Raw genomic sequence first — 115,343 nt, forward strand, 5'->3', positions numbered from 1 at the left:
AAGCTTCTTGCTTAAGGTGAGACGTTTTAGATTAAAAAAGCCTTTAGACATTCATCTAAAGGCTTTTTTTATACTTCAGTCTTCATTTTTTTGAAAACTTCTGAATATCCGCTAAAACTTGATCAGCATGGGTTTGAGTATTTACACTACTATAGTGATAAACAATTGTTCCTTGTGGATCAATCAAAAAAGTTTCTCGTTTTGCTATTTTGGCGATACCTAAGTTTCGGATAATTCCAAATTGGTCTGCGAGTTGATGATTACTATCGGCAAGAATTGGAAAATTTAGTCCCAGCTTTTCGGAGAATTTTTGATGAGATTTCACATCATCCAAACTTACACCGAGTACCACCGCATTGTTTTTTATAAATTGTGGGTAGAGTGATTTAAACTGATTGGCCTCTTGAGTACAGCCAGGTGAATCATCTTTTGGGTAAAAATATAAAACAACCCATTTACCTTTATATTGACTCAGATCATGCCATTTTGAATTTTGATCTTGTAGTTTAAAACTTGGTGCAGGCTTACCTACCCATTGCTTTTGGTTGGAATCCAGTTTGGAGAGGATAGAGCTTTCCGCATGGCTGGGCGTGTTCAATACGCATAAAGCTGAAACGGAAAGTAAGCTAATACTGAACAGTCGTGATAATTTCATGACAAACACTTTCCTAAATTAATCCTGATTTGATCTTAGCAAATTTTAAGGTTTTGCCGGTATGTAAAATGTTTTGCAATTGTTCACATGCTATTTACGATGAAAGTACATTTAAAATAAATAGGACGTAGAATTATGGACGTTGGTGCAGTATTGATTCAATTAAAAGTGGCCATGATGGACGATGTTATTACATGGCAAAATGAGTTGAATAGGCGTAAGCATGAAGCGATTGAAACACTTCAGGCTGAAGGTGTGCATATTGAATCATGGTTCCATGTGGAACTCGATGGACTAGATTATTTGATTGCTTATACTCGTGCAGATGATATTGCAAAAGCACATGAAATTTCGAAAAAAAGTCAGTTTGCAATCGATCAAGTACATCAGCAATTTAAACGCACTTGGCAAAAAGTCATTCCAGCTAACTTATTGGTCGATTTACAAGATCAGAAATAGTTGTAAGTCTGATTGTCCTTCAATTTTAAGCATGATCTAATAAAACATCTTTACAGTTTTATAGTGATTTAAATTGAATCAATGTATTTTGCTGATCACCGGTTGGGGCGGTGGAACCAACCTACTCCATGCTTTACAACAGGTTCTACAACAGCAAGGCCATGAAGTTGTATTAATCAATATCTTTAATGCATTGGATGAAAGTGTCTTACAACAGCATGTGGAAATAGCCAAAGATTTTGATGTGATTTGTGGGTGGTCTTTAGGGGGGCAATTGGCGACTTTGTTAGTCAAGCAAATTGAACAGCAATATCAACAGCAAAAAGTCTTGATTACACTGGCTTCTAATCCTTGTTTCGTCGCAAATGCTGAATGGCAAACCGCAATGAGCCAAGCAATGTTTCATAACTTTAAACAGTCCTTTGAACATGATGCGATAGCGACATTAAAGAAATTTGGTTTTATGGTTTGCCAGGGTACCGCAACCACACGAGAAGATTTTGTACATTTGCAAAGTTTGGTTCAGCCACAAAATTTAGAGTTACTGAAACAGGGTTTGGCCTGTCTTGAACAATTAAATAATGTGGCTATCTTAAATAACTATGCAGGCAAACAGTATCATATATTTGCTCAACAGGATTTCTTAGTTAGTCACAAAGTCTATGAGAAATTTAAAAATTTCACAGCAAAGTTTTTAGATGTTGAGCTGGTCAATGGTTCACATGGTGTTCCAGTTTTTGATTTTTTAAGTCTAAGTGACAAAATCTGCCAATATTTACAAAAAATAGAATAAATCTATGGATCAGTGGTGAATCTCGCAATTTATTTTTATTGCGCGCAGGTTTAACATCGCTAAACTGTTTTTTGCTGTAATTGTAATGCACATGGAGTGAACGGATGACCGATTTAAACAATGGGTTTGATGATGTCAATCTTGAACAATCAAAGTTAGATGATCTGGACTTTGATCGGCAACATATTTGGCATCCATATACTTCTATGACCAATCCGTTACCGACCTTCAAGGTTAAAAAAGCCTATGCTGCAACTATTGAACTTGAAGATGGCCGCCAATTGATAGATGGGATGTCTTCGTGGTGGTGTGCCATTCATGGTTATAACCATCCTGAGTTGAATCAAGCGGTGACAGATCAGTTAAAGGATATGTCACATATCATGTTTGGTGGATTTACCCATGATCCTGCGATTCAGCTTGGAAAATTACTGGTTCAACTGACCCCGCCTAATTTAGATAAAGTGTTCTTTGCCGATTCTGGTTCTGTCGCTGTAGAAGTGGCATTAAAGATGGCGGTACAGTTTTGGTCTTCACAGGGCTATACAGAGAAAACTAATTTTGTCACTCCGCGATCTGGCTATCATGGCGATACTTGGAATGCGATGTCTGTCTGTGACCCTGTAACAGGCATGCATCAAATTTTTGGTTCAAGTTTGCCCAATCGCTTATTTGTTCCAGCACCCCAAGTCGGATTCTATGAGCAATGGGATCAAAGTGATATTACTGAACTTGAGAAAAGCTTGGCTGAACAACATGCAACGATTGCAGGTTTAATTCTTGAACCGATTGTGCAAGGTGCGGGAGGGATGCGTTTTTACCATCCTGAATATTTGCGTCAAGCCAAACTACTTTGTGAAAAATACAATGTTCTGCTGATTTTTGACGAAATCGCTACGGGTTTTGGGCGTACAGGGAAACTATTTGCTTGGGAGCATGCACAAGTTGAACCTGACATTATGTGTATCGGTAAAAGTTTAACCGGTGGCTATATGACGCTTTCTGCGACATTAACCACCAAACATATTGCTGAAACGATAAGTCAGGGTGAAGTGGGGGTGTTTATGCATGGCCCAACCTTTATGGCAAATCCCTTGGCATGCGCGGTTGCTGTCAAAAGTACACAATTATTAATTTCTCAAGATTGGCAGAGCAATATTCAACGAATTGAAGCTCAGCTTAGACATGCTTTACAGCCCTTACAGTCCTTTAATCATGTTCATGACGTGCGAGTTCTTGGTGCGATAGGGGTGGTTGAATTGACTGTGAATGTCGATATGAAAACCTTACAGCAGGAGTTTGTACGTCGTGGTATCTGGATACGACCATTTGGTAAATTGGTCTATGTTATGCCTCCATATATCATCACAGCACAAGAATTACAAACTTTACTTGAGCAATTGGTTGAGGTGGTCAAGGCTATGGAGCAAAGCGCATGAGCTTGATCAATACACATCTTGAACATTTTTCACAGCAGCTTGATGGGCTTAAGCAGCAAGGCAATTTACGCCAATTTCGTTCGAATGTTCAGCAAGGTCGCTATATCTGCCTTGATCAGCATCAAATGCTCAATTTGGCTTCAAATGATTATCTAGGATTGGCATCTGATCTCACATTACGTGAACAGTTTTTTGATGAAACACCCCATGATCAACGACGAATGAGTTCTTCATCCTCACGTTTGTTGACGGGAAATTTTCCAGAATATGAACTACTTGAAAATAGTTTAAGTCAGGCTTTCCATGGTCGGGCGGCATTGTTATTTAACAGCGGTTATCATATGAATATTGGTATTTTACCTGCACTTGCAGACAGTAAAACGCTGATTCTGGCAGATAAATTGATTCATGCCAGTATGATTGATGGCATTCGTTTATCCTCAGCCAAATATGTACGTTATCGCCATAATGATTTAAATCATTTGACTCAGCTTTTACAAAAATATCATGCAGATGAGGCTTTTGAGCGCATTATTGTGGTGACTGAGTCGATTTTTAGTATGGATGGCGATGAAACTGACTTAGCAGCATTGGTGAGTATTAAGCAACGATTTTCAAAAGTCATGCTCTATGTCGACGAAGCACATGCAATTGGGGTGCGTGGTGAGCAGGGCTTAGGTTGTGCTGAACAATATACAGTGATTGATGATATTGATCTACTTGTGGGGACTTTTGGTAAGGCAATCGCTTCGGTTGGCGGTTATTTAATTTGTCATGCGGTAATTCGGAAATATTTGATTAATTCTATGCGCCCTTTGATTTTCAGTACTGCACAACCGCCAATGTGTATGGCATGGACAAACTTTATTTTTCAAAAAGTTTTAGGCTTAGATCAGCGCCGTCAACATTTACAATCTAAAAGTCAGTATCTACAACAGGCTGTTCAAAATAAAGGTTTTGAGTGCCCCTCAACATCACATATTGTTCCTATTATTCTGGGTGATTCGATTAAAACGGTTGAAAAAGCCAAAGCCTTACAAGATGAGGGTTTTTATATTATGCCTGTACGTCCTCCGACTGTGCCGCAACACAGCTCACGTCTACGAATTTGCTTAACTGCTCAAATCACCCAAGCTGATCTAGATCAGCTGATTCCGTTGTTGTGAGTTGAATGTGACCCCCCCAGAAATTGATAAATCACAGGTTGCCTTGCGTTTTGCACAGGCAGGGCAGAGCTATACCGAGCATGCAGTTGTGCAAAAGAGTATTGCACAACAACTGTTTAATTTAATAAGTGAATATTGCCCAGCACAATATGAAAATGTGTTTGAAATCGGTTGTGGTTCAGGAAATTTAACTGAGCTTTTACTGCAAAATTTTCAAATTAAACATTTGATTTTAAATGATCTATATCCGGAAGTTCAGCAGCATTTTCCTGCGGATAAACCGATTAAATATCGGATTGGCGATATAGAGCAGCTTGAATTTCCAAAACATTTAGACTTAATTAGCTCAAGTTCGGTTTTACAATGGATGAGTGATTTAAATGGTATTTTTCAACAAGCCTTTCATCATTTAAATCCTAATGCGTATTTTTGTTTTTCAACTTTTGGACAGCATAATTTACTGGAAATTAAAAGCTTAACGGGGCAAGGTCTGAATTACTTATCTCTTGACGATCTGCAACAACAATTAAAGCGAAATGGTTTTGAAATTCTACATATTTCCGAGCAAATAGAGCATCTCAATTTTCCACATCCCAAATATATTTTGCAGCATTTAAAAGCCACAGGAGTGACTGCGACAGCATCTGGCTTTAGATGGACAAAGCAGAGTCTCTCCGATTTTTATCATCACTATCAACAGTTTTCACAGGCTGATCAGTCAGGCAATATACGCTACTCACTGACTTATCATCCTATTTATTGTATTTTGCGGAGAATGTCATGACTGGATCGGTTTACTTTATCAGTGGAATAGATACCGGAATTGGCAAAACCTATACCACGGGGTATTTAGCCAAATTATGGAATGAGCAGGGTCAGAAAACCATTACTCAGAAATTAATCCAAACTGGTAATACCGATATTTCAGAAGATATCGAACAACATCGTGAGATTATGGGAATGGGGTGGTTTCCAGAGGATGAAACCAAGCTGACTATGCCTGAAATCTTTAGCTATCCCGCATCTCCTCATTTAGCCAGCAAAATTGACGGACGTGAGGTTGATTTTCAAAAAATTGCAGATGCAACTCAACAACTTACAGAAAAGTATGATGTTGTCTTGTTAGAGGGTGCGGGTGGATTGATGGTACCCCTAACAACTACTTTGCTTTCAATTGATTATGTGGCAGAGAAAAAGTTTCCTGTGATTTTAGTCAGTTCAGGGCGATTGGGTAGCATTAACCATACTATTTTGAGTTTAGAAGCTTTAAAAAATCGTGGGTTAGAACTTTATGCACTTGCTTATAATTTAAATGATGAATCTCAGGATGCTGTCATTTCAAAAGATACTGCAGAATTTTTAAAGCATCATTTAATGAAACATTTTCCGAACAGTGCATGGATTGATATTCCAGTAATCTCTTAATTTGATTTCTTAATTGAGTGCTGAGACACAAGATTCACTATTTTGATTCTCTGTGTTTTTATTGCTTAAAAATTTGAATGCTTTAAAAAAGCGATGTGTATAAAAGGTAATCCTGATGAGTTTTAAAATTCAAATTGAGTTATTTAAAGAACTTGAAATAACTTACCTTGATTTTGAAAGTAATGCGGCGACACAAATCTTGAGTAGTTTTGATCAGATTGATTGGATGCAGCAAGCTGTATGGGGATACATGGAAGAGCACAATGGTGATTTTCCCTTTTTTCAGATTGAGCATATTCAAACTGGACGTAAGTTTGGTGGATTATTTGTGGTTTATAGTCGCAATGAATTTAACTTTAATACACATGCTGAGCTCTACCAAAAGCAACAAAAATCGCATTTGTTTGGGCTATTTAAATCTGAAGCGATGCCAAGTTTTGATAATGATGATGTTCCTTTTGCTGTATTTCGAGATTGTTTAGAAAATTTTTTACGTGGCAATGATGTTGAAATAGAGCGTTTAATGAAAACAGTCTATCCAAGTTATACCAATACTGGTTTTTTTGATCATTAAACTTGGAATCAAAATTTAAAGTCATTTTTTGATGGCTTTAAAATTTTATATGATTTTGATAATAAAATGAATTTTCGTAATTTGGGTTTTGTGGCAATGCAGGATTACATAAAGAATAAAGTTATAACAAATTAATCTTTTTTAAACATGCAAAGTCATTTATATTTCATATCAGTAGCGTACTTTATGTTCAATCAGCGCTGTGAAATAAAATAAACCGAAAATAATGAAGAGGTGAAGCATGTCAGGATGGTATGAAATTAGTCAAGCTAAAGATGGTCAATATCGCTTTGTATTAAAAGCCGGAAATGGGGAAATTATTCTCACCAGCGAGCTTTATAAAGCTAAAGCTTCTGCACAAAATGGGATTGCATCCGTGCAAAAAAATAGCCCTGATGATGCACGTTATGATCGTTTAGAAGCGAAAAATGGTAAACCTTATTTCAACTTAAAAGCAGCAAATCATCAAATTATCGGAACAAGTCAATTCTATTCAGGCGATGCTGCTCGAGATAATGGTATTGAGTCAGTTAAGAAAAATGGTCTATCAGAGAAAGTAAAAGATTTAACAGAACAGGCATAGGATCAGCAATAAATTACCCACATCAATCACTAAAAGCATGTCATTGCAATGATGTGCTTTTTTTTGAACCAAAAACAAACGATAAAAAAATGTATTATTAAGTTGTATAGAATAATTACCCTAATCACAATATATTCGCTTTAGGTCGGTATCGGTTTAGAGAGTTTATCTATATTTTTGGCTTTGAATTTCTCCTTATACTCAACAGTTAATATGATTTTTTTTCATGATCTTTTATGATTTTTTTAAAGCTTTTTAAAAGTTTAAATATGTTAGGCTAACTTCAATATTAAATAAAAGGAGAATGATTATTTAATAAAAGATTCAACATTAATTAAAATTATTATTAACTTTAATTAATGAGTTTTTAAAGTATTATTAATCAAATTAAGAGGTAAGTTTTTGATGATGAAAGACTAACTTAATATATCTATTTGTATTATTGAGTGATTTATTTTTGTGAAAGGTTTTGTTTATCTCTAAGCATAATATTGTTGTTTTATAAACTGATTAAATCGAATTAAGTAACTGTGATATTTGATTTAAATTGATTATGCTGGAAAAAATAAACAAAAAACTTCACATAATACTTATTAAGTGTTAAATTCATCACAAACAAGAATAATGAGGTTTTATGATGAAAATAGCAATCGATGGTAATGTGAAAATTGCTGACGAGATAATATCTCAAATTGAATTATGGGATGCTGCTGTTCTTGGTAATAAAATTGATCATCTCTTAGATCAATGTGCCGATGATGTCAATATGTTTGATGTGAGTATACAATTAGACGGTGTTGATGCATACAAAAAAGAATGGGAGAAGTTCAGTCCATATTTTAGTGAAAATGTGCAAATTGTACGTCGAAATATGAAAATTTATGTATCAAACGATTTAGCTGTATTGCATTGCCATTCAAAAGTGGAGAATGCTGTGCTTAAAGAAAAGATACAGATGCCATGGTGCCGAACGACATTATGCCTTAAAAAGAAAGGAGGCCAATGGTTAGTGGTTCATCAACATATTTCTATGCCAATTGATATGAGCACTGGTAAAGCCATCGTGATCAAGGATATTTCTAAATTGAAATTAGTGGTTTAGCCCATTAGATTTATTCGTTATTAAGCCCTTTGATTGGGCTTTTTATTGATGAATTTTTAAATTTTTCCGATACATTTTGGATCATTAACAAAATTGTCAAAAGAACTCAGTTTTTTACTTGAATGAAAGCTAGAGTTTTGAAAAAATCATGATAATAATCCCAATAATGTGAAAATAATCGCTATTATGTAGCAACCGCACAATAAATAAAACGATTCGCTGTTTACAATAATTCTTTAAAAAAAGGATGAATGAAATGGCTGAATCGCATGTAGTTTCAAGTTTAATTTCAAAACGTGCAGAGTTACTTGGTCAGATCAGCGTACATAAAAAAGAAATTCAACGTATTTCGGCTGCATTATCCCATATAGATCATACCATTAAGCTGTTTTCACCTGAGTTTGATTTACGCACTGTTAAAGCCAAGCGAACCAATCAACGCAATCCATACTTTGCTAAAGGTGAACTACAGTCATTGCTTTTGGATTGCTTGCGAGATTTCAACCAACCGCTAAGTTGTAAGGAAATATCAAGCAGAATTATTGATACTAAACACCTTGTCGATATTCAAACGAAAGATATAGAGTCAAATGTGGTTGTCATTTTAAGGCGATTGCGTGATAAGGGTGTTGTGAGTTGTATTGATGCGAGTACACGACCTTATTTATGGCAATTGGTCTAATTAACATGCTAGTCGTTCAGTTTTACGCTTATTACCCTGCCAATAGCCACACCAATCTTTATGCGTTGCTGTTTGGGCGCATTTACTCAGAATATCAGTAAAGATTTCACCATTTGACCATCTGCGAGTATCTTCACGATAAGCTGCTTCACTGGCGTAGTTGGCAAGGTACATCACGCCAAACTTGTGCATTTGTCCTAACTGCATCCGTCTAAAGCGACTAAAATAACTTTCAGCTAAATTATTGGTAATGCCTTCTTCTGAACAGTATTCATATTGGTGATTCACTCGTTTGGTTGCAAACCGAGCATTGAGTGTATCGTATGCTGTGCTTTCATCAGAATGAATAGTTGAGCCTAGATTAATATGCTCATTTGCAAGCTGATTAATATCCATTTGATTTTCACTATAAATCACGTAGGTTTTGGTTTTATCAGCACCTTGCATATCACTATTTGTTGTTTTTTGGCGTAGCACCATGATACATCGTTTGTTCGGGTTTTGATGTTCAGCTTTGCGTCTATCAATACGATCTTCTTTACGATTTTTAGGTCGAATATGCCCATTAACATACGCACCATCCATGTGAACTTCACCTGAGAGTGATTCATCGTCACGTTGCTCAATCAAGCTTTCACGGATTTTATGTGCTAACACAAAAGCAGTTTTGTATTGCACACCTAAATCCCGACCTAGCTGTAAAGCAGATAAACCTTTAACTGCATTAGCGTAAATGGCAATGGCAACTAAATAGATTTTAAGTGGCAATTTATGGAAAGCGAAGATCGTACCTGATGTTACGCTGAATGTATGGTTGCAGCATTTACACCGCCATTGTCTGCGACCACGAATAAAATAGTGATTATCTTGTGTTTGGCAGTGAGGGCAAATTGGGTGAGCTTTACCCCACCGCATTTCCTTGAATAATAAGAATGCTTGTTCATGCGTGATTTGCATGACCTCGCAGACTGATAAAGTACGTGCCTTAGCTGATAATAAAAAATGTTGCTTAGATTCTTTTTTCATAAAATCACCCTTCACAAACACGATATGCTAAATATATTGTAATGTTTTTAATCATCAAATATAATGATTTAAAATATTTTAGCGACATACTATGTCGTTTATTTTTAAGAGGTCAAACCGTGAGTGATGATGAATGGAAAGACTATGCCAAAGGCTTAATTAAGGCAGAAATTGCCCGAAAAAATATAAGCTTGATTGATCTAGCAAAGAAATTAGAATCAATGGGTATATCTGAAACACCGCAAAACATTAGCAATAAGATCAATCGTGGTACATTTGGGGCAATATTCATGCTTCAAATACTCAAAGCGATTGATTGTAAAGACATTCGGTTAATTTAATATAAATTTGGATTTCAATATGAACAGCGTTTTGAAAAATACGAATCTCTCAAAAGCAAGATCAGCTAAAAATGATGAATTTTATACTCAATATGTTGATATTGAAAAAGAAATGAATGCTTACTTAGAATTTGATTCAAATGTATTTAGAGATAAAGTAGTTTTATTGCCCTGTGATGACCCTGAATGGAGTAATTTCACATTATATTTTGCTCAAAATTTTAGTCGGTTAGGCTTGAAAAAACTTATAAGCACAAGTTATGCCCCTAAGAACAAACAAGGTGATCAATCTTATCAACCTTCATTATTTGAAGAAAAAAGCCCTCAATTTGATAGTGATAAATCTACTGCTTGTGGCAAGTTTTTTGAACTAGAAAGCGATATAACTAAAGATGGCGTGGTTGATATTAACGATATTCATTGGCAGTACCTCAAAGGTGATGGTGATTTCAGAAGTGATGAAGTCAAAGCGTTGCGTGATCAAGCCGATATAATTGTAACCAACCCCCCATTTTCCCTATTCCGTGATTTTATTGCATGGATTATGGAGGGTGAGAAAAAATTTGCGATTGTTGGGAATATGAACTCCCTTACTTATAAAGATATATTCCCTTTGATTCAAAAGAATATCGTATGGCTTGGTGCGACAATCAGTAGTGGTGATCGTGAATTTAGAGTTCCTGATAGCTACCCTTTAAATGCAGCAGGGTTTAGGGTTGATAGCGAGGGTAATAAATATATTCGAGTAAAAGGTGTTAGATGGTTTACCAACATTGAACATGGACGTAGACACGAACCATTACAACTAATGACAACCGCAGACAATAAGAGATTTAACTCTAAAATTGAAGGTAAAAATGCTTATCAGTTATACGATAATTACAATGCTATTGAAGTGCCTTTTACCAATGCTATTCCTAGTGATTATGATGGTGTTATGGGCGTACCAATTAGTTTTTTAGATAAATACAACCCTGAACAATTTGAAATTTTAGGCATGGATTTTTATGTAAAAGATGATCTATTAGAAAATATTGCTTTAGCAGAATGGCGTGGAAAATTAGATCGTGCATATCTCAATGGAAAACGCTTGTATTCAAGAGTTTTAATTTGTCATAAGAGAATTTAAGCATGGATATTTACTATGTTGATTGTGTGAATAATACACTTCTGAAAACATCCGATAATAATTTTCTTTGTCACTCATTTTCAAATATTCCATTTAGAATACAAAAAATCACTTTAAGTCCTAACAATGAACGTAGCAAAAATATTATTCAGACTGCTAAATCTAGGTTGAGTTCTATACAATTTAATTCAGCTAGTTCATCAGGAGTTGCTAGGGATGAAATTGAGATTAAATTAAAATCATTTTGTGGATTGATAATAGAACAACTATGTTTTTCTATGCTTACTCACTACAACAAAAATCCCAATGTTGTAATTGAATTGGATAGTGGTAATAACTCTATTGATCAAATAGATTTGAAAATTCATAAGAAATGGCTACAGCATGGTTCGGATGATTATAAATCTCTTACTAAGACAGTAGAGATACGGTCATCTTTTCCATTTAAATCAATTGAAAAAGTTGTTTCCCAAGATTTTGACATACTTGGTGGGTACAAGAATGATATTAAAAAAGGAGAAATTGAAAAAGATTTTTACCTTAGATTCTTGTTTGCCTTAGATTATAAGTCTGATTATTACGTGAAAGAAAATGGAAAAATTCATTATGGTAAAACTACAACTAAAACACTAAAGGAATGTTACTTTGATAATGACTTAAACTTAAAAAGAGAGCTTGTGATTTTTTTCATTGGCGGTGCGACAAACGCAATGATGTTGGATGAAAGCATTGCATATCTAGGTTCAATGACTTCATCAAACTTTAACATCAATCAAAATGCTGAATTTAAGAAAATTAAAGTAAGGAATGGACTAGATTGTATCGCAATCATGCAAATGATGCTGAATGTGATAACAACAGAAGCAAGTCAGGGGAAATAAATGCAAACAAATTTAAATACCAAAATCACGATCAAAGACCTATGCGAAGGCTTTATTTATAACGAACTTGAGGGAAAAGGTTTATTTGGCTTGTCGGGTAAATTGACTATTCAGCCTGAATATCAACGGAATTATATATACGCAGATGGTAAAAAAGACGTAGCTGTTATTCAATCCATTTTAAAGGGCTATCCATTAGGATTAATTTACTTTAATCAGACAGGTGATGATACTTTTGAGGTGTTAGATGGTCAGCAAAGAATCACAAGTATTGGACGGTTTTTAACAGGAAAGTTCGCTATATTTTTTGAAGGTAGCAAAACCCCACAATATTTCCATAGTTTACCTAAAGACCAAAAGCAGAAAATACTAGATACAACGATCTTAGTTTACGAATGCAATGGTACTGAAACCGAAATTAAGGAATGGTTTAAAACTATCAATATATCGGGTGTTCCACTTAATGAACAAGAACTACTAAATGCGGTGTATTCAGGCTCATTTGTTACATTGGCGAAAGCCCAATTCAGCAACTCTCAAAACGCTTTAATTCAAAAATGGAGTAGCTTTGTTAGTGGTAGTGCTATTCGTCAGGATTTCTTAGCTACAGCCCTAAATTGGGTGAGTAAAGGCAATGTTAGTGATTACATGGGGCAGCACCGCCACGACAATCATATAAACGAGCTAACTACTTATTTCAACACTGTTATAGATTGGGCGAGTACCATTTTTCTTAATATTGAAAAAGAAATGAAAGGTTTAGAATGGGGTAGCTTGTACGAAAGCTATAAAACCATTGCTTACAACCCGACTAAAATAGCTGATGATGTTAAAAGACTGTATGCAGACCCTTATGTAAAAAACAGAAAAGGAATTTTTGAATACATATTGGGCGGTGAAACTGATACACGCTTATTGGATGTTCGTATATTTGACGATGCAACCAAGCGAAAAGCTTACGCATTACAAACCAATGACGCTAATCAAAAAAGTATCTCAAATTGTCCGTTATGTGCCAATGGTAACAATGCTAATAAGACAAAGATTTACTTACTCAAAGAAATGGATGCAGACCATGTTCAGGCTTGGAGTAAAGGCGGTGCAACAACTTTAGATAATTGTGAAATGCTTTGCATTACACATAATCGAAGTAAAGGTAATCGTTAGTAATATTGGTTTTGTATAGATTGCTGATAGTTATTTTTAAAGAAGCTAAATTTAATTTGGCTTCTTTCTTATTAAATAATTGATTATTATAATTTTGTGCGGTTGCTACATAATATCGAAAATAATGCCAAATTCATTATTTGTAAAATATGGGTGGTTAAAGCCACTTGCTCCACGAAATCCGCACGAACCACATCGCGCAGCAACCTCATTAGAATTATTATTTGACTTAATTTTTGTCGTAGCCATTGCCACAGCAGGGCAACAATTACACCATAGCATTATCGAAAATCATTTATCCCATGGCTTAACACTTTATTTTATGGTGTTTTTTGCATTGTGGTGGGCATGGATGAACTTTAGCTGGTTTGCATCTGCCTATGACAATGATGATGTATTTTATCGAATCATGACCTTTGTGCAGATTATTGGTTCACTTGTGATTGCAGCAGGGATACCTAGCGCATTTCAACAACAAGATTTTGATGTGATCATTATTGGTTATGTCATCATGCGTTTGGGCCTCGTTACACAATGGTTTCGTGTTGCTAAAAATGATCCTGAGCGTAAACAAACAGCATTGAGATATGCAACTGGTATTATCATCGTACAGATTGGCTGGTTACTTTTTCATTTTACGCCGATCAATTTCACCCTTTATTTGTTTCTACTTTTGGTGGTCGCTGAACTGACTGTGCCAATCTTTGCTGAAGCACATAATATGACGCCTTGGCATCCACATCATATTTCCGAGCGTTATGCCTTACTTACGATTATTGTCCTTGGTGAATCGATCATTGGTAGTTTTGCTGCAATTTCTGATGCATTAAACAATCAGTTATTAAGCCAAGAGTTAATCTTTTTGATGATTGGTGGGCTACTCATTATGTTTACTATGTGGTGGGCTTATTTTGATCATGATGTTGCTGAACGACTCAATAGCCGTAAGCGTGCATTTTCATGGGGCTATGGTCATTTTTTTATTTTCGTGAGTATTGCAGCTCTTGGCGCAGGTTTAGCTGCTGCCGTGGATGTTGTGACGCATAAAGCTGAAATCTCGGCTGACATTGTTAGCTATTTTGTTGCAATCTCTTTGATTGTCTATACTGCGAGCCTTTGGTTATTGCAGGAAATTCACCATCTTTCAGGGATTAAGAAATGGTTTTATCCAATTACAGCAGCCATCGTACTCTGTATTCCGATGATATTTACGCAAGTGGGTTATGCTGTTTTTGCTATGGCAATTGTTTATGCGCTACGTTTGATTTTTTCAAAATGTTATTTGGCAAGATAATAAATTAATTGGGTTCTGAGCAATGGGATTTCATGATTTTTATCGTTTGAGTTCGCACGCTGTGATTTTTAATGAAAATCGACAAGTCTTATTATTGAAAGCGACTTATGCTGATTGTGCATGGGGTTTACCTGGTGGTGGATTGGATCAAGGTGAAACAGTGCATGAAGCGCTAATTCGTGAATGCCAAGAAGAATTAGGTTGTGAAGTTTCGATCGAATATTTATCAGGGGTTTATTATCATTCTGCAGTAAATTCCCACGCATTTATGTTTAAGTGTACATTGCAGAGCGATCAGCCAATCAATTTAAGTGATGAGCATTCAGAGTATCGATGGTTTGATTTTGACCAACTTTCACCTGTGCAAAAAATTCGTATTGAAGATTGTTTTCATTTTGATGGTCAGGTAAAGAGCAGGGCATTTTAAGGATTGGATATCGCTATCAAACAGGGGATAGAATATCCGTCTCATTCAAAAAGCAGATTCACTTTCAGACAATGGTATGGGTTAAAATAAAGCAATAAAAAACAGGTCATCAAGACCTGTTTTTTATTTACCTCAATTTAATATTATTTATCTGGTAATGCATAAGCAACAATAGAGTCACCCATTTTGGTACCAAATGAACCATGACCACCCGCCATGATCACAACGTATTGTTTACCATTGCTTTCATAGGTCATCGGTGTTGCTTGCCCACCCGCAGGTAGACGACCTTTCCACAGCTCATCACCATTGCTGACATTGATCGCTCGGATGTAATCATCTTGAGTCGCACCAATGAACATCACATTACCCGCAGTTGAGATCGAACCACCTAACATTGGCACACCCATTTTAAATGGTGGCAATGGAATACCTGGCATACTGTCACGAATTGTACCAATACGACGTTTCCAAGCTACATCATGCGTTTTCAAATCTACACCAGCAACATAACCCCATGCAGGTTGTTTACACGGTAGGCCAAATGGTGAAAGGAATGCACTGATTTCAACACCGTAAGGGACGCCATACATGGGTTGAACACCCGCTTCTGTACCTGCACCTTTGGCTGTTTGTTTACGGTTAGGATCAGCAGGAATCAATCGACTGACAAAAGGTAGGCCAATTGGATTCATGACTGCGATTTGACGGTCAGGGTTAAGTGATAAGCCACCCCATTCAAATACACCCAAGTTACCAGGGAAAACTAAAGTTCCGTTTTCTGAAGGTGGAGTATAAATACCGTCATAATTTAACTTGTGGAATGACACACGACAAATTAACTGGTCAAACATGGTTGCGCCCCACATTTGTTTATCCGTTAATTTTTCTTGAGGTGCTAAGTTAAAGTCTGAGAACGGTTGTGTTGGAGAATAAAACTCACCTTTAGTTTGCGGACCACGTTTTACACTTTGTGGTACTGGACGTTCGTTAATCGGTACAATTGCTTTACCATTACGGCGGTCCAAAACAAAGGCATTTCCTGTTTTAGTCAATACATAGATTGCTGGAACAGTTTGCCCAGTTTTATCTTTGATATCCGCTAAGGTTGGTTGTGATGGTACATCCATATCCCATAAATCATGGTGAGTTGTTTGGAAGTTCCAGATCAATTTACCTGTTGTAGCATTGATTGCTAGCATTGAGTTTGCATAACGTTCATGCAGTTTTGTACGGTTACCACCCCAAATATCTGGTGTACCTACACCTGTTGGTACATAAACGATATCGAGTTTTGCATCATATGCCAGCGGAGCCCATGCATTCGGTGAGTTTTGGACATATTTCTGACCAGGACCCGGAATTTGATTCGGATTTTCAGCACCAGTATCAAATACCCAAAGCAATGCACCTGTATTTACATCATAACCACGGATAACACCAGAAGGCTCTTGAGTAGAATAGTTATCAGTTGTTGAACCACCAATAATAATGGTAGTGCCTGTTACAACTGGAGGTGATGTTGGAATATAACCACCTGGATAAGGGAATGGCATGTCTTTCTGTAAATCAACTTCACCGTTATGACCAAAGTCAGAACATGCTTTACCTGTTTCAGCGTTTACAGCAACAATACGACCATCATTGACTGGTAAAATAACTTTACGAGGACATTCTGTAGAAGCCGATTTTTTAGCTTGTAAACTTGCAGCGAACCCAACGGTATTATCTGCATCGTAATAAGAAACACCACGACAAGTTAAATGTTGGAAAGTATTATCGGCTTTGAGTTTAGGATCAAATACCCATTTCTCTTTACCTGTAGAAGGATCAAGAGAAACCAATTTTTGGTGTGTTGTACACAGGTACATGTTGTTACCGATTTTAATCGGTGTGACTTGATTGGTCGTCTCGCCTGAGTCATTTTCCGTCTTGACTTCGCCTGTACGATAGGTCCAAGCAATTTTAAGATCTTTAACATTCTCTGAGTTGATTTGGTTCAGAGGCGAATAGCGTAAACCTGATTGAGTCCGACCATAAGCTGGCCAGTCTGCATCTGCAATACCATCAATCGCTGCTGGTGTTGGCTGTTTACTGGTTAATGTCCCACGAATTTCTTGTGGATCATTAAAGATAGAATAAGCCATAACCGCTATGGTGATCGCCAATGTACCTGAGAGTGCAATTTTAGCACCTTTGGCATCGAAACCACGTGTCACTGCTGGAATGAGTAGCCATAAGCCAAACACACCTAAAATATCTAAACGTGGTGCAAGCGCGAAGAAGTCTGAACCGACTTCCCATAGTCCCCAGACAACTGTGCCGAGTACTAATGCTGCATAAACGTATAAAGCAGAACTATTTAATTTGCGTAATAAGATTGCTGTTGCAATGAAAAGTATCCCGGCAATGATGTAGTACCAAGACCCACCCAGTGCTGCCAGCCATACTCCGCCGCCTAATAGAACTACACCGAAAACAATTGCAATCACAACTGTTAGGGTTCTGAGTCCTGAAGATGGAGTTTGCATATTGACCACCTATTTATTTGATTAATTTTTTATGCTTTACCATTCCATTGAGGATTGATGAAGCACATTGTTTAAATTTTTAGATTTTAAATATTTCGATGCGAGGGGAGAGAAGAGTTAAAATGGCATCGAAATATTTATGATCTATAACACTAGAATGCAGTTTGGAATTTAATACCGCCAACCCATGCATTTTCGCCATCTTTATATGCCCCAACATGACGAATATATTGCACATTTGGACGGATCGTCAGCCAATTTGTTGCATGTACACCGTAGTAAATTTCAGTGTTGTACTCTTCATCTTGTTGACGAATTTGAGTATCGTTCACATCATTGTTGATGCTGATACGAGAAAAACCGATTGCGACATCATCTTGAGGGCGCGCATCGAAAGGACCTTTATAGACCAGTCCAATATTTTGCATATTGTCGACAGTGTTTGTGTCTGAGTCATGAATGGTTAAATTAATGAAACCAGTTAAGCCACGATGTGCATCACCGTGGTGTGCTGTAAATTGTTGCTTGGCAACCAGCCATCCACCTTGTTTATGATCTGTTTCATTTGGATTTTTAATGCGTTGTGCATCGACAGTACTGTAGTAATAGCCCAAACGATATTCGCCTGGCAATTTTGCAGCACTGAGTTTTGGTTGCCAAACCACTTCCGCAGGAATAATTGCACCATGTGAACCGTCTGTACTTAAGTTAAACCCCTTGCCACGTTCTAAGTTTTCAGGATTGTATTCATAAGCACCGACTTGAGCATATAAGTCAGGTTGGATGTTATATTTAACTCGCGCAGCCCATTGGCTAACAGGCCAGTTATACCATTGGTCGCCTACCCAGTTACCCACTTGAGAGCCACAAAGTGCAAGGTTTTGAAAATCACAGTCAAAGCTGTTAAAATCCTCGCCTTCGCCAAAACGACCCACTTTAATATCTAATTTTTGCTCAAAGAATTTTTTCTTGATCCAAAAATCAGTTAAGCGCCAAGTTTGACCGCGACCCCAAACTTCTTGGGTTGAGCTGAGTTGTCCTGCAAGGGCATCAGAAGTTTGCGACAATGAACGACCATTACGTTCAGTGATGGTGATTTGGGCTTCAGTGTCTTTCCATCCAAGCACTTTTTCCAAGTCTACATGACTACCAATCGCAAACTGATCTGCATACTCAGTACCATGGCTTGAATGGTTTTTTGAATCTAATAAGGTGGCTAATTCGCCGGTATAGCCGAAGCTGAAGTCATAACCTTTTTGTTGGAGCTCGGTTCTTTTTCCGTTCCAATCACCAAACATCCATGGGCTTTCTGCATTAAATGCTTCAGCTGCATGAGCACTTTGAAAAGAACTACATAAAGATAATAAGCTGATAGCCCAATAAAAGTGACCTTTAGATTTATTCATATTTGGTGACCTTGATAACACTTTGTAACTAATTATTTATAATACTCTCATATTTGTATAAAAATCTATTATTTTTGACTTTTAATTGTAATTAATGTGAGTATTTTATCTCATGGTGATAATTTTTTAATAAATGAATATTGGCTTTTTGAATATTTTTGGTCAATTTAATCTATTGTTTTTAAACCACTAAATTTTATTTAAAAATTAATTAAAAACGATGGATTAAAATTGATTCGAGAAAATTAGGCCACCTGTGTAACTTATTTAGAATTAAGATTACACAGGATGCTGAGCTTACAAATTATACAAATTGTAAAGAAAATGACAGAATTGTAATTTTATTTAACTTGAATTGTGTTGTATTAACTGGGTAATTACCATTTCCCTTCACCCAATTGCTGGCCAATATAGTGATATTGCATTTGTGATCTTGAAAACTTAATTGGACAGGCTAACTGTGGTTCAGTTTGATCAGAATTGGGCTTCAATGGAACATTAACCACCCAATTGCGTTGTTGTGAAATTTGGGACTGTAGTGCTTCATCTAATCTCAGTACGGGTTCTACGCAAACGTCCAGTTGCTCAAACAGTTGATTCCATTCAGCCAGATTTTTACTTTTAATTTTATCTCGAATCGCTTGTTTGACCATTTGACGATCTTCAGTATCGAAAGAAGCACCTTTTTGTAGAAGGATTGGCAATTCTAAGGCGCTTGCCAGTCCTGTCATAAATTGTGGCTCTAAGCTACCAATAGATAAATAACGAGCATCGGCAGTTTCATAGTAATCATAAAAGGTTCCTCCATTGAGCTGTTCTGATTCACGTTGTTGGTGCTGACCACCAGCTAAACTGGCTGCTGCTGCCATATTATTGAGTCCCACCACACAATCGGTCATGGAAATATCAATATATTGACCCAGACCGCTACTTTGACGTTCCACTACAGCAGCAAGAATGCCAATGACAGCATGTAAGGAGCCTCCTGCCACATCTGCGATTTGAATCCCCATCGGCGGTGGCCCACTGTCTTGACGACCACAATGTCCAGCGATACCAGACAGTGCAATATAGTTAATATCATGTCCAGCTTTGTCTTTATATGAGCCTGTTTGACCATAACCCGTAATTGAACAGTAAATTAAACGCGGGTTAATTTCAGCCAAGGTTGGATAATCTAAGCCCAAACGTTGCATTACCCCCGGACGAAACTGTTCAACAACAATATCAAACTCGGAAATCTTTTGTTTGACTTGTTCAATACTGATAGGGTCTTTTAAATCTAAAGTGACGGATTGCTTATTTCTGTTGAGATAACTGTGTGAAGTTGCTTGTCCATTGGCATAAGGCGGGAACAAGCGAACCAGATCTGGACGCGTTGGTGATTCAATGTGGATCACTTCTGCACCTAAGTCTGCAAGGTATAAAGTTGCAAATGGACCGGGTAATAAAGTGGAAAAATCGAGTACTTTCAATCCCTTTAAAGCTGTTGTCATAATTGTTTTTACCAATAGTGTCTTGATTTTAGACCCATAATAGAAATATAAAATTAACAAAACAATGTCATGTTCAGCCATTTACCTTGATCATTTCGGCAATTTATGATGTAAAAAGGTGATCTGCACTGTTGTAAATCGCCAATAAAACATTTTTTAGCGTCATTTAGGTCAATTGTTAGTGAACATCAAAGAGAGTGAAGGATTTACCATGAGTCGTGATACGATCAGTATCCATTTTGTGAATGCCGCCTTAACAGGTGTGAAGCGTCTAGGAATGGACGTTGACACCTTACTTTCACATGTTGGCATAGAAGCAGAGTTACTTCGCCAACCTAAAGCACGTATTTCACCAGAGCAATATACACGTTTTGTAAAAATGCTGTGGATGGTGACCCAAGATGAACATGTTGGCTTTGATATCCAACCTCGTCGTTTGGGGTCTTTTGCCATTATGTGCCAATTGATTATCCACGCTAAAACTTTGGGTGATGCTTTAGAGTTATCATCACAATTTTATAAATTATTTGGGGATGAGTGGTCGGTCGCAGTTGAACGTGATAAACATGAAGCGCGTTTAGTACCACTGATTCCAAAAACCATGGATCCTGATCATTTTATTACTGAAAGTATGCTGATGATTTGGCATGGTTTAGCTTCATGGTTAATTGAACGTCGTATTCCTTTAGAACGGGTACATTTTGGTTACCCACGTCCAAATCATGCAGATGAGTATGATGCGCTGTTTTTTGCACCTGTGATGCAATTTGATATGCCACGTACTGAAATTACTTTTGCCGCTGACTATTTGGATTTACCGATTCGTCAGGATGAAGCAAGTTTAGAAGAGTTTTTAAAAGCTGCGCCTGCTCAGCTTTTGGTGAAGTTTAAAAATACCAATTCTTTAACTTCGCGTATTCGTGAAGTCTTAAAGAGTCAAATTGGTGAAGAAATGCCAACCTTAAATGATGTGGCTTCAATGTTGTATTTATCACCACAAACCTTGCGCCGCCGCTTAGCTGCAGAAGGTAAGAGTTACCAAGGCGTTAAAGATGCCTTGCGTCGTGATGCAGCGATTCATTTGTTGTTAAATCCGGATTTAACCTTGGAGGATGTAGCACAACAAGTGGGCTTTAGTGAAACCAGTACCTTCCATCGCGCATTTAAAAAATGGACAGGGGTTACCCCAGGGCTTTATCGTCAATTGCATGGTTATCATTAATCAAACATAGATGAATTCAAAAGTATTTTTGTTGATCCTAAGCCCAAGTATCACTTGGGCTTTTTTATGCCTGATCATTTCAGCTAAAATATCTTGTAAGATATAAGCGATAAAGCAAAAGAATTTTAAACAAATAGGGTATTAAAAAATGATTAGGCTGGCTGAGTTTGATGATATGCAGGTACAAGATTTACTCAGAATTCACTTACATGGTATGCATAAAAACTCACCGATTGAGCATAGTTTTGCATTAGATCTAACCGCGTTACAACAACCAGAAATTAGCTTTTTTACCCTTTGGGAGCAAAATGAACTTTTAGCTTGTGGTGCAATTCAAGAGCTTTCATCTACACATGCCGAATTAAAGTCCATGCGGACACATCCCAAACATTTACGTAAAGGTGCTGCAACAGAAATGCTGAAACATCTTTTAATGATTGCTCAACAACGTAAATACCAAAAATTGAGTTTGGAAACGGGAACACACTTATCTTTTGAACCTGCAATTTGCTTGTATAAAAAATTTGGCTTTATTAAAGGTGCTTCTTTTTCAGAATATCAGGAGTCTGATTTTAATCAATTCTATCATTTAGATTTATCCACTCAATAGCGCATTGAATAATATTAGTGATGATTGTGAAAAAAGAGAATATCGCACCTGCTTATTTTAGATTTGAGCTAAGTAATTAGGTGAGATTTGAATGTTTTTATACTGGATACATAGATGGCATGTTTAATTAGAAAAATTAATCCTTCGGATATAGCGCAACTGATCGAAATAGAAAAATCTGCTACACAAGCATTTTCAAGTATTCCCGAGTTATCTTGGCTTGTCGAAAGCCCCGTATTGTCAGCACAAGATCACTTACAATTGATTTCTTCTGCTTATGCATTTATCGCGATTAATCAAAAGAATCAAGCTACAGGCTTTTTATATGCAGAAAGACAAGCACTTGATTTATATATCATTGAACTAGATGTGAGTGCCGCATTTCAAAAACAAGGGATTGGTCGGCAATTGATTGAATATGCGATTACTATAGCTCAGGGAGAGGGCTGTGATGCTGTGACATTAACTACCTTTCATAATGTGATTTGGAATCGGCCATTTTATGAAAAATTAGGCTTTGAAAAGATCAATGCGCTTGAGATGCCTCTCTATCTTGAGCATAAACTTGAGTATGAAGTTGCATGTGGTTTTTCTCGTAACAGCAGATGTGCAATGAGATTGGCACTTAATTGAAATACGCGATTTGTTTTCGTTTTCCCATTCAGAACGAACCAGCCAATTGACAAAAAATATCAACTGACTATTTCGTTCTCGTCATTGAACTCTCAACTTTATAACGTACACTCAAAGCAGATAACAACCTAGAAGTCATAAGAAGGAACAGCTATGAGCGAGGCTTACATCATTGATGCCATTCGCACACCACGCGGAAAAGGAAAAAAAGATGGTTCACTGTATGAAGTGAAACCAATTACATTATTAACCACATTGCTCAATGAATTGAAAGATCGTCATCAGCTTGATACTTCAAAAGTAGACGATATCGTACTGGGTTGTGTAACACCAATTGCCGATCAAGGCGGTGATATTGCTAAAACTGCTGCAATTGCAGCAGGTTGGGACAATGATGTTGCCGGTGTGCAAATCAACCGTTTCTGTGCTTCAGGTCTTGAAGCCGTCAATATGGCTGCACAAAAAGTACGTTCAGGCTGGGAAGACATTGTTGTTGCTGGCGGCGTAGAGTCTATGTCACGTATTCCAATGGGTTCTGATGGTGGACCTTGGGCGTTAGACCCTGAAACAAATTTAAAATCACATTTTGTTCCTCAAGGGATTGGAGCGGACTTAATTGCCACGCTAGATGGTTATAGTCGTACAGATGTGGATGAGTTTGCTGCCAACTCCCAACGTAAAGCTGCTGCTGCACAGGCTGCGGGTCGCTTTGATCAGTCAGTGGTTGCTGTTAAAGATAAAGCTGGTGTTACGATTCTTGACAAAGATGAATTCATTAAACCAACTACAACTGCTGAAGGCTTGGCAAAACTTAATCCAAGTTTTGAAATGATGGGTGGAATGGGCTTTGATGCGATTGCATTACAACAATATCCAGAAGCGCAAAAAATTAACCATGTACATCATGCTGGAAACTCATCGGGTATCGTAGATGGTGCAGCAGTGGTGCTGATTGCTTCTGAAAAAGCAGTCAAAGAGCAAGGTTTAAAGCCACGTGCAAAAGTGTTGGCAACGGCATTGGTTGGAACAGATCCAACCATCATGCTAACAGGCCCTGCACCTGCTGCGCGTAAGGCGTTGGCAAAAGCAGGTCTTAGCATAGATGATATTGATCTCTTTGAAGTGAATGAAGCATTTGCATCTGTAGTGATGCGCTTTATGACTGAACTTAAAGTCCCAGCTGAAAAAGTCAATGTGAATGGGGGGGCAATTGCAATGGGGCATCCGTTGGGTGCAACAGGTGCAATGATTCTCGGTACGTTACTCGATGAATTAGAACGTCAAGGTAAAAAACGTGGTCTAGCAACATTATGTGTAGGTGGTGGCATGGGTATTGCGACCATTATTGAGTTGGTATAAGGAGAATAATAATGAGTGCAATTCAATATGAAAAAAATGCGGATGGTATTGTTATTTTAACGATGGACTCTCCCAACCAGTCTGCAAATACCATGAATGCTGATTTTCGTGTGGCTTTAGAAAATATTGTTTCTAAACTTAAATCTGAAACAGACCTAACAGGTGTGATTTATCGCTCTGCGAAAAAAACTTTTTTTGCGGGCGGTGATCTGGATGAGCTGATCGAGGCCACGCCAGAACATGCCACTGAATTCTTTGATATGACTGCAAAGCTAAAAGGTGATCTTCGTACAATTGATACTTTAGGTGTTCCTGTGGTTGCGGCAATTAACGGAACAGCATTAGGTGGTGGATGGGAAATTGCTTTAAGTTGTCATTATCGTATTGCTTTAAATGATCCTAAAACCAAATTAGGTCTACCTGAAGTAACACTGGGCTTACTTCCTGGCGGCGGTGGTGTCGTGCGTATGGTGCGTTTGCTTGGTTTGCAAAATGCATTCCCATTCCTCATGGAAGGTAAGCAATTTGGAGTAGATAAAGCCAAGTCTCTAGGCTTAGTCAATGAGCTTGCAGATAATGAGCAAGACATGATGAATAAAGCGATTGCTTGGATCAAAGCCAATCCAAAATCACAACAACCTTATGATGTAAAAGGTTATAAAATTCCGGGTGGAGACCCAAAAACCCCTGCAGTTGCTCAAGTTCTCGCAATTGCTCCTGCAATGCTACGTGATAAAACCAAGGGCTGTTATCCGGCGCCTGAAGCGATCATGGCTGCTGCCGTTGAAGGGGCTCAAGTTGATGTAGATACAGCTTTCCGTATAGAGGGGCGCTACTTTACTTACCTTGCAACAGGGCAAGTTGCAAAGAATATGATTGGAACATTCTGGCACGGCTTGAATGCAATCAAAGCAGGTGTAAGCCGACCTAAAAATATTGCCAAGTGGCAAGCGACCAAAGTCGGTGTTCTTGGTGCTGGCATGATGGGGGCTGGTATTGCGTATTCGACAGCAATCAAAGGTATTCAAGTCGTTCTAAAAGATGTATCTACTGAAAATGCTGAAAAGGGTAAAGCATATAGCCAAAAACTATTAGATAAACGTGTTTCACAAGGTCGTATGACCGCTGAAAAACGTGATCAAGTTTTAAGTTTAATTACAGCAACTGCATCCGCAGAGGATTTAAAAGGCTGCGATCTGATTATTGAAGCGGTTTTTGAAAACCAAGAATTAAAAGCCAAAGTGACGCAAGAAGCGGAACAATTTCTTGCAGATGATGGTGTTATGGCTTCCAATACATCAACATTACCGATCACAGGTTTAGCTAAAGCTTCTAAAGACGATACGCATTTTATTGGTCTACATTTCTTTAGCCCTGTCGATAAAATGCAACTGGTCGAAATCATCAAAGGTAAAAATACCTCTGCTGAAACTTTGGCAAAAGCCTATGATTATGTGCAACAAATTGGTAAAACACCTATTGTAGTCAATGATAGTCGTGGATTTTTTACCAGCCGTGTGTTTGGTACATTTGTGCAAGAAGGTTTACGCTTGCTGCATGAGGGTGTGCATCCTGCGCGTATTGAGATGGCTGCACTTAAAGCAGGAATGCCAGTTGGTCCATTGGCAATTCAAGATGAAGTGGCACTCACACTTTCTGAACATGTTGCTAAAGAAACTCGTAAAGCACTTCAAGCAGAAGGTAAAGACTTACCACTTTCAGGCGCAGATGATGTCATTGAAACCATGATTCATACATTTGAACGTAAAGGAAAGGCTGCAGGAGCAGGATTTTACGAGTATCCAGAAGGTGGCAAAAAGCATCTGTGGGATGGTTTAAGTCACTGGAAGAAAGATGTTGATATTTCAGAACAAGAAATGATTGACCGTTTCTTATTTGTTCAGGCTTTAGATACTTTACGTTGCTATGAAGAGAATGTATTGGAATCTGTGATTGATGCCAATATTGGTTCAATTTTTGGTATTGGTTTTGCACCATGGACAGGAGGTGCGATTCAATTTTTGAATCAATATGGTTTAGAGAAAGCTTTAGTTCGAGCGAACACGCTTGAAGCAAAATATGGCGAGCGTTTTAAAGCACCACAAAAGTTAATTGATCAAATTCCACATGGAAAGATTATCTGATTTTATATATTGCTTTAAAAGTTGTAGATGAAGAGTCAATTCTAGGTTAGACAATGATTTAAAAAAGAGGCCAAGCGCCTCTTTTTTTGACTAGATTTAACTTTTAATTAAATAAATGTGTGAGAAAAATATGCAGAACCCGTTAAGATTGACTACAGCTTGAGTGCAAAAACTCTATTAACATATATAACATAAACGGAGAAAATCAATATTACACAATAGAACTAAAAATTAATATAATTCAATCGATTGGTTTAAAAATATCTAAGTAACTACATCAACTTTTCTGAACTCGCTCGCCATAATGAATAAAAGTTCTTGATGTGGATACAGTTGGGTGCGCTTATCATTGTAGTGATTATCTATTCAATCATTTTTAAGAAACTATCGTTATTGTATCTTATCTCTTCAATAGCATTTATAGTGCCTAGAATATCAGTCCTTTCTTGTCGTTTACATGATGCGTGAAGAGTTGGTGGGTGATACCTGATCGTTTTTATTCCCTTTTATTCCCTTAGGTGTTTGGTATTAATCTACTTGTAAATTTCAGATATCAAGCCTCAGACAAAACTGTGGCGGGCTACAAAGTAATATTAAACATATCAACCAAATGGTCGATAGGTTTAATCATGATAAAAATGGATTGATTGGGTGTGAGATAGTGTTGCTATATTCAAAAAAATAGCAATAATCAAAGAACCGACTAAAGTCTAATATTTCCCTTATAAAAGGATTGGGAATTCACATGGATTTAATACAAAGCAATGGTCAACCCCGTTATGGGCGTTTTAAAGATATTCCAAGTAAGATTAATGTCAATCAATACATCTACAAAACACCGTATGGCAAAGTATTAACTGGTTGGCGTAAACATTTAAAATATAAAAAATTTAAATTTTGTGGTATCCAGCATGAACATTATTCAATTGGTATCGCAATTGCAGATATTGGTTGGGCTGGGCATGGTTTTATTTATATATATGACCATTCTAATAATGACGTTTTTGAATGGAATGCCAATACAATCTTAGGGCGTGGCACAGCTTTAGATGAACAACCTTTATACAGCCAAAGCCACTTTAATAAGTCACCTTTTGAATTTGAAATGCAACATGCGAATGGTGTGCGTTATATTCGAGCGACAAGAAGTGGAGAAGAGCAGTTAAAAGCCCGCATTTTCTGTGCAGGAACAGAACCTTTAAGCTTATGTAGCCCCAACGGCATTAATGGTTGGACCTATACGCAAAAAAAAACAACATTGGCTGTAGAAGGTTTCTTTATCAATAAAAATAAAGTGCGTATAGATTTTAATGAAAAAACATTGGCATCTCTAGATGATACTTGTGGGTTTTTAAGACCAGAAACAGCGTGGTTTTGGCTATCGTGTAACTTTTGGGATACGCAAGGAAATCGTATAGGGTTAAATCTAGCTTCAGGGGTGAATGAGAGTTTTGGCAATGAAAATTGTCTTTGGGTCAATGGTATTCTATACCCAGTTGCAGATGTGCTTTTTGAAAAGTTAGATGTAAATGTGTGGTCAATTCGTTCTTTAGATCATAAATTAAATCTGACAGTGGAAACAGGCTGGCGTAGGTTTGAAAATCTAAATTTACGTTTGGTAGGAAGCCAGTTTAGTCAATGGCAATCACATATTAGTGGAACTGTAGAATCTGAAATTGGTGAGTGTATTCAATTAAATCAAGTCTATGGTTTGTTGGAACAGCATTATGCTAAATGGTAAAGCTGTTCCGACTCTAAGGTTTTTAATTTTATAAAGCTGCTTTCCAAAAAGCTTCACCGGCTTGAATAGGATCATTGGTTTCAGCCAACACATCTATCCAAACCTGATATTGTCGTATCACAGGATGTTGGCTAGGATGAAAATTAGGCTTAAACCAGTCTAGATATTGTTCACGCATTGCAGATAATTTACCTTGTTTCCCAAAAAACCATGGAATGCCTTTGATAGCAAATTTAGCGCGTTGGAAACGACTAAATCCATCATATTTGAGCATGACATTGGCACGGTAGAAGGTAAATCCAAACATTTGTAAAGTGACAAAGGCAAGCGCAAATTTACGTAAGTTTTCAGGGACTTCTCCAACCTCTTTCATGACATCAAAAGCAACATCTCGATGTTCCATTTCTTCAATTGCATGCCAAGCAAATAGGGCCCGCACAAAAGGATGAACATCGGCTAAAGTTTCCCTTTTACTATAAAAAGTTTCTGCCATTAACGCTGTGAGATGCTCTGCTGCGGCAGTCATAGCAATGTTGTACTGTTTGGAACGATGTTTGAGTATATGTTCGAAATGCGCACTCATAAATTTTACAAACTGGTCAACAGGCATGCCTTGGTGCAGCATTTCTTCATTCATTTTGTCATGTGCAATACCATGCTGTGCTTCCTGTCGAATAAAATCTGTGACACGTTGCTGTAAATTTGGATCGGTAATTTTGTCACGCAGTGCCCGAACACTTTGAATGAAATATCTTTCCCCTACAGGAAAGGTCAAACTCAGGGCATCAAACATACGGGTACGAAAAGGGTCATTATCAAACCAAAAGCGTGGAACTTCATTCAATCTAAAATCTAAATTGCTGCGAACCACAGGATCAACTTGGTGTTTTACATATGCATTCATTGTTTTATTTCTCGCATTATTCAGTTCAAAGCCTTATTCAAGACAGAACTGATCAGTTTATATCAAGACGGCTATAATCCAGCCTGCCAAAATGCTTCACCTGCTTGAATAGGATCATTGGTTTCAGCCATCGTATCGACCCAAACTTGATATTGTCGAATTACAGGGTGTTGACTAGGATGAAAATCTTTTTTAAACCAGTCCAAATATTCACCTTTCATTGCAGATAAAATCCCTTTTTTACCGAAGAACCAAGGTAATCCTTGTGTTGCCATTTTTAAACGTTCTATAAGGCTGAATCCATCATGTTTAAGCATGATATTGGCACGGTATAGGGTAAAGTTGAACATCATTATTGTGGTAAAGGCTAAAGCAAATCGACGTAAGTTATCTGGCACCTCTCCAACCTGTTTCATGACATCAAAAGCCACATCACGATGTTCCATTTCTTCAATAGAATGCCATGCCAGTAACGCTCGTACATAAGGATGTGCTTCAGATAGCGTTACTTTATGGCGATAAAATGTTTCTGCCATCAAAGCAGTTAAGTGTTCTGCTGCTGCTGTCATAGCAATATTGTATTGAGGCGAGCGCTGAGTCAGTTCAAATTTAAAAATTTTACTTAAAAACTGGATAAATTGATCAACAGGCATGCCTTGATCTTTCATGACTTGATTCATTTTGTCATGGGCAATGCCATGTTGTGCTTCTTGACGAATAAAATCCGCAACACGTTGTTGTAAATCTGGATCGGTGATTTTGTCACGAAATAGACGGACACTTTCAATGAAATAGCGCTCACCATCTGGGAAGGTAAGACTTAGTGCGTCAAATAGTCGCGTGCGGAATGGATCTCCTCCAAACCAGAAGCGCGGTACTTCTTCAAGTTTAAAGTTGAGCTTGGTTCGAACCACAGGATCGACCTGATATTTAACTAATGCATTCATTTTATTTTACTTGCATTGCTGTTGATGAATTCAGTATGTCGGGAATTTGCAAGTTTGTTTTGACAGATATTGCCATTTTTTATACATTTTACGACAAAATGAAAATTTGGAATGTCAGTTTTTTACTTTAATGATCATAAAAGAGTGCAAGACTATGCATGAATTACAGATCCCTAATGGTTATTTTCATCTCTGGCAGATGTATTTGTCTGAACAAGGGATTGATCTTGCGACCCTTGATTTCTTACAAGCGGATGAAAAAAAACATTTAATTGAAATTCTATCGCAGCCGATTGATACACAATCTTCCTATTTCTTCTTTCATCAACTGATTGAAAAAACCAAACAAGTGCTAGATTGTCCTCAGATTGTTTTTGAAATGGCAGAATATGTTCGACCTGAACATTTTGGGGTTTTGGGCTATATGGCATCGCGAAGTACAACTGTCGCAGAAGCGTTACAAAATATTATGCGTTTTAGCCGTTTGGTGATTGATGGTGATGAAGTTATTCCAATGCAAATGCGGCTCAAGGGGGAATATGTACATTTAATTTGGCCCTTTCATCATGAAAAATACATTCTTATAAATGAATTTACCAATGCGTTAATGATGCATCTCGCACGTAAAATTGTACCGCCAAATCAATTTCCATTACATGCGGTGCGTTTTGCTCATGCACCACAAATGGCAATGTATCATTATCAAAAGTTCTACGACTGTGAAGTCTCTTTCCATCAACCGCAATACAGTTTTGTCTTAGCCTCAGCAGGTTTAAATTTAAAAATCCAACAGGCAGATCCATCCTTAATGCAGTTGTTGGTCAAGCAGGCAGAGGAGGCCATTGCGTCTAAACCTCGTTATGAAACCATTGCTCAACGCTTACATTTGATTGTGGCGGAATATTTAAAATTAAAACAACAAGCACCAAAAATAGAAGAACTCACTCAAGAACTTCATATATCTACACGGACTTTACAACGACAGTTAAGTGACTTACAGACATCGTTTAAGAAAATTGTAGAAATTGAGCGAATGAAACGTTGTGAATTTTTATTGGAAAGCCAAATGCCATTCAGTGAAATTGCAATGCATTTAGGTTATTCAGATCAGTCTGCTTTAACCAGAGCATATAAGGCTTTTAGTGGGCAAACCTTATTAGAGAAAAAACAAAAGTTGAAGTCAACATAAAAAACCAGTGCAAATAAAGTTAGCTTCAAAAGTCAAGCACCTTAGATCGCGTTACTGCGATCAAAGTGCTTAGTATGATTGTATTTTTTTAATTTATGCACAAAGCGCTGGTTGATCTGATTGTTGAATTGGTTTTTAAAACCCTGATTTAACATGGTTTCAAGTTCTTTTTAACTTAGGAAATCTAAATACGATTGCCAATACTGCAAATATCGCCAATACCCAACAATAATAAATTGAACCAATTAGTTCAACAGGGGACAGTTTGGCAATTGAGCATGCAAGTAAAAGTTGAGCGCCGTATGGAATCAAACCCTGAACCACACAAGAGAAAATATCCATAAATGCGGCTGCACGTTTGGGATCAACAGCATATTCTTTGGCAACTTCTCTTGCCATGTCTCCAGATAAGATGATGGCAACCGTATTATTTGCAACAAACACATTTGAGAAAACCACAAGAAAGCTAATTCCAATTTCTCCCGCATGTTGCTGACCGATTTTAAATCGGCGGGTTAAGGCATAAATATGTTGAATTAACCATTCTAACCCCCCTTCTTTTTGCATAATGGCAGATAAACCACCTAAGAACATAGAAAGTAAGGCAACTTCAAACATACCAACAAAACCATCATAAATAGCGGTATTGTATTTAAGCAGGGTAAATTCAGGATTTTCAATGATGCCAAGACAACCAGAAAGTACTATTCCAATGGTCAGTACTGCAAGCACATGCAAACGTGTAAATGCTAAAAAGAATACGATTACATAAGGCAAAATAAGCCATAGGTTATAACTTTTATATTCAATAGTTTGTGCATGATGGCTGGTCAAAATATAAATTAATATGGTGATGATCGCAGCAGGAAGTGCAATCCAGATATTTACCCGAAATTTATCACGCAGTTCTACATTTAGGCTTCGAGTAGCTGCAATGGTGGTGTCTGAAATCATGGATAAATTATCACCAAACATTGCCCCACTGACCACAGCACCAATTGCATAAATAGGTTGAATATCCGTTGCTTGAGAAAAACCAAAAGCAATTGGTGCACATGCTGCAATGGTTCCCATCGATGTTCCCATTGCTGTGGCAATAAATGCTGAAATGATGAAAAGCATCGGAAGGACAAATTCAGATGGAATAATTGATAAACCAAATTGAACAGTGGAGTCCACACTACCGATTGCACTGGTTACGCTGGCAAAGGCCCCTGCAAGCATAAAGACCATAAACATCAAAATTAAATTGGGATGGCTTGCACCATGCAAAAATGTTTCTATAGCGGCATTGATTTTCCCTCTATACAGCAGGATGGCTAAAATAATTGCAGGAAGAGCAGCAATAGGGGCTTTCACTTGATAAAAAGCAAATTCAGTACCAATGATCGTGTGATAAATACCACTGCCTAAAAAAATGGCTAAAAAAACAATAAGCGGCAAGAGCGCAAGCACGCTGGCTTGCACTTTAGCCTGAGAATGTGTGGTCATAAGAGGAGATAAAAAATCAGAATCCTGACTAGTATAAACAGCTTTTGCAATTTCTGAAAAATAATTAAGTAATGTGGGTGATAAGGTTTTTAGTTATAGGATTATGATTTAACTTTATTTTTTACTTATATTGATATTTTTTCACAAGCTTGAAAATAGGTAGCTTTGATCATTGTCCTCAACTTGAAAATAGCGCTAAATGTATCCATGGGTTGTTTTATTATTTGTGATATAAAACAAGATATGCGAGAGCGACTATGTGACTCTATCCTTTGAGTAAAAAATAGCGTTACAATGCAGTGTCTTGTATTTATACATTTGGATGATTAAACCGTAAATAAATCTATTTTGAGTTTGTTTACTGGCGTTTAATGATCTAAAAACTCCTCAAGTTTGAACAATTCAAGGAATGTACAATCCTATGTCACGTTTAGCCACTCGTTTTGCACAGCTTAAATCTCAACAGCGTAAGGCTTTGGTTTCTTATGTTATGGCGGGTGATCCTCAACCACATGTAACCGTACCATTGTTACATCAAATGGTTGCAGCAGGCGTAGACGTAGTTGAACTTGGATTGCCATTTTCCGATCCTATGGCAGATGGTCCAGTGATTGCACTTGCAGCAGAGCGCGCTTTAGCTGCGGGTACAAATACCTTTGATGCCTTGAATATGGTTAAAGAATTTCGCCAAAAAGACACGACAACGCCGGTTGTTTTAATGGGGTACTTAAACCCTGTTGAAGTGATTGGTTATGAAAAGTTTGTGGCTTATGCGAATGACTGTGGTGTTGATGGGGTACTTCTTGTGGATTTACCACCTGAAGAAGCACAAGATTTAGATGAAGTATTGCAAAAGTACAATATGGATCAAATCTTTTTGCTTGCACCAACCTCTACCGATGAACGTATTCAGCATGTAGTAAAACAAGCAAGTGGCTTTATTTACTATGTGTCTTTAAAAGGCGTAACGGGTGCAGCAACATTGGATACAACGGAAGTTGCAGCACGTATTGAAAAAATCAAAACCTTTACCGATATTCCAGTTGGGGTAGGTTTTGGGATTAGTGATGCCGCTTCTGCAAAAGCAGTAGGTCAAGTTGCTGATGCAGTGATTGTCGGAAGTGCTTTTGTCAAACCATTTGCAAATCTTGCACCAGAACAAGCTGTTGAAGCAGCAGTGAATAAAGTCAAGGAGCTTCGAGCCGCGCTCGATGAGTTAGTATGAATCAAGAAGTGAAATCAGGGAAAATCCTCAGCGCAACAACGCCGTGGACAGATCGTACAGTTCCAGGCATTCATATGCCTGACCAACAACAAACACTCAAAGCGACGTTTACAGAACCAACCATTGAGTGCCCTGAATGTCATGCACTCGTGACTCGTACTGCAATGTCTTTCAATGCTTATGTTTGTCCATCATGCGATGAACATTTGAAAATGAAAGCACGTGATCGTTTAAATTGGTTTTTTGATAATGTGACCACTGAACTTGGTCAAGAATTTGCTGCAAAAGATCCTCTGCATTTTGTAGACAGCAAGCCTTATCCAGAGCGTATTAAAGAAGCGCAGGAAAAAACAGGTGAAACTGAAGCCCTTGTGGTGATGCAAGGTCAAGTTAAAAATATTGCAATGGTTGCATGCGCATTTGAATTCGACTTTATGGCTGGATCAATGGGTACTGTGGTCGGTGACCGTTTTGTACAAGCTGCTGAAAAAGCGATTAAAGACAAGCAACCACTGATTTGTTTTGCTGCTTCAGGTGGTGCTCGTATGCAGGAAGGCATGTTGTCTTTGATGCAAATGGCGCGTACCTCTGCGGCGATTCAAAAAATGAAAGATGCGCATCTTCCTTATATCGTGGTATTAACCCATCCTGTGTATGGTGGTGTAACAGCATCATTGGCAATGTTAGGTGATGTACATATTGCTGAACCTAAAGCGATGATTGGCTTTGCAGGTAAACGTGTGATTGAACAAACTGTACGTGAGAAGCTGGAAGAACCATTCCAACGTGCGGAATTTTTGCTTGATCATGGTGTAATCGATCAAATTGTTCATCGTCACGCATTACGTGATACTGTATATCGTATTGTAGCGAAACTGATGAATTTGCCTTGAACAACCAAACAGCACCTTTAAATACTGATGATTTAAAAACATGGCTCAATTATTGGAGCCATGTTCACGTTACAGGGATTGATTTAGGCTTAGAGCGCGTGATTCCTGTGGCAGAACAACTTGGAGTGATTAACCCCAAAGCCAAAGTGATTACTGTTGCGGGAACAAATGGCAAAGGTTCAACCACAACTACACTCGCTGCGATTCTCAATGCCCAAGGATTGAATGTTGGTTTATACCAGTCTCCACATATTTATCGTTTTAATGAGCGGGTTAAACTGGCTGGACAAGAAGTTGATGATCAAACTTTGATTGATGCTTTTGTTGCGGTTGATCAAGCCCGCCGTATTTGTGATTTATCTTTATCTTTTTTTGAAGCCACAACTTTGGCTGCATTTGTTATTTTTAAACAAAAACAATGTGATGTTTGGGTACTTGAAGTTGGTCTTGGTGGTCGTCTGGATGTGGTCAATGTGATTGATCCAGATGTGGCTGTGATTACCAATATTGGCTTAGACCATACCGATTGGCTTGGCGATACGATTGAAAAAATTGCTTTTGAAAAAGCGGGCATTATTCGGGCAAATATCCCCGTTATTTTTGCGGGTGCACAAGACATACCACAAGCTATACAACATAAAGTACAAGAAACCAATGCTACGCTATATGCGTTAAACCACGATTATTTTTATGATAACTCAGAAGATGGCCAATCTTGGAATTTTGCAAGCTCAGGAACGACTTTAAAACTTCCTTTGGGACACTTGGCACTGGAAAATATTTCTGCGGCTGTCGCTGCAATTTTGGTGAGTGGTTTAACAGTTTCACAACAGGCGATTTCGCAAGGTATCCTGAACGCACAATTGTCAGGGCGCTTTGAGATTAGAAAAATACACGATAAAACAGTAATTTTTGATGCGGGACACAATCCGCATGGTGTAGAATTTTTGTTAAAGCAATTGCGAAAATTCCTAGAATACAATAAACAGTACACAGAAGTTGTCTCTGTTTTTTCAATGTTGTCCGACAAAGATGTAGATTCTGTGGTCAAGTTGTTGAAAAATACTGTATTAAAGTGGAAAATTGCACCATTAACTGTGCCTCGTGCGGCATCATTGGAACAATTACAAACTGCTTTACAGTATGAGACAGTTGAACAGTTTGATTGTGTACAAGCAGCATTTCAATCAGCGCTTGCAGAAACCAATAATAATCAGCTGATTTTGGTGTGTGGTTCATTCCATACCTTAGAAGCGGTCTGGGAGTATTTAGACGAATGTCAATGAATAACAAACAACGCTGGATGGGTGGTGTTGTTTTATTAAGTGGTGGTGTTCTATTGGCGGCATTGCTTCTAAAAGGTAAAGAAGAAATCCACCAAAGCCAAGTAGAGACACAGCCGACAAGCCAAGCTCAGCAAAATAAAGCGACACCTGCAGGTGAGCCTGTACAATTGCAGCCGTTGACTGTCGACGTTGCGACTGAAAAACGTCTGTTAGAAGAGCAGAAGCGTGCCCGTGAAAAAGCGGTTGCTGAACAAGAAGCAAAAGCAGCTGATTTTTTACGTACGCAACAACAGGCAGAAGCAGATGCTGCACGTAAAGCAGCTGAAGAGTATGCCGCTGCAAATGCAAGACGTGGTGCAGCTGCTGCGGCAGCACAGGAAGGGGCTGATATTCCTCCTGAGCTGGTACAGGATGAAAAAGCCAAAGCGCAACAGAAAGCAGCAGAGCAGAAAAAACTTGAACAGCAAAATGCTCAATTAAAGCAAAAAGCCGATGCTGAAAAAAAGTTAGCTGAGCAGAAGCGTCAAGCTACCGCAGAAGCAGATAAAAAAGCCGCTGAAGACAAGAAACGTAAATTAGAAGAACAACAAAAAGCAGATGAAAAACGTAAGCTAGATGCTGAAAAGAAAGCTGCTGCTGAGAAAAAGCAAGCGGAAGACAAGAAAGTAGAAGCGGATAAAAAACATAGAGCACAAGAAGAAGCAAAGAAAAAAGCGGAAGCTGAAAAAGCACGTGATTTGCTTGAAAATGGTGATAAGCAATGGATGGTACAAGTTGCGCTTGCCGCCAATGAAGCCAATGCAGATGCTGTCGCTGCTAAACTACGTGCCAAGGGCTACAAAGTGACTAAGAGTCCAACCTCAAAAGGTATTCGTATTATGGTTGGACCATCGAAAGATCGAGAGACTGCTGATTCAGCACGTAAGAAGATCAATTCTGATGCGAGTCTAGGCATGAAGTCGGCTTGGGTAATCGAGTGGGTACCTCTAGACCGACGTTAAACGCTATGAATTAGGTCTTTGTGGTTAAAGATGGATTCGCGAGTTGCTCACGGATCCATTTTATATTTTCAGGGGTAAAAAGTTTTTCAATATTGCCCCAGATTGGATGGAAGCCATAACCGCCATGCTTCATTTCATTTAAAGCATCCTTCACAGACCAGTTCTCAAAAATAATTCGGTACATTGCAACACTTGCCCCAGTACGATCAGAACCATGATAGCAATGGATTAAAACCTTCTGGTTTTGGGCTTTTGCGATTTGAATTGTTTTCATGACATTGAGTAGATCATGACGATCAATTGCCCAAGTATTGATCGGGATATGAACCAATTGAAAGTTTTGTTTTGAAAAGACGGTTTTATCTTTATTGCGACTTCTTAAATTAATAACGACATCAATATGATTGGTTTTTAACTCAGGAATAAGTTCAGCACTGGGTTGTTCACTACGAAAAACGGTGTCACTGATTCGATAAAAATTATACTGTGGAGCAACAATAGTTCCCCATTGTTTTGGGCGCTCATGATCTGGAAGTGCAGCTGTTGTCATACATGCTGAAAGCTGTACGCTGAGTGCGAAGATAGTGGTATAACGTAATAATTGAGATTTAAGCATGTTTTAAATATCGGTCTAGTTCAACAGGATCGTGGGCACAGATAATTTCAATTTTTGCTTTATTCTGTGCAAGCTGTTGCAGTTGTGATAATGTTTTTAAGCGCAATGTATTATCTTCTGCTAGGAGATATTCAATTTTGTCGAGCGCGCGTAATTTATTCTTAGGGTTGAGTTCTAGATGATTAAAATAAGCATCGCCACAGAACAATAACCATCTCTCTTGTTGTTTGATCGCTATACCGCAATGTCCTACAGTATGACCGACTAAAGGAATTAATAAAATTTCATCATTGAAAATATTAAAACCTTGAACTTTTTGGAAGTTAAACCATGCTTCGCCATTTATAGGTTCAAGAAAATTCCAGTAGCGATGATTTTTAAATTGTTGTGGTCGATAGCGCAATTTATTCATGACTGAAAGTTTTTGTGCAGCATTAAACTCACTGGATAAGATGTGAACCGTGGCATTGGGAAAGTCTGAAATACCACCTGCATGATCTAAGTCTAAATGGCTGACCAAAATATGTTGAACATCGGATGGTTTAAAACCCAATTGTTGAATTTGAGAAATGGCTGTGAGATTGAAATCAGCTTGTATGCCACTTATTTTAGTAAAAGCTTTACCTAAACGTGTTTGTGGGTGAAGGTAGTCTTGCATCCCAAAACCGGTATCGACCAAAACAAGCCCCTTGTCTGTTTCAATCAATAGGCAATGACACACCATTTTTCCATACAAACCTTTTTGTCCGTATAGTGGTGCACACATCGGACACATGGTTCCACAATGTAAATGATGTACCTTATAAATCATAATTAAGCATTTGTTTTTAGGATTGTGCTTTGTTTATAAACTGAATTGAGAAAAATACCAATCTAAAAATACAATTGTTGTGTTTAATAGAGCTCAAATCACAGCTCATGGAATGAAGATTTTTAAGCGTTTACGTGTTGAAAAACCAGAGCCGTTGTTTCCCCAGATTGAAACAATATAAGTTTCATTTTTTAATAGGCACGGTTTTACTGTGGGGTGTTGAAATGCGCTTCCCCAAATACTCAGTTCATCATTGATCCCTTTTTTGAGTCTGATCTGTTGCTTATTATTTGCTTGATGAATGCTTACTTGATGAGTATTAATCTTTTGCCGATCTGCAGGGTAAAGAATGTGAGGGTGTTCAATTTCACAAATAAGGGTATGATTTTGTATAGATTGAATTTTTAGTTTATTGAAACCTCAATAATACTCACCTAAGAAAATGTTTTCTAAAATGATTTCATGCTCTTCATGATAAATACGAACATTAGGTGATTTAATAAAGGGATAACTGATAAGTAATCCAAGAATAATGACCAAGACATAAAGAATTTTTTTCATATTTAATCTAAGTTTTAAAGATGTTGAATAATTTTATTTTTTTCAAGGACATGTTCGATAATTAAATAGCACAGCTCTATTAAACAAACATTTCGAGTTTCAAACTGCAAGACTAAGTGTTTTAGTTCTTTGACTACTAGATAGAACTGAAATTTTTTTGCTAAGGGATTTTTTAGCGAAAGAGACATGTAACACAGTAACTTGTGATTCAGGTGTCCAAGGCTTTTCAACAAATAAAATTTGATCATTTTGTACGTTATTAATATTTAATAACGTGGTGAATAAATCCATCGCATCTTACTTCTATCAAGCCTTGATTCTTTAATCACGTATCAGCGATTAAATGCAGTTTGGAGCTTACTCAAAAGCGCTTACATCGCCTACACCACGACGAATAATTTCAGGGTTCGCTCCTGATAAATCAACGATACTAGTGGTGGTTAAGGTACCTAAACCACTGTCAATAAACACATCAATACGTTTTTCCAGTAATTGTTCAATATCGTAGGGATCATCCATTGGTGCATCTTGACCAGGTAAAATCAAAGTACTGGTCAGTAAGGGTTCTCCCAACTCTTTTAATAGTATCTGACAGACGGGATTACTTGGAACACGTAAGCCGATAGTTTTTTTCTTGGGATGCATCAAGCGTCGTGGAACTTCACTGGTTGCGGGTAAAATATATGTGGTTACGGCTGGGGTATTGGCTTTAAGTAGACGATACATTGCATTGTCTACTTTGGCATAGGTTGCAATATCAGATAAATCTGCACAGATAATCGCGTACTGATGCTTTGCCCCTAGACCGCGGATCTGAGCAATACGCTCCATTGCACTTTTATTTCCAATTTGACAGCCGATTGCATAAGCGGCATCAGTTGGGTAAACCACAACATCACCTGCTCGAATTCTTTCGACTGCTTGGCTGATTAAACGTGGTTGAGGATTGTCAGGATGTACTCTTAAATGCAGCATATTTATTCTCCTGATTTATTGTTAATTCAATTATTACTTGGGAAAGTAAATCGTTGCAATCAATGTTTTAAAAAAATTACGGGTTTAATCAAGATCGTTACGATTAAATTCAGTGCTTTGTAATGTTTTGCCACCTCGAGTACATAGACAAATACACTGAATTAAATGTTTTGCATCGCGTGGAAGTTTGGCTTTACCCGAAAAAAATTCCTGAACTTGTACATAGACATTGTCTTTAAATGTCGAGCCGTCACCACCTTCACCAGTCAGATTATCCAGCGAAACTCGAAATTTTCGTCCAAATGCTTTGGAAAATAACCATTCAATGGCTTGAGGCTTGATTTCAACTTGCTCAAATAAGGCTTGTTGTTCAGCTGTACGACCATCGGGTGCATACCAGTAACCGAGATCAGGCAATAAACGGCGTTGTTCTCCGGCAATGCTCCAATGACTGATTTCATGCAGAGCACTGTTGAAAAAACCATGTGCAAACTGAATACGGGCAGGGCTGTGTTCGCTAGCAGGGAAATACTCTGGTTCAAAATCACCACGAACAAGCGTCACATTTAGGTGGGAAAACCAGTGATTAAAGTGTAAGATAAGCCAATCAACGTGTTGTACTTCTGTTTGTAAGTTAGCCCATGATAAGCGTTGCACATCGGCGGCTTGCAATATGTTTTCAGAAGTTGAATGCGTATTGAATTGTAATGAAGTAGTGACTTCAGGTTGCGGCTGCAACTGATGCATGGCTTGTATTACTCAAGAGATCTGTCTAAATAAGTACAAAATTGTATCTTAATCTTTGACAGAGTACCTATGAATTTGTAGAATTGCCGCCTTAATTATGTCAGCAAATACCTTTCCGGCACAGATAGAGCCGTTTAAATGGGCTGAACAAGGCTTTACATGGTCAGGTACCCTGCCATTGTCTCGCTTTGTTCGTATTTCCCGTGAAGCTGTTGGATCAATTGATGATCAATTGATCAATATAGACTGTAAGCTATCAATGGATGCGTATCATCGTATTGTTTGGCTAGATGGTCATGTAGATACTAAAGTTCCAATGGAATGTCAGCGTTGTCTGGATTCTGTTGAAATTACACTAGTTTCTGATTTCCATTTAGCTTTAATAGATGATGAGTCACTGATAGAGCGCTTGGATGAGGATGCTGATTTCATCGTACTAGGTGAAAGTGAAGCAACAATTAAAGGGGATTATTTAACCAATACTCCTGCAACTGTTGATTTACTTGCACTTTTAGAAGATGAATTGTTATTGTTGATGCCTCTGTCTCCTAAGCATGATGCTTGTGAACATAAGCACCAACCAGCCGTTCAGGACACTGTTGAAGAAAAACGGGATAATCCGTTTGAAGTTTTGGCAGGTTTGAAGGGTAAACTTAACTAAATTTTGTGTTATACTGTTAAGTTAAGACAACCGAATTTGTTCTGATCCATTTTTTCGATTTGTAAGGAGCCATCATGGCCGTTCAGCAAAACCGTAAAAGTCGCTCTCGCCGTGACATGCGCCGTTCACATGACGCTTTAACCGAGAATGCACTAACTGTAGACCAAACTACTGGTGAAACTCACCGTCGTCACCATGTGACTAAAGATGGTTTCTACCGTGGTCGTCAATTATTCGCTAAAGCAGCTGATGCTGAATAATTGGTAAGTATTAAGCGCAAGCTTAGTAAAAAATGGGAGCGAAAGCTCCCTTTTTTTGTTTTGAATGACTGGTTTTTTTGTTGTATTTCGCAATTAAATTAATTTTTTTTTAATGTAAAATTGCGCCATCGGAAACGATCAAGATTAAATAAGGGACTTTTTATATGTCTGCCAAACGATTCGAACAAGCAGCTCAAGCAACAAAAACTGCATTTTTGTTTCCAGGTCAAGGTTCACAAAAAGTGGGTATGCTTGCTGAACTTGCAGAACAGTTTAGTGGTGTACAAGAAACCTTTACTGAAGCATCAGATGCCATCGGTTTTGATTTATGGCACATTGCACAAAGCGGTGAAGGTTTAGATCAAACTGAAAATACCCAACCTGTTTTATTGACAGCAAGTATTGCTTTATGGCGTGTATGGCTAGATCTTGGTGGTGTTGTACCAAAATACCTCGCAGGTCATTCATTAGGCGAATACAGTGCTTTAGTTGCTGCAGAGTCGATGACTTTGGTAGATGCAGTCAAGTTGGTAAATTTACGCGGTCAATTGATGCAAAGCGCTGTGCCTCAGGGGCAAGGCGCAATGGCCGCCATTCTCGGTCTAGATGATGCGAAAGTACTTGAATTGTGCGAGCAAGCCAATGTGCAAGGTCGTGGTTCTGTTGAAGCTGCAAACTATAATGCGCAAGGTCAAGTTGTTATCGCAGGTGACAAAACTCTAGTCGAAGCTGTCATGATCGTTGCGAAAGAAAACGGCGGTAAAGCAATTGCATTACCTGTATCTGTACCATCACATTGTTCTCTAATGAAACCTGCTGCTGTACAGTTTGCAGAAGCTTTGGAACAAACTGCCATTGAGCTACCAAGCATTCCTGTAATACAAAATGTCAATGCTGGAATCGCGACAGATACAAGCCAATTGCGCTTAGCGTTAACAGCACAGTTGTATCAGTCAGTACAGTGGACTAAAACCATGCAATTCATTCAAGACCAAGGCATTCAGTATGTTGCTGAATGTGGTCCAGGGAATGTATTGGCGAATTTAGCAAAACGTTTACCAAATATCGAAAAAGCATTTCCACTCGATACACAAAGTCGTATGGAAGATGCACTGAATGCTATCTTAGTGGCTGAAGGGAAAATTGCATGACACAAGAACGCAAAGTCGCATTAGTGACAGGCGCGAGCCGAGGGATTGGTGCTGCCATCGCTCAGCAATTAATTCAAGATGGTTATTTTGTTGTAGGTACAGCAACATCGGCAGCGGGTGCAGAAAAACTTTCAACAGTTTTTGCTGAAAATGGTGCTGGTGCATTACTAGATGTACGTGATGGTGCAGCAATTGATGCATTGGTATCAGACATTGAACAAAAATATGGTTCAGTGATGATACTGGTGAATAATGCTGGAATTACCAAAGACAATTTATTGTTGCGTATGTCTGAAGAGGATTGGGACGATATTCTCAATATCCATCTAAAAGCTGTATTCCGCTTATCTAAACGTGTATTGAAAGGTATGACCAAAGCTCGCTTTGGGCGCATTATCAATATTAGTTCTGTTGTTGCACATTTTGCTAATCCAGGGCAAGCCAACTATTCTGCTGCAAAAGCAGGGATTGAAGCTTTCAGTCGCAGTCTCGCAAAAGAAATGGGAAGCCGTCAGATTACAGTCAACTGTATTGCACCAGGTTTTATTGCAACAGAAATGACTGAGCAGTTGAGTGAAGATATTCGCAAAAAAATGAGTGATCAAGTTGCGTTAAATCGATTTGGTCAACCAGAAGATATTGCAAATGCAGTAAGTTTTTTGGCTTCTGACAAAGCCAGTTACATTACAGGCACAGTATTACACGTAAATGGTGGTTTATACATGGCGTAATGCGATGTATAAACTTTGAAAAAAGTAAATATTCAATTAAACTATCAGGCAATTAAAAGCCGCCACAAGCAATGAGGAGAATTCCTGTGAGCGATATCGAACAACGCATTAAACAAGCTGTTGCAGAACAATTAGGTATCAAAGCTGAAGAAATCAAAAACGAAGCATCTTTCATGGATGATTTGGGTGCTGATTCTCTAGACCTAGTAGAACTTGTTATGTCTTTCGAAAATGACTTCGACATCACTATTCCAGATGAAGATTCTAACGAAATCACAACTGTTCAATCAGCTATCGACTATGTAACTAAAAAACTTGGTTAATGTGTTGATTGTATAACACGGTGTTGTTATACGTAAAAAGACCACCTTTGGGTGGTTTTTTTATGCCTGAAGTTAGGGTTTCGAGCGAATCTTTGATTGGCGATGACTCAACCATTAATAACAACTAAATAAGTTTAAAATCAAAACATTGGTTACATATCGTTACCTTTTTATCACCAATGACAACGCACATCCTGATACTTTTTAGCTATAAAAATAGAGTTCGTAAATTTGTATAACAGTTCACAGTAATACATTCTCAGTAAAACAATTTTCAATAATGATATGGAGTACTAAATATGGGTCTTTTTGATTTTATTAAAGGAATTGGTAAGAAAAATACAGCACCAGCTGAGCCACAAGCAGCACCAGCAACGCCATCAGAACCATCTGCACAAGAAATAGCCAATAAGTTATTGGGACACATTAAAGCGTTAGGTTTACCAGTAACAGGACTTTCCGTAAGTTATAACGGTGCTTCTGATTTGGCGACAATTCATGGTCAAGTACAAACTCAGGCAGATAAAGAGAAAATCATTCTTGCTGTGGGGAACATTGATCATGTTGCGCAAGTTGATGACCAAATGACAGTTGCAACACCTGAACCTGAAAGTAAGTTTTATACGGTTAAATCAGGTGATAATTTGTCTAAAATTTCAAAAGAATTTTATGGTGATGCCAACCAATATAATAAAATTTTTGAAGCGAACCGCCCTTTATTAAAAAATGCGGATGATATTTTCCCAGGACAAGTTTTACGTATTCCTGCATAATATTTGTTCGCTGATCTTTGATCATAAAAGGCACTTCGGTGTCTTTTATATTTTTTAATGATTTTATTGTTGTTTGAAGTGTTTTTTAAAGTGTATTGAAAATATTTTTTTATAACAAAAGGATGTAAAAAAAGATCACATAAAATTGCTATGTGATCTTTTGAAGTTAATCGCTTTATTCTAAAAAATTCAATATTGTATATTATTTATTGGGTTGTGGAGTAAGACGAAGATAGGGCTTAACCGCCGTATAACCTTTTGGGAAGCGTTGCTTCAGCTCCGCTTCATCTTTGATCGACGGGATAATGACCACATCTTCACCATCTTGCCAATTTGCAGGTGTGGCAACTTTATAATTGTCAGTCAGTTGTAATGAATCAATTACACGTAGAATTTCTTTAAAATTACGTCCAGTTGATGCAGGGTAGGTAATGATTAAGCGAACTTTCTTATTGGGATCAATAATAACTAAAGACCGCACGGTGAGAGTTTCACTGGCATTTGGATGAATGAAATCATACAGCGTCGACACCTTCCGATCTTTGTCTGCAATGATTGGAAAGTTTACAGTGGTATTTTGCGTTTCATTGATGTCGTTGATCCAACCTTTATGCGATTCCACATCATCCACTGAAAGGGCAATGGCTTTTACCCCACGTTGTTCAAACTCATCTTTTAGTTTTGCGGTATAACCCAACTCAGTGGTACATACTGGCGTATAATCGGCAGGGTGTGAGAATAAAACCCCCCAACTGTCGCCCAAGTAATCATAAAACTTAATTGGACCTTCACTAGATTCCTGAGTGAAATCTGGTGCAATGTCACCTAATCGTAAAGTCATTTTGAAACCTCAATATCTAAAAATGTTGTTTGTTATTTGGCTCGTCCAAACTACTATTACCCAGTTTTTTTATAATTAAAAATAGTGTTTTTGTATTTCTTTATGAAGAAAATAGATATTAATAAAAGAAGCATATGAAAAAAAACATATAATTGATCTCTACCTCACTGCAAATATCGGTTAAATTTGCTACATTAATGCGCCTTAGCTGATACGTGCTAGAACTAATCGTCAGATTTTTTTGATTGGATTTGTGCAAAACCCTTGTACTTCAAATTTCTACCACCATAATATCGTCTGAGAAAAATTTATTTCACAAAGATTTAGAGAGTTTATATGTTGGCAAGTCTGATCGGAGGAATCTTCGGTACTAAAAACGAGCGCGAACTAAAACGTATGCGTAAAATTGTCGATAAGATTAATGCGCTCGAGCCGACGACATCTGCACTCAGCGATGCAGACTTATCTGCAAAAACTGAAGAATTCAAACAAAGATATAAGAAAGGTGAAAGCCTAGATAAATTAATGCCAGAAGCGTTTGCGGTGTGTCGTGAAGCAGCAAAACGTGTCATGGGTATGCGTCATTATGATGTGCAGCTCATTGGTGGTATTACTTTGCATGAAGGAAAAATTGCAGAAATGCGTACAGGTGAAGGTAAAACCCTGATGGGTACTTTGGCTGTATATTTAAATGCAATTAGTGAGCAAGGTGTTCATGTCATCACGGTCAACGATTACTTGGCACAACGTGATGCTGAATTAAACCGTCCGCTTTATGAGTTCTTGGGTTTAAGCGTTGGTGTAATCTATTCGATGCAATCACCGATAGAGAAAGCTGAAGCATATCGTTCAGATATTACTTACGGTACCAATAATGAATTTGGTTTCGATTATCTGCGCGATAACATGGTTTTCTCTATGGCTGAGAAAAAGCAACGTGGTTTGATTTATGCGATTATCGATGAGGTCGATTCGATCTTGATCGATGAAGCACGTACACCGTTGATTATTTCGGGTCAAAGTGATGACTCATCACAGCTTTATGTTGCAATCAATAGTATTCCACCGAAGTTGCATGCTCAAAAAGAAGAAAAAGTCGCAGATGGCGGTCATTTCTGGATTGATGAAAAGCAACGCCAAGTTGAAATGACTGAAGTCGGTTATGAAACTGTTGAAGATGAATTGATTAAAATGGGCTTGTTGGCTGAAGGCGAAAGCTTATATTCACCATCAAATCTAAATCTCGTTCATCATGTGTCTGCTGCAATTCGTGCACATTTCCTTTATCAACGTAATGTTCATTACATCGTACATGATGGTGAAGTAATTATTGTTGATGAGAATACTGGTCGTACCATGCCAGGTCGTCGTTGGTCTGAAGGTTTACATCAAGCCGTTGAAGCCAAAGAGGGCTTAGAAGTTCAACCTGAAAACCAAACTTTGGCAACTACGACATTCCAAAACTATTTCCGTTTATACAAAAAACTTTCAGGTATGACAGGTACTGCTGATACTGAAGCTGCGGAAATGAAAGAAATCTATGGTTTGGATGTGGTGCTTATTCCAACCCATCGTCCGATGATTCGTAATGACCAAAACGATTTAATTTATTTAAATCGTAATGGTAAATACAATGCAATTATTGAAGAAATTCAGAAAATTCATGAAGCAGGTGTTGCACCTATCTTGATTGGTACTGCAACCATTGAAGCATCAGAAATTTTATCTGATAAGTTGCGAGATGCAGGTATTACCCATGAAGTCTTGAACGCTAAACAACATGAGCGTGAAGCAGATATTATTGCTCAAGCAGGTTCACCACGTGCAGTAACCATTGCAACGAATATGGCTGGTCGTGGTACAGATATTTTGCTTGGTGGTAACTGGAAAGCAAAACTTGCCAAAATTGAAAACTATACTGCTGAAGACGAAGCTCGTCTTAAAGCGGAATGGGAACAAAACAACGAAATGGTGTTGAGTTCAGGTGGTTTACACATCATTGGTTCTGAGCGCCATGAATCGCGTCGGATCGATAATCAGTTGCGTGGGCGTTCTGGTCGTCAAGGTGACCCCGGTGTTTCACGTTTCTTCTTGTCATTAGAAGATGATTTGATGCGTATTTTCGCAGGTGATCGTGTTGTGGCAATGATGCGTGCGATGGGATTACAAGAGAATGAAGCCATTGAACATAAAATGGTGTCACGCTCTATTGAAAATGCACAGCGCAAAGTTGAAGCACGTAACTTTGATATTCGTAAAAATTTATTGAAATACGATGATGTAAATAATGAACAACGTAAAATTATTTATTCGCAGCGTGATGAAATCTTAGAGGAAAGTTCACTTCAAGATTATATTGAAGAAATGCACCGTGAAGTCGTGAAAGGTTTAATCGAAACCTATATTCCACCTGAATCTATCCATGATCAATGGGATATTCAAGGGCTTGAAAATGCATTGAATGAAGATTTGGGGATTAATCTTCCTGTAAATCAATGGTTGGAAGAAGATCGTCGTCTAGATGAAGAAGCCTTGGTTGAGCGTATTTCTGATGAGATCGTTACACGTTACCGTAATCGTCGTGAACAGATGGGGGATGATACTGCTGCGACACTTGAACGTCACTTCATGTTGGGTTCATTAGACCGTCATTGGAAAGACCATTTGGCTGCGATGGACTATTTGCGTCAAGGGATTCACTTACGTGGTTATGCACAAAAGAACCCTGAACAAGAATATAAGAAGGAAGCCTTCAATTTATTCGTCAATATGTTGGGTGTGATTAAGTCAGACGTGGTTACTGATATTTCTCGTGTGCATATCCCAACACCTGAAGAGCTTGCTGAAATGGAAGCTCAACAACAGGCTCAAGCTGAATCTATGCGTCTTAACTTTGCACATGATGAAGTGGATGGTTTAAGCGGTACGGTCAGTAATGAAATTGTTGATGCACAATTCACTGATAGTGATGAGGTTGTTGCACCAGAAAGCCGAAATGCACCTTGTCCTTGTGGCTCAGGTTTGAAATACAAACAATGTCACGGCAAAATCTAATTAGTGAATAGACCCTGAAAGTGTTACGAAAAAGCAGAACAATTGTTCTGCTTTTTTTACAAGTTATTACCATGCGTTAATTTTTATTGCAGGAAATGTGATTAAGTGGTATTAAGTTGCTCAATTGGAAAAGATCTTTGGGAAGATAATGAAAAAATTATTAAAACCTTTATTTGTTGCAACTTTAGCAGTTCCAGCATTGGCATTTGCAGATACAGCACCACAAACGACGACAGTGGAAAAAGTACAAGCTGCTACAGGCGCAGTGACAGCCCAAGCAGAAGTAAAAAATGAAACCACGACTGTAATCAGTCCACGTACTGGTATTCGTTATACTTTAGGTAATACAGGCGGACGCCCAATTATTTTAAAAACTGCGGCAATTGCTGCGGTAACACCGGCCACGATTAATCGTGTTGTTGCTTCGAATCCAGCCTTGTCAGTATCTAGTCAAGAAAAAGTAAAGCAAGCATTGTTGGCTGCAGATACAACAACTGCTATTCAACAGTGATACGTTGCTGATGTAAAGCCAGTATATTTACTGGCTTTTTTATTTTATATTCAAATGAATAAGCTTTTCTTATAGTAAAAATAAATAAGCATTTTAATAAGCTCGATTTTTATGGAGAATTCTAATAAGCTGTATTTTCATTTTAATTCATGTGGACATTTGAAAATGGCTGTTGGTGACGTGTCTATGCCGCATATGCATGTGGTACAAGGTGTAAAAATTGGCTCTGCTGAGGCGTATGTCCGTTATCCAAATCGACGAGATTTAGTTATTTTTGAATTTGCACAAGGTACCAATGTTGCGGGTGTATTTACCCAAAATGCATTTTGCGCAGCACCAGTTCATGTGTCGAAAGCGCATTTAGCACAAGCTAATCCGCGCTATTTGGTCATCAATACTGGGAATGCTAATGCGGGTACAGGCAAATTGGGCATGCAAAATGCACAATTGACCTGTTTAAAGCTTGCTGAGTTAGCGCAGGTAGAAGAATTTGAGGTATTGCCATTCTCTACAGGGGTTATTGGTGAACAACTGCCCATTGAGCGTTTAACGCAAGGTTTACAGCCTGCACTAAATAGTTTGAATGACTCCACTTGGACAGACGCTGCGACTGGGATCATGACCACGGATACTACACCAAAAGGCGCCTCAGAACAGTTCGAGCTTGATGGTATAACCTATACAATGACTGGGATTTCTAAAGGTGCAGGCATGATTCGCCCCAATATGGCGACCATGTTGAGTTTTGTTGCAACCGATGCGCCAATTGCACGAAATCTTGTGCAAAAAATGTTAAAAATTAGTGCAGACCAATCATTTAATCGGATTACTGTGGATGGTGATACTTCTACCAATGATTCATGCATCTTTGCTGCAACCGGAATGGCTGGTGGTGTAGAAATTAGCAGTGAAGATGATGCTCGTTATACTGTGGTCTTGGATGTTTTATCGCGTGTGATGAAGCGTTTGGCGCAACTGATTATTCGTGATGGGGAAGGGGCGACCAAATTCATTACTATCACGGTTGATGGTGGAAATGACACACAAGAATGCTGTGATATTGCTTATAGCATTGCCCATTCACCATTGGTTAAAACGGCAATTTTTGCGTCTGATCCAAACTGGGGGCGTATTCTTGCTGCGATTGGTTATGCTGGCGTGAAAGATTTGGATGTTGAAAAAATTCAAGTCTGGTTAGACGACGTGCAAATTTGTAAAGATGGTGGTGCTGCTGAAGACTATACCGAAGAAGCTGGTGCGCGTGTAATGTCACAGACAGAAATGACCATTCATGTAAACCTTGGTCGAGGGCAGGCCAAAGATACGGTATATACCTGTGACCTATCATATGATTATGTGAAAATTAATGCGGACTATCGTTCTTAACTACTGATTTTTTAAGGAGCCTCATTCGTGAGGCTTTTTTATAACAAAACATTTTTCGTGGTGAATTTATGTGCGCTAAACCGTACAATCAATTCACAAGTGTATAAACGCTAGCATGATGCCAGCGACAAGGAAAGAGAAGACCTCTTATGAATGATGCGAATAATTTAATTGCCAACGAAGCAAAATCGGTTGTGCAAGCGCATTTAGATCGTTTAGGTGAACCTAAGGACAATAGTCTGAGTCCAGTGGTAAAACAGCAGAAGTTTGCGCAAATTAAAGCTGAGTTGCAAAAAAACAATGCTGTTTTGGTGGCACATTATTATTGTGATCCAGATGTACAAGAACTTGCGGAAGCGACGGGTGGTTGTGTTTCTGATTCTTTGGAAATGGCACGTTTTGGACGTGATCATGAGGCAACTACTCTGGTTGTCGCTGGGGTTAAATTTATGGGAGAAACCTCAAAAATTCTTTCTCCTGAAAAAACAGTACTTATGCCAACTTTGGAAGCAACCTGTTCGCTTGATCTAGGTTGTCCTGTAGATGAATTTACTGCATTTTGTGATGCGCATCCTGAACATACTGTTGTGGTCTATGCCAATACCTCAGCAGCAGTTAAAGCACGTGCTGATTGGGTGGTGACTTCAAGTTGTGCTGTAGAGATCATTGAACACTTAGACAGTTTGGGCGAGAAAATTATTTGGGCACCAGACCAACATTTAGGCCGTTATATTCAAAAGAAAACTGGTGCTGATATGTTGCTTTGGGATGGTGCCTGTATCGTGCATGAGGAGTTTCGTGCCCGTGGTATTGAAAAGATGAAAGCACTGTATCCGAACGCAGCTGTATTGGTACATCCTGAGTCACCAGAATCAGTGATTGATATTGCGGATGCGGTGGGAAGTACTTCACAACTAATCAAAGCAGCTCAAACATTGCCACAAGACACTTTGATTGTGGCTACAGACCGTGGCATTTTCTATAAAATGCAACAAGCTGTACCGCATAAGACCTTGATTGAAGCACCTACAGCAGGTGAGGGTGCAACTTGTCGTTCTTGCGCACATTGCCCGTGGATGGCAATGAATGAATTAGATGGCATTTTGTCAGTTTTGCAAAAGGCTGATCAAGAAATATTCGTAGATGCAGCTTTGGCTGAACGTGCTAAATTACCTTTAGATCGTATGTTGAACTTTAGTGCTCAATTAAAACGATAGAAATTGTATAAAAAACATCTGAAATGTTTGATTAATATACATTTGACGTGTTTTTTTAACTTTTTTTCAAGATAGGTGTTGACGTCTTGTGGCGTCACGCCTAGAATGCACACCGTACCGCACGATGTGCGATACACAAAAGCTGAGATGAACGGAGCATAGCACAGCCTGGTAGTGCACCTGGTTTGGGACCAGGGGGTCGTAGGTTCGAATCCTACTGCTCCGACCAATTCTTCAAGGCAAGTTAATCTGTGATATTAGTATCATTGGTCATGCGCCTGTAGCTCAGTTGGATAGAGCATCCGCCTTCTAAGCGGATGGTCACAGGTTCGAATCCTGTCAGGCGCACCATATGTTGCTTGATACTATAGATCCTAAAACTTAATGTGACGGTGGATGTAGCTCAGTTGGTAGAGCCCCGGATTGTGATTCCGGTTGTCGTGGGTTCGAGCCCCATCATTCACCCCAATTCCCTTAAGTTTGTTGTAAATTCGGAGCATAGCACAGCCTGGTAGTGCACCTGGTTTGGGACCAGGGGGTCGTAGGTTCGAATCCTACTGCTCCGACCATTTAAGTATTAGCTTAAGTATAAATTATCCGCTTAGATGCGGTTTTTTTATGCCTAAAATTTGTGCTTGTCAACGAGTGTCAAATTCTATAGATCTAAAAAAAGATCTCCGTAGAGATCTTTTTCAATAAAGAGAAGATTATCAAGGAATAATAATCACAGCAACACGACGGTTTTCAGCTTTATTTTCTTCTGAATCATTTGCTTTAAGTGGCTGGTCAGCCCCTTTTCCAATCACTTGGATATTTTGTGGATTGAATTTTTGCTCAATAAATATATTTGAAACATTTTGAGCACGTTCTTTGGATAATTTTAAATTGTATTCAGGATTTCCGATATTATCGGTATGACCTACAATTTTAAGCTTATCGAGATGATATTTGTTTAATTGCGTGGCTAAACGTACCAATTCAGTTTGTCGCTCGGTATTAATATTCGATTCATTAAAACCAAACAATAAACGTTCTGGTAGTCCTAGACTCCAGCCTTCATCCGTTAATACAAAACCTTCTTTCTTGAGTACACGAGCTTGTTTATAGCTCAATCCACCTAGATTCATACAACCCGTAAGTGCTAGGCAGAGTATTGCAAGAATAGAAAGTTGTACGTTTTTTAAAGTCATAAAAACCCCCTAATATTATGAATGGTAAATAAACCAATGATGCTGTAAAGATTTTGCTTTGTACATGGCTTGATCTGCTTGAGAAATTAAGTCTTCTGGGCTTGATGCCTGACTAGAGATGGCAATACCAATACTAAAGCTAAAAGAAATCGATTGTCCTTTATAAATTAAAGGATCTTCACAACATTTAATCAGATTTTCCGCAATAGAGATGAGGTGTTCAATTTTAGAAATGGAACGTAATATAATTGCAAACTCATCTCCCGCAAGGCGCGCGACAAAATCATCTTGACGAATATGGCGTCTTAATCGTGAAGCCATTTCTTTTAAAACTTCATCACCGACCAAATGTCCATATTGATCATTAATGGCTTTAAAATTATTATTATCAATAAATAATAAAGCTAAATTCTCACGTTGATTGGTATCTTCATATAGATTACATAACACTTGATAAAAATAATTACGATTAGGTAATTCGGTTAAATGATCATGTTGAACTTGATAAGAAAGTTCACTATTCTCGTTTTGAAGATGGGTGTGCCAAGATTGAATTTCATCTAAGAGTTGGTTGAACACACTGTTTAAGTCTTGAAATTCTTTTACATCACTTTTGGGGAATCTTAAGTTGTATGCTTTCTGATTCCTTAATAGTTGTGCAATTTGTATAATCGGTAAAAATGACCCCATAATATGGCGATAAGTTAAGTTTACTGACCACCATACAGCAAAAACCATAAATAGCATGCCAAATGCTAAGCCCGTAAAAATTTTAAAAATAAACATTAAAATTTCATTGGAACTTCCATAGAGCACAACTTGGCCGACAAGCTTTCCTTGATGTTGCACATTTAGCTTGATGGCATCTTTTAAAAAGATATGGTCAAAAAAGTTTTGAATATAGGAATAGTGTTCAACATTTTTTAGGCTTTCAGCAACTTTATGACCTTGATTATCATAAACCTCAATCAGACGTACTGAATGTTGAAAGGTATATTCATTGATAATCTGTGAAATCGCGATTCTATCAGAGAAGACTAGCGCAGGTTGAACACGTTCAGACACGGTTCGACTGATTAATAATAGGTTTTGTTTCGCATAAGATTCAACGGTAAATACTGAAATCGTGACAAAAGTAGACGTACTAATAAATAAAGTGATTGCAAAGGTCGTAAATTGAGATTTACGAAACAATGTTTGTAAGGAACTCGATTTAAAAAATTTATTCATCATTATTTTAATCCGAATTCTTTGCCAGCAATAAAACACGTGGATCAACATGTATTTTAGACTGAGCTAAACTATCTAAATTCACTTTAAAAATAGTATTTCCTGTTTTGTTGGTGGATAAGCAAAAAACGCTGCCAATTTCACATTCAGAATTACTTGAACTAAACGATAAAATAGATGAATTTAATGATTTCCCAATAAGGGCCTGTTCGGTTTGTGCTGAAGTATTCGAAAAAAATACCGCATCACAATGACGATTTTTTAGATCAGCGGAATGTATTGAATTTATATTAAAAGGAGACTTATTTGATTTGATATAAGCAGAAAATTGGTTTGCATAGGATGCATTATCAACGACGCACAATTCTGGATTAGGAGTGTTCCATTTGGCATAGCTTAATATAGACAATGTCATCATGAAAATATTATGTGACGAATTGGCTGAGGAATAGTTGCAACATAAGAGCAAAATTCCTAAACAGAAGCTTCTTCTATTTATAAAACGGGCCATATTCGACTTAATTTATTAAATGATAAAATTATTTCAAATAGTTTAAAGAAAAAAAACAAATATAAATAGCTTAAAATTTAAATAAAAACATGAAAGGGGTTGCTCTTATGATGAAAAAAGCGACAAAAAATAGCGGAAAAAGGACTTATTTTGCCATTTTGGTCGAAAAAATGTCCATCCGATAAAAAAGTTTAAAAAAAGGGGTTGTGTTGGGAATGGAATGCTGTAGAATGCACATCCATCGGCGGTGATGTTAAATAAAACTTCTGATAAATCAGGCACTTGATTAAGTTGTTAAGATTTCGAATTGAGATTTTAAGATGAGGTTAGAGTTGGGTTTGTTAGAAAAAATAATTAACATTATAGATTGACTTTTTAGAGATAGAGAGTAGTATAGCCGACCTAGCTTGATGCTGACGAAGCATTGAGAAGATCATTAAGAGAATATGAAGAACAACTTGTGTGGATTTTTACTAATTGATTGATCGAAATATTATCATTGATTGATTGGTTTAAATTACTCGAAGTTTATTTGAGAGAATTTGTCAGAACATTGATGAGCCAGAATTGTGACCTTAAGTCACTAATGATTTTTAACTGAAGAGTTTGATCATGGCTCAGATTGAACGCTGGCGGCAGGCTTAACACATGCAAGTCGAGCGGGGGAGATTACTTCGGTAATTGACCTAGCGGCGGACGGGTGAGTAATACTTAGGAATCTGCCTATTAATGGGGGACAACATCTCGAAAGGGATGCTAATACCGCATACGCCCTACGGGGGAAAGCAGGGGATCACTTGTGACCTTGCGTTAATAGATGAGCCTAAGTCGGATTAGCTAGTTGGTGGGGTAAAGGCCTACCAAGGCGACGATCTGTAGCGGGTCTGAGAGGATGATCCGCCACACTGGGACTGAGACACGGCCCAGACTCCTACGGGAGGCAGCAGTGGGGAATATTGGACAATGGGGGGAACCCTGATCCAGCCATGCCGCGTGTGTGAAGAAGGCCTTATGGTTGTAAAGCACTTTAAGCGAGGAGGAGGCTCTTCTAGTTAATACCTAGGATGAGTGGACGTTACTCGCAGAATAAGCACCGGCTAACTCTGTGCCAGCAGCCGCGGTAATACAGAGGGTGCGAGCGTTAATCGGATTTACTGGGCGTAAAGCGTGCGTAGGCGGCTTTTTAAGTCGGATGTGAAATCCCCGAGCTTAACTTGGGAATTGCATTCGATACTGGGAAGCTAGAGTATGGGAGAGGATGGTAGAATTCCAGGTGTAGCGGTGAAATGCGTAGAGATCTGGAGGAATACCGATGGCGAAGGCAGCCATCTGGCCTAATACTGACGCTGAGGTACGAAAGCATGGGGAGCAAACAGGATTAGATACCCTGGTAGTCCATGCCGTAAACGATGTCTACTAGCCGTTGGGGCCTTTGAGGCTTTAGTGGCGCAGCTAACGCGATAAGTAGACCGCCTGGGGAGTACGGTCGCAAGACTAAAACTCAAATGAATTGACGGGGGCCCGCACAAGCGGTGGAGCATGTGGTTTAATTCGATGCAACGCGAAGAACCTTACCTGGTCTTGACATAGTAAGAACTTTCCAGAGATGGATTGGTGCCTTCGGGAACTTACATACAGGTGCTGCATGGCTGTCGTCAGCTCGTGTCGTGAGATGTTGGGTTAAGTCCCGCAACGAGCGCAACCCTTTTCCTTATTTGCCAGCACTTCGGGTGGGAACTTTAAGGATACTGCCAGTGACAAACTGGAGGAAGGCGGGGACGACGTCAAGTCATCATGGCCCTTACGACCAGGGCTACACACGTGCTACAATGGTCGGTACAAAGGGTTGCTACCTAGCGATAGGATGCTAATCTCAAAAAGCCGATCGTAGTCCGGATTGGAGTCTGCAACTCGACTCCATGAAGTCGGAATCGCTAGTAATCGCGGATCAGAATGCCGCGGTGAATACGTTCCCGGGCCTTGTACACACCGCCCGTCACACCATGGGAGTTTGTTGCACCAGAAGTAGGTAGTCTAACCGTAAGGAGGACGCTTACCACGGTGTGGCCGATGACTGGGGTGAAGTCGTAACAAGGTAGCCGTAGGGGAACCTGCGGCTGGATCACCTCCTTAACGAAAGATTGACGATTGGTAAGAATCCACAACAAGTTGTTCTTCATTGATGTATCTGAGGGTCTGTAGCTCAGTTGGTTAGAGCACACGCTTGATAAGCGTGGGGTCACAAGTTCAAGTCTTGTCAGACCCACCAAGTCTACTGAACACAGAAGAGCAGATATATTAAGATCTTAAGCTGGGGACTTAGCTTAGTTGGTAGAGCGCCTGCTTTGCACGCAGGAGGTCAACGGTTCGACTCCGTTAGTCTCCACCACTAATTACAGACTAAGTGATTACAGAACTTAGTAAGCCGATAGCTTATTAAGTTCTGTGATTTATCACAGTTAACTACTCGCTGACGAGGCGGTAGTGAATCATTAACAGAATATATTTGAGTTGAAATAATTGTTTAACTCGTTTTAGTTGATGTTAGCAAGCAATTGTTAATATTGAATGAAATGAGAACTAGCGATAAAACTGAATCAAGCGTTTTGGTATATGAATTAAATTGAAGCTGTATAGTGATTAAGTTCACAGGCAACAAATAGAAGTGGTTGAATCCACATTGTTGATCCTCCTTGTAGGGATTAGCGACTGTTTGGGGTTGTATAGTCAAGTAATTAAGTGCATGTGGTGGATGCCTTGGCAGTCAGAGGCGATGAAAGACGTAATAGCCTGCGATAAGCTTCGGGGAGGCGGCAAATATCCTGTGATCCGGAGATTTCTGAATGGGGAAACCCACTTACCATAAGGTAGGTATCGCATGATGAATACATAGTCATGCGAGGCGAACGAGGGGAAGTGAAACATCTCAGTACCCTTAGGAAAAGAAATCAATTGAGATTCCCTCAGTAGCGGCGAGCGAACGGGGATCAGCCCATTAAGTTATATGTGTTTTAGCGGAAAGCTCTGGGAAGTGCTACCGTAGAGGGTGATAGTCCCGTACACGAAAGGGCACATATAATGATGACGAGTAGGGCGAGGCACGTGAAACCTTGTCTGAATATGGGGGGACCATCCTCCAAGGCTAAATACTCCTGACTGACCGATAGTGAACCAGTACCGTGAGGGAAAGGCGAAAAGAACCCCTGTGAGGGGAGTGAAATAGAACCTGAAACCGCATGCATACAAGCAGTGGGAGCCGACTTGTTCGGTGACTGCGTACCTTTTGTATAATGGGTCAGCGACTTATATTCAGTAGCAAGGTTAACCGTATAGGGGAGCCGTAGAGAAATCGAGTCTTAATAGGGCGTTTAGTTGCTGGGTATAGACCCGAAACCGGGTGATCTATCCATGAGCAGGTTGAAGGTTGGGTAACACTAACTGGAGGACCGAACCCACTGTCGTTGAAAAGCCAGGGGATGACTTGTGGATAGGGGTGAAAGGCTAATCAAACTCGGTGATAGCTGGTTCTCCCCGAAAGCTATTTAGGTAGCGCCTCGGACGAATACCATAGGGGGTAGAGCACTGTTTCGGCTAGGGGGTTATCCCGACTTACCAAACCGATGCAAACTCCGAATACCTATGAGTACTATCCGGGAGACAGACTGCGGGTGCTAACGTCCGTAGTCAAGAGGAAAACAATCCAGACCGCCAGCTAAGGCCCCAAAATTATAGTTAAGTGGGAAACGATGTGGGAAGGCATAGACAGCTAGGAGGTTGGCTTAGAAGCAGCCACCCTTTAAAGAAAGCGTAATAGCTCACTAGTCGAGTCGGCCTGCGCGGAAGATGTAACGGGGCTAAAACTATATGCCGAAGCTGCGGATGTATACTTAGTATACGTGGTAGGGGAGCGTTCTGTAAGCCGATGAAGGTGTATTGAGAAGTATGCTGGAGGTATCAGAAGTGCGAATGCTGACGTGAGTAACGACAATGCGAGTGAAAAACTCGCACGCTGAAAGACCAAGGGTTCCAGTCCAACGTTAATCGGGGCTGGGTGAGTCGACCCCTAAGGCGAGGCCGAGAGGCGTAGTCGATGGGAAATTGGTTAATATTCCAATACTTCTGTGTAATGCGATGAGAGGACGGAGAAAGTTAAGTCAGCCTGGCGTTGGTTGTCCAGGTGAAAGGCAGTAGGCATGCATCTTAGGCAAATCCGGGGTGCTCTATGCTGAGAGCTGATAGCAAGCTAGTTTACTAGCGAAGTGGCTGATACTATGCTTCCAGGAAAAGTCTCTAAGCTTCAGTTACACAGGAATCGTACCCGAAACCGACACAGGTGGTCAGGTCGAGTAGACCAAAGCGCTTGAGAGAACTCTGCTGAAGGAACTAGGCAAAATGGTACCGTAACTTCGGGAGAAGGTACGCTGCTGACGGTGATAGGACTTGCTCCTTGAGCTATTGGCAGCCACAGAAACCAGGCCCCTGCAACTGTTTATTAAAAACATAGCACTCTGCAAACACGAAAGTGGACGTATAGGGTGTGATGCCTGCCCGGTGCTGGAAGGTTAATTGATGGGGTTAGCGTAAGCGAAGCTCTTGATCGAAGCCCCAGTAAACGGCGGCCGTAACTATAACGGTCCTAAGGTAGCGAAATTCCTTGTCGGGTAAGTTCCGACCTGCACGAATGGCATAATGATGGGGGCGCTGTCTCCAGCAGAGACTCAGTGAAATCGAATTCGCCGTGAAGATGCGGTGTACCCGCGGCTAGACGGAAAGACCCCGTGAACCTTTACTGCAGCTTGACATTGAACTTTGATCTTACTTGTGTAGGATAGGTGGGAGGCTTTGAAGTAGTGACGCCAGTTGCTATGGAGCCATCCTTGAAATACCACCCTGGTAATATTGAGGTTCTAACTCTGTCCCGTTATCCGGGACGAGGACCATGTCTGGTGGGTAGTTTGACTGGGGCGGTCTCCTCCTAAAGAGTAACGGAGGAGTACGAAGGTGCGCTCAGCGTGGTCGGAAATCACGCGTAGAGTATAAAGGCAAAAGCGCGCTTAACTGCGAGACCCACAAGTCGAGCAGGTACGAAAGTAGGTCTTAGTGATCCGGTGGTTCTGTATGGAAGGGCCATCGCTCAACGGATAAAAGGTACTCTGGGGATAACAGGCTGATACCGCCCAAGAGTTCATATCGACGGCGGTGTTTGGCACCTCGATGTCGGCTCATCTCATCCTGGGGCTGAAGCAGGTCCCAAGGGTATGGCTGTTCGCCATTTAAAGAGGTACGCGAGCTGGGTTTAGAACGTCGTGAGACAGTTCGGTCCCTATCTACCGTGGGCGTTGGAAATTTGAGAGGATCTGCTCCTAGTACGAGAGGACCAGAGTGGACGAACCTCTGGTGTACCGGTTGTGACGCCAGTCGCATCGCCGGGTAGCTATGTTCGGAAGGGATAACCGCTGAAAGCATCTAAGCGGGAAGCCTACCTCAAGATAAGATTTCCCTAGGACTTTATGTCCTCTAAAGAGCCGTTGAAGACTACGACGTTGATAGGTTGGATGTGGAAGTGCGGTGACGCATGAAGCTGACCAATACTAATTGCTCGTGAGGCTTGACTATACAACACCCAAGCAGTTGTATACGAACTTCGAAAGAAGTAAGCATCATTTGATTCATAAAAGATCAAACATACTTGATTTAGTTGTAAAGCTAGTTAAAATATTCAACTCAAATGTTCTGTTAAACTCATTTGGTACGAAGTAAGGCATTTAAATAAGACCCGAACAAGTCCATAACAGTTTGCTGGCGACAATAGCAAGAGTGAACCACCTGATCCCTTCCCGAACTCAGAAGTGAAACCTCTTAGCGCTGATGGTAGTGTGGGGTTACCCATGTGAGAGTAAGTCATCGCCAGCTTTTAAATCTAAAACACCCCGGTCTCTAACGAGAACGGGGTGTTTTTTATGCCCAGATGAAAGAAAAAGATAAGAAATTAAGAAGCAAAATAAAAGCTCTAGCCTTAGCAGGAGCTTTTAAAGATCATTAAAAAGATTCTACTTAAACAATAAAATCATTAATCATTTAAAATGAACAGGAATCCATTGATAGCTCTTCCCATCTGCTGAGTAAATATGTCCAATGCCCGGGAAAGGCAAATGGGGTGCTGCGATGGTTTGTCCACGTTTTGCATAATCAGCAAACTGCTTTAATCGGGTTTGAACAGCTGTTTTCGGGTCAATATCATATTCTATTGCTGTTTCAGGTTTATCGAATTGTACTGTATGAGAGTGGACAATATCCCCAATAAAAACAATATCTTCACCCGTTGTTTTTAGTTTGTAACTAAAATGTCCTGGGGTATGACCTGCTGTGTTGATTACTTCAAATCCATTGATGTTGTCACCCAGTTTAAATGTTTTAAACTGCTTTTTAGCTTGATAGGGTGCAAGGGCGGCTTTGATCTTTTCTACAGTTGCTAAGTAATTGGCACGTTTATCTTGTGCTATTTTTTCAGCCTGTTTCGGATTCAACCAATAATTTTCTTCATCTTCAGAGACATAGATAGTGGCATTTGGGTAGTTTGCTATGCCATTTTTACTGACACCACAGGAATGATCAGGATGTAAATGTGTCAGTAAAATCGTATTGACTTGTTCAGGTTGATGACCTGAAGCTTTGAGATTTTTTAATACAGAGCCTAGATGCGCACCGAAACAATCTGCAGTACCACTATCCACCAAAACCAGTGATTTACCTGTGTTAACTAAAAATGCATTCACCGATGTTTGTACACCTTTGGCTTGATCTGCATGATATTTCTTTAAAATTTCTTGAACCTTGTCCTGTGAAATATCTTTAAATAGTGTGGGAGACATAAAGTTGGTGCCATCTAGCAAGGCGGTAATTTGTGTATTGCCCAGCTGATGTTGGTAAAACCCTGCTACTTGCGCTTGTTGTTCAATGATCGGCAATGTTTTGGTGACTTCTGCTTGTGATGTAAGAGGGAATAAGCCGAATAAAAGGACTGATAATGATAGGGCAGTTTTTTTCATTGGATTTGATCAAAATTAATTTAACGAATTATTTTTTAACATGGATTGGTTCATCACGGCGCTTTTTATATATGAAAAAAAATCTACTTTTGTAAGCGAATTTTTTATTAATATGCACAATGATCGAATCAGCTATGTGAGGTCATTCGTTTATATTCTGACGATTTCTGGCTCTTATCCATTCAATAAAAGTACAAATCAGCGTTGTTGGTAGTATAAGGACAAACTGGAGGTAAAGAAAAGTAAATAAAGGGGAAGGCGTAACTATAGCGATGATAAGAATAAAAGGAGCTAGCATAAAGCCTAAAAGACACCCATAGATTAAACTATAACGCCAAGAGGCTAAGGCTAATTTACTTGCAAAAAAGTGTTTAAATAAGAGATTGGTAATGATAGCTGGAATGCACCCTAGGAGATAACCAAATGGAGTAATCAAGATGAATGCAGCGATCATTGGAAATATAATAGATGGTGTAATGAGTCCTTTTAAAAACCGCATTGGATTATAAAAAATAATTTCGCTGTGAAATGTGATTGCTATAATAAATGTACCGATGAATGGACCACAGAGGATAAATGCAGATATTTTTCTTTTGTTATTTTTTGACATATCCATATTGAGGCTAGCCCTTTTTTCATTTTTATAATGATAGTATAGTAAAACATTAGTATAAAAAAAGACTTCCGAAGAAGCCTTTTAGTGATTTATGATCGTCTAGGATGAGACAATCAATAATTAAGAAACTTTATCACCTGGTTTTGCACCAGATTCAGGTGAAATCACCCAAACACCATCACCATTTCCAGCAGCAAGCACCATACCATTTGAAATACCAAAACGCATTTTACGCGGAGCAAGGTTTGCAACCATAACCACCAATTTGCCAGTTAAGTCTTCAGGTTTGTAGAACTCACGAATCCCACTGAATACATTACGTGGTTCAGCTTCACCAACATTTAGAGTCAATTGAAGCAACTTATCAGAACCTTCTACTATTGCTGCTTCTAAGACTTCAGCAACACGCAAGTCAACTTTGATAAAGTCATCAATCGTAATGATTTCTGCTTCACCCACTTTGGCTTCAGGCTTTTTCTCTTTGGTTTTTTCAGTTTTCTTTTCTGCTTTCGCTGGTGTTACCGCAGCTAAAGATTCTTTTGATGCATCAACCATTGCAGCAACTGCTTTTGGATCAACACGTTGCATCAATGGCTGGAATTGAGCAATTTCATGCGCAACTAAAACCGTTTTTCCTGAAGCAAAATCAAAACTTTCAAGTTTTAAGAAGTCTTGAACTTGTGTTGCCAAAGTTGGAAGTACTGGTGCCAAGTAAACAGCCAATTGACGGAATAGGTTGATTCCAACAGAACAGACATCATGAACTTGTTGTTCCTGACCTTCTTGTTTCGCCAAAGCCCATGGTTTTTTCTCATCAATATACTGATTTGCACGATCAGCAAGTGCCATGATTTCACGTATAGCGGTTGAAAACTCACGAGCTTCATAAGATTGAGCAATCGAGTCACCCGCATCAATAAAGCTTTGAACCAGTTCAGGTTCAGCACATGTTGCAGACAAGCGATTGTTAAAATTGCTGTTAATGAATTTTGCACAACGACTGGCAATATTCACAACTTTTCCTACTAAATCTGAGTTTACTTTTTGTACAAAGTCATCAAGATTTAAATCAGAATCTTCAACTTTATCAGAGAGTTTTGATGCAAAGTAATAACGTAAATATTCAGGATTTAAGTGCTGTAAATAGGTTTCAGCTTTAATAAATGTGCCACGCGATTTTGACATTTTTTGACCATTTACAGTCAAGAAACCATTTACAAATAAACCTGTAGGGGTGCGGTAATTTGCACCTTCTAACATCGCAGGCCAGAACAATGCATGGAAATATACAATGTCTTTACCAATGAAGTGATACACCTCATTTTTAGAATCTTTTTTCCAGTAGTCGTCAAAGCTTAATTCTGGGCGTTTCGTTTTGATGTAATTTTCAAAACTTGACATATAGCCAATCGGGGCATCAACCCAAACATAGAAATATTTATTAGGTGCATCTGGAATTTCAAAGCCGAAATAAGGTGCATCACGAGAGATATCCCAATCGTTTAGACCATTTTCAAACCATTCATCTAACTTATTGGCGATCGAAACAGGTAAGCGACCTTCATCACGCGTCCATTTTTGCAAGTATTCAGCAAAGTTTGGAAGTTTAAAGAAATAATGATCTGATGATTTTTCAACAGGTGTGGCACCACTTAATGTTGAGCGTGGATTTAATAGCTCTGTCGCATTATAGGTCGTACCACACACTTCGCAAGAGTCGCCATACTGATCTTCTGATTTACATTTTGGGCAAGTCCCTTTAATGAAACGGTCTGACAAGAACATGCTTTTTTCAGGATCAAACAACTGAGTAACAGGACGAATCGCAATATTGCCTGCCTCACGGTTTTTAATATAGATTTCTTCCGAGCGTGCTTTATTTTCATCGCTATTGGTTGAATCATAGTGATCGAAATGTACCCCAAAGCCATCAAAATCACGGATATGCTCTTTTTGCACATTGGCAATTTGTACTTCTGGACTAATCCCATTTGCTTCTGCACGGAGCATGATTGCTGTACCGTGCGCATCATCCGCGCAGACATAAGTCACTTCATGACCCATTGCACGCATGGCACGAACCCAGATATCTGCTTGGATGTAGCCGAGTAGGTGACCCATATGAATAGGACCATTTGCGTATGGAAGGGCGTTAGTGACTAAAATATTTCGCACGGATATAACTCTCTTTCTCAAAGTTAATGCAAGGGCATTGATTTTAGCGTAATTGCTATGAAGATGCACAACAGAATAGGTGAATTCTTTTCAAATGTAGATTTTTATGCTTATTCTTATAACTGCCAATTCATTATTATAGAATGGTGTATTCGTGTATTTCCCAAGAGCAATAAATCTATGATTGATGATGAATATTTTGATGATGACCAGCCTGTAATCCGTATTCCACAAAATCAAAATAGTAAAAATCTAATTGAAAAAAATATTCTGAAACAAGCTGAACGCTATTTTGAAGATATTTCAGAAAATGAACATCAGTATCTTATTGAAACACTCAATGGGTTTGCTCAGGAGGAGGCTTATTTTGAAGTTTTAGCCAATCAATTGAATCAGCCTGTTGGGACTAAAATTGCCAATGACGCTCTTAATCTATTGTATTTTTGGCAATTGATACATGAAGCTAAAGATATTACTCAGTTTAATCTTTTAGATGTGATCAACAGTGAGTTTTTTCAGTCTGAAATGTTTAAAGCTTTTGATCAATTAGCGTTGGGCGAGCAGAAGCCACAATATCAAGCTGTGTTAGAACAAAGCTTTAAACTCTATCAATTAGAGTTGTATGCGGGATGTATTCCATTGCTTTATGCCCAATTGGAAGGTTTGTTAACAGCTGTTTTAGTTCAAAATGGTTATTTAAAACAACAGGACACCAAGTTTATTGATGTCTATAAAATCGTTCCTGGGTTAAAAGGTCATGAGATTAAAAGTTTGTGGCATAAAGCTAAAATTGCCAATGAATTGAATCATTATTTTTTAGAGTTGGCTGCTTATAAGATGGATAGCAGCTCAACGGTAAGCATGACACGGCATAACATTCTACATGGTACAGATTTGAATCATTTTAATCAGGAGCGCAGTTTCGTATTGTTTATTTGGCTGTTTGCGGCAGTCAGTTTTATGCGAAATGTCCGATCATAAAGTTCGAATCGTGATGATTCTTCACCTAAACTTCACATCCTAATCAAACACGCTACATTTTAATTTTAGAAACTAACACCAAGATCGAAGAAGGAGAAAATCATGCGGTCTTGGTATGTATTTGTTGCCTCAGCAATTGCCAGTTTGGCGGCTGTTCTCAGTTTAGTTGTGCCATTTTGTTTTTTTCTATATTTTTATCAAGGTGATTTATTTATTTCGGCTTCAGAACGAAGCCCAACACAGGGTATTCAAGTCGTGTTTTATCTCACCCCGTTTTTTCTGCTGGTCGGGTGTTTTAGCTACACAGTTATTTTTAAAGTATTTAAAGCACCTCAAAAAATCATCGAAACAACACAAATTATAAAATCTATAACTTTGATCTTTATCATGATGCTAAGTTTTTTATTCTTAGTTTTATGTTTAGATGGTGCTCTATATAGCTTTATCGAGGTATTGAGTTATTTAATTTTGGTTTATTTACTGTTATTGCTCCCGTTTTGTATAGGTTTAAGCTTCGGAAATGCTGTTTACTTAATTTTAAATAAAAAATTTAATACTCAGAAGATATTTAGAAAACAAGTGCATCATTGGGTTTAATTGAATGATTGCCTATAGGTTAACATTTCATGTTATGTTCAAGCTTTGATATCAATAAGAAATCATCCATGCTTAAACTGATTGCCGAAGACTTTATCCAAGTGGATAAAATTGATTTAGTTTTACCATTATATAAAGAGTTAGTTGAGAAAACCAAACAAGAAGCAGGCTGTATTGCCTATGATTTATATCATGATTTACGCAACAGAGGGCATTTTGTATTTATTGAGGAATGGATTGATCGTGCTGCTTTAGACGCCCATGTTCAATCCTTCCATTTTCAGGATTTAGTTCCGAAAATTGATCAACATAGAAGACAAGATGGAATTTTTACCCATATGCAGCATTATGATGAATTGTTTAAAAAAATGAATACTTAATCTTCATTTTTGATCATTTTCTTAATTTTTATTGCCTTTTCAAAATGATCAAATTGATGGGTTTTAATCCACCATTCTGCCACTTGCATTAAGGTTTCAGGATCATCATTTTTATTGGCAAAGAATGCATAAAAGGATAAACCAACATCATCTCCCTTTTTGGCAATTTTATCATTACAGACTCGGATAATTTTTTCTTTCATTATTTGTTGCATTAAATAGACTCAGTGTTTGTTTTAATTGAAGGATTTTTCAATCAATCAGAATAAGCTATTTTATTCATTTTGAAACAAAAAAACACATCGATACAAACTGTGTATGAATTGTTAAAGAAATGCATCTTTTTACATTTTATGGAGTTTCTGTTGTTATAACTAGGGTGAGACTTAATTAAATAGGAAGAAAATCATGACAAATTTAGACGATTTAAAAAACAAAGCTTCTGAAGTAATTGATGACGTTAAGTTAAAAGCCAAAGAAGCAAAATTAGGTGCTGAAAAGGTTGCAGATGACCTCAAACATAAAGCAAAAGAAACACTGCTTAAAGGTGAACAAGCTGTAAATGATTTGAAGCACAAAAAAGATGATGAAAATTAAATGGAACAATCACTGAACAGCGTCACGCTGTTCAGTGATACCTTGTAGTTAATATTTTTTACAAATCCACTCAATTTCATAAATCTAATTATTCACCACAGTAAAACTATCATTTAAATGATCAATCTCATAGGTATAGTTAGATACTGTCACTGTTGTTTTCTTTTTGTACGTTCATAAGTGTTCATTGAAATTGGAGATTGGTCAATACGTGATGACATTTCCGTCAAACTATCACCTACAGAAACCAATTGTGCTTAATGCTTAAGATGTACGTACGCAGTTGGAAGTTGTAGACGTTCTAGCAAAAGCTAAACTTGAAATGATTAAAGATAAAAATAATAGAAACTCCATAGATTGATCTTATTATTGTCAAAAATTATATAAAGTTGTTATTGACCCAATGTGACTATAGCTATTTTTTTATCCAGTATTTGTATGGGAATTATTAACACAGAGTTTGCCATAGAAATCTAAATGATAAAAACTAAAAGTTCATTCTGAACAAGCAGATAAAATAATTAAAAGGACTATTTTGGATATTAAAACCAACTAAATAAGTAGGATTAATAACGACATTCAAAAAGCTGAATAGAAGTTTACTTAACCTCACGTCAATTTACAGTTAAACTAGCTGTCTCAGTATTTATTGTATTTGCAAATTTGGAGCAAATCTATGTCGTGGCTTTCTTCGCTTAAATCAGTTTTTTCTCCTGCACAGGAGGTGAAAGAGGAAGAAGTCCAATCTGTTTTGCAAAACTATATTTTGCCAAATTCCAGTGTTTTAAAAGAACGTATTACCCAAGTCAATGTTGTAGGTCGGGTATTACAACTGACAATTAATACTTATCCTGAAGAAGCAGATCATTTACAAAAAATTCATGATGATCTTGCAGATGAATTGGAGAAGTGCGGTATTCAAGAGTTGAATCTGCATGTGATTCAACAAAAAATTCAACATGATTCGAGTTGTGCTAGTGATCAGCATGGAAAAGCAGGACATAGTTGCTCTTCAAAGCCAAAAGCTGAACACACTAATCTTCCTCCTGTTGTTGATGCTTCTGCTAAAATGGCAAACACACAAGTAGATCCTAATAATCCGCCAATTCAAAAAGCAGCACCACAACAACGAGATATTCCAAAGCATCCTCGAATTCAAAATGTCATCCTTATATCATCGGGTAAAGGTGGTGTGGGTAAATCAACCACCACAGTAAATATCGCATTGGCTTTGCACAAACTAGGCTTAAAAGTCGGGGTTTTAGATGCTGATATTTATGGTCCAAGTATTCCAACAATGTTGGGGAATGCAGGACAAACACCTAAAATTGAAGGTGAAAATTTTGTTCCACTAGAAGCTTATGGAATGGCGGTACTTTCGATCGGTCATTTAATTGGGAAAGAAAATACGCCAGTTGCTTGGCGTGGTGCAAAAGCTACAGGTGCATTGATGCAACTGTTTAATCAAGCGCTATGGCCTGATTTAGATGTTCTAGTCATTGATATGCCACCTGGTACAGGAGATATCCAATTAACCCTTGCCCAACGTATTCCTGTGACAGGTGCCGTGATTGTGACAACACCTCAGAATGTTGCGTTAATGGATGCAGTTAAAGGTATTGAATTGTTTAATAAAGTACATATTCCTGTCATGGGGGTTGTAGAAAATATGTCAACGCATATTTGCTCAAACTGTGGTCATGAAGAACAAATTTTTGGTACAGGTGGTGGAGATCAATTGTCTGAGCAATATAATATCCCGTTGCTGGGTCGATTGCCTTTAAATGTTCAAATCCGTGAAAATGCTGATGCAGGCAAGCCTTCTGTAATTGCAGGAGATGTTGCTGCAGAAAACTATATGGCTATTGCTGAAAAAATTGCACAAGCTTTACCTAAAGCCGAAAAAGATCCACATAGAATTTTCTAAGAATCAACTTCGAAAGCGTCCTCTCTTTATTTTAGAGACCGAATTAAAGAGAGGAAAATTGAGAATGAATCAATGAAATATTTAAACTTACTCGATAATAAGATTTTATACGCACTGCCCATTTTTAGTATCCTTAAAAATCAAATAATTAATGCTAAATATGAGGAGTAAGGTAAAATAGGGCTAATCAGCGTACTATGCTAAAATGATTAAAAATATTCTTAATTCAATAATAGAATTTAAATCATCTTCTCTTTAATATCGATATAAAAATATAGAAAATTGATCAACTGGTATATTCATTGCTTAGGTATAATTTCTAATTTAAACCATTGAGTAGACCATGCTATTAAAAAATTTTTTATGTGCTTTGGGAATCTGTAGTTCGATGTTCTTGGCTGCATGTAACGATAGTGATTCAGATAAAACAAGTTCTAATTCAACGACCCAGAAAACTTTACAACCCATCGTCATTCAAGGTGCATTACCTGTAGAGTCTGAGCAAATGGCCTCAAAACTAAGCAATTCTACAGTTGAAACTTTTGGTGGCTGGACGTTTTGGAAGGGTAGCTATCAAGGGTATCCTGTGATTATCTCTAAAACAAGAATGGGAATGAGCAACTCTGCTGCTGCAACAGCAATTGCGATTGAACGTTATAAACCCATCGCAATTATTAACCAAGGAACATCGGGTGGCCATGATCCAGATCTTAATGTCTATGATATTGTTTTAGGTCGTTACACCACCAATATTGGTGCATTTAGAACACCTAAAAAAGCTGTTGGAGAGGGTTCGAATTCTCTTGAATGGACAGAAGCTTTTGATGTGCTTCCTACGGATGAGTCTGATCCTGAACCGATTGCGATTCGTAAATTTGAAGCAGATAAAGAGCTGTTATTGGCAGCGCAGCGTGCAAAAACTAATTATAGTAAGGGTCGTGTGGTTGAAGGTACTATTGGTTCAGCTGATGTATGGAACAATGAATTAGATCGAATTGCATTTTTCCATAAAAATTATGGCACTTCTGTAGAGGAAATGGAGGCGGCATCGGTAGCACAGATTGCCAGCCAATATAAAGTACCATTCCTTGGTGTTCGTATTTTATCGAACAATATTACCAACGGGGGCGCATATGACCCAGGTACTGGAGAAGCATGCCAGCATTATGTTTTAGATATCGTTGTTGAATACATGAAAGCTAAACAAGCCACTTTGAAGTAAAGCTTTACCAGAATAAGTTGGAGCTTGCTTAGAGAGTATTTGGCTGCTTTTTACGGTTATTCCACTTCTTAATCACGCTCCAACGCCAATAAATACGTGTCACAATAAAGAGTAGCGATGCAAATACAAATGCTTCAATAAACAAACCCGTCGCAAGAATTTTAGCTAGGCTAAAGTCAATATGTCCGTGTCCAAAGTTTTTGATCCAATGAATGATTTGATGGAAAACGCCGAGTAGCATTTCCTTATTGATCATATGTACATGATAAATTTTGGAACCAATCCAAAAGGCAAAAATCAAAATCGGGACAATGGTTAAGGGATTCATGATCCAAGCTAAAATTAAACCAATGGGTAGGTTTGCTTCAAAGAATAATACTGAAAAAATAATTAATAAGGTGTGGAATGGAATAGGCAAGATGCCCCAAAACGTGCCAATAAACATTGCCTTAGAAATCGATTTTCGATTGACATACCAAAGCTGAGGACTTAAGGCTTTATCGCCAAAAATCTTCATGAATTTCAAATTGTTGACTCGCTCTGGACTCGGGAGCCAAGACTGAAAAAAATGCTTTGCCATAAAAGTAGAAAATGCAAGAAAGGTCACTATTGTGCATCAATGTAGATAAAAACGACAACCTTTCTGACAAAAACCTAATGAGTAAGGGAAAAATATGGATAAAGAATAGTCAATAAAACTGAAAATTTACTTAAAAAAGCCCTCTATTCGTAACTAGGTCTGCCTATATTGGAACTACTTCTTATTTTATGGCTAATTAATGTTCTATTTTGGAATAAACATACTGATTTAAAAGATATTATTATTAACTTTTAAGTTTAAATTTGGACATAAAGCAGTATTTCTTCGACCAGTGACTTTGCAGTTTTTATCGGATTTTAAGTTATCAATGCATTGAAAATTAAATGTATTTTAATTTGGGATAATGTTCTTTAATAAGTTCTCTTACAATTATTTTTTTGCCAATTCAATTTAAAAGATTTAATCTGCGGTCAATCCATTGATGAGGTCATTTGATGATTTCATGGTTTTTTATTGGCTTGGTGGTGACGATTCTTTTGACACCAGGACCAACCAATACGCTTTTAGCATCTTCTGGGATTCAAGTTGGAATTAGAAAATCTCTTGCATTAATTCCAGCAGAAGCACTTGGCTATCTGATCTCCATTTCGATTTGGGGATTAATTATTGGATCTGTGTCTAAACAGTTTCCAAGTGTACCTGTTATTCTTAAATTATTTAGTGCAGGTTATATTTTATTTCTTGCTTTAAAATTATGGCGTACAGCAAATCGAGATGAAAACTTTAGTCATGCGACAATTCGGGCGCGTGAGTTATTTTTTGCAACCCTTTTAAACCCGAAAGCACTTCTTTTTGCTTCCGCAATTTTCCCAACATACGTTTGGCAAAATGCATCTGCTTATACTTCACATATGTTGGTGTTTTTATTGTTAATCATCCCCATTGCATTTTTTTGGACATTTATTGGTTCTGTAATTTGCAGTAATAAAGTGACGTGGCTCAATCAGCGCAATATGCAAAGAACTGCATCTTTAGTTTTAGTGAGTTTTACTGTACCTCTGAGCTATTCAGCACTTTTAAGCCTTTAAAAATCGATGTTAGTTAAACTTAAGTTTGTACGTTTACTTACAGACTTGGGTTGCTCTATTTCGTCATAAACATTCCTTTCAAAAGCAATTTCAGTTAAAGTACAGCGCAGTAAATAGCACAGTTTTGGGATAGAGATAAATGGCAATTAAGTCTGATCGTTGGATTCGTGAAATGAGCGAAAAGCACGGTATGATTGAACCTTATGCAGAAAACCAAGTGCGTTATGATGAACAAGGTGAAAAGCTAATTTCTTATGGCGTATCTAGCTATGGTTATGATGTACGTTGTGCACGTGAGTTTAAAGTCTTTACCAATGTTCACTCTGCCATTGTAGACCCTAAAAATTTCGATGAGCGTAGTTTTATCGATATTGAGTCTGATGTCTGTATCATCCCTCCAAATTCATTTGCATTAGCACGTACAGTTGAATATTTCCGTATTCCTCGTAATGTTTTGACGATCTGCTTAGGTAAATCGACTTATGCTCGTTGTGGTATCATTGTAAACGTCACACCTCTTGAACCCGAGTGGGAAGGTCATGTAACATTAGAGTTTTCAAATACAACGAATTTACCTGCACGTATTTATGCTGGTGAAGGTGTTGCTCAAATGCTGTTTTTTGAATCTGATGAAGTCTGTGAAACTTCTTATAAAGATCGTGGTGGTAAATATCAAGGTCAGGTTGGGGTAACCTTACCTAAAGCTTAAATTAAAAAATGAGATGAAAGAAGCAAGTGTATATCACTTGCTTCTTTATGTGTTCACCAACATAATAAATATGATTTAGACATTATTTTATAATAAAAATTTTATAATAGAATGAGAGTTAAGTTTAGTTAAATAAAATTTTAATTTATGTGAAATTATTGTTTTTTATCGGAAAATACAAATTTTTATTCGGTCTGAATTTCGATCTATGATACAAATAAACATTAAATCTAAATGTAATTTATATCATGTTATTTATTCTTATCTCGAAGGGTAATTTAACATAAGTAATAAGGTCAAGCTTTGCTAAGGATGGAAGCGTAAGATGTCCCAAAGAAAATATTTAAGTTTTGTATTGCTAGCATTGAGTGGTTTAGGGATAAATGCTACTTATGCTGCAACATTACAAGCACTGACTGATGAGCAATTATCAGAAACGACAGGTCAAGCATTGATGAGTTTGACGTATACAGCACCTACAGATGCTAGCAATCTTGAATCTCAGCGAGTGAATGGTGCGAAAAATGTTGGTTTTTATAAATTAGGCTTAGAAGCAGAAGTATCAATAAATGCGAACATAAAAAAATTACAACTTGGTTGTGGTGGTATGAATGGTGCTGGAGATTGTGACATTGATATTGATAATTTAAGTTTGAGCGGCTTAAAATTAAATAGTGACGGGAATGTCGCTATGACTAACGAAGAAAGAGCCTCTTCAGATGCAGTACTAACTAATCCATTTCTTGAGTTTGCAATAAAGAACCCGGATAAAGCGTCTACAAGGGAAATAGTTGGTTTACGATTAAGTGCTGATAAAATAGTCGGTCTATTGTCGGCTGGAACTAATAATAATACACCTAATGGAATCAATACATTATCTGGTTTCATGCAAATTAGTGGGTATGGTACAGCAACGACCGCGCAATCAACGTTTGGTTTAAAAAATTCTGAACAAGTTACATCTTATGCGGATGTAAATGTTTTACCTCCGTTGTGTACTAGTGGTTGTGGTAGTAATCAAAAGTATACAGCTGGTAATGTGAACAGTGATAATAAAGGAATTGTGATTCCTTCACTAAAAGCAGACTTTGTTATTAATAATGCACAAGTACTGGGCAATCGTATGAAGTCAGCAAATGTACTAGCTGTCACGGATATTCCTGCTATTCCTTTGACTGAAACAGCTGGGCAATTAGGTGTTCATATGGCTGATTGTATTAAGATTTTAGGCATATGTGCAAAACAAGATACTTTTATTAAACTAAATACAAATCTAGTTAATTTAAAAGGGGATATTCAGTTTAGTGAAGGGTTAGGCTATATCCATAATATACCAATCAGTAGTGCAGGTTATTTGTCATTGCAAGCGGGGCAAATCCAGTGGCCCGGAGCTAAAGAGGTTGCTCAAAATGGATGGTGGTTATCTATGCAAGATCCAATTAATTTAGGTAAGTTAAACCCGCAAGGAGAAGTTGATATTTCTTCAGTATATAGCCAAGTAGCGTCAATTTTAGGTACATATCTTGCTACTGCACCTTATAAAGTTTCAGTTGATAGTGCTGATGGTATAAATGCATTATTTGGAAGTGGTATTACAAAAACATTGCCAAATATTGATTTAAGTGGTCAACGAGTAAATATACCTTTGTCAAATCTGATCTTGACTTCTCAAAATGTAGTATCGAACTGCTATGGCTCATTAAAATTCTGTTAGTTTTATCACGTTATAGCGATTTCAAAAAGCTTTAATATTTTGATGAATTAATTTTCTGTATAAATATTTTAAAACCCACTTTTGTGGGTTTTTATATGTTAAATACGATTACCGCAGATATCTTTGGTGTTGGAAGAGTATTTTAAAGTCAGTTAGTGGCTGTCAAAGATAAGTGTTTCCATTGGCTGATAAGTTCCTGTAAATAATACTAGATAGCTATCTATAAGACCAAAAATTTAGAAACTGATTCTTATAGTGCTGTATTATTAATATAGTCTTTATCTACACCATTTAAATTTATTCCAATTTGTTTTGAATCTTGCTCTAAATAAAAACCAATTCTGAATAGCCATCGATTTTATAGACGTCCTTAGCTTTGGGTTGATAGTTGAATTTGCGTGGATTTTTCCTTGTAATGAGTTTTAGAGTTTTTTTATTTTATAGCATCATAATTTTTCAATAAAAATTACAATCATTTTGTCGGAAATTTAGTCTTAACAGAAATATATTGTGATAGATTAATCACAATATATTTCTCTATTGAAAACTAAAATACATTTTTGTAGCGCTAACAGCCTAAATTTTATGAGATTTATCTAAGAACTGGCTGCGTTATTAAAATAATAGAGATTCACAATTTTGAACATAGTCTAAGGATAAGGAGATGTTCATGCTGAAAATAAAGCCTTTATGTTTAACACTTTTTTCTTTAAGTGCTTTTGCAGTATTTAATGTATACGCAGAACCTACAACTTTAAAAAGTATGTCAGATGAACAACTGTCTGAAACCACAGGCCAAGCTTTGATGAGTCTAGCTTATCTTGCACCAAATGATTCTACTAATTTAATGAGTAAATATAGTAGTGGTTCAAACGTTGGTTTTTATAAACTTGGACTTGAAGCAGAAATGGACTTAAATGCAAATATTAAAAACTTGCAGCTAGGTTGTGGTGGTGCAAATGGTGCTGGTGCATGTGATGTTGATATTAAAAATTTATCATTGAGTGGGTTACCTGCAAATTACGATTCCTCAAGTGGTAATTCCCCTGATTTCGGAAGTGCGGGTCGAGCATCTACTAGCGCAAAATTAAGCAATCCATTCATGGAGTTTGCTGTAAAAAATCCAAACTCCGCTTCAACTCGTGAAATTGTTGGTTTACGTTTTAGTGCTGAAAAAATTACGGGGCTTTTAACAGCAGGTTTAACCAATGGAAGCACTCCTTCTTCAACAGATGGCATCCAGTCACTTAGTGGCTTTATGCGTATAGCACAGACACAAGGGGAAGTTGATACTTTAGGTGGTAAATTTGGTTTGGTAAAAGATCAATCAATTGGTGGAAATATTAAGTTATTAGGAGGGGCTATAAATAAATGGATTCAAAGTTATCCAAATGCACAAGACAATATACTCAATGGTACAACAGGTATTACTGTTCCTGAAATTAATGGAGTAGGTTTCACATTACCATCATTTCAGGTAAATGGTTCTCGACTAAATGCTGCAATAGCAAAAGATATTTTGTTAACACTTCCTTCAATTCCTTTGGCAACTCCTGATAATTGTACTGGAGGGGCAACATATTGTAATCAATGGGCAAATGATCAATTAAAAGTAAATTTAAGAGATACGGGTAATCATAATGCTGAGTCATGTATTTTATGGTTATGTGATGCAACTTTCAAAATGGGTCAAGGTTCAAATTTAAGTAATTTAAATTTAAATGTAACTTTTAATCAGGCTTTAAGTATGTTTCATAATATTCCATTACAAGGAACAGGTGGTTATTTAAGTTTGCAACAAATGGCTTTACTATGGCCAGGAAGTTATGTGGATTCATCTGATACTACTGGTAAGACATTAAACCAAATGACAAAAACTGATGTTGCTCAAAAGGGGTGGTGGATGTCTTTTGCTGATCCTGTGCAGCTAGGCTATTTAAAAGGTGGGGATAAAGTTGACATTTCTCCCGTTTTGCCACAATTAGCAGTTCTGATTACTAAACAATTAGCAGATAATCCAATTGATTTAGGACTTGGAGATGCAATTACAGCATTAGTCAGTGCGCCAATTACCAAAACTCTGAATATTGATATTGGTCCATATACGGCCACAAATCCAGCAAGATTAACACTTCAAAATTTAAAATTAACGAACCAAGAAGTTTCAACCAACTGTTATGGTTCTTTAAAATTTTGTTAACCCAACTATTTGAAGATCTATAAAGCAATAGCGTTAAAGGCTATTGCTTTTCATTGTCTACGAATATTCGTTTATCGGAAAATCGTATATTTTACATAAAAGACTTTGTCATAATAAAAAATATTGCATAATATAAAATGTGATATAGATAACAAAACTGTATGAACAAGGGAAGATAATTTTATACAGTTGAAGTGAAAATTTAAGAAATAAAATAAAATATGGTGCGGAGCATCGTATAACACAGGAAGGTCGTGGATGACTACACTCAATTATACGGTAAAATTTCATAAAACCGTTTTAGCGAGTTTTATTGGCTTATTGATCAGTCAATCTTGCTTCGCACTTGAAGAAATGTCAGATGAAAAGTTAAGTAATACAACGGGTGAAGGGATTGCCTTACTTCCTCAAGATGCTTATATGGTTTTTCGTGGCGTTGGTGTTAATGAAACAGCTACACAATTATTAGATCGAACTAAAGATACGGGATCTATTAACTATATTCCTGTTGGACCATTAAGTCTTACGGCCGCAGACACTAATAAAAATAACAGCATTGATTCTGGTGATTTGGCTGTAGGAAAAGCGGATTTATTTTTATACGGTTTAGCACTTTCTAAAGCCAATGATGCAGATCCAAATGATATCAATGAACGGGTGGGAATGCTTAAAAATACTTCAGGTGTTGCAACAGCAATTAATGCAATCAAAAGCTGGGGAACTGCAACTAATCCTTGGATTTTGAAAGTAGATACGATGGATGCCGTGCCAACATTTACGCCAGATATTGCAGGTGGCTCAAAAAATACGGACACAGGCAAAGTCACTTATTTAGCTTTAGAAGCACCTGCTTTTGAGACTGGAACATTGGATGCCGAGGGTTCAGATGCTTATAAGCTTAAACTAGGGATGTGGGCAGATGCTTTTGTCCGAAATCCAAACAAAAAAGATGGTGATCCAAACCAGTTCCAATATGGAACAAGTACAGGCACTCGAGGTAATGGAACCGAAATAACAAATCGAGAAAATCGGATTCGGTTGCAAGCAATTTGGAATAACTTTAGTTTAAATGGTAGTAAAATTCAGTTATTTCAAACTTTAGAGGGTGCAACTAATACTGGTGGTTTGAGTCCATTTTATAATAAAACTTTGGGTTTGGCTGGTGTAATCCGTTTAAATAGTGGTGATGCTGCTAATTTGAAATTAAAAACAACAGACATTGCATCTGAAAGTATGAGTGCAATTTCTACTAATACTCTCCATGCAGGAGCAAATTCGACATTAAGTACATCTTCAACAGGGAATTGTGGTAACAGTGGTACAGGAGCGATTAGTAATGGTTCTGGTGTTGGGTGTCAATATATAGTTCAAAAACGAACACGCACTGATTCGAAAACGTTAACACGTAGTTGGGATTTACCCGCAGAATATCAAAATAGAGTGTTACGTTTAAGCACTCAAGAAACCACAGATACTAATTTACTGTACACACCAGCATTAGATACTTCTGGAAATGCAAAAGCACCAACATTTGCAAAAGACGAAGGTATTTTTATTTATAATTTAAATACCAACTTGGTTTTAGGTTCTTTGTATCAGCCTTTAATTTTAGGATCTGATGGTAAGAATTTTAGTTTGGAAATTGCACGTATTCCAAATAAAGAGTCGATCTATAAAAAGATTTATACGGATTATACTGGAGCCGATTCATCCTATTTGGGTTCAACTTGTAATATTTACCAATGTGGTACTTCAACTATTTCAGGCTATCAAGGCAATAATGCAACCCACAGTAGTATTAGTATCGGAACTGTTTATAGTGATGATGGTGGAAAAACTTTAAAAGCATATACAGGAGCAGATGCTGTAGGGGTGTCTTTTGGCAATTTAGTAAAGTCAAGTACTGTTTCAAATACATTAACAACTAATGAAATAAGATATGCTCAGCGTCAATTACAAAGTCAAACATGGCTTCAGAATAGTCGATGTTCTACTACTGGTATTTTTGGATGTAGTAATGTCACATCAACATCTGGAACATTAACTCAGTGGCAATATAACAATGGTTCTAACTGGGTTAATTCATTAACTGGATCGCAGACTAAGCCAAATGATGCAACAGCTTGTGGTACAGGTTTTGGTGCAAGCAACTCTTGTAATAATTTTCCAAATCCAAACCCGAATACAACTGAAATAAATGCTACTACAGCGAACCGTACTTGGTCTGATACAAATTTAAATGGTGCAGCTTGGCGTACAGCTTCAAATACAACAGTTGATAATTTTATAGGATCGGGTAATGGAATTACAGGGGCGACAATATTAAACAATAACATGGCTCAAACACCAAATATACCAGGGACACCCTTGAATAATTTAGGTTCAGCCTTAATTGATGGAATGCTGATTCAGCATATGAAAATAACCACCAAAGGCTTATAAGATAAGGAGAAATATGATGAAAAAAAGTGTGCTTCTTATTTTAACCAGTTTGGTAAGTTTTCATTTGGCCGCTATGGAAGCTTTAACTGATTCTGATTTGCAACAGGTTGAGGGGCAAGCTGGCGCAGATTTATCTTTAAAATTGGTGTTGAATCAGGTTAATGCAAGTGACTCATATTACGCTACTGGAAATGCTTATAAGTTCGATAGTGATACTGGTGGGGTGTGTGCAAAATTAGAGTTTTGCCGCTTAGCACTTTCAGTAAACAATAGATATGTAGATGCTGGTGGCGCTGCAAACAGTGTCAGTGGCAACAAACTGTGGGTGGTATTTAAAGGAATTCAAGGTACGATTAATATTCAGAAACTTGGATTAGATGGTGTGGACTTAGTCTACAGAGGTATTGACGCTGCTGGGACACCATGGATTAAACCTGCGATTCAGCTGGGTTTTGATGCAACAAATCCAATTCAAATTCGAAACTTTGGTTTTAATGCATTATCGATTGAAAAGGATGAGTTCACAAGCCAGACCAATGCAAATGGAACAGTCACTGAAAACTCTTCTGGAGCAACAGCCGATAAGTACGGCTATTTAAAAAAGACCATCTATGATGCAACGACTGCAGCCAACTCCACTTATGACCAAGGTAACGAAACCGGTTTTATGGGCATGCGTATGAATGGAAATTTGGCATTGCAAGGTAAAATCATGATGTTTAGTTGTAATTCTACGAGTAACAAGCGTTGCTAAGATAAAGTAAATCTGAGGGTTTAGGAATGAACATAAAAAAACAAGACCATGGAAAAAGATTTATTTTAAATACATTAGCTTTGAGCTTGTTGGCTATACATATACCAGCTTATGCGTTGCAAGCTTTAGATGATAGTGATTTAAGAAACGTAAATGGTCAAGATGGTGTACATATTGAGGCAAGCTTAAAAGAAGCCAATATTAAAACATTATATTGGACAGATCAGGTCGGTCGCGCAGAATCAGATGCAACCAGTCAAGCGCTTATTGCAACAGCAGATACGGTTAAAATACAACAGAGCAATACTTCTACAGATCCATTAAAAGCCGATATGAAGCTTAATATAGGGACTGTTGCAGGAAAAACTGGAGTGAATTTAGATTTATCCCTCTCTCCTATGCTTATGACTGTCGATTCATTTCGTGTTTGTGATAGTGATCCAAGTGGAGCACGTTGTAGTGCAAAACTGGGCAATTTAGCGGTACAAACGGCGTCAAATACAAGTATTGGATTAAAAACCAGCAATGGCCTTTTAAGTAAAACAGATCAGGTTGAGCTGACTTTAGGACTTCAAAATGCCAACATCTATTTGGGGCAGAGTAGTGCAAAAAGTGAGTTAAATCAACTAATTCTAAAAAACTTTAATTTTAATTTTAAAGGTAAAGGCTTTGCATTTATAGATGCCGCTGAAGGTTTTAAATTACAAACGAATTCTGGAAGCAATATAGCAGGTGCAAGTCAGGCACCCGATACTAATTATGGCTATGTGGATTTAACACGAGTGGTTGATCCAGCTTCATCAAAAGCAGGTTTTATTAATACAGGTAGTTATGGAAACGGAAGTTCTACAACAAATGCCGGACTAAACCTTGAAATTATGGTGAATAATAAAGGAATAAATCCTACCTCTCTTTATGATGTAGATAATTATAATACGCCAACGGGAGCAAAAGGACTGATTCGCGTAGGTGCAAGTGGGCGTATGGTGAATGGCTCACTCCAATTTCGTGGTGTGCAAAATGCCAGTAGTTTAATTGGTTCTGCTGTTAATTCGAGTGGTACAGATACAGGAAAAGATATCGTTGGTAGTTCAGGTATCGCCTTTCGTATGAAGACGGATTTCACCAAAGAGGGCGATACTATGCTGACTGGCGGTGGAGATGCAACAACTTTGGAAATTGGTGGTGCAGGATTAAATAGTTATGGCTTCGAGTTTGGTAATTTAACAGGTTTACAAAAAGGAACTCGTGCTTCTTTTGATACGGGAAATATTTTTTTAAACCTAACTGATTCTAAGCAAGTCATCATACCTGTAAATGCAACCTTTCAAAATTCAAGTTTTGGTAATGGTCAAGCTTTAACCAGTTTGAATGATTATAAACAAGATATTTATACGACCCTATCGGCAGCTAATCGTCCTTATGCTGTGGTAGCTTCAATCCGTGGTGGAGAGTTCCAAGCCATCTCCAGACGAGGACGATTTACTACTACTGCTGGTGTTGCCGCGGGGAATTTATTTACCGAGAACGGTCTAAATAATCGATGGGGGCTGGCTTTACCATTTTATAACTTAAATGCTAATTTAGCGATGTATGGTACAACAGTTGATGCTGATAAAGCCTATTACTACTTAACTGATGGTACTAAAAACAGTGTAGCAGCAACAGCTGGTACTCAAACCTCTCGACTTGGATTTTCTTTAGGTCTTAGTACGGACGGTTTGGATAAAAATGGGACAACTAAGCTTGGCAATAAAACCACATCTATTCTGGTGATTGATGGTGGTCAGGTGAAAAATGATGCTGGTGTTCCTATAGCAGGTACTTCTAGGGACTATTATTTAGGCTTAAGAAACATTGATATGTTGCTGAAAGGGAATGGCAGCATAGGCGTTGAGAATGGAAGTTTAAATTTAAGTTTAAAAAACATGCTGGTGGTAATGGCGGCAGAAGTGGCAGCAGGTTATTTGCCTGGAACCACATATGCATCATGTGCTGGTGGTATTGCGACAGCAAGTGTAGCTTGTGGAAATAAGCGTGTTTCAGATTCTAATAATTTCGCCAAAAGTGATGATGTGCTATTTGGTCTAAAACTTCGCTTTGGTGGTGATATGGATTTGTCACTTATTCCAAATAGTGAAATTAAAGCAGATGGAACAGGAAATCGTTTAACTGTGGTCGGCGATTTAAAATTGGCAACTACAAATAATACAATTCAAATTAGTGATCCAGCAAATGGTTCTACACTTGGTTTAGATAACTTGACAGGCGATATTCGTTTTAACAATGCGATTGTGATCAGCAAAAACTCAACCACTGGGAATGGTCAGGTTGGATTTAATGCAAGTTTACAATTTAATCCAACACAATCGGTTGATGGTGTATTTAGAGCGAGAGATTTAAACTTTTATCCACCTTCAATGAATGGTGCTTTGGTTTCAGGTGCGCGTTTAGGTGAAATGGCGTTGACAGGTGGTCGTTTAACCAGTGAATTCAACATTATTCCACGGAACTAATGCGTTATTGGTCGGGTTATGCTTTTATCATAAAGAATTTCTGATTAGACTGTGACGTGGTAGGCAGTATATAAATTTTCCTAAGGATTAGGATAATGAAAAAAAATAGAAAGCTAGGATGTATATCATTATTGATACTAAGTCCAGTTGCGATGGCAATGGAACCTATGGATGATCAAAGTCTTTCCCAAACAACAGGGCAAGATGGAATTAATGTTGGTATAAATCTGAGTAAGGTTCAACTGAATCAACTGTCAATCATTGATCGTGATGGATTTGGTTCGACTGTGAATGATGCCAATAAAGCATCCCTAGTTCTTGCGGGTAAAAGTGCAACTACTGTTGCTGACCAAAGCGTTAATATTACTTTTCTTGGGGCTTCAAATACCCCAACCATGAATATTGTCATGGACACAGATAGTGGAATAAGTGGTAAACCTTTTGCCAATATAGGAATGAGCTTTGCAAGCAATATTTCGGGTATTAAAGTTTCACCATTTGCACTTTACTTGGTTGGGGCGAATTCATCTTCTGGGCCTACAGGATCTCAATCTATTTTTACAGGAACCAGTGAAAAGTCAGATGTCATTAAATTTTTAAAAATGGACAACGGTTTTGATATTAACTTTACTGCAGCTAAACCATCGATTAATTTGCAGCTTGGAAATGCACCTCAAGGACGTATGATTGTATTTGGTGGGGCAATTCAATCAATTTGTGGTACGGGAACAGGCTGTGCTATTACACTTTTATCGGATGATAGTGATATTGGTGCAAATTTTAATTTCCAGTTAACAGGAACAGATAAAACCAATGGTTTTTCATTAAAAGGTTTCTATGCTGGTGTTGAACCAACAGGTTTTGTATTTGGTAATACAGGTGAATCGAGTAAGTTTGATCTTGGAATCAATCAGATGATTATGGGAACAAGTGGAGCAAGTGCAGCAGGAGCTTTTAATGGTTTGCAAAATGGCTCGATGGGGAACTTTGGGGCAATCGGGACATCCGTTACAGATTTAAAAGTAAAAATTAATGGGCTGTAATAATGTTTTATAAATAGTAAAGTATTAAAAAACCCGCATGCAGTGGGTTTTTTAATACTATTGAAAAAACTATTTTACTAATTTAGCCAATAACTCATCTTTACTTAGATTTATAGATTCTGCATCTCTACGACCTTTATATTCGAAAGTACCAGCATCTAAGCCTTTTTCACCAATGACAATACGGTGAGGAATACCCGTTAACTCTAAGTCAGAGAATTTAACGCCTGGACGTTCATTACGATCATCGAGTAAAACATCGTAGCCTGCAGCCTGTAATTCAGCATAAAGTATTTCAGCAGCCTCAAGTGTACGTGGAGATTTTTGAGCATTCATTGGAACAATTGCAACTTCAAAGGGTGCAATCGCAGATGGCCAAATAATACCTTTCTCATCAAAGTTTTGTTCTATTGCTGAAGCGACTACACGTGTTACACCAATCCCGTAACACCCCATCGTCACGACTAAAGGTTTGCCATCATCACCTAAAACTTTACAACCTAATGCTTCAGAATATTTTGTACCTAATTGGAAAATATGACCAACTTCAATACCTCGTTTAATTAAAATTGTTCCTTGACCATCTGGAGAGGGATCACCTTCAACCACATTACGTAAGTCAAAAACTTCTGTAAATTTTGCATCACGCTCCCAATTTATTCCAGTTGCATGTTTATCAACTTCATTGGCACCAGCAACAAAATCAGAAAGTACTGAGGCTGCACGGTCAACAATTACAGTTAAACCTTTATCTACGAGTCCTTGTGGACCACAGAATCCTGCGGTTAAACCTAGAGCATTCAGTTGAGCATCTGTTGCAAATGTTAAAGGTGCAGCAATGAGTGGATGCTTTTCAGCTTTAATTTCATTAAGCTCGTGGTCGCCACGTAAGAATAACGCGATAACTGGGACATGGCCCTTTTCATCAACAACACCTTGTACAAGTAAGGCTTTTACAGATTGAGCTGGATCTGTATTTAAAAATACAGAAACGTCAGCAATTGTTTTTTTATTTGGTGTATCTACAATTTTTAGATCTTGAGTTGGTTCAGCACGCTCACCAGTCAATACTGCTTCAGCCATTTCAACATTGGCCGCATAGTCCGATACTGTTGAAAAGGCGATATCGTCTTCGCCACTTGAAGCAAGTACATGAAACTCATGTGAACCTGAACCACCAATGGAGCCAGTGTCAGCTTGAACAGGGCGAAAATTTAAACCTAAGCGTGTGAAAATTCGGCAATATGTGTCATACATGACATCATAAGTTTCTTGTAATGAGGCTTGATCGACATGAAAAGAATAGGCATCTTTCATAATAAATTCACGAGAACGCATTACGCCGAAACGTGGACGAATTTCATCACGGAATTTAGTTTGAATTTGATAAAAATTCATCGGAAGTTGTTTATAACTTTTTAATTCATTACGAGCTAAATCTGTGATGACTTCCTCATGTGTAGGACCTAATACAAAATCATTGCTATGACGGTCTTTAAAACGCAGCAGTTCTGGACCATATTGTACATAACGACCAGATTCCTCCCATAGCGAAGCTGGTTGTGTTACGGGCATTAATGTTTCCAAAGAGCCTGCACGATTCATTTCCTCACGAACAATCGCTTCAACTTTATTGAGCACACGCACACCCATTGGCAGCCAAGTGTATAAACCTGAAGCCAATTTACGGATCATCCCAGCACGTAACATGAGCTGATGTGAAATGACTTCAGCATCATTTGGGGTTTCTCTTAACGTTGCAAATAAAAAGCGACTCGCGCGCATGGAAACTGTCCTAAAATTTTTAGATTTAAAAAAGGATTATACGATAAAAAAATACGATAAAAAAATAAGCTGAACATTTTTAATGATTGTTTAAATTGAAAACTTTATATTCTTACGCTATCGATGTGATCTGACTTTGCTTTTAACTTAAAAGCATCCAACATTGCGGGTGGCTGTTCTCAAAGTTTAGATTTTTTGTTAAGATTTCTTTAATAATAAAGCTGAAAAACTTTTAATTAAAAGGTGATTATTCAAGCTTTTTGAGACGGTTAATAATATCATCATAGTGTGTTTGGGTAGAGCGATAGTTGTTTTGTAGGTTTTCGATATAATTTTTTGTTTTTTCGATATTTTCTGAGTTGTATTTGATCCGATCTTTAAGTGTTACAGGGACGGTATTTCCTTTGCGATAATATTCCATTTCCTGTCGTTTAAGTATAATTCTTGCACTTTGAAGCTGTTTAAGTGTTTGGTTTTGGAGTGCTATTTGTTGTTTTAGACTGTTTAGAAGTTCATTTCTTTTGTTGATTGCAACAGATGAGTTGCCATAAGCACGCTTTAAACGTGCATCTTGTTCTAACTTACGTACTTCAGATGCGCGTGAAGTCGATTGTTGCAAATCTTTTTCGACATTATAAGCTTGGTTGCGTTTGATGACTTGCATATTGCGATCAAGTGCTTCATAACCATTTTTAATGTGTGCCGGTGTAACCGATGTGCTGATGTTAGCAACCCCATTTTTATCATAATACCTATACCATACTGCCTTAGCCGGAGGTGTATCAGCATAGACCGATAACGTGTAAATAAGTAAGCAAACTGAGAGCAAAATACTGAATATTTTTTTTATTTTTGAACCTAAATTTTGGTAATAGATTATTCTATCCATTTAAAGTCTGCCATCCCCAAAAAATCAATGTAAGTTATATGATTTTGAAACTATCTTTGGCCATTTTATGTGGTTACAAAATTTTAATAAACAATTAACTTCTAAAAAAAAGCATAATATTTTTTTTTATGTGAGCTTTGCTGTGTTTTACTGTTTGAAGTGAGATTTCCGACAAGAAATGCTCATTGATAAAGTGAGTTAATATATGTTAAAAAAACATGCTTAATTGTAAAAATAAATCTGTACAGCACAATTCATTCCAAGCTTACGGAAAGGGGCATTAAATGGACGATAAATTTCAAAATTTAAAAGTCATGGTGATCGATGATTCTAAAACTATTCGTCGTACTGCTGAAACATTATTACAAAGAGAAGGTTGTGAGGTTGTCACTGCTGTAGACGGTTTTGAAGCTTTATCTAAAATTGCTGAAGCAAATCCAGATATTGTTTTTGTCGATATCATGATGCCTCGTCTTGATGGCTATCAAACCTGCGCTTTGATTAAAAATTCTCAAAATTATCAAAATATTCCAGTCATCATGTTATCAAGTAAAGATGGCCTGTTTGATCAAGCAAAAGGTCGTGTTGTCGGTTCGGACGAATATTTAACAAAACCATTTAGTAAAGATGAACTATTAAATGCTATTCGCAATCATGTAACTGCTTAACGGTTAATTTGGGGGAAATAATGACAAAAATTTTAATAGTTGATGATTCACCGACAGAAATGTTTAGATTTAAAGAAATTCTAGCTAAACATGGATTCGAGGTGATTGAAGCGACCAATGGGGCAGATGGTATAACACTCGCGCAAGCTGAATTGCCTGATCTTGTTTTAATGGATGTTGTTATGCCAGGTGTAAATGGTTTCCAAGCGACTCGTCAGATCGCGCGCGGTGCGGCCACCAAGCATATTCCAATTGTGATTGTAAGTACTAAAGATCAAGAAACCGACCGCGTTTGGGGAAAACGTCAAGGGGCTTGTGACTACTTAACAAAGCCAATTGATGAGAATCAGCTGATCAATACGATTAAGCAACATCTACAAGCAGGGTAGTGTATGGCAGCAAATGGATTTATCGAATTACTTCGATTGTCTAAGCGAGGAAATAAAAATTACGCTGACAATGAAAATGAAGTAAACCGATGGTCAGGCATTGCATTTGAAATGATGGGGCAATATTTTGTTGCTCCTTTGGGTGAGGTTTCAGAAGTTATTTATCCGCCAAAATATACACCTGTTCCTAATGTTCAAGGTTGGGTGAAAGGTTTAGCAAATATTCGCGGACGATTATTATCAGTTTCTGATTTGGCTTTTTATTTAACGGGGCATAGAAGCCAATTTCTACCTACTCAAAAAGTCTTATGTATTAGTCATAATGACCACTATGTTGGGCTGATCGTAGATCAGGTTTTGGGGATTCAACATTTTAATAAAAAAGGTTTTTTTTCTAAAAACAATGAATTAGAAGAAAACCTTCAAACTTACTGTCAGGGATATTTTCAGCAGCATAATCAAGCTTGGAATATATTCTTATTTAGTCGTTTGTTAAATGATCCTCAATACATGAATGCATCAGAAAAATTTATAAACTAGCTTTGACGCCTAATTAAGAGTTAAGCGAATCGGGAGAAGCTGAATGGGCTTTAAACTAAAGAAGAAAAATACAGGGGATACTGCTCAAAAAAGTAGTTCAGGTGTAGTAACCAAAACCAAATCAAAAATTGATGAATTTGCAAAGTTGTTTGGGGAAAGCGACAAATCTAAGCCATTTATTCAAATGGCCATTGCCAGTATCATCGTTGCGATTATTTTGCTTTTGGTTTTATTCTATACAGTTCCTCGAAATAACGACTTAACTCGTAGTTTGGGTGAATTAAAACTTTTATCACAGACATTATCTCGTCAAGCAACTGAAGCGACGGCATCTGGTTCAGCAGAATCAATTAGTGCTTTAGTTACATCACAAAAGAAATTTAAAGAAAACTTAGATGTCGTCAAAGATATTCATGCGTCTTCAAAACAAGTAGAGGGTGTTGAAAAAATTTGGCAACAAGTTTCTGCTGATATCGACATGATCGCGACACATCAGAAAATTATTAACCAATTATATGATACCAACATTGCTGTTGCTGATGTGATTCCTGGGATGCAGGCTGAATATAACGCAATGGTTGACCAGATGGCTCGTGATAATATGCCAAGTACCCAGGTTGTCATCGCGAAGAACCAAGTATTTCTTGCGGAACGTATTTTACGTTCTATTGGTTCAGTACTAGGTGGTTCTGATAATACACGTGCTTCAGCTGACGACTTTAATGCGGATACCGAAACTTTTGGTACCTACTTAAATGCTCAATTAGATGGTAGTGCTGATTTAGGTGTAACACGTATTGATAAACCTGAACTACGCGAGTCTTTAGAGAGTATTAAAGCTGATTACAATGAAATTGTGCAACTTGCTTCGACTTCTGTATTGAAGAACTCGGATCAGATTTTTAAAGTACGTCAAGCATCGTCAGACATCTTTGCTCAATCGGATAATTTATTAAAAGGTTTGGATCGACTTTCAGTGAATACTGGTGTGGGTACGATTTTACCTGCATTGATTTTAATCCTTGCCCTCGTCGCATTTTTATTTGCAGTATTTAAACTACTCGGTTTACGTAGTGAGTCGGATAAAGTCCGTGTAACACGCTTACAAGATGAGTATGACCGTAACCAGAATGCGATTTTACGTTTACTTGATGAAATTGCCGATTTGGCAGATGGTGATTTAAGTTCGTATGCAACAGTATCGGAAGACTTTACGGGTGCTATTGCCGATTCGATTAACTTTGCGATTGACCAATTACGTGATCTGGTATCTCGAATTAACGATACTTCTCAAGAAGTTGCACAATATACTCAGAATACGCAACAGATTACTAACCAATTGGCTGAAGCCTCTGAGCATCAGGCTCAAGAGATTGCAGGGGCATCAACAGCGATTAATGAAATTGCACAGTCCATTGACCACGTATCTGCAAATGCGGCTGAATCAGCAGAAGTAGCACAGCGTTCAGTACAAATTGCATCCAATGGTGCAGATGTGGTAAACCGCTCAATCGAAGGTATGGATACCATTCGTGAACAGATTCAAGAAACTTCTAAGCGTATTAAACGTTTGGGTGAATCTTCTCAAGAGATTGGTAACATTGTATCGCTAATTAATGATATTGCCGACCAAACCAACATTCTGGCATTGAATGCAGCAATTCAGGCATCTATGGCTGGTGAAGCGGGACGTGGTTTCGCTGTGGTTGCGGATGAGGTACAGCGCCTTGCTGAACGTTCAGCATCTGCAACGAAACAGATTGAAACGCTGGTTAAAACCATTCAGACCGATACCAACGAAGCTGTAATTTCAATGGAACAAACCACATCGGAAGTTGTGCGTGGTGCGAACCTTGCAAAAGATGCGGGCGTTGCTTTGGGTGAAATTCAAACGGTATCAAGTAATTTGGCTGGTTTGATTGAAAGTATTTCTGAGTCGGCTAAATTGCAGTCTGCTTCAGCAGGTCATATTGCAAATACGATGAATGTCGTACAAGAAATTACTTCACAAACTACAGGGGCAACGTTTGATACAGCCCGTTCGGTTTCTGAATTGGCAAGTATGGCGGATTCATTACGTCAATCAGTTTCAGACTTTAAATTACCTGACTAAAACGATTGATACTTTATACGTGCAATATCTCCTGTAACAAGTGGGTATTGCACTGAATGGAAAGCCTTCTAAAGCCATTCAGATTGACTGTATTTTGAAAGGTTTTAGTCCCAAAGACGGGAACTAACATAGAAGCCTGAGCTATGAAAGAAATATTAAAACATTTAGTGGAACATGTCACTTTACCTGAAGATGAGTATCTTGGTCAGGATGATGAAATTTTAGAAATTTTTGTAGAAGAACTCGAAGAAATTTTTGAATTGTTACAAACGTCTCTTGATCGCTGGCAACTCGAAGAGTTTAAAGATACAGAATTGGTCAATATTCGCCGTTATTTTCATACTCTTAAAGGGTCTGGACGCATGGTGGGGGCTAAACGTTCTGGTGAGCTTGCTTGGACTGTTGAAGATACATTAAATCGTACTATTACGAAAAATCTGGAACTTACTGCTGAGATTCAACAATATGTACGCGCAGTATTTAATATTTATAAGTTTAAACTGTATTCAGAGTTTTTAAATAGAAAACCGCATCATTTAGCTTTAGCACCTTTGGTGTATTTGGGGCAACAATTACAACAGAAACAAAGCTTAGAACCTGCTTTAGGCGAGTTACTGGCATTATCAAATACACTAGATAATGAAAATGTCATTACGGGGTTGGAGATTGGCGAAGATACGGTAATAGCAGACCTAATCTCTATGACAACTCCGCATGTGATTGATCCAGTTGTAAGTGGTTCCTTAAATACTGTTGAAGATGTAGTGCTTGAATCGACGATTTTAGATGATAGTTTAACATCTGAAACCTTGGAGATTTTTGTCGAAGAGTCAGAGGAACATCTGGCGGCAATTAAAGACTTTTTGCACTTAGAAGAACATACGCCTGATCAATATAATCGCTTGATTCGTGCCTTACATACTTTGCGTGGTAGTTCTTCAATGGCGCATGTCAATGAGGTCTTTGAAGCAAGTGGTAAAGTAGAGCATTTATTTAAAGTATTGGTTCAAGAAGATACTGAATCTTCAAAAAATGAAAATGCTTTACTAACCTACTATGCTGAATTTGTCAGTGACTATCTCTATGTTTTAAAGCTGAAAGGTAATCAAGCCATTGAGCTGAAAACTATATATCAAAAATTTAATGATGCTTGGGAGCGTTATGATTTCCAACACCAATACCAGCATTCACAAACGGGGTTAGTCACACAATTAGTTGATCTGGAGATTGATCTACTGTTAGATGCCGAGTTTGAGTTTGATAAGCGAGCCCAAGTTGAATATCCAGCATATTTCCAACAGCTAACACAACAAGCACAGATGCTGATTGATCATACTAATAATCGTGCTGCACAAGGCATCCATGATTTTAGTCTGGCTTTAAAAGATGGCTATGAGCAAGTTATTCGCAAGCCTGATTTATTAAATACTGATTATGCTTTTGAAATGTTTTCTAAGGCGCATCAAGAATTTATTCATTTATTCGACACCTTGGCCTCAGGCCAACGGGTCAGCTTAAATGATTCAACACAAGCGATTCTGGCTGAGTTACATGACTATTTACACCAAGAAATAGACACAAGTATTGATGATCAGACTATTGAAACAAGTATAGAGCCGGAAATTGAGCAACAGTCAAGTACAGTATTCATTGAAGTAAATCCTGTTGAATCAGTGGGTAATTATGTACTGACACAAATTAATCTTGATAAACAGAATATTGACTCAGAGCATAGTCAGCGTGAATTTGATGCAGATGTCTTAGACATTTTTATTGAAGAAGCGGATGAGTTGTTGGTTGGGATGGATCATGACTTAAATACTTGGTCAAGCCATCCTGATGACACAACTGCATTAAATAATTTGATGCGTTATTTGCATACCTTAAAAGGTGGGGCAAATATGGTTCAAGCCACCTTTATTGGTTTGATTGCACATGAGTTAGAAACGATTTATGAACGAGTGATCAAAGGTCAGCTCAAAGCTGAACCACATCTTATTCAATCTATTCGTTTAATTCAGGATGATGTGGCAGATCGTATTCAATTGATTCGTGAAAAAGCAATCGATTATCCTGCGACTCACATTCTCAATGTTTTACAAAATATTGATCAGCAACGTCCGATTGACACGAGCCAAGCTTCAACAGCACTTGAATCGCAATTTACCCATGATTTATCAGATTTGCATGAAGTTGAATATATTGAAGATGAAATTGTTTTAACGAAAGATCCAATATCGGAACAGCTTGAAATTGAACAATCTGATAAAGATCATCAATCAGCAATTAATGATCATCACTTGTTTGTAGATATTGATCAAGATCTGAATTTGGATCCTGTTGAAATGATTGCTCAAGAAACTTTTATTGAAGAGGCTCGAGAGCTGATTGATGAAGGTCTAAGCATTTTAACTCAATGGTTTGATCATCGAAGTAATCGTAGCTTCTTACTCCAATTACAACGTATTGCACACAGCTTAAAAGGTGGTGCGAAGATGGTGAAATTGGAAGAAGTCGCAGATATTGCTTATGAGTTGGAAAATGCATTTGAACAATTTGGTTTACATAATTTTAACTCAAATGTTTATGATGGCTTGCTGGAAAAAACCTTTCATTGGCTAGATACAGCTATTTTTAAACATGATTATGACAACTTTGAAAGCTTAAAATCGAGTTTAAATAGCATTGAATATGTTGATGTATCTGCACAGCTTCCAGAAAAATTATCCCGTACCAATTTAATTTTTGAGCAATCAATTAATGAGTTTGTTCAGGGGGATGGCACTGAGCCACCGTCAATGTTGGGTGAATGGGATCTTTCACAAAAAACTGAATCCAACAATGAGATGATCCGTATCTCTGCGGATTTAGTCGAAAAAATGATTGATCTTTCTGGTGAGAATGCAATTAACCGTTCACGTATTGAGATGGATCTAGGGCAGTTAGGTAATACCTTGACTGATATGGAGTTGGCAATCCAACGTTTGGCTGATCAGCTACGCCGAATGGAAGGCGAGTTGGAAAGTCAAATCATTGCAAAACATGGTGATTTAAGCTCTCGTTATGCCGATTTTGACCCTTTAGAAATGGATCAATATTCATCTCTAAATCAGTTATCAAAATCGCTGGCTGAATCTGCATCTGACTTGGTTGATTTTAAGACCACACTGGCTGAAAAGATTCGTGATACTGAAGGCTTATTGCTGCAGCAATCTCGTATTCAAGCTGAAATTCAGGAAAGCTTGATGCGTACTCGTCTTGTACCATTCTCAAGATTGTTACCTCGATTACAGCGCTTGGTTCGCCAGACCTCTTCAACAGTTAATAAGCCCACTGAGCTTTTAGTCAATAATACTGAAGGGGAATTGGACCGCAATATTCTGGAAAAGTTAGTTTCGCCGTTAGAACATATGCTACGTAATGCGATTGACCACGGGATAGAAGATGCCGAACAGCGTCAGAAATCTGGCAAAGCGTTGACAGGTCGAATTGATTTGAATATTAGTCGTCAAGGTACAGATGTGCTTGTATCGTTTAAAGATGATGGTAAAGGAATTGATCCAAAAGTTATTCGTGACAAAGCGATCGAAAAAGGGTTGATCAAAACTGATCAACAGTTAGAGCCTGAGGAAATACTTCAGTTTATTTTCCATCCTGGTTTCAGTACAGCACAGCAAGTAACACAAATCTCTGGTCGTGGTGTTGGCTTGGATGTCGTGCAAAGTGAAATTAAATCACTTGGTGGACAAGTGAGTGTCAGTTCTGAATTAGGTTACGGCTCAACCTTTACAATTACTGTACCCACAACAGTTGCGGTTAGTGATGCCTTGATGGTGAAAGTGGGTGATCAGCAATTTGCAGTGCCATTATCGCAAATTGATCGTATTGTTCGAATTTCTCCAGCTGCTTTGGAAGAGTATTTTGAAACTCAAAATGACTATTTTGACATCGATTTCCAGAGCTATAAACTACGTTATTTAGGTGAGTTCACAGCGAGTCAAGTCACTCCACGTTTACACGGGCTTGCACATTCATTACCGGTATTGTTGATCAAGGGAAGCTTAGGGCAATCCATTGCCATTCTTGTCGATCAATTAATTGGTTCACGCTCACAAATTGTGGTCAAACCAATTGGTAAGCAGTTTGCAACAATCAATGCGATTGCAGGTGCAACCATTCTTGGTGATGGGCAGGTTTGTTTGATTCTTGATGGGCAAAATATTGCACGACAGGTTCAGGCATCTACTCGTAGTAGTGCTGAACATCTTCAACAGGACAAACAACGTCATCGTGATCAACGCCGTTTGATTATGATTGTGGATGACTCAGTTACAGTTCGTAAGGTCACTTCACGTTTGCTAGAGCGTCAAGGTTTCGATGTGATTACTGCCAAAGATGGCGTGGATGCGATTGAGCAACTTGAAAATGTCAAACCAGACTTGATGTTGCTGGATATTGAAATGCCTCGAATGGATGGCTTTGAAGTCACAAATTTGGTTCGCCACCATGAAATTCACCGCGATTTGCCTATTATTATGATTACGTCACGAACAGGGGAAAAACATCGTGAACGTGCATTTAGCTTAGGGGTGACAAATTATATGGGTAAACCATTCCAAGAAGCTGATTTATTGGAAAATATTGATGCTTTGTTGACGGTTAAATAGGAGCACTCATGATAAAGAATATCGAAAAATCTTCCATTGATAAAATTAGCACACGAGAATTACAGCACTTAATTACGGTGTCTACTGGATTTATTGATGCATATATTATTGATTGTTATGATAAAGCACCGATGTTGTTACCACAAAATGTGGTGCTTTCTGCTCAGAATAGTCCGACCTATGTTAATGTCGTAGAATGGCATGAAAAGAAGTTACCGACTTTTAGTGTGAATGATCCTAAAAAGACACTGGGTGTCGCATTGATCATTGAAGGGGAAGACGCAGATGAGCGTTTTGCCTTGATGTGCAATGAAATGCCAAGTTCGATACGGTTACGTATTTCTGAAGTAGTCGATGCAGAGGATACAGTTAAAGATAAAACTATTTTACAGTATGTGAAAATTGGTGATCAGACTTATCATGTGCCAGATCTAGATCAAATTCAGTTACAGATTGGGATAAAGAAGACTTAATCTGTCATAACTCCAAAGAATATCAATAAAAAGGACGCGTTTGCGTCCTTTTTATTGATTGAAAATTATAAAACTTAAGCAAGTAATTCGACTAAGATTTGTTCGTAGATCTCAGCTAATGGCTCTAATTCATCAATGTTTACATGTTCATTAATTTGGTGAATAGTTGCATTCAAAACACCTAACTCTAGCACTTGAGCACCTGTAGGCGCAATAAAACGTCCATCAGAAGTCCCACCACTGGTTGATAGTTTGGTCTCTGTTCCTGTCACGTTCTTAATTGCAGTTTGTGCAGCATTGACCAACTCGCCAACTGGAGTTAAGAACGGCAAACCTGATAAAGTCCATTCAATATCATATTCAACATTATGAAGATTTAGAATTTCAACAACGCGTCGTTTAAGCTGATCCGCAGTAACTTCAGTAGAATAACGGAAGTTAAAGGTTACTGTCATGCTGCCAGGTACAACATTGGTTGCTCCAGTACCTGCTTGAATATTGGAAATCTGAAAAGAAGTTGCTGGGAAATACTCATTGCCATTGTCCCAAACAGTATCACATAATTCAGATAAGGCTTTTGATGCAGTATGAATTGGGTTAATGGCTAAATGTGGATAGGCAACATGACCTTGCTTACCTTTTACAGTTAATACTGCATTTAATGAGCCACGACGACCATTTTTTACTATATCCCCCAACGTATCTGTACTTGAAGGCTCACCTACCAGACACCATGTCATTTTTTCATTACGTGCTTCTAAAGTTTCAACTACTTTAACCGTACCATTGATAGAAGGGCCTTCTTCATCAGAAGTAATTAAAAAAGCAATAGAACCTTTATGGTTGGGATGATTTTTCACAAAACGTTCTGATGCAACCACCATTGCGGCCAATGCTGTTTTCATATCTGCACTACCACGACCATAAAGTTTACCATCTCGAATTTCAGGTAAGAATGGATCAGACTCCCATGCATCTAGATGCCCTGTAGGTACCACATCGGTATGACCTGCAAAACAGAAAACTGGAGATGCTGTTCCGCGTCTTGCCCAAAGATTATCAACATCCTCAAAACGCATATTTTCAATATTAAAGCCGATAGCAGATAGACGATCTGCCATAATGGTTTGGCAAGTGTGATCTATAGGTGTCACAGAAGGCTGGCGAAGAAGTTGTAAACTCAGTTCTAAAGTATCCGAATGATTCATGGACATTGATCAAGTAAGTAAATTGAATAATATAATAGAGGAAGATAAAACCGAATGAAAACCTAAAAACGAGAGAAAGTAGAAAACTATTTAAATCAGCATTAAAAAGCCTTATCTAATTAGATAAGGCTCATGTTGTAGAATAAAATTGAGAATTACAATTTATTTTCAACTTTTTCTGCAGAATTCGATACAGCATCCCCCGCTTTAGAGACATCCTTGCCAACACCTTTAAATGTGTTGCAACCAGCTAAAATAAAAGCGAATAACATTGAAACTGCTAAAATTTTTTTCATTACTATCTCCGTGTTTCACGCGTTAATTAGAATTTTAGTATACGAGTATCTCGTAAATATATCGTTATGCTTTTATGAGTGAATTCGTTAATCCATGTATAAGAAACGTGAATAATTAAGCATTTATGTCAAAAGAAAATACCAGAGGGGGCTTGGCGGTACATATAAAATTGTAGGGTACTTGTGTTGTGATATAAGCCATTACACCACCATTGTGCAACAGGTGAGCTTTGCTCTAGATCTGGACAAATCCATTCATGCCGCTGTAACCGATAATACCCTGTTTCAATATGATGACCCCACTGTCCCAATCGATGTTGAGTATTGATCCATGAGGGAAGTACAGTAAGGTCTGCAAGATTTGGCAAATAAAGTTGTCCTTTCATTATAGCCAGCCTCTTTTCAATTTTAAAATCTAAAGCCTGTGTAAATTGAAATTGTTTTTTTGAGAAATGATTAAGTTTTCGTAAAAGAGTGTCACTACGGTTTAGACCATACCAATGCATTAATTGTAAGTTTGATTCGCCTAAATAGTACTTTAAAGCAACTTCCCAATGCTCGATCTGTTTTGTGGCCTGATTACGAACAAGGAAATCAATTTCGCCTAATGTATTCTTTGCTTCAATGATTTGGATACTATGCTGAATGAGTTGATAATGTTGATTGGCTTCATCTTGCAACCAGAACCAAAATAAATATTCAAAACGTAACCCTAAACGTGTACTTTTGAGTTGTTGCAAAAATTCAATGAGTGGGGTGGGGTCGTGATCGAGTTGATCTAAGCGCGTTTGAAAATCTATATATTGTTGTTGCCAAAACCCCGTGTCGTGTACTTCAAAACGATTTTTAATTTCTAATTCATCAGGCAGATGCTGAATAATATTGGGACTGGCAATGCAAAAAGCCAATTGACGAACAATAGGGTGTTTGTACTTTAACCAAGGCTCAAAGTAGTCTGTCATTGTATGCTGTCCTAAGCTGAGGACTCACTCAGTTTATTTTTAAAGAAAAGGTTTTTAGTGTATTGAGATTCAAGCAAATAAGTAGATATACATGCAAGCTCAATTTGACTGTATTGGAAATGATGAACATCGTGATTTTAAAATACAATGATTTCAATTGATTTAAAATATACTGGCAAAATCATTTGGGCGGTATACTAGTCGAATGGGCAGATTGAGTTAATCTATGAAAGTTTTGTTTTGGCGAACATTGGTGATTGTTTTTATTGTACTCGGGTTTATCGGGGCAATATTACCGGGAATGCCAACGACAGTTTTCCTCATCTTGGCAGCTTGGGCGGCATCAAAAGGTTGGCCACAGGTGGATGCTTGGTTACTCAATCATCCCAAATATGGTGCAACGCTTCGTGCATGGCGTGAAAATGGCACAGTACCACGTAAAGCAAAGTGGATCGCCAGTATTATGATGTTGATCAGTGGGGTGATTATGTTATTCACCAATGCGCCATTGGCTGTGAAAATTTTTACCGATGTGACCATGTTAATTGTGGCTATCTGGCTTTGGTTACGTCCTGAACCAAAACTTACTATAAAAAATCTGAATGAAGTGGATAAATCCGAATAGCCTTTATTCGGTATTTTTAATCACTGAAAATCTTATTAAGTCTAGATGAAATGAATAATACGATTAAAATAGTGATTAAATGATCAGCTAAATTTATTTAAATACAGGTTTTAAAACTTTATAAATAGATAAATAATAAACAAAAAACACCAATTAAAACAAAAATGATCTATTTTTTAATCACTCAAACCTAAAATAGGTAAAACATCGAGAAAAGCGTTTGACACTCAGTAAAGATTCTCTATAATGCACCTCACAAACGATGAAGTCGTTAGGGCGCTTAGCTCAGTTGGTAGAGCGTCTGCCTTACAAGCAGAATGTCGGCGGTTCGATCCCGTCAGCGCCCACCAAGCTTTAACGTTGAATTTTTTAGTGCAGCGGTAGTTCAGTTGGTTAGAATATCGGCCTGTCACGCCGAGGGTCGCGGGTTCGAGTCCCGTCCGCTGCGCCACTTAAATTCAATCATCGTATGTATAGCAATTTTATTGTTAAAAGTGCAGCGGTAGTTCAGTTGGTTAGAATATCGGCCTGTCACGCCGAGGGTTCGAGTCCCGTCCGCTGCGCCACTTTACAATGATTTTGTAGTAAGATGTAATACCTAATTAGAATTTAAATAGTTTTTTATTTTTTTCTAGTTTAGGGCGCTTAGCTCAGTTGGTAGAGCGTCTGCCTTACAAGCAGAATGTCGGCGGTTCGATCCCGTCAGCGCCCACCATATACAACGCAGCGGTAGTTCAGTTGGTTAGAATATCGGCCTGTCACGCCGAGGGTCGCGGGTTCGAGTCCCGTCCGCTGCGCCATTTATCTTTTTTCCTGAGATCAAGATATTTGGAAGTATAGGAATTTGAAAGAGAATTTTGTTTTCTTTTATCTTCTGATAAAGTAATATTGTGATGATCCTCACTCAGGGCGCTTAGCTCAGTTGGTAGAGCGTCTGCCTTACAAGCAGAATGTCGGCGGTTCGATCCCGTCAGCGCCCACCATATACAACGCAGCGGTAGTTCAGTTGGTTAGAATATCGGCCTGTCACGCCGAGGGTCGCGGGTTCGAGTCCCGTCCGCTGCGCCATTTATCTTTTTTCCTGAGATCAAGATATTTGGAACTGTAAGAATTCAAAGTTTTTGATTTTTAAAGATCAAATATTATATGCTTTGTATAGCTTATCCCCATCTTTAGGATAGAACTTAAAATTAAATCATCGATTTTCTATAGGTTCAAACAGAGTTAACAACTTTGTTCATCCTCGCTCAGGGCGCTTAGCTCAGTTGGTAGAGCGTCTGCCTTACAAGCAGAATGTCGGCGGTTCGATCCCGTCAGCGCCCACCATGTTTTCCGATCTAGTTATTTGTTTAGAACTTCTATATAATATATAAGCATAAGTATTTTAAGAATAAATTTTCAATGAGAAATCCATATCAACGTAAAGCTGCGTCCGCAACTCAAAAAAACTCAGTACAAACTCTAGATCAATACAAACATTTTGTGGAAACGATTGTTTCACAAACTAAGGTTTTTGTACTTTATGATGATGGTTGGGCTTTATGTGCATCACCTACCGGGCAACAGTCTTTAGCCGTTTGGCAAAGCCGAAATTTGGCACAAATTTTGATTAAAGATAACTGGAGCCGTTATGCGGTTCAAGAAATTGAACTCATTGTTTTTATTGAACAGATGATTCCTTTTATTAAACAAAATAATACTGCGATTTCTATAAATTTAACCCCAGAAGGGCAAAATATTTTAGTTTCAACAAATAAATTTCTACTTGATATAAAGAATTATTTATATCGAATGTATACGACTCAACCAGAACTATTTCAAAACAATAAGCGCTTGCCTTTACCACGTAAAATTCGCTTACATTAGTAAAGTCGTATACATAATCAACGTGATGGCGTTGAGCATTTTAATATTCGCCTAAAATCCAACCACTGATATAGGCAAAATACTCTCTTAACCATGCGTTATAGCGTGTCGTGAGTGGGGTTTCAGCGCCTACTGTAATGAAATTGTGATAGCCTTGTTTTCTTGCGATTGCTGCGGCACGTAAAGTATGAAAATCACTGGTGACAATTGCAATTTTAGAATTTAAAGTCAAATCATGTTCTTTTAAAATCGCTTGGCTATTTTTAAGATTTAAGTCAGTACTGGTGCTTTTATTTTCTTGTAAGATTCTACTGGCTTTGATTTGCAGATTTTCTTGTAAATATTGCGACATAATTTCTGCTTCAGTTTTTTCTTCACCAAAATCTAAACCACCACTGACAATGATCCAAGCCTGTGACTGTTGTTTGGCAATTTTACCCGCTTGATCTAAACGTTTTGCAAGAGTCGGTGAGGCTTTTCCTTGGGTAATGCCACTGCCTAAAACAATAAGCGCTTGTAGATCATTTTCTGTTGTGTTTTGTTGGGATTTCAAGTGGATATAGCTAAAGAAGCCGATTAAGCTGACTACCCAAATTGTAAATAGAACCCATCCTAAACGCCAGATTTTCTTTAACTTTAAGTGTTGTGCTAAATACTGCTGAATGCGTTGGCTCCATAGCGCTGTAGTGATAAAGACTAAGCCAATCAGCAAAGGGAGTATAGTTCCTAAGTGGATTTTTTTATATAAAATTAAAATAAATCCATCGAGGAATAAGACAAATCCCAGCAAAAAAAAGACAATGTAGAAGAGTTTATTGTTATACATGGGTGAAAACAAATCATTAAAAATTAGTCTAATTCTAAACGAAATCTGTGCATTTATTATATATGAATCAAAAAAAACCGAGCAATTGAGCTCGGTTTTGGTGGGTAAATTTATTCAATAGACCCTAATAAACATCACGACGATAACGACCATCTAAACGTAATTGTTCAACTGTGTCTTCTCCAAGGATATCAATTAAAGCGAGATCAACATCAGTCGCCATACCATTGATACTGCCACAGACATAGATCACCGCATCATTTGCAACCCATTTTTTCAGTTCTTCGGCATGATCACGCAGTTTATGATGTACATAAATTTTTTCAGCTTGATCACGAGAGAAAGCTAAATCAATACGTTTTAGCATTGCTGTATTTTGCCAAGCTTGAATTGTATCTTTAAAGAAATAATCGTTTGCTTGTTGGCGTTCACCAAAAATCAACCAGTTTTCAGTATAGTCCATACGGACACGGGCATGAATCAAACTCATTAATCCAGCAATTCCTGTACCATTTCCAATGCAAATAATCGGACGGTTATCCGTAATTAAATGGAATGATTCATTATTACGAATTCTCAACGCAATTTTATCACGTAATTGAACATGTTCCGTCAACCAACCAGAGCCTAGACCAAGTTCACCTTGAGCATTCAGTTGCTGGCGAACTACTAAACGCAATACTTGCTGACTTGGAATACTGGCAATCGAATACTCACGAGTAGGTAGTGCAGGGAGTTGCTCTAGTAAATGCTGCATGTTGGCAAAAGGTTCAACATCAACCGTTAAATCGCGATCCCAAAGTGCTTCTTGAATACTTTGCTCGAGTGAATCCACGGTTGTATCTGCATGAACTTGATATTTATTTAAAAACAATTGAATACGTTCAGGACTATTCCCAGTTTGAATTTCTGCAATATCGCCAGCTTGCCAATCCGTATCATAGCTTGTTTGTAATTCAAGATTAAATGCGGGTGCGCCTAAGCTGTTTGGATTGAGTAATTCTCGTTTTGTTAGACGCCATTGATCAAATACTTTATCAATAGACATTGTTTGTAGATCGAGTTTTGTGGCTTTTGCTAAAGCATCATTCCAATGTTGGATATCTGCATTATTACCATTGTTGACTTCAAGCGTAGCAAACAATTGTTGCGCGCCAGAATGTTTTAACCATGCATCTATGCGATGCCCAAAGCTACAATAGGTCTCAGGATAGTCTTGTGAACCCAATGCTAGAACCGCATATTTCAAATGCGAAAGATCGAATGATGTAGCCATAAGCTTTTTCTCAAAGTGCGAGGCTAAGTCAGGTGCTTCACCTGTACCATAGGTACTTGCAATCAAGAGAATTTGTTTGGCTTGCTTGAGGTCATCTTTAGAGATTTGTTGTACAGCTTTTACTGTTGTTGGCTGATGGGCTTCTTGCAGACTGGTTGAGGTGCGCCATGCCAATTGCTCAGACATTCCTGTTTGAGAGGCATAAGCAATTAACCAAGGTGTTGCGTTGGGATCAATTTGAATCGCTGAACCAGATTGTTTTGCAGCAAGGGTGAGTCGCTTTTGCTTACGACGTTTTAAATACAGCATCCATCCAGTAACAAAAAATAATGGCATTGCCAATGCTGCAAGCATTGCGATGAATTGAAAAACTGGGCCAAAGAAACTACCACGGTGCACAGGGAGCATACTTCCCATGATTTTTTCATTGAGTGGTTTACTTTCGTATAAGTCTAATTTTTCAATTTGTGCAGTTTGATAGTTATAGGTTGCTTTGTTTCGTGCACGCTCATGTTGTGGAATAGCATCAACAAAGGTGAGTTCAACTTTACCATCTGGCTTTTTAGGAATCGAAACAGTTAGTGTCGAATAGTCACGTTTAATTTGAGCATTAAACCCATTCCATGTTTGAGTAAGTACATGTTGAATTTGTTCTGGTTTTAAACCTTCTTTATTCTCATGCTTATTTTCACGACCTGATTGTGCTTGATGACCTGCCGTTGGATTTTGCTTTTCGCCATGTTGTTGTTGAGGATTGCCAGAAGCCCCTTGACGTCCTTGACCTTCTCCACCGCGTACCGCTTGCATTTCAGGCTGAGGTCGTTCAACCCCCATTACTTTAAACATACCATTACGCCACCAGTCATACGACCAATACAGCCCTGTACATGCTAAAAGTAAATAAAAGATCACCACCCATGTTCCGACAACAGCATGTAGATCCCAAAGGAAATTACGACCTTTGAGTTTAGGCTTAATGGCAAACCATTGTTTAAAAGAATGCTTTTTCGGCCAGCGTAAATAGAGACCACTGAGTACAAAGAAAATTAACATCAAGGTACTGGCACCAGTAATTTGTTTACCGACTTCACCCACAGTTAAGTTACGATGTAATTGCTGTATAAATTGAAAAAAATCTTTGCCTTTCACTTCAGGAAGAACTTCGGCCGTGTAAGGGTTTACCATCATGGTATAACCTCTACGTGCGCCTTCTTTGACAATATTAATATTTGAAGCTTCTTCAGCGGCTTTCGCAACCGTAATACTGTTGATCTTCATTTCAGGGTTTTGGGTTTGGAAATGCTGATAAATTTCAGCAGGCGTGAGTTTTGCCTGATTTTCAACTTTTACCGTGTAGCTATCTGGGTTTAACCATCTTTGAATAGGTTGTTCATAAGAATAGATTGCACCAGTCACTCCCATAATTGAGAGAATTAAACCAGCTGTAATCCCTAGAAACCAGTGAATTTGAAAAAAAGTCTTTTTAAACATGGCAATGCAAAGGGCAGAATATTTTTGATAGCAAATTATAGCTGAATAAATCGGAGAGATAATGAATTTTGCAGATAATATTTATTCTCATTATCATTTTTATTAAAATAGCGAAGTACAAAAAACCTCCAAAAATGGAGGTCTTTTAAAATTTTAAATTAAAGTGTCTTGGGTTCACCAACAACTTCTTTTAAATGTTTACGCAGTGTTTCAAAGGGGAAATTCTTGCTATCCATACGTTTAGGTAGAATATATGCGCCTTGTTGGCCTTTTACTTTAAAGTTTACCAGTAAGAATTCAGGGGTGTTGTACCATTCATAAATGTCTTTCCAAGCCACTGTTCCAACACCTTCTTGTACACCCATTTGTTGACGCATCACAATACCGCTTGGCTGTACACCTAATTTTACACCTTTGATTTCCTGAACTGGAAATTCATTCATCTTGCGTTTTACATACCATTCAAGACCGAACTTGCGAACCAAAAGATAGATGGCAACTGCAGCAAGAACCACCCAAAAAATAATGGTTGAATAGTTTTTAATTAAAGCGATGCCAAGTAATGAGAGTATGACTGCTACACCCATGATTGCCCAAGCTTTAATCCCAATTTTATTGGTACTACGCCAAATTGCAAGTTGAGCGCCGCGTTGTTCGGCTTCCGAAACTTCGTACGGAACAGGTTGTAAGGTATAAGCGTAAATATTCTTGGCAGTCATAGTGTCAGTAATGTATGTAAATCTAGTCAGAGTTTAGCACTAAATCTCAAGATTTAGTGCACCTATTGTACCAAATAACGATGCAATTTTGATGCAGATTTATAAAGAAGCCAATTCAGTAGATTGATCATCTCGTTCATGGCTTAAATTTTGTTTCAAGCTACTCAGTTGCTTTAAAATACTGAACATTAATGACAATTGTTGAAGAATAATGAGTGATTTAGAGTCTTCTGACTCAGATTGGCTTAAACGGGCACGAATGGCTTTCAACATATTATGCGCGGTTAAATCAGGCATTTCATCCCGTAATAAAGCCCCAGAGATATCATCTAAAGCTTGATCCAATAGATTAAGCACCTGTTGATCTTTCACTTGCTCACGATGTGCACCGAGTGCTGCGATATAGCTAAGGAAGGTATGATTTAGACATAAGAACTCAAAAGCTAAGCTTTTTTGACTTGGGTCAAAATCTGGTTCAGTGGCAAGGGTTGAAATCAGTGAGGCAACATCTGCATCGCGATTATGCGCAGCACGACGAACAATTCGATAATCTAAACTATTGTTGCGTCCCTGATGATATTGAACGACAACGTTTGCCAAATAATTGCATTGAGCTTCCAATGAGCGTTGAATGGTGCGGGGTAAACGACGGAACTTCCAGTCAGGGAAAATAAAACTGACACCGAACCAGGCGAGGGCACAGCCAATAACAGTGTCGATCATACGGGGCAGAGCGGCTTCATACCCCAATCCGTCCAAGTTGAAATTGATCAATGCCATGATGGTAATAAAGGCTGTGGCTTGAGCATATTGTTTACTGCGTAAATCAAAAAACAATACACCACTGAGTACGAGTAATAAGAGTTGTCCTTCAATAGATGGAACAAAATACAAAATCATATAACCTAAAATAATACCACCCAATGTTCCAATAATCCGTAATCTCAAACGACGCTTGGTGGCGTTAAAGTTCGGTTGACTGACAAACAGCGCGGTTAATAGAATCCAGTAACCGTATTCAATATTGGTGAGTTGCACAAAAACGTAGCCAATAAACAAAACAATCGAAACGCGAATTGCATGTCTAAAAAGTACAGACTCGGGGGTTAAATTTTGTTTGATTCGAATGGCAATATCATCCCATCCTTTGAGGTCATCATCTTTGAGTTGGTTTTCAAAATTTTTACTTTGATCGTATTTTATATGTCGTTCAGTTTCGAGATTTTGTAATTGTGCATCAATCGACTTTAAGTTTTGATAAAGCGCAAACAGTGAATTGACCCAAATTAAGTCATAATTTTCTTCTTTTTTGAGTTTATCCAGCGAGTATCTGAGGTTTTTAAAAGCATGCTCAAAACGGACATTATGCTGGTAGGTGGTACGGTGTAAGATACTATCGCTTAGATCCTTGCAGGCTTTGCCTTGCAGCGCTAAAATGCGTTGAAAACGAAATAACACATCACTATGTTCAAACATTTTGGCCAGCTTTTGATAATCAATATGTGCTGAATCGGCCCGTTCATGAATATCTTGTGCAACAAAGTAATATTGTAAACTACGACGCGTATCTCGTTGACCTCGGTCACCCTTTAAACGCGTCAACAAGGCAGTACGCATATCATTAAAAATGCTGATGAGCTGCCCATTTTCCATAGACAAACTAATCATACTGTCTTGATAGCTGGTTGGTGTCATATCGACATCAAACAAATTGGATTTGGAAAATAGAAAATTACCTAATGATGAAAAACATTGAGACAATTTGTCTTGAACTTGCCGTACAGGGAACAGTAAAAAACTGATGGTTGAAATAAGCCCATACCAAATTGCACCAACCACCAATAGACTTGGCTGGATATACCATTGATCAAATAAATGCACCCCAAGCATGGAATACACAGAAACCACCAAACAGCCATAAGAAATGGTGGCATAGCGACGTCCCAAAGAACCCAATAAAATCCAACCGATACAAGAAACAATCAAACCTAAGGCAAACAGAATAGGGTAAGGAAAGAGCAGGCTCACTGAGGCAGCGGTGATAAAGAATCCAATATAGGTATAGATCAAATTCATGATACGTACAGAGAAGCGATCGTCTATATCACTGAGACCTGCTGCAACCACACCTAATGTAAGAGGAATAGTCATTAACTGCTGCCCCAACAGATAAGGTACAAATGCAGTCCCTGTAAAGGCAATGATCATTCTCAAGTTATACATGAAACTTGTGTTGTAGGTTGCTTTTCTGAGTTTTAACAGCCAAGTGTTCAAAGGAAATCCTTGTTAAATCAATAGGGTGTTATTTACTTGGGCAATGCGATTTGGCTTATATGGCTTTTCACTTATCTTTGTGACAAATCATACAATGGACAGTGTAAACTTGTCTGCAACATTCCTTATCAAATTATAAACCATCTATGTCTGAAAAAAACGTTGGTCAGCAGTATTCAACGGGCTGGATTATGCTTTTGGCTTTATTTACCTCTTTGGGCCCATTATCCATTGATATGTATTTGCCAGCATTGCCACAAATGGCGCAAGATTTTAATGTGACGACCCAGCAGATCGCCAATACCTTGCCGGCGTATTTTTTTGGTCTTGCTGTTGGTCAATTGATTTATGGACCAATCAGTGACCGTATTGGGCGTAAGAAACCGCTTTATTTTGGTATGACCTTGTTTGCTTTTGCTAGCTTGTTGTGTGTTTTAGCACCTGATCATTGGTCGTTGATTGCCGCACGTGTTTTACAAGCCTTAGGGGGCTGTGTGGGGGTGGTGATGGCACGGGCTGCAATTCGAGACCGTTTAGATGTGCAAGGTTCGGCGCAAGCTTTTTCCAGTATGATGATTGTGATGGGGATTGCCCCAATTCTTGCTCCAACCTTGGGTGCAGTCATTCTACAATTCTTTAGTTGGCAAGGTGTGTTTATCGCTTTGTTTATAATTGGATTATTTTGCTTGTTTTGTGTACATTTTTTCTTTAAAGAAACACTCGAATCAGAACGCAGGTTGCATCTCAATTTTAAACAAGTTTTTATCCTCTATGCTTCTATTTTTAAAGACCGAAGCTTTCGTTTTCCAATGTTGGCAGGTTGTTTTACCGGAGCAGCATTATTTTGTTATATCAGTTCCGCAGCAGCAGTGTTGATGGATGGCTATCATTTAACTCAGCAACAGTTTGCTATTGCCTTTGGTTTTAATGCTTTCGGTATTATTTTGCTGTCTTCTATCAATAAGCATTTAGCCAACCGACTCTCGGTGATTCTACGTTTAAAAATTGGTGGTGTGATTCAAGTAATAGGTGGGCTGATTGTTGTCTATGCAGGTTTCATGTCTATTGCGCCACTGGCGATTGTGATGTTGGGTTTATTCCTTACGGTTTCAGGTATTGGTTTTACTGGGCCGAATGCGATGGCATTAGCGATGTCTGAACAAGGCTCAAGAGCAGGAACTGCAAGTGCAATTATGGGCAGTATGCAGTTTGCTTGTGGTCTATTGGGTGGTGTTATATTGAATTTTCTCGTATGGAATCATTTATTGAATATGGGAATTTTGATGTTGGCTTTTACAGTCGCTGGGTTTATGGCGATTTTAAAAGTGGCTCAACAGTTCAAAATGAAGCAAACTTCACATTGAGCAGATGTTTAACCAGAGATTGTCTTACTTATTGACACTACAAAAAAGTGAAAATTGTTTTATCAACTACAAGGTGATTTATACATTTTTATTGAGGCATGATTTTAATTGCAAGTTTTAAAATTTTTTTGTCTTAGAACGAGTACACAAAGCACATGTAAGTTTTATCAGCAGAAACGCTAGAAACATAAACGCCAGAAAAACAAAAGCCGACGATTCGAGTGATGAGTAAATCGTCGGCCAAAATACTTCGTTATAAAGATTCAGGCTGCTAAGTTGAATCTTAAGAAGCATAAGTTTTTAGTTTCTCTGAGAGAAGGTCTCCAAATTTTTTTGCGGATGCCGTGCAATCAATTTGGTTGCTGCAGACCTTATACTTATATAACGACAACAGTTTCAAATTGGTTGACAAGAAAATGAAAAAAAGTTGAAAAAAAATTATAATATTGTTCTTTATGCAATCAAGGCTGTATTCATGGTGTCTTTAAACAAATATTTTTTGTGGTTTTTGCTGCTTTGTTTAGTCTTGACCATGGTTGCAGGTGTATTGGCTGCATTATTGCCCAATGAAATTGCTGGCGTGTTAACCGCAATACCTTATTTGATTGCGATGATTATCGTGTTATATCGTTTTCTCAAACAACAACGCCGTGCGCCTACAGACCAAGAGCGTAAAAAACTGACCCTTGGTTATACTGCAATATTTTGGGGCTATAATTTACTTGGGGTATTTGCGGGTGTTTGGTTTTTTTCTCAGAATGATCCAGAAGTGTTGAAAACCTTTGTGATGTATCTGCAAAATACTCAATTTTTGCTCACTGCATTGATCATGTTGCTGATGTTAGCAATCCCTTTATATTTAATTACCTATTGGTTTTATGGAAAGCAAGCGCAGCGTATGGCAGCTAAAATGTTTGGTCAATGAGCTATTTAAATTGTTGACTTTACTTTGAGAAATCAAAGTCATTGATGAAATTTGTATTAATACAAATAAGTAAAAAATAAATCTTGTTTTTAAGCTATGGATATGCTGTTAGTGTACGAACATATCCATAAATTCGCGTAATTCTTGAATGGCAATTTCAATGTCTGTTGTTAACCACGTCGGTTCAAAGATCCCTGCATAATGTTCTAAACGATCTTGAGGTACAACAAGTCGTATAGGGCAGTCTTCTTCAAGTAAACGCCATGGCACGATTGGAACTTCGTTATCCAGAAATGGCACAATATTGCGAATATCAATAATCATGGCATTGATACATTCTGGGAATGGCATAACTGATAATTCATCTGTACGGCGACGGAAATACTCCAAATCGCCCCATTTTAGAATATAACTTGGCTTATTAAATTCAATAATTCCAATGAGATGATCATCTCTTGAGGTATGTGTGAAGCATTGATGCGTGACATCAGTGTCCAAGTCCAACTCGACACTTTGTCGTTGATAAGCCATATCTACAATAGCCAAAAAATGGGGTACATATTATAGCTCATTTATCTTTCAAGAACTGCCCGAATTAAAATTTACTTTTGCTTAAAATATTTTTACACACAGATCACAAATAGCCTGTTAGTATAAAAATACATCAATTGATGGAGGTGGACGTCATGAAACACGATTTCAATAAACCATCTTATGTAACAAGTACTGAAGATATAACGCATAAGAATCGCTTACCCATTTATATGCTAATTCTTGTGGGGCTATTTCTCGTTTCCTTGCTTGTTTACATGATCGCTGACTGGCTTTAATTTTTATTTATCACATATAAATAAAATATTCATAAGACAAGACTCTAGCTTTAAAGCTGGAGTTTTTTATTTTTTGCATGCTTTTGTTGTATTTATGCAGTTAAATTTGCTCGTTATATAAGCAATAGATAAAGTAGAAGAGTAATTCATCAAGTATTCAATTCAAATAAAGAATGTTGCTTAAAGTCATTTGAGCACGCTCATATTGCTATAAATCTATAACTTGAGGGAATAAAAATGAATGAAATTTTACAAACAAGGGGTCGATTTGATGCCATGTATTATTGGGATCAATTCCATCCGATTCTTGCTGCTGTAGCCATCCTTATTGTTGGATGGATTATTGCACTTATTGTTGCAGCAGGAATTAAAAAAATCCTAGAAAAATTAGGTACAAATACAAAATTATCTTCCGCAACAGGTCATCGTTCAAATATTGAAAATATTCTTTCACGAATTATTTTTTGGGTCGTGATGGTGATTGCTGTGATTGGTGCATTAAATGTGCTTAATCTTACCAGCGTAAGTAGCCCATTCAGTTTGATGATTCAGCAATTCTTATTATTTATTCCACAATTACTTGCTGCTGTAGCTATTGGATTTATTGGTTGGATTGTAGCAAATCTGGTTAAAGTTGGTTTAAAAAAAGCGTTGGATCGTACTCAGCTTGATGAAAAATTAAGTGCAGATGTGGGAGTGAGCCCGATCAGCCAAAATATCGCTGATATTGTTTATTGGCTCATTTTATTACTATTCTTACCAATTGTTTTGTCAATTCTAGGTTTACAAGGTTTATTGCTTCCAGTGCAGAATATGTTGACTGAAGCAGTCTCTTATATTCCAAATATTTTCATTGCGGGTGTAATCGTCTTTGTAGGCTATATCTTGGCAAAAATCCTACGAGGGATTGTCGAAGGTTTAATCAACAGTTTAAATTTACAAACCCAAATTGAAAAGGTAGGACTATTTAAAAACTCAAATCAAGGTTTAGCTAAGTTTTTAGGTTCTTTTGTTTTCGCAATTGTCATGATTACTGCTTTAATTGTGGCATTTGAAGCACTTGGTATACAAGCTATTTCACAGCCGGCAACCGCTATGCTGGGTGAAATCATGTATGCGATTCCACATATTATTGCAGCTGGATTAATTTTAATTGTGGCTTATGTGGTGTCTCGTTTTGTGGGGCGTTTGGTTTCAGAAGTTGTTGCTGGAACAGGTGTTGATGAGATTCCTGCAAAATTAGATTTGCAACGCTTTTTGGGTGACACTAAAGTTTCTTGTATCATTGGTTATCTGATTGTTTTCTTTACCATGTTATTTGCAGTTTCCGAAGCGGCAAATCGACTTGGATTTGAACAAGTCAGTCATTTGATCTCCATGTTTATTTACTTTGGTGCCAACATTTTGTTAGGCGCAGTAATTTTGGTGATTGGTTTTTGGTTGGCCAATATCGTGGCGAATGTGGTACAGCGTGGTGAGTACAATAGCTCAAGATGGTTAGGCAACTTGGTTCGGGTTTTGATCATGGGCTTGGTTATCGCAATGGGCTTAAAAGCTATGGGAATTGCTGACTCGATTGTTAACCTTGCATTTGGTTTAACCTTGGGTTCTGTTGCGGTTGCTTTTGCATTGGCTTTTGGTCTAGGTGGCCGTCAACCTGCAGAACGCGTTTTAACCGATTTAATTGATAAAGCCAAGAAAGAGGCAAATCAGCCGAATCCTTTAAAGCAAGAAAATACTTATTCATCACAGCCAAGTAGTACAGATGCTACGCAAGTAACAGCAGATACTCCTACGATTGAAAATGAGTACAAATCACTTACTGATTCGCTCAAACAGGATAAAGATGACCCGAATTAACATTTAAATTCTTTTAAAGATCGATCAGGATTGATGCTTGATCGATCTTTTTATTTTTAGGGCAAAAGTGAGAGGAAAATAAAGATGTCAAAGAAAAAGCCAAATAATTTTATTGCGCCGATTGTGATTGCAGGAATCACTGTAGGTTTTTTAGCAAGTGCTTATAAATTTGTATTTGCAAAACCCAAAAAGCAACCATCAGAAATCGTTAAGCAACAACATGAATCTCAAAACAAATCTCAAGAGTGATTGTATTTGCAACGCATGAATTTTATCGGCTTTTTTAAAGAAAATAGATAGACATCAGATGATTTATTGTCTAAATTTGATGGATAAATATGTAGGCGATATAAAATTTATATATCTGATAAATATCATTTTCAAAGGAATTGAAATGAAGATAATCTTTTTTTTAAACAAAATTCATCAGTCGTTATTTGCAAAAAACAATGATCTAAAGTCGATGGACTTGGCGATTCAACGGGTGACGCAGAAGCAGCAAATCCAAAGCCATCTTATTTTATTTAAAACAGATTATTTAGAATAAGCTTTCTATTGATCACTTTAGATTAAACATATTCTGAAGCGGCATGTGCTGAAGCCCATGCCCACTGAAAATTAAAACCGCCTAAATGACCTGTCACATCTAATATCTCACCAATAAAAAATAAACCTTTTTGTTTTTTACTTTCCATGGTTTTTGATGAAACTTCAGCGGTGTTGACACCACCTAAAGTGACTTCTGCAGTACGATAACCTTCAGTGCCAGAAGGCTTAACTTCAAATTGCTGTAATTTATTGGCTATATTTTCTAGTTTTTCATCACTTAATTGTCCAATCGCCGTTTCAGCCCACTCGGACCAAATGAGATTTTGGAGTTCAATCACCACACTTTTAGGTAGATGTTCAGTCAGTAAGGTTCTGATTAACACCTTCGGTTGGCTTTGCTTTTTGCGCTTTAAAAAATCAAACAGCTCAAGACTTGGTAGAAAGTTAATGTGGAATGCTTGTCCTGCATGCCAATAATTTGAAAGTTGTAATGAGCTTGGTCCGCTTAAGCCACGATGTGTAAACAACAACGCTTCAGTAAATGCAATTAGCTCGTTAGAAAGCGTGGCTTCAACCGCATTCCCGCTTAAACGAGTCGTAACTTCTTTAAATTGATCTGAAAAAGTGAAGGGAACTAAACCTGCGCGTGTAGGATAGATATGATGCCCAAATTGTTTGGCAATTTCATAGCCGATGCCAGAGCCACCCAATGTTGGTATAGATAAGCCACCTGAGGCAACAACAACAGATTCAGCTTGAAAATAGCCTAAATTGGTGGCGACTTGAAAAGTCTGATCGTCAACGGTATTTATCGCTTTGACTTCACAACTAGTTTTGATCTCAACACGATGTGTTTTTTCACATTCGTTGAGCAGCATGCTTAAGATTTCTTTTGCGCCATTTAAGGTAAACAGTTGTCCATGTTTGCGTTCTTCGTAGTCAATGCCATATTCACAGACCATTCCAATAAAGTCCCAATTGGTATAACGCGTCAGGGCAGAGATGACAAAATGTGGGTTATGTGAAATAAAATTTTCAGGCTCGACATAAAGATTGGTGAAGTTGCATTTACCACCACCTGACATGAGGATTTTTTTACCAATTTTATTGGCTTTCTCAACCACTAAGACTTTACGACCACGGGCAGCTGCTTTTGCCGCAAGCATTAAACCTGAAGCACCTGCGCCGAGGACAATCACATCATATTGGTTAGAAGACATATTACACTCATGGAATCTTTGAGCATGGGATTATAGACAAATTTAAATTAATTTTCAGGACAATTATAAACTGATGTGATTCAGCTACGTCCTTGCAAACCACCACTATGCAGGATCAAAATTTTTGAATTTTCTTTAAAGTAGCCTTTTGAAATTAAATCAAAAACTCCATAAAACATTTTTCCAGTATAAATCTGTTCAAGCGGAATGCGATATTGCTGCTCAAAGTTATTTATAAAGCTAAGTAATTCATCATTGGTTTTGGCATAACCTCCAAAACAATAATCATCCAATATTTGCCAATTTTTTTTATGAGTGAGTTGACTGATATCTTGTTGTAAAAAATCACCTTTAAGTGCTGAAAATCCTAAAATTTCCTGCTGCGGTGAACTTGCGTTAATCAGACCGGTCATTGTGCCACCTGTTCCTACCGCACAGCAAATTACATCATAATGATTTAAATCTTTTATAGTTAAAATTTCCTGACAACCTTGTATAGCAAGCTCATTGGTTCCACCTTCAGGAATAATATAAGTGTTCGGATAATGTTGGGTTAATTCATCTATCCAGTCATGATTATTTTTTTGCCTATATTTTTCACGTGAAACAAAAACTAGCTGCATACCCAATTGTTGTGCTGTTGTCAGTGTCGGGTTGAGCGGTTTATGCGCTAACTCCTCACCCCTAATTATGCCGATGCTTTTAAATCCAAATAACTGTGCTGCATATGCTGTTGCAGCGATATGATTGGAATAAGCACCACCGAAAGTCAGAATCTGTTTTAGGCCAAGCTGACGTGCTTCAATCAAATTATATTTGAGTTTAAAAAATTTATTGCCAGAAATTTGTGGATGGATTAGATCAAGCCGTTTAACTATAAGTTGAACAGATCCAGCAACATCTAAATTTTGGTAGGGAATAGCTTGGGCAATATGATCAAACATGCTGATTTTTAACTGAATGGGGTTATATGAATCGCTTTGAATTAAGCCTGTTCAAGATATTCTAATCAAACCTGTAAAACAAGACAGGTTTGATTTAGTTTCATCCCTATATGCGTTTTTCAATCTCTAGGTTTTTAACTCAAGCTTTCCAATTAGGCGGATCATGGAGTGCTGGTATCTACGGAAGTCACTACAGACATCCCTGGTCGTAAAAATTCTAAACCTTTCTGATTGGGATCAATCGCGATTCGCACAGAAATACGCTGCACGACCTTGGTAAAATTACCTGTGGTATTGTCAGGTTTAAGTACACTAAACTCAGCACCAGCAGCAGGAGAAATCTGTTCAATACGGCCAGTAAATTTTTGATGTTTCATGGCATCTACTGTAAATGATGCTTTTTGTCCGATGTGCATATCGGCAATTTGTGTTTCTTTGAAATTGGCAATCACCCATGTTTGTTGTGGAATCAGATACATTAACTGGGTTCCAGCTGCAACATATTGTCCCACACGAGGGCTAACTTCGCCCAACTGCCCATCCATTGGTGCCGTAATCAGGCTGTAATCCTTTGTCGTTACCGCTTGATCAAATTGTGCCTTGGCATTGGTGACTTGTGCTTTTAAGCCCGATTGAGCCACTTGTGCTGTTTTTAATGCTTCTTGAGCAACCAATACATTGGCTTCAGTTTGTTTGAGTAAGGCTAAATTATTTTTTACATCCGCAGCCGCTTTGTCTTGCTCTGTTTTGGAGGTTGCGCCACTATTTCCCAATTGTTGATAACGATTGAGTTGTGCTGTTGAAAGTTCATAACTTGCTTTGGCTTGTTCAACTTTGGCTTGTGCAGCCACAATGTCCGCTTTACGTTGTTCAATAGTTTGGGTTTGATTGGCTAAAGTGGTGTTGGCCTGATCAACTCCAGCTTCAGCCTGAGTCACTTTTTGATCATAGGTTGTAGTATCAATATGCATTAACGGCTGACCCTTTTTGACATGGTCAAAATCAGTCACCAACACATCTTTGACATAACCATTAATTTGAGAAGATAAAACTGTGGTTCTGCCTTTGATATAACTATTGTCGGTGGATTCTATGGTGCTATCAAAAGGACCAATTTTCCAAGCGCGCATAATCACAGCAATTCCCACTAACAAGACCAAGAGCATCAACAGCAATGTTCTTTTCGCTGTTGGAATAAGCTTACTGGATGGTGGTGGCGCTGCTGCTGTTGCAGGTGCTTGTGGTGGTGTAACTGCTGTTTGC

At 38.0% G+C, this 115,343-nt stretch carries 98 protein-coding genes, 14 tRNA genes and 3 rRNA genes (1 of these 115 only partly in view); 81 read left to right on the plus strand and 34 right to left on the minus strand.

Annotated features, from left to right (window positions below):
- Nucleotides 1-82: 82 nt before the first annotated feature.
- Nucleotides 83-655: a peroxiredoxin gene (locus AC4CVF_RS00265; RefSeq protein WP_336954345.1), complete on the minus strand. Its 573-nt coding sequence runs from the start codon at nucleotides 653-655 to the stop codon at nucleotides 83-85.
- A 135-nt stretch (nucleotides 656-790) separates the two neighbouring features.
- Between AC4CVF_RS00265 and AC4CVF_RS00270 the strand changes: the two genes are divergently transcribed.
- The 10 genes from AC4CVF_RS00270 (at nucleotide 791) to AC4CVF_RS00315 (ending at nucleotide 8,878) form a co-directional block, all read left to right on the plus strand.
- Nucleotides 791-1,114 carry a DUF6176 family protein gene (locus tag AC4CVF_RS00270; RefSeq protein WP_336954346.1) on the plus strand — a complete coding sequence of 108 codons (324 nt, stop codon included), beginning with the start codon at nucleotides 791-793 and terminating at the stop codon, nucleotides 1,112-1,114.
- Nucleotides 1,115-1,187: 73 nt separating this feature from the next.
- Nucleotides 1,188-1,907, plus strand: coding sequence for an alpha/beta hydrolase family protein (locus tag AC4CVF_RS00275; protein ID WP_336954347.1), 720 nt, complete (start codon nucleotides 1,188-1,190; stop codon nucleotides 1,905-1,907).
- Between the two features lie 104 nt (nucleotides 1,908-2,011).
- Nucleotides 2,012-3,346 carry an adenosylmethionine--8-amino-7-oxononanoate transaminase gene (bioA, locus tag AC4CVF_RS00280; RefSeq protein WP_336954348.1) on the plus strand — a complete coding sequence of 445 codons (1,335 nt, stop codon included), beginning with the start codon at nucleotides 2,012-2,014 and terminating at the stop codon, nucleotides 3,344-3,346.
- On the plus strand, nucleotides 3,343-4,512 hold the full coding sequence (locus tag AC4CVF_RS00285) for an 8-amino-7-oxononanoate synthase (RefSeq protein WP_490788743.1): 1,170 nt from the start codon (nucleotides 3,343-3,345) through the stop codon (nucleotides 4,510-4,512). The genes bioA and AC4CVF_RS00285 overlap by 4 nt, the downstream gene beginning before the upstream one ends.
- Nucleotides 4,513-4,519: 7 nt before the next feature.
- Nucleotides 4,520-5,296: a malonyl-ACP O-methyltransferase BioC gene (gene bioC / locus AC4CVF_RS00290; RefSeq protein ID WP_336954350.1), complete on the plus strand. Its 777-nt coding sequence runs from the start codon at nucleotides 4,520-4,522 to the stop codon at nucleotides 5,294-5,296.
- A complete protein-coding gene (gene bioD, locus AC4CVF_RS00295) occupies nucleotides 5,293-5,937 on the plus strand; it encodes a dethiobiotin synthase (RefSeq protein WP_336954352.1) in 645 nt (214 codons plus the stop codon). The genes bioC and bioD overlap by 4 nt, the downstream gene beginning before the upstream one ends.
- Nucleotides 5,938-6,052: 115 nt before the next feature.
- Nucleotides 6,053-6,511 carry a hypothetical protein gene (locus AC4CVF_RS00300; protein ID WP_336954353.1) on the plus strand — a complete coding sequence of 153 codons (459 nt, stop codon included), beginning with the start codon at nucleotides 6,053-6,055 and terminating at the stop codon, nucleotides 6,509-6,511.
- A gap of 241 nt (nucleotides 6,512-6,752) precedes the next feature.
- Nucleotides 6,753-7,094, plus strand: coding sequence for a YegP family protein (locus AC4CVF_RS00305; RefSeq protein ID WP_336954354.1), 342 nt, complete (start codon nucleotides 6,753-6,755; stop codon nucleotides 7,092-7,094).
- A gap of 637 nt (nucleotides 7,095-7,731) precedes the next feature.
- Nucleotides 7,732-8,196 carry a YybH family protein gene (locus tag AC4CVF_RS00310; protein ID WP_336954398.1) on the plus strand — a complete coding sequence of 155 codons (465 nt, stop codon included), beginning with the start codon at nucleotides 7,732-7,734 and terminating at the stop codon, nucleotides 8,194-8,196.
- A gap of 256 nt (nucleotides 8,197-8,452) precedes the next feature.
- The gene (locus AC4CVF_RS00315; RefSeq protein WP_490788744.1) at nucleotides 8,453-8,878 is read left to right on the plus strand and encodes a hypothetical protein; all 426 of its coding nucleotides are present in this window, start codon (nucleotides 8,453-8,455) and stop codon (nucleotides 8,876-8,878) included.
- Here AC4CVF_RS00315 and AC4CVF_RS00320 read toward each other — a convergent pair whose 3' ends face one another.
- On the minus strand, nucleotides 8,879-9,904 hold the full coding sequence (locus tag AC4CVF_RS00320) for an IS1595 family transposase (protein ID WP_490788745.1): 1,026 nt from the start codon (nucleotides 9,902-9,904) through the stop codon (nucleotides 8,879-8,881).
- A 119-nt stretch (nucleotides 9,905-10,023) separates the two neighbouring features.
- On the opposite strand from AC4CVF_RS00320, the gene AC4CVF_RS00325 reads away from it, so the two are divergent.
- From AC4CVF_RS00325 to AC4CVF_RS00350, 6 genes are all read left to right on the plus strand, one after another.
- Nucleotides 10,024-10,245, plus strand: a complete 222-nt coding sequence (locus tag AC4CVF_RS00325; protein WP_120384338.1) for a DUF6471 domain-containing protein — start codon at nucleotides 10,024-10,026, stop codon at nucleotides 10,243-10,245.
- 19 nt (nucleotides 10,246-10,264) lie between these two features.
- On the plus strand, nucleotides 10,265-11,374 hold the full coding sequence (locus tag AC4CVF_RS00330; RefSeq protein WP_120384337.1) for an adenine-specific methyltransferase EcoRI family protein: 1,110 nt from the start codon (nucleotides 10,265-10,267) through the stop codon (nucleotides 11,372-11,374).
- 2 nt (nucleotides 11,375-11,376) lie between these two features.
- Nucleotides 11,377-12,255 (plus strand): hypothetical protein, encoded by an 879-nt coding sequence (locus AC4CVF_RS00335; RefSeq protein ID WP_120384336.1) that lies wholly within the window; start codon nucleotides 11,377-11,379, stop codon nucleotides 12,253-12,255.
- Nucleotides 12,256-13,422 (plus strand): HNH endonuclease family protein, encoded by a 1,167-nt coding sequence (locus tag AC4CVF_RS00340; RefSeq protein ID WP_284887784.1) that lies wholly within the window; start codon nucleotides 12,256-12,258, stop codon nucleotides 13,420-13,422.
- A 124-nt stretch (nucleotides 13,423-13,546) separates the two neighbouring features.
- The gene (locus AC4CVF_RS00345; RefSeq protein WP_336954355.1) at nucleotides 13,547-14,716 is read left to right on the plus strand and encodes a low temperature requirement protein A; all 1,170 of its coding nucleotides are present in this window, start codon (nucleotides 13,547-13,549) and stop codon (nucleotides 14,714-14,716) included.
- 22 nt (nucleotides 14,717-14,738) lie between these two features.
- The gene (locus tag AC4CVF_RS00350) at nucleotides 14,739-15,143 is read left to right on the plus strand and encodes an NUDIX hydrolase (RefSeq protein ID WP_336954356.1); all 405 of its coding nucleotides are present in this window, start codon (nucleotides 14,739-14,741) and stop codon (nucleotides 15,141-15,143) included.
- Nucleotides 15,144-15,286: 143 nt separating this feature from the next.
- Here AC4CVF_RS00350 and AC4CVF_RS00355 read toward each other — a convergent pair whose 3' ends face one another.
- The 3 genes from AC4CVF_RS00355 to AC4CVF_RS00365 all read right to left on the minus strand — a co-directional run bounded on the left by AC4CVF_RS00355 (nucleotide 15,287) and on the right by AC4CVF_RS00365 (nucleotide 20,576).
- Nucleotides 15,287-17,674: a glucose/quinate/shikimate family membrane-bound PQQ-dependent dehydrogenase gene (locus tag AC4CVF_RS00355; protein WP_490788746.1), complete on the minus strand. Its 2,388-nt coding sequence runs from the start codon at nucleotides 17,672-17,674 to the stop codon at nucleotides 15,287-15,289.
- A gap of 152 nt (nucleotides 17,675-17,826) precedes the next feature.
- Nucleotides 17,827-19,080, minus strand: coding sequence for a carbohydrate porin (locus tag AC4CVF_RS00360; protein WP_490788747.1), 1,254 nt, complete (start codon nucleotides 19,078-19,080; stop codon nucleotides 17,827-17,829).
- A 377-nt stretch (nucleotides 19,081-19,457) separates the two neighbouring features.
- Nucleotides 19,458-20,576 carry a CaiB/BaiF CoA transferase family protein gene (locus tag AC4CVF_RS00365; protein WP_336954359.1) on the minus strand — a complete coding sequence of 373 codons (1,119 nt, stop codon included), beginning with the start codon at nucleotides 20,574-20,576 and terminating at the stop codon, nucleotides 19,458-19,460.
- Nucleotides 20,577-20,787: 211 nt separating this feature from the next.
- Between AC4CVF_RS00365 and AC4CVF_RS00370 the strand changes: the two genes are divergently transcribed.
- From AC4CVF_RS00370 to AC4CVF_RS00395, 6 genes are all read left to right on the plus strand, one after another.
- Complete coding sequence (locus tag AC4CVF_RS00370; RefSeq protein WP_004724010.1) at nucleotides 20,788-21,798, plus strand: AraC family transcriptional regulator; 1,011 nt, start codon at nucleotides 20,788-20,790, stop codon at nucleotides 21,796-21,798.
- A gap of 148 nt (nucleotides 21,799-21,946) precedes the next feature.
- Complete coding sequence (locus tag AC4CVF_RS00375; RefSeq protein WP_336954360.1) at nucleotides 21,947-22,408, plus strand: GNAT family N-acetyltransferase; 462 nt, start codon at nucleotides 21,947-21,949, stop codon at nucleotides 22,406-22,408.
- Nucleotides 22,409-22,522: 114 nt separating this feature from the next.
- A complete protein-coding gene (locus AC4CVF_RS00380; RefSeq protein ID WP_336954361.1) occupies nucleotides 22,523-23,041 on the plus strand; it encodes a GNAT family N-acetyltransferase in 519 nt (172 codons plus the stop codon).
- 153 nt (nucleotides 23,042-23,194) lie between these two features.
- A complete protein-coding gene (locus AC4CVF_RS00385; protein WP_004724005.1) occupies nucleotides 23,195-24,400 on the plus strand; it encodes an acetyl-CoA C-acetyltransferase in 1,206 nt (401 codons plus the stop codon).
- A gap of 11 nt (nucleotides 24,401-24,411) precedes the next feature.
- Nucleotides 24,412-26,544 carry a 3-hydroxyacyl-CoA dehydrogenase NAD-binding domain-containing protein gene (locus AC4CVF_RS00390; protein ID WP_336954362.1) on the plus strand — a complete coding sequence of 711 codons (2,133 nt, stop codon included), beginning with the start codon at nucleotides 24,412-24,414 and terminating at the stop codon, nucleotides 26,542-26,544.
- A 745-nt stretch (nucleotides 26,545-27,289) separates the two neighbouring features.
- Nucleotides 27,290-28,285, plus strand: coding sequence for a DUF2804 domain-containing protein (locus tag AC4CVF_RS00395; RefSeq protein WP_490788748.1), 996 nt, complete (start codon nucleotides 27,290-27,292; stop codon nucleotides 28,283-28,285).
- Between the two features lie 28 nt (nucleotides 28,286-28,313).
- On the opposite strand, the gene AC4CVF_RS00400 is transcribed toward AC4CVF_RS00395, so the two are convergent.
- Complete coding sequence (locus AC4CVF_RS00400; protein ID WP_419328398.1) at nucleotides 28,314-29,189, minus strand: metal-dependent hydrolase; 876 nt, start codon at nucleotides 29,187-29,189, stop codon at nucleotides 28,314-28,316.
- A gap of 71 nt (nucleotides 29,190-29,260) precedes the next feature.
- Nucleotides 29,261-30,136 (minus strand): metal-dependent hydrolase, encoded by an 876-nt coding sequence (locus tag AC4CVF_RS00405; RefSeq protein WP_490788749.1) that lies wholly within the window; start codon nucleotides 30,134-30,136, stop codon nucleotides 29,261-29,263.
- Between the two features lie 154 nt (nucleotides 30,137-30,290).
- On the opposite strand from AC4CVF_RS00405, the gene AC4CVF_RS00410 reads away from it, so the two are divergent.
- Nucleotides 30,291-31,325 carry an AraC family transcriptional regulator gene (locus AC4CVF_RS00410; RefSeq protein ID WP_419328400.1) on the plus strand — a complete coding sequence of 345 codons (1,035 nt, stop codon included), beginning with the start codon at nucleotides 30,291-30,293 and terminating at the stop codon, nucleotides 31,323-31,325.
- 159 nt (nucleotides 31,326-31,484) lie between these two features.
- Here the strand turns inward: AC4CVF_RS00410 and AC4CVF_RS00415 are convergent, their stop codons facing one another.
- On the minus strand, nucleotides 31,485-32,816 hold the full coding sequence (locus tag AC4CVF_RS00415) for a Na+/H+ antiporter NhaC family protein (RefSeq protein WP_483770649.1): 1,332 nt from the start codon (nucleotides 32,814-32,816) through the stop codon (nucleotides 31,485-31,487).
- A 421-nt stretch (nucleotides 32,817-33,237) separates the two neighbouring features.
- On the opposite strand from AC4CVF_RS00415, the gene trpA reads away from it, so the two are divergent.
- From trpA to AC4CVF_RS00435, 4 genes are read left to right on the plus strand one after another with little or no spacing between them, the layout of a single operon-like run.
- Complete coding sequence (trpA, locus tag AC4CVF_RS00420; protein ID WP_004723986.1) at nucleotides 33,238-34,041, plus strand: tryptophan synthase subunit alpha; 804 nt, start codon at nucleotides 33,238-33,240, stop codon at nucleotides 34,039-34,041.
- Nucleotides 34,038-34,934 carry an acetyl-CoA carboxylase, carboxyltransferase subunit beta gene (gene accD, locus AC4CVF_RS00425; protein ID WP_336954371.1) on the plus strand — a complete coding sequence of 299 codons (897 nt, stop codon included), beginning with the start codon at nucleotides 34,038-34,040 and terminating at the stop codon, nucleotides 34,932-34,934. The genes trpA and accD overlap by 4 nt, the downstream gene beginning before the upstream one ends.
- Nucleotides 34,931-36,220, plus strand: coding sequence for a bifunctional tetrahydrofolate synthase/dihydrofolate synthase (gene folC, locus AC4CVF_RS00430; protein ID WP_419820010.1), 1,290 nt, complete (start codon nucleotides 34,931-34,933; stop codon nucleotides 36,218-36,220). The genes accD and folC overlap by 4 nt, the downstream gene beginning before the upstream one ends.
- Nucleotides 36,211-37,221 (plus strand): SPOR domain-containing protein, encoded by a 1,011-nt coding sequence (locus AC4CVF_RS00435; RefSeq protein ID WP_336954374.1) that lies wholly within the window; start codon nucleotides 36,211-36,213, stop codon nucleotides 37,219-37,221. The genes folC and AC4CVF_RS00435 overlap by 10 nt, the downstream gene beginning before the upstream one ends.
- Nucleotides 37,222-37,231: 10 nt before the next feature.
- Here the strand turns inward: AC4CVF_RS00435 and AC4CVF_RS00440 are convergent, their stop codons facing one another.
- From AC4CVF_RS00440 to AC4CVF_RS00455, 4 genes are all read right to left on the minus strand, one after another.
- Entirely contained in the window at nucleotides 37,232-37,837 is a 606-nt protein-coding gene (locus AC4CVF_RS00440) for a dual specificity protein phosphatase family protein (RefSeq protein WP_336954375.1), read from the minus strand.
- On the minus strand, nucleotides 37,830-38,648 hold the full coding sequence (locus AC4CVF_RS00445) for an MBL fold metallo-hydrolase (protein ID WP_336954376.1): 819 nt from the start codon (nucleotides 38,646-38,648) through the stop codon (nucleotides 37,830-37,832). Before AC4CVF_RS00445 ends, AC4CVF_RS00440 begins: the two co-directional genes overlap by 8 nt.
- A gap of 918 nt (nucleotides 38,649-39,566) precedes the next feature.
- Nucleotides 39,567-40,184, minus strand: a complete 618-nt coding sequence (locus AC4CVF_RS00450; protein ID WP_336954379.1) for an L-threonylcarbamoyladenylate synthase — start codon at nucleotides 40,182-40,184, stop codon at nucleotides 39,567-39,569.
- An 84-nt stretch (nucleotides 40,185-40,268) separates the two neighbouring features.
- On the minus strand, nucleotides 40,269-40,931 hold the full coding sequence (locus AC4CVF_RS00455; protein ID WP_419360681.1) for an elongation factor P hydroxylase: 663 nt from the start codon (nucleotides 40,929-40,931) through the stop codon (nucleotides 40,269-40,271).
- A 97-nt stretch (nucleotides 40,932-41,028) separates the two neighbouring features.
- Between AC4CVF_RS00455 and AC4CVF_RS00460 the strand changes: the two genes are divergently transcribed.
- From AC4CVF_RS00460 to lysM, 6 genes are all read left to right on the plus strand, one after another.
- Nucleotides 41,029-41,592 (plus strand): YceD family protein, encoded by a 564-nt coding sequence (locus tag AC4CVF_RS00460; RefSeq protein WP_336954381.1) that lies wholly within the window; start codon nucleotides 41,029-41,031, stop codon nucleotides 41,590-41,592.
- A gap of 74 nt (nucleotides 41,593-41,666) precedes the next feature.
- Nucleotides 41,667-41,852 (plus strand): 50S ribosomal protein L32, encoded by a 186-nt coding sequence (gene rpmF, locus AC4CVF_RS00465; protein WP_004723964.1) that lies wholly within the window; start codon nucleotides 41,667-41,669, stop codon nucleotides 41,850-41,852.
- Between the two features lie 164 nt (nucleotides 41,853-42,016).
- Complete coding sequence (gene fabD / locus AC4CVF_RS00470) at nucleotides 42,017-43,003, plus strand: ACP S-malonyltransferase (protein ID WP_490788750.1); 987 nt, start codon at nucleotides 42,017-42,019, stop codon at nucleotides 43,001-43,003.
- Complete coding sequence (fabG, locus tag AC4CVF_RS00475; RefSeq protein ID WP_336954385.1) at nucleotides 43,000-43,734, plus strand: 3-oxoacyl-ACP reductase FabG; 735 nt, start codon at nucleotides 43,000-43,002, stop codon at nucleotides 43,732-43,734. The genes fabD and fabG overlap by 4 nt, the downstream gene beginning before the upstream one ends.
- An 86-nt stretch (nucleotides 43,735-43,820) precedes the next feature.
- Entirely contained in the window at nucleotides 43,821-44,057 is a 237-nt protein-coding gene (gene acpP / locus AC4CVF_RS00480; protein WP_004723957.1) for an acyl carrier protein, read from the plus strand.
- Nucleotides 44,058-44,356: 299 nt separating this feature from the next.
- The gene (lysM, locus tag AC4CVF_RS00485; RefSeq protein ID WP_336954387.1) at nucleotides 44,357-44,830 is read left to right on the plus strand and encodes a peptidoglycan-binding protein LysM; all 474 of its coding nucleotides are present in this window, start codon (nucleotides 44,357-44,359) and stop codon (nucleotides 44,828-44,830) included.
- 202 nt (nucleotides 44,831-45,032) lie between these two features.
- Here lysM and AC4CVF_RS00490 read toward each other — a convergent pair whose 3' ends face one another.
- Nucleotides 45,033-45,671 (minus strand): peroxiredoxin, encoded by a 639-nt coding sequence (locus AC4CVF_RS00490; RefSeq protein ID WP_336954388.1) that lies wholly within the window; start codon nucleotides 45,669-45,671, stop codon nucleotides 45,033-45,035.
- A 336-nt stretch (nucleotides 45,672-46,007) separates the two neighbouring features.
- Between AC4CVF_RS00490 and secA the strand changes: the two genes are divergently transcribed.
- The 8 genes from secA to AC4CVF_RS00530 all read left to right on the plus strand — a co-directional run bounded on the left by secA (nucleotide 46,008) and on the right by AC4CVF_RS00530 (nucleotide 52,408).
- Nucleotides 46,008-48,725 (plus strand): preprotein translocase subunit SecA, encoded by a 2,718-nt coding sequence (secA, locus tag AC4CVF_RS00495; protein ID WP_336954390.1) that lies wholly within the window; start codon nucleotides 46,008-46,010, stop codon nucleotides 48,723-48,725.
- A 148-nt stretch (nucleotides 48,726-48,873) separates the two neighbouring features.
- On the plus strand, nucleotides 48,874-49,236 hold the full coding sequence (locus AC4CVF_RS00500; RefSeq protein ID WP_336954391.1) for a hypothetical protein: 363 nt from the start codon (nucleotides 48,874-48,876) through the stop codon (nucleotides 49,234-49,236).
- A 165-nt stretch (nucleotides 49,237-49,401) separates the two neighbouring features.
- Nucleotides 49,402-50,622 carry a bifunctional glutamate N-acetyltransferase/amino-acid acetyltransferase ArgJ gene (argJ, locus tag AC4CVF_RS00505; protein ID WP_490788751.1) on the plus strand — a complete coding sequence of 407 codons (1,221 nt, stop codon included), beginning with the start codon at nucleotides 49,402-49,404 and terminating at the stop codon, nucleotides 50,620-50,622.
- A 149-nt stretch (nucleotides 50,623-50,771) separates the two neighbouring features.
- Entirely contained in the window at nucleotides 50,772-51,839 is a 1,068-nt protein-coding gene (gene nadA, locus AC4CVF_RS00510) for a quinolinate synthase NadA (RefSeq protein ID WP_336954393.1), read from the plus strand.
- A gap of 152 nt (nucleotides 51,840-51,991) precedes the next feature.
- Nucleotides 51,992-52,068: transfer RNA gene (locus AC4CVF_RS00515), tRNA-Pro, on the plus strand.
- A 45-nt stretch (nucleotides 52,069-52,113) separates the two neighbouring features.
- Nucleotides 52,114-52,190: transfer RNA gene (locus AC4CVF_RS00520), tRNA-Arg, on the plus strand.
- Between the two features lie 41 nt (nucleotides 52,191-52,231).
- Nucleotides 52,232-52,307: transfer RNA gene (locus AC4CVF_RS00525), tRNA-His, on the plus strand.
- Between the two features lie 24 nt (nucleotides 52,308-52,331).
- Nucleotides 52,332-52,408: transfer RNA gene (locus tag AC4CVF_RS00530), tRNA-Pro, on the plus strand.
- A 141-nt stretch (nucleotides 52,409-52,549) separates the two neighbouring features.
- Here AC4CVF_RS00530 and yfiB read toward each other — a convergent pair.
- The 3 genes from yfiB to yfiR are packed head-to-tail and all read right to left on the minus strand — an operon-like array spanning nucleotide 52,550 to nucleotide 54,770.
- Complete coding sequence (gene yfiB, locus AC4CVF_RS00535) at nucleotides 52,550-53,029, minus strand: outer membrane lipoprotein YfiB (protein WP_336954394.1); 480 nt, start codon at nucleotides 53,027-53,029, stop codon at nucleotides 52,550-52,552.
- 15 nt (nucleotides 53,030-53,044) lie between these two features.
- The gene (gene dgcN / locus AC4CVF_RS00540; protein WP_151958163.1) at nucleotides 53,045-54,262 is read right to left on the minus strand and encodes a diguanylate cyclase DgcN/YfiN; all 1,218 of its coding nucleotides are present in this window, start codon (nucleotides 54,260-54,262) and stop codon (nucleotides 53,045-53,047) included.
- 4 nt (nucleotides 54,263-54,266) lie between these two features.
- Nucleotides 54,267-54,770 (minus strand): regulatory sequestration protein YfiR, encoded by a 504-nt coding sequence (gene yfiR / locus AC4CVF_RS00545; protein WP_442892816.1) that lies wholly within the window; start codon nucleotides 54,768-54,770, stop codon nucleotides 54,267-54,269.
- A 594-nt stretch (nucleotides 54,771-55,364) separates the two neighbouring features.
- On the opposite strand from yfiR, the gene AC4CVF_RS00550 reads away from it, so the two are divergent.
- The 5 genes from AC4CVF_RS00550 to rrf all read left to right on the plus strand — a co-directional run bounded on the left by AC4CVF_RS00550 (nucleotide 55,365) and on the right by rrf (nucleotide 60,683).
- Nucleotides 55,365-56,903 (plus strand): 16S ribosomal RNA (locus AC4CVF_RS00550).
- Between the two features lie 59 nt (nucleotides 56,904-56,962).
- Nucleotides 56,963-57,039: transfer RNA gene (locus tag AC4CVF_RS00555), tRNA-Ile, on the plus strand.
- Nucleotides 57,040-57,083: 44 nt separating this feature from the next.
- A tRNA-Ala gene (locus AC4CVF_RS00560) sits at nucleotides 57,084-57,159 on the plus strand.
- Nucleotides 57,160-57,495: 336 nt separating this feature from the next.
- Nucleotides 57,496-60,386: ribosomal RNA gene (locus AC4CVF_RS00565) — 23S ribosomal RNA — on the plus strand.
- Between the two features lie 182 nt (nucleotides 60,387-60,568).
- Nucleotides 60,569-60,683 (plus strand): 5S ribosomal RNA (gene rrf / locus AC4CVF_RS00570).
- The 16S, 23S and 5S rRNA genes sit together here with 2 tRNA genes alongside, the layout of an rRNA operon.
- 161 nt (nucleotides 60,684-60,844) lie before the next feature.
- On the opposite strand, the gene AC4CVF_RS00575 is transcribed toward rrf, so the two are convergent.
- From AC4CVF_RS00575 to metG, 3 genes are all read right to left on the minus strand, one after another.
- Nucleotides 60,845-61,819 (minus strand): MBL fold metallo-hydrolase, encoded by a 975-nt coding sequence (locus tag AC4CVF_RS00575; protein WP_419329171.1) that lies wholly within the window; start codon nucleotides 61,817-61,819, stop codon nucleotides 60,845-60,847.
- 142 nt (nucleotides 61,820-61,961) lie between these two features.
- Nucleotides 61,962-62,435, minus strand: coding sequence for a hypothetical protein (locus tag AC4CVF_RS00580; RefSeq protein ID WP_336954683.1), 474 nt, complete (start codon nucleotides 62,433-62,435; stop codon nucleotides 61,962-61,964).
- A 120-nt stretch (nucleotides 62,436-62,555) separates the two neighbouring features.
- Nucleotides 62,556-64,610 carry a methionine--tRNA ligase gene (gene metG / locus AC4CVF_RS00585; protein WP_419329173.1) on the minus strand — a complete coding sequence of 685 codons (2,055 nt, stop codon included), beginning with the start codon at nucleotides 64,608-64,610 and terminating at the stop codon, nucleotides 62,556-62,558.
- A gap of 180 nt (nucleotides 64,611-64,790) precedes the next feature.
- On the opposite strand from metG, the gene AC4CVF_RS00590 reads away from it, so the two are divergent.
- The 3 genes from AC4CVF_RS00590 (at nucleotide 64,791) to AC4CVF_RS00600 (ending at nucleotide 66,568) form a co-directional block, all read left to right on the plus strand.
- Complete coding sequence (locus AC4CVF_RS00590; RefSeq protein ID WP_419329175.1) at nucleotides 64,791-65,591, plus strand: hypothetical protein; 801 nt, start codon at nucleotides 64,791-64,793, stop codon at nucleotides 65,589-65,591.
- A gap of 102 nt (nucleotides 65,592-65,693) precedes the next feature.
- The gene (locus AC4CVF_RS00595; protein WP_336954679.1) at nucleotides 65,694-66,188 is read left to right on the plus strand and encodes a hypothetical protein; all 495 of its coding nucleotides are present in this window, start codon (nucleotides 65,694-65,696) and stop codon (nucleotides 66,186-66,188) included.
- A gap of 68 nt (nucleotides 66,189-66,256) precedes the next feature.
- A complete protein-coding gene (locus tag AC4CVF_RS00600) occupies nucleotides 66,257-66,568 on the plus strand; it encodes a putative quinol monooxygenase (protein ID WP_336954686.1) in 312 nt (103 codons plus the stop codon).
- Here the strand turns inward: AC4CVF_RS00600 and AC4CVF_RS00605 are convergent.
- Nucleotides 66,565-66,783: a DUF6500 family protein gene (locus AC4CVF_RS00605; protein ID WP_419329177.1), complete on the minus strand. Its 219-nt coding sequence runs from the start codon at nucleotides 66,781-66,783 to the stop codon at nucleotides 66,565-66,567. The genes AC4CVF_RS00600 and AC4CVF_RS00605 overlap by 4 nt on opposite strands.
- A gap of 193 nt (nucleotides 66,784-66,976) precedes the next feature.
- Between AC4CVF_RS00605 and AC4CVF_RS00610 the strand changes: the two genes are divergently transcribed.
- The 3 genes from AC4CVF_RS00610 (at nucleotide 66,977) to AC4CVF_RS00620 (ending at nucleotide 70,314) form a co-directional block, all read left to right on the plus strand.
- A complete protein-coding gene (locus tag AC4CVF_RS00610; RefSeq protein WP_336954677.1) occupies nucleotides 66,977-67,165 on the plus strand; it encodes a hypothetical protein in 189 nt (62 codons plus the stop codon).
- 676 nt (nucleotides 67,166-67,841) lie between these two features.
- Nucleotides 67,842-69,092, plus strand: coding sequence for an iron-sulfur cluster carrier protein ApbC (gene apbC, locus AC4CVF_RS00615; protein WP_336954676.1), 1,251 nt, complete (start codon nucleotides 67,842-67,844; stop codon nucleotides 69,090-69,092).
- Nucleotides 69,093-69,435: 343 nt separating this feature from the next.
- Nucleotides 69,436-70,314, plus strand: a complete 879-nt coding sequence (locus AC4CVF_RS00620) for a 5'-methylthioadenosine/S-adenosylhomocysteine nucleosidase (protein ID WP_419329179.1) — start codon at nucleotides 69,436-69,438, stop codon at nucleotides 70,312-70,314.
- A 28-nt stretch (nucleotides 70,315-70,342) separates the two neighbouring features.
- Here AC4CVF_RS00620 and AC4CVF_RS00625 read toward each other — a convergent pair whose 3' ends face one another.
- Nucleotides 70,343-70,894, minus strand: coding sequence for a DUF2062 domain-containing protein (locus tag AC4CVF_RS00625; RefSeq protein ID WP_336954673.1), 552 nt, complete (start codon nucleotides 70,892-70,894; stop codon nucleotides 70,343-70,345).
- A 455-nt stretch (nucleotides 70,895-71,349) separates the two neighbouring features.
- Between AC4CVF_RS00625 and AC4CVF_RS00630 the strand changes: the two genes are divergently transcribed.
- From AC4CVF_RS00630 to AC4CVF_RS00665, 8 genes are all read left to right on the plus strand, one after another.
- On the plus strand, nucleotides 71,350-71,943 hold the full coding sequence (locus tag AC4CVF_RS00630; protein ID WP_336954672.1) for a LysE family translocator: 594 nt from the start codon (nucleotides 71,350-71,352) through the stop codon (nucleotides 71,941-71,943).
- Nucleotides 71,944-72,082: 139 nt separating this feature from the next.
- Nucleotides 72,083-72,652, plus strand: coding sequence for a dCTP deaminase (gene dcd, locus AC4CVF_RS00635; protein ID WP_056515236.1), 570 nt, complete (start codon nucleotides 72,083-72,085; stop codon nucleotides 72,650-72,652).
- 325 nt (nucleotides 72,653-72,977) lie between these two features.
- A complete protein-coding gene (locus tag AC4CVF_RS00640; RefSeq protein WP_419329181.1) occupies nucleotides 72,978-74,366 on the plus strand; it encodes a hypothetical protein in 1,389 nt (462 codons plus the stop codon).
- A 670-nt stretch (nucleotides 74,367-75,036) separates the two neighbouring features.
- Nucleotides 75,037-76,566 carry a hypothetical protein gene (locus AC4CVF_RS00645; protein WP_336954665.1) on the plus strand — a complete coding sequence of 510 codons (1,530 nt, stop codon included), beginning with the start codon at nucleotides 75,037-75,039 and terminating at the stop codon, nucleotides 76,564-76,566.
- Between the two features lie 258 nt (nucleotides 76,567-76,824).
- Nucleotides 76,825-79,008, plus strand: coding sequence for a hypothetical protein (locus AC4CVF_RS00650; RefSeq protein ID WP_490788752.1), 2,184 nt, complete (start codon nucleotides 76,825-76,827; stop codon nucleotides 79,006-79,008).
- 16 nt (nucleotides 79,009-79,024) lie between these two features.
- On the plus strand, nucleotides 79,025-79,762 hold the full coding sequence (locus tag AC4CVF_RS00655; protein WP_336954663.1) for a hypothetical protein: 738 nt from the start codon (nucleotides 79,025-79,027) through the stop codon (nucleotides 79,760-79,762).
- A gap of 26 nt (nucleotides 79,763-79,788) precedes the next feature.
- Nucleotides 79,789-82,278 (plus strand): DUF6160 family protein, encoded by a 2,490-nt coding sequence (locus AC4CVF_RS00660; RefSeq protein ID WP_490788753.1) that lies wholly within the window; start codon nucleotides 79,789-79,791, stop codon nucleotides 82,276-82,278.
- A 95-nt stretch (nucleotides 82,279-82,373) separates the two neighbouring features.
- Complete coding sequence (locus tag AC4CVF_RS00665; protein WP_336954661.1) at nucleotides 82,374-83,321, plus strand: DUF6160 family protein; 948 nt, start codon at nucleotides 82,374-82,376, stop codon at nucleotides 83,319-83,321.
- 69 nt (nucleotides 83,322-83,390) lie between these two features.
- Here the strand turns inward: AC4CVF_RS00665 and AC4CVF_RS00670 are convergent, their stop codons facing one another.
- Both AC4CVF_RS00670 and AC4CVF_RS00675 read right to left on the minus strand, forming a co-directional pair.
- Complete coding sequence (locus AC4CVF_RS00670; protein ID WP_336954659.1) at nucleotides 83,391-85,106, minus strand: proline--tRNA ligase; 1,716 nt, start codon at nucleotides 85,104-85,106, stop codon at nucleotides 83,391-83,393.
- A gap of 247 nt (nucleotides 85,107-85,353) precedes the next feature.
- Nucleotides 85,354-85,995 carry a hypothetical protein gene (locus AC4CVF_RS00675; RefSeq protein WP_336954658.1) on the minus strand — a complete coding sequence of 214 codons (642 nt, stop codon included), beginning with the start codon at nucleotides 85,993-85,995 and terminating at the stop codon, nucleotides 85,354-85,356.
- A 284-nt stretch (nucleotides 85,996-86,279) separates the two neighbouring features.
- Between AC4CVF_RS00675 and pilG the strand changes: the two genes are divergently transcribed.
- The 6 genes from pilG (at nucleotide 86,280) to AC4CVF_RS00705 (ending at nucleotide 94,845) form a co-directional block, all read left to right on the plus strand.
- The gene (gene pilG, locus AC4CVF_RS00680; RefSeq protein WP_004723803.1) at nucleotides 86,280-86,663 is read left to right on the plus strand and encodes a twitching motility response regulator PilG; all 384 of its coding nucleotides are present in this window, start codon (nucleotides 86,280-86,282) and stop codon (nucleotides 86,661-86,663) included.
- A 20-nt stretch (nucleotides 86,664-86,683) separates the two neighbouring features.
- A complete protein-coding gene (locus tag AC4CVF_RS00685; RefSeq protein WP_336954657.1) occupies nucleotides 86,684-87,052 on the plus strand; it encodes a response regulator in 369 nt (122 codons plus the stop codon).
- A 3-nt stretch (nucleotides 87,053-87,055) separates the two neighbouring features.
- Nucleotides 87,056-87,592: a chemotaxis protein CheW gene (locus tag AC4CVF_RS00690; RefSeq protein ID WP_336954656.1), complete on the plus strand. Its 537-nt coding sequence runs from the start codon at nucleotides 87,056-87,058 to the stop codon at nucleotides 87,590-87,592.
- 43 nt (nucleotides 87,593-87,635) lie between these two features.
- The gene (locus AC4CVF_RS00695) at nucleotides 87,636-89,705 is read left to right on the plus strand and encodes a methyl-accepting chemotaxis protein (protein ID WP_336954655.1); all 2,070 of its coding nucleotides are present in this window, start codon (nucleotides 87,636-87,638) and stop codon (nucleotides 89,703-89,705) included.
- Between the two features lie 143 nt (nucleotides 89,706-89,848).
- Entirely contained in the window at nucleotides 89,849-94,372 is a 4,524-nt protein-coding gene (locus AC4CVF_RS00700) for a hybrid sensor histidine kinase/response regulator (protein ID WP_490788754.1), read from the plus strand.
- Nucleotides 94,373-94,380: 8 nt separating this feature from the next.
- A complete protein-coding gene (locus AC4CVF_RS00705; protein ID WP_419329189.1) occupies nucleotides 94,381-94,845 on the plus strand; it encodes a hypothetical protein in 465 nt (154 codons plus the stop codon).
- A gap of 74 nt (nucleotides 94,846-94,919) precedes the next feature.
- Here the strand turns inward: AC4CVF_RS00705 and dapE are convergent, their stop codons facing one another.
- From dapE to AC4CVF_RS00720, 3 genes are all read right to left on the minus strand, one after another.
- Nucleotides 94,920-96,053, minus strand: a complete 1,134-nt coding sequence (gene dapE / locus AC4CVF_RS00710) for a succinyl-diaminopimelate desuccinylase (RefSeq protein ID WP_490788755.1) — start codon at nucleotides 96,051-96,053, stop codon at nucleotides 94,920-94,922.
- Nucleotides 96,054-96,208: 155 nt separating this feature from the next.
- Nucleotides 96,209-96,349 carry an entericidin A/B family lipoprotein gene (locus AC4CVF_RS00715; protein ID WP_490788756.1) on the minus strand — a complete coding sequence of 47 codons (141 nt, stop codon included), beginning with the start codon at nucleotides 96,347-96,349 and terminating at the stop codon, nucleotides 96,209-96,211.
- A 128-nt stretch (nucleotides 96,350-96,477) separates the two neighbouring features.
- A complete protein-coding gene (locus AC4CVF_RS00720; RefSeq protein ID WP_490788757.1) occupies nucleotides 96,478-97,311 on the minus strand; it encodes a DUF1853 family protein in 834 nt (277 codons plus the stop codon).
- A gap of 226 nt (nucleotides 97,312-97,537) precedes the next feature.
- Between AC4CVF_RS00720 and AC4CVF_RS00725 the strand changes: the two genes are divergently transcribed.
- The 10 genes from AC4CVF_RS00725 to AC4CVF_RS00770 all read left to right on the plus strand — a co-directional run bounded on the left by AC4CVF_RS00725 (nucleotide 97,538) and on the right by AC4CVF_RS00770 (nucleotide 99,802).
- The gene (locus AC4CVF_RS00725; RefSeq protein ID WP_336954645.1) at nucleotides 97,538-97,936 is read left to right on the plus strand and encodes a YbaN family protein; all 399 of its coding nucleotides are present in this window, start codon (nucleotides 97,538-97,540) and stop codon (nucleotides 97,934-97,936) included.
- 274 nt (nucleotides 97,937-98,210) lie between these two features.
- Nucleotides 98,211-98,286: transfer RNA gene (locus AC4CVF_RS00730), tRNA-Val, on the plus strand.
- A gap of 24 nt (nucleotides 98,287-98,310) precedes the next feature.
- Nucleotides 98,311-98,387 (plus strand) — tRNA-Asp (locus tag AC4CVF_RS00735).
- A 45-nt stretch (nucleotides 98,388-98,432) separates the two neighbouring features.
- Nucleotides 98,433-98,502, plus strand: a tRNA-Asp gene (locus AC4CVF_RS00740).
- A 73-nt stretch (nucleotides 98,503-98,575) separates the two neighbouring features.
- Nucleotides 98,576-98,651, plus strand: a tRNA-Val gene (locus AC4CVF_RS00745).
- 8 nt (nucleotides 98,652-98,659) lie between these two features.
- Nucleotides 98,660-98,736: transfer RNA gene (locus AC4CVF_RS00750), tRNA-Asp, on the plus strand.
- Nucleotides 98,737-98,843: 107 nt separating this feature from the next.
- Nucleotides 98,844-98,919, plus strand: a tRNA-Val gene (locus AC4CVF_RS00755).
- Between the two features lie 8 nt (nucleotides 98,920-98,927).
- Nucleotides 98,928-99,004: transfer RNA gene (locus AC4CVF_RS00760), tRNA-Asp, on the plus strand.
- A gap of 182 nt (nucleotides 99,005-99,186) precedes the next feature.
- Nucleotides 99,187-99,262: transfer RNA gene (locus AC4CVF_RS00765), tRNA-Val, on the plus strand.
- A gap of 75 nt (nucleotides 99,263-99,337) precedes the next feature.
- Complete coding sequence (locus AC4CVF_RS00770; protein ID WP_419328179.1) at nucleotides 99,338-99,802, plus strand: DUF2750 domain-containing protein; 465 nt, start codon at nucleotides 99,338-99,340, stop codon at nucleotides 99,800-99,802.
- Between the two features lie 40 nt (nucleotides 99,803-99,842).
- Here the strand turns inward: AC4CVF_RS00770 and AC4CVF_RS00775 are convergent, their stop codons facing one another.
- The 4 genes from AC4CVF_RS00775 to yccS all read right to left on the minus strand — a co-directional run bounded on the left by AC4CVF_RS00775 (nucleotide 99,843) and on the right by yccS (nucleotide 106,388).
- Nucleotides 99,843-100,628 (minus strand): YdcF family protein, encoded by a 786-nt coding sequence (locus tag AC4CVF_RS00775; protein WP_419820024.1) that lies wholly within the window; start codon nucleotides 100,626-100,628, stop codon nucleotides 99,843-99,845.
- 124 nt (nucleotides 100,629-100,752) lie between these two features.
- Nucleotides 100,753-103,395, minus strand: coding sequence for a PepSY domain-containing protein (locus AC4CVF_RS00780; RefSeq protein WP_490788758.1), 2,643 nt, complete (start codon nucleotides 103,393-103,395; stop codon nucleotides 100,753-100,755).
- A gap of 158 nt (nucleotides 103,396-103,553) precedes the next feature.
- A complete protein-coding gene (locus AC4CVF_RS00785) occupies nucleotides 103,554-104,114 on the minus strand; it encodes an SdpI family protein (RefSeq protein WP_004817689.1) in 561 nt (186 codons plus the stop codon).
- A gap of 99 nt (nucleotides 104,115-104,213) precedes the next feature.
- On the minus strand, nucleotides 104,214-106,388 hold the full coding sequence (gene yccS / locus AC4CVF_RS00790; protein WP_336952122.1) for a YccS family putative transporter: 2,175 nt from the start codon (nucleotides 106,386-106,388) through the stop codon (nucleotides 104,214-104,216).
- 146 nt (nucleotides 106,389-106,534) lie between these two features.
- Here yccS and AC4CVF_RS00795 point away from each other — a divergent pair, with 146 nt between their 5' ends.
- Nucleotides 106,535-107,752 (plus strand): multidrug effflux MFS transporter, encoded by a 1,218-nt coding sequence (locus AC4CVF_RS00795; RefSeq protein WP_490788759.1) that lies wholly within the window; start codon nucleotides 106,535-106,537, stop codon nucleotides 107,750-107,752.
- 475 nt (nucleotides 107,753-108,227) lie between these two features.
- Complete coding sequence (locus AC4CVF_RS00800; protein WP_336952120.1) at nucleotides 108,228-108,677, plus strand: ABZJ_00895 family protein; 450 nt, start codon at nucleotides 108,228-108,230, stop codon at nucleotides 108,675-108,677.
- 108 nt (nucleotides 108,678-108,785) lie between these two features.
- Here the strand turns inward: AC4CVF_RS00800 and AC4CVF_RS00805 are convergent, their stop codons facing one another.
- Complete coding sequence (locus AC4CVF_RS00805; RefSeq protein ID WP_004817681.1) at nucleotides 108,786-109,208, minus strand: hypothetical protein; 423 nt, start codon at nucleotides 109,206-109,208, stop codon at nucleotides 108,786-108,788.
- 536 nt (nucleotides 109,209-109,744) lie between these two features.
- On the opposite strand from AC4CVF_RS00805, the gene AC4CVF_RS00810 reads away from it, so the two are divergent.
- From AC4CVF_RS00810 to AC4CVF_RS00820, 3 genes are all read left to right on the plus strand, one after another.
- The gene (locus tag AC4CVF_RS00810; protein ID WP_336952119.1) at nucleotides 109,745-111,367 is read left to right on the plus strand and encodes a mechanosensitive ion channel; all 1,623 of its coding nucleotides are present in this window, start codon (nucleotides 109,745-109,747) and stop codon (nucleotides 111,365-111,367) included.
- Between the two features lie 84 nt (nucleotides 111,368-111,451).
- The gene (locus AC4CVF_RS00815) at nucleotides 111,452-111,616 is read left to right on the plus strand and encodes a hypothetical protein (RefSeq protein WP_004723765.1); all 165 of its coding nucleotides are present in this window, start codon (nucleotides 111,452-111,454) and stop codon (nucleotides 111,614-111,616) included.
- A 145-nt stretch (nucleotides 111,617-111,761) separates the two neighbouring features.
- The gene (locus AC4CVF_RS00820) at nucleotides 111,762-111,914 is read left to right on the plus strand and encodes a hypothetical protein (RefSeq protein WP_336952118.1); all 153 of its coding nucleotides are present in this window, start codon (nucleotides 111,762-111,764) and stop codon (nucleotides 111,912-111,914) included.
- A gap of 22 nt (nucleotides 111,915-111,936) precedes the next feature.
- Here AC4CVF_RS00820 and AC4CVF_RS00825 read toward each other — a convergent pair whose 3' ends face one another.
- From AC4CVF_RS00825 to AC4CVF_RS00835, 3 genes are all read right to left on the minus strand, one after another.
- Entirely contained in the window at nucleotides 111,937-113,136 is a 1,200-nt protein-coding gene (locus AC4CVF_RS00825) for a BaiN/RdsA family NAD(P)/FAD-dependent oxidoreductase (protein ID WP_336952117.1), read from the minus strand.
- 80 nt (nucleotides 113,137-113,216) lie between these two features.
- Entirely contained in the window at nucleotides 113,217-114,080 is an 864-nt protein-coding gene (locus AC4CVF_RS00830; RefSeq protein WP_336952116.1) for a 1-aminocyclopropane-1-carboxylate deaminase/D-cysteine desulfhydrase, read from the minus strand.
- A 161-nt stretch (nucleotides 114,081-114,241) separates the two neighbouring features.
- A protein-coding gene (locus tag AC4CVF_RS00835) for an HlyD family secretion protein (protein WP_490788760.1) crosses the window boundary here: on the minus strand, nucleotides 114,242-115,343 show its 3' portion. The gene runs 26 nt beyond the window's last position; only the last 1,102 of its 1,128 coding nucleotides appear in the window; its start codon lies off the right edge, out of view; it ends in the stop codon at nucleotides 114,242-114,244.

It is taken from the genome of Acinetobacter sp. LipI_19, from assembly GCF_058242925.1.

What these genes read in the sequence shown, in the direction of transcription:
- AC4CVF_RS00265 (WP_336954345.1), bottom strand. Translation starts at nt 655, where the DNA reads ATGAAATTATCACGACTGTTCAGTATTAGCTTACTTTCCGTTTCAGCT.
- AC4CVF_RS00270 (WP_336954346.1), top strand. Translation starts at nt 791, where the DNA reads ATGGACGTTGGTGCAGTATTGATTCAATTAAAAGTGGCCATGATGGAC.
- bioA (WP_336954348.1), top strand. Translation starts at nt 2,012, where the DNA reads ATGACCGATTTAAACAATGGGTTTGATGATGTCAATCTTGAACAATCA.
- AC4CVF_RS00285 (WP_490788743.1), top strand. Translation starts at nt 3,343, where the DNA reads ATGAGCTTGATCAATACACATCTTGAACATTTTTCACAGCAGCTTGAT.
- bioD (WP_336954352.1), top strand. Translation starts at nt 5,293, where the DNA reads ATGACTGGATCGGTTTACTTTATCAGTGGAATAGATACCGGAATTGGC.
- AC4CVF_RS00300 (WP_336954353.1), top strand. Translation starts at nt 6,053, where the DNA reads ATGAGTTTTAAAATTCAAATTGAGTTATTTAAAGAACTTGAAATAACT.
- AC4CVF_RS00305 (WP_336954354.1), top strand. Translation starts at nt 6,753, where the DNA reads ATGTCAGGATGGTATGAAATTAGTCAAGCTAAAGATGGTCAATATCGC.
- AC4CVF_RS00310 (WP_336954398.1), top strand. Translation starts at nt 7,732, where the DNA reads ATGAAAATAGCAATCGATGGTAATGTGAAAATTGCTGACGAGATAATA.
- AC4CVF_RS00315 (WP_490788744.1), top strand. Translation starts at nt 8,453, where the DNA reads ATGGCTGAATCGCATGTAGTTTCAAGTTTAATTTCAAAACGTGCAGAG.
- AC4CVF_RS00320 (WP_490788745.1), bottom strand. Translation starts at nt 9,904, where the DNA reads ATGAAAAAAGAATCTAAGCAACATTTTTTATTATCAGCTAAGGCACGT.
- AC4CVF_RS00330 (WP_120384337.1), top strand. Translation starts at nt 10,265, where the DNA reads ATGAACAGCGTTTTGAAAAATACGAATCTCTCAAAAGCAAGATCAGCT.
- AC4CVF_RS00335 (WP_120384336.1), top strand. Translation starts at nt 11,377, where the DNA reads ATGGATATTTACTATGTTGATTGTGTGAATAATACACTTCTGAAAACA.
- AC4CVF_RS00340 (WP_284887784.1), top strand. Translation starts at nt 12,256, where the DNA reads ATGCAAACAAATTTAAATACCAAAATCACGATCAAAGACCTATGCGAA.
- AC4CVF_RS00345 (WP_336954355.1), top strand. Translation starts at nt 13,547, where the DNA reads ATGCCAAATTCATTATTTGTAAAATATGGGTGGTTAAAGCCACTTGCT.
- AC4CVF_RS00350 (WP_336954356.1), top strand. Translation starts at nt 14,739, where the DNA reads ATGGGATTTCATGATTTTTATCGTTTGAGTTCGCACGCTGTGATTTTT.
- AC4CVF_RS00355 (WP_490788746.1), bottom strand. Translation starts at nt 17,674, where the DNA reads ATGCAAACTCCATCTTCAGGACTCAGAACCCTAACAGTTGTGATTGCA.
- AC4CVF_RS00360 (WP_490788747.1), bottom strand. Translation starts at nt 19,080, where the DNA reads ATGAATAAATCTAAAGGTCACTTTTATTGGGCTATCAGCTTATTATCT.
- AC4CVF_RS00365 (WP_336954359.1), bottom strand. Translation starts at nt 20,576, where the DNA reads ATGACAACAGCTTTAAAGGGATTGAAAGTACTCGATTTTTCCACTTTA.
- AC4CVF_RS00370 (WP_004724010.1), top strand. Translation starts at nt 20,788, where the DNA reads ATGAGTCGTGATACGATCAGTATCCATTTTGTGAATGCCGCCTTAACA.
- AC4CVF_RS00375 (WP_336954360.1), top strand. Translation starts at nt 21,947, where the DNA reads ATGATTAGGCTGGCTGAGTTTGATGATATGCAGGTACAAGATTTACTC.
- AC4CVF_RS00380 (WP_336954361.1), top strand. Translation starts at nt 22,523, where the DNA reads ATGGCATGTTTAATTAGAAAAATTAATCCTTCGGATATAGCGCAACTG.
- AC4CVF_RS00385 (WP_004724005.1), top strand. Translation starts at nt 23,195, where the DNA reads ATGAGCGAGGCTTACATCATTGATGCCATTCGCACACCACGCGGAAAA.
- AC4CVF_RS00390 (WP_336954362.1), top strand. Translation starts at nt 24,412, where the DNA reads ATGAGTGCAATTCAATATGAAAAAAATGCGGATGGTATTGTTATTTTA.
- AC4CVF_RS00395 (WP_490788748.1), top strand. Translation starts at nt 27,290, where the DNA reads ATGGATTTAATACAAAGCAATGGTCAACCCCGTTATGGGCGTTTTAAA.
- AC4CVF_RS00400 (WP_419328398.1), bottom strand. Translation starts at nt 29,189, where the DNA reads ATGAATGCATATGTAAAACACCAAGTTGATCCTGTGGTTCGCAGCAAT.
- AC4CVF_RS00405 (WP_490788749.1), bottom strand. Translation starts at nt 30,136, where the DNA reads ATGAATGCATTAGTTAAATATCAGGTCGATCCTGTGGTTCGAACCAAG.
- AC4CVF_RS00410 (WP_419328400.1), top strand. Translation starts at nt 30,291, where the DNA reads ATGCATGAATTACAGATCCCTAATGGTTATTTTCATCTCTGGCAGATG.
- AC4CVF_RS00415 (WP_483770649.1), bottom strand. Translation starts at nt 32,816, where the DNA reads ATGACCACACATTCTCAGGCTAAAGTGCAAGCCAGCGTGCTTGCGCTC.
- trpA (WP_004723986.1), top strand. Translation starts at nt 33,238, where the DNA reads ATGTCACGTTTAGCCACTCGTTTTGCACAGCTTAAATCTCAACAGCGT.
- accD (WP_336954371.1), top strand. Translation starts at nt 34,038, where the DNA reads ATGAATCAAGAAGTGAAATCAGGGAAAATCCTCAGCGCAACAACGCCG.
- AC4CVF_RS00435 (WP_336954374.1), top strand. Translation starts at nt 36,211, where the DNA reads ATGTCAATGAATAACAAACAACGCTGGATGGGTGGTGTTGTTTTATTA.
- AC4CVF_RS00440 (WP_336954375.1), bottom strand. Translation starts at nt 37,837, where the DNA reads ATGCTTAAATCTCAATTATTACGTTATACCACTATCTTCGCACTCAGC.
- AC4CVF_RS00445 (WP_336954376.1), bottom strand. Translation starts at nt 38,648, where the DNA reads ATGATTTATAAGGTACATCATTTACATTGTGGAACCATGTGTCCGATG.
- AC4CVF_RS00450 (WP_336954379.1), bottom strand. Translation starts at nt 40,184, where the DNA reads ATGCTGCATTTAAGAGTACATCCTGACAATCCTCAACCACGTTTAATC.
- AC4CVF_RS00455 (WP_419360681.1), bottom strand. Translation starts at nt 40,931, where the DNA reads ATGCATCAGTTGCAGCCGCAACCTGAAGTCACTACTTCATTACAATTC.
- AC4CVF_RS00460 (WP_336954381.1), top strand. Translation starts at nt 41,029, where the DNA reads ATGTCAGCAAATACCTTTCCGGCACAGATAGAGCCGTTTAAATGGGCT.
- rpmF (WP_004723964.1), top strand. Translation starts at nt 41,667, where the DNA reads ATGGCCGTTCAGCAAAACCGTAAAAGTCGCTCTCGCCGTGACATGCGC.
- fabD (WP_490788750.1), top strand. Translation starts at nt 42,017, where the DNA reads ATGTCTGCCAAACGATTCGAACAAGCAGCTCAAGCAACAAAAACTGCA.
- fabG (WP_336954385.1), top strand. Translation starts at nt 43,000, where the DNA reads ATGACACAAGAACGCAAAGTCGCATTAGTGACAGGCGCGAGCCGAGGG.
- lysM (WP_336954387.1), top strand. Translation starts at nt 44,357, where the DNA reads ATGGGTCTTTTTGATTTTATTAAAGGAATTGGTAAGAAAAATACAGCA.
- AC4CVF_RS00490 (WP_336954388.1), bottom strand. Translation starts at nt 45,671, where the DNA reads ATGACTTTACGATTAGGTGACATTGCACCAGATTTCACTCAGGAATCT.
- secA (WP_336954390.1), top strand. Translation starts at nt 46,008, where the DNA reads ATGTTGGCAAGTCTGATCGGAGGAATCTTCGGTACTAAAAACGAGCGC.
- AC4CVF_RS00500 (WP_336954391.1), top strand. Translation starts at nt 48,874, where the DNA reads ATGAAAAAATTATTAAAACCTTTATTTGTTGCAACTTTAGCAGTTCCA.
- argJ (WP_490788751.1), top strand. Translation starts at nt 49,402, where the DNA reads ATGGCTGTTGGTGACGTGTCTATGCCGCATATGCATGTGGTACAAGGT.
- nadA (WP_336954393.1), top strand. Translation starts at nt 50,772, where the DNA reads ATGAATGATGCGAATAATTTAATTGCCAACGAAGCAAAATCGGTTGTG.
- yfiB (WP_336954394.1), bottom strand. Translation starts at nt 53,029, where the DNA reads ATGACTTTAAAAAACGTACAACTTTCTATTCTTGCAATACTCTGCCTA.
- dgcN (WP_151958163.1), bottom strand. Translation starts at nt 54,262, where the DNA reads ATGATGAATAAATTTTTTAAATCGAGTTCCTTACAAACATTGTTTCGT.
- yfiR (WP_442892816.1), bottom strand. Translation starts at nt 54,770, where the DNA reads ATGGCCCGTTTTATAAATAGAAGAAGCTTCTGTTTAGGAATTTTGCTC.
- AC4CVF_RS00575 (WP_419329171.1), bottom strand. Translation starts at nt 61,819, where the DNA reads ATGAAAAAAACTGCCCTATCATTATCAGTCCTTTTATTCGGCTTATTC.
- AC4CVF_RS00580 (WP_336954683.1), bottom strand. Translation starts at nt 62,435, where the DNA reads ATGGATATGTCAAAAAATAACAAAAGAAAAATATCTGCATTTATCCTC.
- AC4CVF_RS00590 (WP_419329175.1), top strand. Translation starts at nt 64,791, where the DNA reads ATGATTGATGATGAATATTTTGATGATGACCAGCCTGTAATCCGTATT.
- AC4CVF_RS00595 (WP_336954679.1), top strand. Translation starts at nt 65,694, where the DNA reads ATGCGGTCTTGGTATGTATTTGTTGCCTCAGCAATTGCCAGTTTGGCG.
- AC4CVF_RS00600 (WP_336954686.1), top strand. Translation starts at nt 66,257, where the DNA reads ATGCTTAAACTGATTGCCGAAGACTTTATCCAAGTGGATAAAATTGAT.
- AC4CVF_RS00605 (WP_419329177.1), bottom strand. Translation starts at nt 66,783, where the DNA reads ATGCAACAAATAATGAAAGAAAAAATTATCCGAGTCTGTAATGATAAA.
- AC4CVF_RS00610 (WP_336954677.1), top strand. Translation starts at nt 66,977, where the DNA reads ATGACAAATTTAGACGATTTAAAAAACAAAGCTTCTGAAGTAATTGAT.
- apbC (WP_336954676.1), top strand. Translation starts at nt 67,842, where the DNA reads ATGTCGTGGCTTTCTTCGCTTAAATCAGTTTTTTCTCCTGCACAGGAG.
- AC4CVF_RS00620 (WP_419329179.1), top strand. Translation starts at nt 69,436, where the DNA reads ATGCTATTAAAAAATTTTTTATGTGCTTTGGGAATCTGTAGTTCGATG.
- AC4CVF_RS00625 (WP_336954673.1), bottom strand. Translation starts at nt 70,894, where the DNA reads ATGGCAAAGCATTTTTTTCAGTCTTGGCTCCCGAGTCCAGAGCGAGTC.
- AC4CVF_RS00630 (WP_336954672.1), top strand. Translation starts at nt 71,350, where the DNA reads ATGATTTCATGGTTTTTTATTGGCTTGGTGGTGACGATTCTTTTGACA.
- dcd (WP_056515236.1), top strand. Translation starts at nt 72,083, where the DNA reads ATGGCAATTAAGTCTGATCGTTGGATTCGTGAAATGAGCGAAAAGCAC.
- AC4CVF_RS00640 (WP_419329181.1), top strand. Translation starts at nt 72,978, where the DNA reads ATGTCCCAAAGAAAATATTTAAGTTTTGTATTGCTAGCATTGAGTGGT.
- AC4CVF_RS00645 (WP_336954665.1), top strand. Translation starts at nt 75,037, where the DNA reads ATGCTGAAAATAAAGCCTTTATGTTTAACACTTTTTTCTTTAAGTGCT.
- AC4CVF_RS00650 (WP_490788752.1), top strand. Translation starts at nt 76,825, where the DNA reads ATGACTACACTCAATTATACGGTAAAATTTCATAAAACCGTTTTAGCG.
- AC4CVF_RS00655 (WP_336954663.1), top strand. Translation starts at nt 79,025, where the DNA reads ATGAAAAAAAGTGTGCTTCTTATTTTAACCAGTTTGGTAAGTTTTCAT.
- AC4CVF_RS00660 (WP_490788753.1), top strand. Translation starts at nt 79,789, where the DNA reads ATGAACATAAAAAAACAAGACCATGGAAAAAGATTTATTTTAAATACA.
- AC4CVF_RS00665 (WP_336954661.1), top strand. Translation starts at nt 82,374, where the DNA reads ATGAAAAAAAATAGAAAGCTAGGATGTATATCATTATTGATACTAAGT.
- AC4CVF_RS00670 (WP_336954659.1), bottom strand. Translation starts at nt 85,106, where the DNA reads ATGCGCGCGAGTCGCTTTTTATTTGCAACGTTAAGAGAAACCCCAAAT.
- AC4CVF_RS00675 (WP_336954658.1), bottom strand. Translation starts at nt 85,995, where the DNA reads ATGGATAGAATAATCTATTACCAAAATTTAGGTTCAAAAATAAAAAAA.
- pilG (WP_004723803.1), top strand. Translation starts at nt 86,280, where the DNA reads ATGGACGATAAATTTCAAAATTTAAAAGTCATGGTGATCGATGATTCT.
- AC4CVF_RS00685 (WP_336954657.1), top strand. Translation starts at nt 86,684, where the DNA reads ATGACAAAAATTTTAATAGTTGATGATTCACCGACAGAAATGTTTAGA.
- AC4CVF_RS00690 (WP_336954656.1), top strand. Translation starts at nt 87,056, where the DNA reads ATGGCAGCAAATGGATTTATCGAATTACTTCGATTGTCTAAGCGAGGA.
- AC4CVF_RS00695 (WP_336954655.1), top strand. Translation starts at nt 87,636, where the DNA reads ATGGGCTTTAAACTAAAGAAGAAAAATACAGGGGATACTGCTCAAAAA.
- AC4CVF_RS00700 (WP_490788754.1), top strand. Translation starts at nt 89,849, where the DNA reads ATGAAAGAAATATTAAAACATTTAGTGGAACATGTCACTTTACCTGAA.
- AC4CVF_RS00705 (WP_419329189.1), top strand. Translation starts at nt 94,381, where the DNA reads ATGATAAAGAATATCGAAAAATCTTCCATTGATAAAATTAGCACACGA.
- dapE (WP_490788755.1), bottom strand. Translation starts at nt 96,053, where the DNA reads ATGAATCATTCGGATACTTTAGAACTGAGTTTACAACTTCTTCGCCAG.
- AC4CVF_RS00715 (WP_490788756.1), bottom strand. Translation starts at nt 96,349, where the DNA reads ATGAAAAAAATTTTAGCAGTTTCAATGTTATTCGCTTTTATTTTAGCT.
- AC4CVF_RS00720 (WP_490788757.1), bottom strand. Translation starts at nt 97,311, where the DNA reads ATGACAGACTACTTTGAGCCTTGGTTAAAGTACAAACACCCTATTGTT.
- AC4CVF_RS00725 (WP_336954645.1), top strand. Translation starts at nt 97,538, where the DNA reads ATGAAAGTTTTGTTTTGGCGAACATTGGTGATTGTTTTTATTGTACTC.
- AC4CVF_RS00770 (WP_419328179.1), top strand. Translation starts at nt 99,338, where the DNA reads ATGAGAAATCCATATCAACGTAAAGCTGCGTCCGCAACTCAAAAAAAC.
- AC4CVF_RS00775 (WP_419820024.1), bottom strand. Translation starts at nt 100,628, where the DNA reads ATGTATAACAATAAACTCTTCTACATTGTCTTTTTTTTGCTGGGATTT.
- AC4CVF_RS00780 (WP_490788758.1), bottom strand. Translation starts at nt 103,395, where the DNA reads ATGTTTAAAAAGACTTTTTTTCAAATTCACTGGTTTCTAGGGATTACA.
- AC4CVF_RS00785 (WP_004817689.1), bottom strand. Translation starts at nt 104,114, where the DNA reads ATGACTGCCAAGAATATTTACGCTTATACCTTACAACCTGTTCCGTAC.
- AC4CVF_RS00795 (WP_490788759.1), top strand. Translation starts at nt 106,535, where the DNA reads ATGTCTGAAAAAAACGTTGGTCAGCAGTATTCAACGGGCTGGATTATG.
- AC4CVF_RS00800 (WP_336952120.1), top strand. Translation starts at nt 108,228, where the DNA reads ATGGTGTCTTTAAACAAATATTTTTTGTGGTTTTTGCTGCTTTGTTTA.
- AC4CVF_RS00805 (WP_004817681.1), bottom strand. Translation starts at nt 109,208, where the DNA reads ATGGCTTATCAACGACAAAGTGTCGAGTTGGACTTGGACACTGATGTC.
- AC4CVF_RS00810 (WP_336952119.1), top strand. Translation starts at nt 109,745, where the DNA reads ATGAATGAAATTTTACAAACAAGGGGTCGATTTGATGCCATGTATTAT.
- AC4CVF_RS00815 (WP_004723765.1), top strand. Translation starts at nt 111,452, where the DNA reads ATGTCAAAGAAAAAGCCAAATAATTTTATTGCGCCGATTGTGATTGCA.
- AC4CVF_RS00820 (WP_336952118.1), top strand. Translation starts at nt 111,762, where the DNA reads ATGAAGATAATCTTTTTTTTAAACAAAATTCATCAGTCGTTATTTGCA.
- AC4CVF_RS00825 (WP_336952117.1), bottom strand. Translation starts at nt 113,136, where the DNA reads ATGTCTTCTAACCAATATGATGTGATTGTCCTCGGCGCAGGTGCTTCA.
- AC4CVF_RS00830 (WP_336952116.1), bottom strand. Translation starts at nt 114,080, where the DNA reads ATGTTTGATCATATTGCCCAAGCTATTCCCTACCAAAATTTAGATGTT.